The sequence below is a fragment of the Dyella sp. EPa41 genome, from assembly GCF_016586165.1.
In the GTDB taxonomy this organism is placed as follows: Bacteria; Pseudomonadota; Gammaproteobacteria; order Xanthomonadales; family Rhodanobacteraceae; genus Dyella.
In genome coordinates this window covers 57,290-147,815 of the sequence record NZ_BCPR01000003.1, presented here as the reverse complement: position 1 = coordinate 147,815, position 90,526 = coordinate 57,290, and the positions used below count along the sequence as shown (strand labels likewise).

Genomic DNA, 90,526 nt, shown 5'->3' with positions numbered 1-90,526 from the left:
CGGGAGCAGAACGCTGCGGCGGCGCAGGTGCAGAGCAACAACGCCGCCAATGTCGGACAGGCCTATGCCGCGTGCATGAAGGGCAAGGGCTACACGGTCAATTGAGATCGGGCCGCGCGTTGCGCATGGCATCGATGGTTCAACGCCAGGCGCTGCCGACCTGGATGTCATACGCGTGGTCATCCTCGCTGCGCGCCCAGTCGAGGCCCACGTTCAGGCCCGGTGCGCGTGCGATCAGGTAGCGAAACCCGAGGCCTTCGGGCCGGCATCGCCCCAATCCATCCGCTGCCCCATGCCTTGCCCGCGCCGCCAATCCACGGCGGTGCCCACGGCCGGCACAGTGATGATGATCGGGACCAGCAACGCGACCCTTGCTCGATGGCGAGCCAAGTAGAACTACATCGTTGCCTGGCCGCGCCACCATCCATGGCGGCGGTTCATTGCTCGGTCTTGACCTCGTCCCAACTGCTGTCGGGATCGAACGATTTCATCGACTCCGCGATGGCTGCCCCGTTCTTGCCGAGATCCTTTTCGAAGACCTCGCCGTCGTGGCTCACCATGAAACTCATCACGCCGCTCTCGCCGTACTGCGACGGCCACGCGATGAGCGCGAAACCACTGGTCATGCGTCCGCCCACGATGTAGTTGTAGGCGCCGCCGGGTGCCGACGGACCTTGCGACGTAAGGATGCGGTAGCGGTAGCCGTGGAAATCCTGCCCCTTGGGTTCGTCGCCCACAAACCGCTCGCCCAGCGGGCTCTGGGGTTCGTCGCCGGTCACCGGCCAGTACAGGCCATCATGCTTGCCCGGACTGCTCCTGAGTTTCTGCGCGTATTGCAGCACGTGGTCGCCATCGCGATCTTCCGTCGCGTAATCGCGTTGGGCATCGTAGTAGGCAAGCATGGCCTGCTCCGCCGCCAGCTCATTGGCACCAATACGACGGATGCGGATCTCTTCCGCACCCTTTTTCAGATCGAAGTGCCAACCGCCCGCGGCCTGGACCAATGGCAACGGCAGCACCCAGTTCTCCGAGCCCACGTTGAGATGGGAGACGCCGTCGTCCGCATCGATGCGATGGCTTTGGTCGTATCGCTTGAGGAACAGGTCCACGTCCTCGCGATCGATGCCCTCGGTCGGGATGTAGTCCTTCCAGTTCGCACCCAGCACCTTGGCCAGCGCGACCTTGTCGTTGTCACGCAACGCCTGCACGAAGGCAGTGGCCGCGGCATCGGCGGTCGGGTAACTGGCTTCCTGCGCGAGCACGGCGGCGGAGACCATGCAGCCCGACCAAAGCGTGAGGCCCAGCGCCAGGCGAAGTGTCCATGGATTGCGGTTCATGGTCATCCTCCTCAACGACGACGCCCGCCACCACCACCCCGGCTGGGCGATGGGCGAGACATTTGCCGGCCACCACCGCCGCCGGCGCCACGCGACTGGGACATCGAGCGCTGGCTCGCCTGTCCGCGATTCATCTGCGAGCGGGACGATCCGGGCGACTGCGAGCCACTGAAGGCGTTGTTGCGGGCGCCGCCTGACTGCCGGTTGCCACCGCCGAAGTCCTGCCGTGATCCGCCGCGGTCGCCTCCACTGAAATTGCCGCGGTCGGCCACCTGGCCGCCGCGATTTCCGCCGCCGACGTTGCCGCGGTCGCCCGCGCCCTGCCCTCCGCGGTTGCCGCCCGACGGGCGATTGAGCGCGGCACCCGTTTCCCCCGCACCACGCCGTGCCGCCATGGAGGATCCGTTGTTCGTACTGCGATCGAAACTCTTCAGCGCATTCTGGCGGCTCGCGTCCATCTGCTGGTTGCGACCACGGAATGCTTCACGCTGCTGCGAGCCGCCCCTTCCCTGGTCAAAGCGCTGGCGACTGCCGGAGTCGCGATAAGGCGTGCCTCGCCGGTTGTCGGGGTTATGGTTCCAGCGCTGGTTGCCGTTGCCGGAGATGCGATTGTTGACGTTGTTGACGCTGTTGTAGCGATTGACGTTGACGTTCACGTCGCCATGACCCCAATTGAAGCCACCCCACAGCGCGCCGGTGATCGCGATGCCCGCACCGAAGGCCAGTCCCGCCGCCAGCGCCTGGCCCGGGTAGTAGCCATACGGCGGTGGCCAGTACGTCGGGGGATAGGCCGGATAAGGCCACGAGCCGTAGACCACCGTCGGGTTGTACTGCGGCACGTACACCACCTGGGGATTGGCCGGCTCGATCTGGATGATGGTGGTGCCTTCGGTCGACCCGGGTGGCGCCGCCTGCTCGGTCACCTTCTGCTGCTCGGTCGACTTGAGGTTGCCCGAAGCCTTGGCCTGCGCGCGCAAACGCTGCACCGACGCCATCACGTCATCGGGCTGCGCCAGGAAGGCATCGCCCACGTTCTGCACCCAATCGGGATGCGCCTTCATCTGCGCCAGCACCTGCGGAAAGGCCACCAGCGATTGCACGCTGGGGTCCCAGGGCTTGGTGTTCACCTGCTTGACCGCGTCGTCGCCCTGCGCCTTGGGGTTGGCCGCCGACCACGCCGCCGCTTCGGCGATGTCGCTGGGATACGTCGTGGCCATGAATATCTGCGAGAGCAGCGCATCCGGATACAACGCCACCGGCGCCAGCATCTGGTCGAGCTGCTGGTTGTTGTAGATCTTCTGGCCCTGGGCCTGGCCCTGTGGTTGCGCCTGACTCGACTGCGCGTGGGCTGCGCCCGCGAGCACGATCGGAAGCAACGCAAAACACCAGAGGCACGTCCGCAGGAATCCGTAACGCATCGTCGTCTTCATGGTGCCGCTCCCATGCCGCCCTTGGCGCCCGCATCAGCTTGACTCCAGCGGCGCCAGGTTCGCCACTGCATTTATGCGGTAGCGGCGCTAGGTAAAACTACCTAGTCCCGGCCGGGGGCATTTCGAGGCGCCAAGGTCTCCGTAGAAATACGCAAGGGCGGATACGTAATAGTTCGCTGTGTGCCGGCAGCGAAACGTTCCAACATAAGCGCACCACTTTGGAGGGAAGCATCAGCCATGCGCCGCTTAATCCCCCTGCATTCCAAGTACTGCGTGCTATCCCTCGGCATGGCGATCGCCGCATCGCTGGCCGCACCCGCCGCAAAGGCCGACACGTCGGATTTCTGGGACGGCAACTGGCACGGCAACATCCAGCCGTATGTGTGGCTGCCCGGCATCAGCGCGGAGACGCGCTACCAGTTGCCCAACAACGGTGGCGAGGTGCAGCAGAAGACGGACAACAACATCTTCTCCTACCTCAGCGGCGCCTTCATGCTCGACGGCACGCTGCGCAAGGGCGATTGGGGCATGTACGGCGACATCGACTGGGTGAAGTTCAGCGGTGAAAAGGGACGGTTCACCAACATCGGCGGCGACCGCATCGGCGCCGGCGCCAACCTCGATACGCGCTGGGGCATGAAAGGCGGCATGGTGAATTTCGCTGGCCTGTATACGCTCGCCCACACGGGCCAGGGTTTCATCGACCTCTTGTTCGGCGTGCGTTACCTGTGGGTCAAGGGCAACCTCGACTGGAACTTCTCGCTCAACGGCAACGCCGGCAACGTCAACATCAGCCGCAGCGGCCATCTCAACAACCAGATGCATGTCACCGACGGCATCGTCGGCATACGCGGCAACTGGTCGCCCTTCGAGGACAAGCGCTGGTTCTTCCCCTACTACCTGGACTTCGGTGCAGGCAGCTCGGACACCACGTACAAGGCCAGTTTCGGCGTGGCCTACGGCTTCGACTGGGGCGACATCGGGTTCAGTTACCGCGACATCCATTACAGCCACAGTGGAAACGACAAGTTCATCAAGGATCTGACATTGAGCGGACCCAATTTCAGCGTCAACTGGAACTTCTGACAGGCGCGCTCCACTCGGTGAAGCACCACAGGGCCTGTTCTGCAGGCCCTGTTCGCATGGATCACGTGGACTCCATGTACCTCAACAGCAGGCGCGCGCTTTCCCGTCCTTGCCAGTCGTTGATCACCAGCTCGTACACCGCGCGGAACACCGGCGGCGGCGGCGTGCCGTCGTAGGCATTGAACATCACCGCGTCATGCACCGAACCATCGCGCGGGTCGCGCAGGTTCAGGCGCAAGTGCTTTTCGCCCATCACGCGCCAGCTCGCGCACTCGAACACGTTGTCGAACAACGGCTCGGGAAAAGCCTGGCCCCACGGCCCCGCGGTGCGCAGCTGGCGCGCGAGGTCCAGTGTCGCCGCGCCCGGCGGAAGCTCGCCGTCGGTAAGTTGCACCGCCTGCAGGTGATCATCATCGAGCCACTCGCGGGCAATCGCATCGAACGCTTCGGCAAAACGCGCGTAGTCCGCCGTCTTCAGGCTGAGGCCCGCCGCCATGGCGTGCCCTCCGAAGCGCATGATCAAGCCAGGGTGCCGCGCATCGATCATGGCCAGCGCATCGCGGATATGGAAACCGGCGATGGAGCGCGCGGAGCCGCGCAGCTCTTCGGTCATGTCCTCGCTGGCCGGCGCGAACGCAATCACGGGGCGATGCAGGCGCTCCTTCAGCTTGGACGCCACCAGCCCGACCACGCCGGCGTGCCAGCTGGGCTCATACAGCGCTACGCCAATCGCATCGGTCTCGATGGCCTGCGCCAGCATCACTTCGGCCTCGGCCACCATGGCGGCCTGCAGCTCACGGCGTTCCTGGTTGATCGAGCTCAGCAGTTCGGCGTAACGACGTGCCTGCGCGACATCATCGGTCAGCAGGCATTCCACGCCGATGCGCATGTCCTCCAGCCGACCCGCCGCGTTGAGCCGCGGGCCGATGGCATAACCGAGGTCGCTCGCGCACAGCGTGGCAAGACTGCGCGAGCTGGCTTCCACCAACGCGGTGACACCCGCGCAACCGTGTCCACTGCGCAAGCGTCGCAGGCCGGCTTCGACCAGGACGCGATTATTGAAATCGAGCGGCACCAGGTCGGCGACGGTGCCCACCGCGACCAGGTCGAGCAGGGTGGAGAGATCGGGCTCGCGGCCTTCCGCGAACGCAGCTTGCTCGCGCAGCGCTCCACGCAGGGCCAGCAGCAGGTAGAACATCACACCCACGCCCGCCAGCGCCTTGCTGGGAAAGGCATCGCCGGCCAGGTTCGGATTGACCATGGCATCGGCCGCGGGCAACTGCTCGCCGGGCAGATGGTGGTCGGTGACGATCACGCGGATGCCCTTCGCCTTCGCTGCCGCGACACCCGCCATGCTCGCCACGCCGTTGTCCACGGTGACGATCAGTTGCGGCCTGGGCTCCAGCGAATCGACCAGTGCGGGGCTCAGCCCATAGCCATGGATGAAGCGGTTGGGCACCACGTAATCCACGCGCCTGGCACCGAGCATGCGCAGTCCGCGCACCGCGATCGCGGTTCCCGTCGCCCCATCGCAGTCGTAATCACCGGCGATCACGATGCGCCAGTCGCCACGGATCGCCTCGACCAGCAACGCAACGGCTTCCTGCATGCCGCCAAGCTGTTGCGGAGACAGCAATCGGGCCAGCCGATACTCGGCCTGCTCGGGAGACAGCACCCCGCGTGCGGCATAGACCTGCTGCAACACCGGATGCACCGCATCGCTCCAGCCGCCAGGCGTGCCCTGCGGCACGCGGCGACGCAGGCTCAGCACCTTCATCGCCGGCCACCTCGCCAGAAACGCCAGCGATGCCACGGGCGATGCAACCAGCGTTCGCCGCTGGCGAAACTCCATTGCACGGGTTGCTTCAACGCCACCATCTGGAGGACGGGCCACCATCGTGTCGCGATCTCGTCGACCGGCAGGTCTTGCAGATCCACCAGCCGGCCAGCGGACGACGACGCAACGGCTTGCGGCGTCCGCTCGATGACGGCAACACCCGCGCGCCTGGCCAGCGCGCCGAGCAGCACGTCGTCGCTGACCACGCCCTTCAGCGTGGTGCGCACATGGGACGGCAGCGTGCCGCCGCCCCAGAGCCAAAGGCTGTTGATGGGCGGCAGGCCGAGCGCGCGACGCTCCGCATTGCGGGGATGCTGGTGCAGCAGCACCTGCACCTCGTTGAGCAACACGCGCCAGCGACGACCGTCGGCGCCCTCCGGCAGATGTTCGTAGAGATCTTCACCCAGCGCCTGCTCCGGCGCCGCGAGCGCCGGCGTCGGCGTGCCCGCAGGCAGGCGCACGTGCCAATGATCGGGCGAGGACACTTCGAGGATCATGCCTGCATCGCCGAACACCGGCTTCAGTGGCCTGGCGAAGGCCTGCGCTTCGTCCATGTCCAGTTGCATCTGGCCACAGGCCAGCAAGCGCGCGCCGTTCAAGTCCGGCTGCACCCAGGCGGGGTCGGCGCACAACCAGCTGGCGCCCTCCGCATCGCCCACCATCAGCTCGCGCGTGAGGGCGCCGGCCGGCAGGCCACCCGGAACGGTGAAGTGCGCGGCCAGTCCCGCGAGATAACCCCTGGCGCCGGGAGCCATCCGATCCGCCTTGCGCAGCAGCGTTCGCAGCGGATGCGCGGCATCGAAACGCGCGAGGTCCGGCAGCCAGATGTCCAACGGAGCGGCAGGCGATGCATCCATGGTCCGACTCATGCCTCGAGTTGTTCGTACAGTTCCAGCCATTCGCCTTCCAGCGTTTCCTTCTCCTTGCGCAGCTCCGTCTGCCGCTGGCCCAGGCGCATCATTTCCGCCGTGGGACCGTTGTAGGTTTCAGGGTCGGCCAGCTTGGCGTCCAGGGCAGCGAGTTCGCCTTCGAGGGTGGCGACGCGCGTCTCGATCTTCTTCACGCGCTGCCGAGCGGCCTTTTCGTTCTCGCGCTGCGCGGCGGCGCGGCGGCGACGTTCCTCCGGCGACTCCTCGCGCACCACCGGCTTGGCTTCAACCTCGTCCTTCTTGCTCTTCCTGGCCGCCGAACTGCGGTTGCGCAGCCAGCGTGCGTAATCGTCGAGATCGCCGTCGAACGGTTCCGCCACGCCGTCGGCCACTCGCCAGAAGCTGTCGCAGACCAGCCCCAGCAGGTGCCGGTCATGCGAGACCAGCACCAGCGCGCCATCGAACTCCGCCAGCGCATCGGCCAACGCCTCGCGCATATCCAGGTCCAAATGGTTGGTCGGTTCGTCGAGCAGCAGCAGGTTCGGCTTGTCCCAGGCGATCAGCGCGAGCGCGAGACGCGCGCGTTCGCCGCCGGAGAAACCATCCACCGATTCGAAGGCACGATCGCCTGCAAAATTCCAGGTCCCGAGGAAATCGCGGATGGCCTGCGCGCCGACGCCAGGCGCCTTGTCCTGCAGGTGATCGAAGGGCGACGCGCCCTCGCGCAGGCTTTCCACCGTGTGCTGTGCGAAGTAGCCGATCTTCAGGTCCTTGTGCGCCTTGCGCTCGCCAGCCAGCGGTGACAGCTCGCCGACCAGGGTCTTCACCAGGGTGGACTTGCCGGCGCCATTGGGACCGAGCAGGCCGATGCGCTCACCCGCTTCCAGGCGAAAGCGCACGTGGTGAAGAATCGTGGTGACGCCCTCGCCTTCCTGCGCGGATGCCCCGGACGAAGGGGCAACCTCCCGGAACTCGTCGGTAGGCGACATCGCGCTGTAGCCCGCATCGACTTCTTCAAGCTGCAGCATCGAATCGGGCAGGCGGTCGGGCACGGCGAACTGGAAACGGAACGGACGATCCGCACGCACGGCTTCGGTACCCGCCAGCTTCTCCAGGCGCTTCACGCGCGACTGTGCCTGTTTGGCCTTGCTGGCCTTGGCCTTGAAGCGATCCACGAAGGACTGCAGGTGCGCGCGTTCGGCCTGTTCGCGCTCGTGCGCGATCTGCTGCTGGCGCAACTGCTCGGCGCGCTGGCGTTCGAACGCGCTGTAGTTGCCGGTATAGAGCTTGGCCTTGCCGTCGCTGAGGTGCAGCGTATGGCTGATCACGCCATCGAGGAACTCGCGGTCATGCGAGATCACCAGCAGCGTGCCCTGGTAGCGGCGCAGCCACTCTTCCAGCCATAGCACGGCGTCGAGGTCGAGATGGTTGGTGGGCTCGTCGAGCAGCAGCAAGTCGGATGGCGCCATCAGCGCGCGCGCCAGGTTCAGGCGCACGCGCCAGCCGCCGGAGAATTCCTTCACCGGCGTGTCATGCGTGTCCGGCGCAAAGCCGAGGCCATGCAGCAGGCGGCCGGCGCGGGCGCGCGCGTCATAGCCGTGCAGTTCCTCGATGCGATGGTGCGCCCGGGCCATGGCCTCGGTGTCGCCGCGCGCCTGCGCGTCCAGCTCGTCGCGCAGCGCGGCGGCAAGCTCCTCGTCGCCGCCCATCACGTATTCGATGGCCGGGTCCGGCAGGGCCGGCGTTTCCTGGGCCACGGAGGCCATGCGCAGCCTGGCGGGCAGGTCGAGGTCGCCGGCATCGGCCTCGACCTTGCCCTGCAACGCGGCGAACAGGCTGGATTTGCCGCAACCGTTGCGGCCGATCACGCCCAGCCGCCAACCGCTCTGGATCACCAGGTCGATATCGGAGAGCAGGAGGCGGGTACCGCGGCGCAGGGCGAAATGGCGAAAGGCGATCATGGTCAGAGCTTATCCGGACCGGGCGTCCAGCCGCCCGCAGCCGCCCATGATAACGAGCCCCGCCCCGCGAATGCCCACCCCATCGCATTCGCGGCAGATTCACATGGATTGCCCCCGGCAGTTCTGCTACAACAGCGCGGCAACGCCAAGCGTGGAGAGGGGACCCGTGAACATGTACGGCATCAACAAGTTCGGCTTCAGCCTGTCCATGGTCGTGCTGCTGGCTGCGGCCGCCGCGACCACGCCGGCGCAGGCCGACAATCTGCTCGTCAACCGCGTGCAGCAGGAACAGGGCATGGACCTGCCCACACGCGGCATGAGCATGGATCAGGTCGAAAAGAAGTACGGCGCCCCGCAGCGCAAGCTCAGCCCGCGCGGCGGCGACAGCGCCAAGCACCCGACGATCAACCGCTGGGACTACTCCCATTTCATCGTGTACTTCGAAAAGAGCCACGTGATCCACGCCGTGCTCAACACGCCCGCGGGCAACAACACCGATCCCGCCTCGGTCAACTGACGAATCGCACATCTCCTGCAGCGCGGCCCGTGGCGACACGGGCCGCGTTTTCGTTTCCGTGCCCTCCACACGGCATCGTTTACAATGCGCGCCTCTCGCAGCCTGCCGCCCCGCAAGCGCTGCCCTCCCCTTGCAAGAGACCCGCTCACGATGACTGACCATAAGCTGCGCCTACCGGCGGAATGGGAGCCGCAATCGGCCGTGCTGATCGCCTGGCCGCACGCCGGCACCGATTGGGCCGACCGCCTGGCCGACGTGGAAACCACCTACGTGGCCCTGGCTGCGGCCGCCACCCGTTTCCAGCCGCTGATCATCGTGGTGGCGAGCAACGAGTTGCGCCTGCGGGTACAGGCGCTGCTGACCGGCGAGGGCGTGGACCTGTCGAAGATCCGCTTCGTCGAGCTGCCCTACGACGACACCTGGCTGCGCGACTCGGGCCCGATCACGCTCAAGTCCGATGACGGTCGCTTCCAGCTCACCGACTTCCGCTTCACCGGTTGGGGCGGCAAGTTCGGCGCCGAGCAGGACGATGCCCTGGTCGCCGGCCTGGTCGGCGAAGGCGTGTTCGGCAAGGCCGCGCACAAGCGCATCGACTGGGCGCTGGAAGGTGGCGGCATCGAAAGCGACGGCGTCGGCACGGTGCTGACCACGTGGCGTTGCCTCACGCAGCGCCACCCGGAACAGTCACGCGAGGCCATGAGCGCGATCCTCAGCGACAGCCTGCATGCGCAGCGCGTGCTGTGGCTGGATCATGGCTATCTCGAAGGTGACGATACCGACGCGCACATCGACACGCTGGCGCGCTTCGCACCGGGCGACCGCATCGTCTACCAGGCCTGCAACGACCCGCACGACCCGCATGTCGACGAGCTGCGCCGCATGGGCGAGGAACTGGCCGCGCTGCGCACGCCCGATGGCCGTCCCTATCGGCTTTATCCCCTGCCCTGGGCCAAGCCGATCGTCGACGAAGGGCGCCGTCTCGCCGCGTCCTACGCGAACTACCTGATCGTGAATGGCGCGGTGCTGGTGCCGGCCTATGGCGACACGGCCGACGACGAAGCCGCGCGGATCATCGCCGAGGCCCATCCCGGACGCGAAGTCGTGCAGGTGCCCTGCCGGCCGCTGATCTGGCAGAACGGCAGCCTGCATTGCATCACCATGCAATTGCCCGCCGGCATCGTCTGACCCCACGCGTGACGGTCGCCCGCCTGGAAATCTTCGCGAGGCGCCGGCAGCGCATCGCCGCCGCGCCCTTCGCGGAGTTCTCGATCTTCCAGGTGCGCGCCGGCCGCAAGCGGATGGGCGACGGCCGGCGCCAGGACGAGATCGACACCGGCGGCTTCGCCGCCGTGGCGCCCGGGCAATTGCTGCACGTGGAAAACCTGCCGCCCACCAACGGCCCGTATCGCGCCGTCTGCCTGTGCCTGCCGATGGCCATGCTCGAACCCGGCCCCTCGGCCACCGATGCATTGCCGTGGGCCGCGCTACCTGTCACGCGTGAGCTGGAACAGGCCTTCGCCCATGTCGAGCAGGGCGTGTCCGAACGACTCACGGAAAGCCTGTTGCGCCACCGCGTGGCCGAGCTGGTGGCCGCCGTGGCGCTGGCTGGCTACCGGCCGCCGCTGGAGCGCGGCCGGCGCCTGGGCGAGCGCATCCGCCTGCTGCTCAACACGCAGCCCGCCCGCGAGTGGCGCGCGGAGGAAGTGGCCGGACGACTGGCACTCAGCGCCGCCACCTTGCGCCGCCGATTGTCGGAAGAAGCCTCCAGCTTCCGTGGGATTCTCGAAGAAGTGCGACTCACCCACGGGCTCGCCCTGGTGCAGGGTTCAAACAAGCCGCTCAAGCAGATCGCCGCCGAGTGCGGCTACGCGTCGCCCTCGCGCTTCACGGCGCGTTTTCGCGAACGCTTCGGCACGTTGCCCTCGGACTTGCGCGACTGAGCGGTTCGGGCGAGCGCTTGCGCGTTTGAGGCCATTGCACGCGCGGCGGCCGACGCATGATGGGCGCACTCCCATCCCCCGAGGTCATCCATGCGTCGCCTGATTGCCACCTTGTTCGTGTCCGCCGTTGCGCTGGGCGCCCACGCCGCCGATTTCCAGGTGCAGGTCGACGGCGACCATGGCCGCCTGCCCGAAAGCAGCAGTTTCCACGGCTTCGGCTGCACCGGCGACAACCGCGCGCCGGCCGTGCGTTGGCAAGGCGCACCGGCCGGCACGCGCAGCTACGCGCTCGCCGTCTACGACCCGGACGCGCCCACCGGCAGCGGCTGGTGGCATTGGATGGTGGTCAACCTGCCCGCCGGCAGCCGCGCCCTGCCCGTCGGCGGCGCCTTGCCGCCCGGTGCGCTCTCGGTGCGCAACGATTATGGCCAGGCCGCCTGGGGCGGTCCGTGCCCGCCCAAAGGCGATGCGCCGCACCACTACGTCTTCACCGTGTATGCGCTGGACGTGCCCAGCCTGGATCTGCCCGACGGCGCATCGCCGGCGCTGGCGGGCTTCATGATCCACGGCCACACCCTGGGCAAGGCGCAGGCCACGCTCACCTACGGCCGCTGAACGACGCCGGGGAGTCTGAGCGCCGGGTTCGCTACACTATGCGTTTACGCGCTACCGGCAGGCTGCATTCATGACCCGCAAGACCCTCAAAGTCGCCCTGTTGCAGGAAACCGACCGCGGCAGCCGCGACGCCAATCTCGACGCCATCGAGGCGGGCCTGCGCGAAGCCGCCGCCAAAGGCGTGGAACTCGTGCTGCTGCAGGAGCTGCACAACGGCCCGTACTTCTGCCAGCACGAGTCGGTGGACGAGTTCGACCTGGCCGAGACCATTCCGGGGCCCAGCACCGAGCGCATCGGGCGGCTGGCGCATGAGCTGAAGCTGGTGGTGGTCGCCTCGATCTTCGAGAAGCGCGCGACCGGCCTGTACCACAACACCGCGGTGGTGTTCGATCGCTCGGCCGTGATCGCGGGCAAGTACCGCAAGATGCACATCCCCGACGATCCGGCGTTCTACGAAAAGTTCTACTTCACGCCGGGCGACCTGGGCTTCGACCCGATCGACACCTCGGTCGGCCGCCTGGGCGTGCTGGTGTGCTGGGACCAATGGTATCCGGAAGCCGCGCGCCTGATGGCGCTGGCCGGCGCCGAGCTGCTGCTGTATCCCACCGCGATCGGCTGGGACCCGAAGGACGACCAGGCCGAGAAGGATCGCCAGCGCGAGGCATGGGTGACCGTGCAGCGCGGCCACGCGGTCGCCAACGGCCTGCCGCTGCTGTCGTGCAACCGCACGGGCTACGAGGCCGACAAGGCCGGCGTGGGCCATGGCATCCAGTTCTGGGGCACCAGCTTCGTGGCCGGTCCGCAGGGCGAATTCCTGGCGCAGGCGGGCACCGGGCAGCGCGAACTGCTGGTGGCCGAGGTCGACATGGCGCGCAGCGAGCATGTGCGTCGCATCTGGCCGTTCCTGCGCGATCGCCGCATCGACGCCTACGGCGACCTGCTCAAGCGCTTCCGCGATTGACAAACCTGCACCCGGACGCGGCTTGTACCGTGTCCGCGGCATCCCCATGCAGGGTCTGACCCTCCCACAGCGACGCCAAGCATGAGCCACACCGACATCGCCGATTCCCTGCCGCCCGTGCTGCGCGATCAACCCATCGAGCGCGTCATCCGCGACGGCGTGGAATACGTCGTGCTGGGCACCGCGCACGTGTCGCGCACCAGCGTGGAAGCGGTGAACGCCCTGCTGGCGCACGAGCCTTTCGATGCCGTGGCGGTGGAGCTGTGCGACAGCCGCGCCCAGGGCATGCGCGATCCCGAAGCGTTCAAGCAGATGGATCTGTTCCAGGTGATTCGCCAGGGCAAGGTGGGCATGGTGGCCGCCAGCCTCGTGCTGTCCTCGTTCCAGAAGCGCCTTGCCGAGCAGTACGGCATCCAGCCCGGCGCCGAGATGAAGGCCGGCATGGATGGCGCCGACCAGCGCGGCCTGCCGGTATGGCTGGTGGACCGCGAGGTAGGCATCACGCTGCGCCGCGCTTACAGCAGCGTGGGCTTTTGGCAACGCCTGGGCCTGGTGGGTGGCCTCGTTGCCAGCATATTCGAGCGCCAGGACATTGCGGAAACCGAGATCGAGAAGCTCAAGCAAGGTGACATGCTGGAGAGTGCCTTCAGCGAGTTCGCGGCACAGTCGGCGCCGCTGTATCGCAGCCTGATCGCGGAGCGCGATGCCTACATGGCCGCCCGTTTGCGCGAGCAGGCCACGCAATCCGGTTATGGCGAAGGCCGGCGCGTGCTGGTGGTGATTGGCGCAGGCCACCTGAAGGGCCTGTGCGAGCAGTTGCGTACGCAGCAGGGCAACCCGGTCATCGAGGCCGCCACGCTCGCTGCCGCGCCGCCGAAGGCGCGCTGGCCGAAGTGGGTGGCGATCGGCCTGGTGCTCGCGGTGTTCGCCGCGATCGGTTTTGCGTTTCACCGCAATACCTCGCTGGGCGCCGCCGCCCTGCGCGACTGGGTTCTCTATACCGGCGGCTTTTCGCTGCTGGGTGCGATCATCGCGGGCGCACATCCGCTCAGCGCCCTGGCCGCCTTCGTTGCGGGACCGATCAAGCCATTTCGCCCCGGCATCCCGTCCGGCGGCATCAGCGCCATGACCGAAGCCTGGATACGGCGCCCGAGCGTGGCCGATTTCGACACCTTGAGGGACGACGTCGGGCAATGGCGCGGCTGGTGGCGCAACCGCGTGGCGCGCACGCTGCTCAACTTCGCCCTGGTGAGCTTCGGCACCATCATCGGCGAATACACGGCCGGCATCCACATTCTCAAGAGCCTGTTCCAGCCGTAGCTGCCGCGATGACTCGTCATTCCGGCGCAGGCCGGAATCCAGTGGCGTTGCCGTGTGGTTGTCGCGAGGAAGTAAGGCGGCGGGTCATTGGCTAAAACCCGAAGGTGCGGTTGCTGGATTCCGGCCTGCGCCGGAATGACGAGTGGAAGTCAGCGCGAGCGCAACGACTGGTCCAGCACGTCCAGCAGTTCCTCGTGGTCGTCCAGGCTCTGCTCCCAATACATCACACCACCCAGCCCCTTCGACTTGACGAAGGCCGCCTTGGCGCGGAGCGACTCGGGATCTTCGTAGGTCACAAAGGTACGCGTGGCCGCGTTCCACAGGAAAGGCGCCTGCGCCTTGGCGTCCCAGTGCCGCACGTATCCGTTCTTGTCGATGTAACGGGCCACCAGTTCGCGCCATGACGGACTGCCATCGTACTTGGCGTACTTCTGCTGCAGGCCGTCGTGCGCGGGATCGACTCCGGTGAACGCACGCCCGTAAAACGCCACGCCGAGGTTGAGTTTCTTCGCCGGCACGCCCGCCGCGAGGAACTGCGCCACCGCCTTGTCGCCCGCACGATCGTCGGCCGGCGACACGGCGGAAAGATGCAGCCCCGCATGGTGTCCCGTGGTCGGGGTCAGGCTGTTGTGGAAGTCGTAGGTCATCAGGTTGAACCAGTCGAGCGAGCGCGAGGCCCGCTCCAGCTCGATGCCCGCGACAAACTCGGCGTCCGCGGCGGCGATGGTCAGCAGGTAATGACGGCCGCCATGCTTCGCGCCGAGCTGGTCCAGACGCGAGCGCAGCGTTTCCAGCAACAGGCTGAAGTTGCGCTTGTCCTCCGGACGATGGCTGATGCCCGGCCCCGGCAGCGTGGGATATTCCCAGTCGAGGTCCACGCCGTCGACATCGTGCTTTTCCACCAGGGCCACCACGCCGTCGGCCACATGCCGGCGCGAGGCGTCGGTGAGCGCGGCCTCGGAGAAATAGTCCGCCCCCCAACCGCCGATCGAGACGACCACCTTGAGCTGCGGGTTGACCTTTCGCAACGCGACGAAGGTGGCCAGCGTCTGGCCAGCCACCGGGCTGGGCAGCAGTACGTTGCCCTTGGCGTCCAGCTTGGCGAATGCATAGTTGATGACGTCGAGCTTGTTCGCGTTTACCGGCGGCAAGGGGGAAGCGTCCGCCACATAGCCCACGATGCGGTAGCCCGCCGGCGCCGCCTCGGCCATGAGCGGCATCGTGGCCCACGCGAGCGCCACGATCAGCAACCGCGTCACCACCACCTTCCACACGCGCTTGCCTGCGTGCACAGCCGGCTTCTTCGTCATGCTGGAGTTTCCCGGGTTGAAGGGCGCCGAAGGGAGGGCGACGCCGCGATTCATCTATCCTGCCGTTGCGCACTGATAAGAATCAGTGGCTTGCGACATGTTGTCCCATTGTGAAGGCAACGACTATACTTCCGTGACTTTTCACCATGTACCAGCCGGAATCGTGGGGACGTTTCTGATGACTCGACTGCAACTGCTTGGCCTGACCGTGGCCGCAGCTCTCTTCGCCACTGCCAGCGTGCATGCCGAGGGTGACAAGGCTGCCGGACGCAAGTTGATCTACACCTGCAACGGCTGCCATGGCGTGCCTGGCTACGCCAACGCCTATCCGAACTATCCGGTGCCGCGCATCGCGGGCCAGAACGAGCAGTACATCGTGAATGCGCTGCACGAGTACAAGAGCGGCGACCGCAAGCATCCGACGATGATGGCTCAGGCGCAGAGCCTGTCCGACAAGGACATCGAAGACATCGCCGCCTATCTCTCCAGTCTCGCCAAGTAAGCCAAGGACACTGATCCGCATGAAACGTGCACTGACCCTGCTTTCATTCGGCGCCGTCCTGGCGTTCGCTTCCACCCAGATCTTCGCCGCCGGCAGCATCGAGAACGGCAAGCAGAAGGCCGCCACCTGCTTCGCCTGCCACGGCGCCGACGGCAACGCGGTCGATCCGCAGTACCCGCGCCTGGCCGGCCAGTACAACGTGTACATCCAGCAGGCCCTGCACGAGTACAAGAGCGGCCAGCGCGGCAACGCGATCATGAAGGGTTTTGTCGCCACGCTGTCCGACCAGGACATCGAGGACGTCGCCGCCTACTTCTCCAGCCTGCCGACCAAGCTGGATACGGTGAAGGGCCACATCCAGGGCGACAAGTAAGCGCCAGCCGGCATGCAAGAAAAAAGGCCCGCTCGATGCGGGCCTTTTTCATGGCCACCGGCCGGCGGGGTCAGCCCATCGCCGAGCGGCCTTCCTTCTTGCTGTAGTAGGGGTTGCTGCCACCACTATGGTCGGTGGCGTCGCGCACCGCGGTGATTTCAGGCACGCGTTCGCGCAGGGTCTTCTCCACGCCGTGCTTGAGCGTGACGTCCACCGAGGCGCAACCGTGGCAACCGCCGCCGAACTGCAGCACCACCACGCCATCGGCATCCACCTCCAGCAGGCTTACGCGGCCGCCGTGCGAGGCGATCCGGGGATTGATCTCGGCCTCCAGCACGAAGCGCACGCGTTCGATCAGCCCGGCGTTTTCGCCCGGGATCTCGCCCTTGATGCGCGGCGCGCGGATGTTGAGCTGGCCGCCGGTCGCGTTCGGTTCGAAGTCGATGCTGGCGCCTTCCAGCCAGGCAGCGCTGTCCCCTTCCACGTTGAAATCAAAACCATCGCAGACGATGGTCCATTCCTGCCCGTTGAGGTCCTCGGGCTCGGCGAACTCCAGCTCGCAATTGGCCGCCGGCGTGCCCGGCGACGTCACGCGCAGGCGGATGCTCAACCCGTCGATGCCCTGCTGGGAAAGCAACCGCAGGAAGTGCTTCTGCGCGCGTTCGGAAATCTCGATCATGTCCACTCCAGCTGAAACTCCGGCCTCGCCGGAAAATACAGCACCATTTTAGTCCTATTTCGATGTCGCTGCCGACTTTTGACTTTTGCCCGGCGAGCTTCGACGCTTCGCATCCTTCCCACCATATGGATCCATCGCCATGAGCCTCAGCCCGCTTGCCAGCCAGCACTGCACGCCACGCAAGGGCAAGGAGCACGCGCTGGACGCGGCCAAGGTCGCCGAACTGCTCGCCACGCTGCCCGGCTGGCAGGCCACCACGGACGGCAAGGCCATCGTGAAGGACTTCAAGTTCCGCGATTTCCACCACACGCTCGGCTTCATCAACGCGGTCGGCTTCATGGCGAATCAGGAAGACCACCATCCCGACCTCGAAGCCGGCTACGGCCATTGCCAGGTGCTGTGGTCGACCCACGACGTCGGCGGCCTGTCGCTCAACGATTTCATCTGCGCCGCACGCGTCGAAGCCCTGCTCGAGCATTGAGCGACACGGCCGCCATCCGGCGCTTCGCCGGCATCGTCGGCCTCGGGCTGGCGATGATCGCAGCCCTTTGGCTGATGGCGCTGCTGTCCGCGTGGATAACGCGCGCCCGGCTGGTGCAGGACGCCCGGCAAGAACTCGCCGCGCTGCGCGAAGGCCAACCGCTGTGGCAGTGGCGCCTGCGCTCGCCCACCGACCTGGTGGCCAGCCGCGTTTTCGGCAGCGCGACGGTGACACACGGTGCCGAAGCGCTGCGCATTACCAGCCACGACGGCACGCCGTTCGAACTGGGCCTGCCGCTGGAAAGCCCCATCGACGCCGCGCATTGGCCGCGCCTGGAGCTGCGCCTTCACAGCAGTGTGGCGGGGTCGCTCGGCCTGAGCTACCAGGCCGGCGAATCCGGCCCCGCCTGCGTGGCGACCAACGTCGCGGCGATCGGGAGTGGGCAGACCCGGTTGTCGGTCGACTTGAGCACCGTCACCTGGCGCACCGGCACCGGGGCGACCTGCAGCGCGCCCGGGGTGGTGGCTTACATGTTGCGGCTGCGCATCCAGGTCCCGGCGGATACCGTGCTGGATATCGGCGAGGTGGCGCTCGCCTCTTCGAGACCGGCGGGGCTCCCCGCCACCATCGGCGCCGATACGGCGGATGTCCGGCTGCCCTCGCCGCAAGGCGCACTCTCCCTTCCCGAAGGGGCCGCTCCGCTGGTACGGCTCCCCGCGGGGGCTTCGGCGGAGTCCATGGTGGCCCTGCGCGACGCCATCCGGGCGCAGCGCCCCGCCGCCCTCGTGCTGCCCTCCGGCATGGCGCTCACGGGCGGCCGTTACGTCCCGCCTCCCCGCTGGTGGGATGGGGCCGTGTGTGGCCTCTACCTGCTATGGCTGGCCGCGCTGACGTGGCGGCAAAGGCCCGAGGTCGCCCGACCGTGGGTAGAAGCCATCGCGATCGCCGCGGGTCCGCTCTGGCTGATCGCCGGTCTGCGCTGGGGCCCCCACGTTTCCATTCCGGGCGTGATCGCCTTTCTCGCCGCCATCGTCTTCGCCGCCGCAAGCGAGTGGCGCCGGCGCCCTGTCGACTGGTCCTGGCTGGGCAGAAGCCGGGCGGACTGGTGGTGGCCCCTGTTGCCCCTGCCGGTGGCGTTCGTCCTCATGCTGGCGGACGGGCACGGCCTGATCCATCTCGATCCCAAGCACATCGCCGCCTATTTCGGCTGGGCGTTGCTCCAGCAATGGGCGATGCTGGCGATCGTCATGGGCCGGCTGCGACTTACCGCGCTGCCGACGCCGGTGGTCATCATCGTCACCGCGGCCCTGTTCGGCCTGCTCCATACGCCCAATGGCTCGCTGATGCAGCTGTGCATGCTGGCCGAGCTGTGGTGGGCCTGGTGCTTCGTGCGCTCGCCGCGTCTGATACCGATCGCCATCGCCCACGCCACGTCCGCCCTGCTGGTCGAGAGTGGCCTGACCGGCCACCTCCTGCGCTCACTTGAGGTCAGTGCGCGATTTTTCCTGTAGGTGCTCCTGCAGCCGGCGGATTCTTTTTCCTTTCACGGCAAGCACATCCAGGAATTCCTTCAAGTCATCGGGAAGCGGCGCCGAAAAGCTGTAGGCCCGTCCGTCCAGCTCGAAGCTCATGTGGGACGCGTGCAGGAACATCCGCTGTAGCCCCAGGTCCTTGAATTTCTTGTTCATTTCCTTGTCGCCGTACTTCGGATCGCCCGCCAGCGGGTGATCGATATGGGCGGCATGGACGCGGATCTGATGGGTACGACCGGTGCCCAGGGTCGCCTGCATCAGGCGGGCGGCCGGGTACTGCTCCATTTCCTGGAAAAAGGTGAGCGACGGCTTGCCGTTGTCGGACACTCTTACCATGCGTTCACCGCCCTGAAGCACCGATTTGAGCAGCGGCGCATTGACGCTGAACTTCGCCTTGGACGGATGCCCCACCATCAGGCAGAGGTATTGCTTGGTCACCGTGCCTTCGCGGATCGCCGCCTGCAGGCCGGTCAGCCCCGCCCGGGTCTTGGCGAACACCAGCACGCCACTGGTATCCCGATCCAGGCGATGCACCAGTTCGATATGCTCGTTGGGCCTTGCGGCCCGCAACAGCTCGATCGCGCCGTGGCTGACGCCGCTGCCACCGTGGGCGGCGATGCCCGCCGGCTTGTCGATCGCGAGGAAGTGCTTGTCCTCGAAAATGATCGACTCAGTGATGGCTGAGACCATGCCTGCGGCCGGGCCCTTCGCCGGCTCCTTTTCGGCCACCCGGACAGGGGGAATCCGCAGCATATCGCCGGCCGCGAGACGCGTGTCCGGCTTCGCGCGCTTGCCGTTCACGCGCACCTGCCCCGTCCGCAGGATGCGGTAGATCATGCTCTTCGGCACGCCCTTGAGCAGGGTCATGAGCGCATTGTCGATGCGCTGGCCATCCCGCTCGGGACCGATCTCGACTTGACGCACACCGTGAGGTGCGTCTGGGGAAGTTGCCGTCTGCATTGAAAAAAACCTGGCGAAATAGGATACTCGGCCGGCGCTACGTCCCGCCCTGCCGATGTTCGGAATGGAGTCGGGACGCCCGCCCCGTGACGTCGGCGAGGATAGCGCCGGTCGCCTTCTTCGGCAGCCGGTCGCTGCTCCCTTTCATCGTAACGGTTCGGGTGGTCGTTGTCCGGTTCCCCAAGGGTTCCGGGGCGGCAGGCGCATTGCCACGAATCATCCCGGCACCGGAAACGATGCCGTCATGTTGCCGCTTAACCGCAGCGGCGCGATCCCCGGCAGGCCGCCGAAACACGGCGCCACCGCGGCACGCGACGCGCGGCAAGCCGAGGAAAAATTACAATGAAACGTATGTTGATCAACGCAACTCAGCGTGAAGAGTTGCGTGTGGCCATTGTCGATGGCCAGACCCTTTACGATCTCGATATCGAAATCCCCTCCCGCGAGCAGAAAAAGGCCAATATCTACAAAGGCCGCATCACTCGCGTCGAACCCTCCCTTGAAGCGTGTTTCGTCGACTACGGCGCTGAACGCCATGGCTTCCTCCCGCTGAAGGAAGTCGCCCGCGAGTACTTCACGCCGGGCCTGGACCCCAACAAGGCCAACATCCGTGACCTCATCAAGGAAGGTCACGAAGTGGTCGTACAGGTCGAGAAGGAAGAACGCGGCAACAAGGGCGCCGCGCTGACCACCTTCATCAGCCTCGCCGGCCGCTACATGGTGCTGATGCCGAACAACCCGAAGGCGGGTGGCGTCTCGCGTCGCATCGAGGGCGAAGACCGCCAGGCGCTGAAGGAAGCGCTGGATCATCTCACCGTGCCCGACGACGTCGGCCTGATCGTGCGTACCGCCGGCCTCGGCCGCGACGCCGAAGAACTGCAGTGGGACCTCGACTACCTGCTGCAGCTGTGGAAGGCGATCTCCAACGCCGCCCAGGCGCAGAAGGCGCCGTTCCTGATCTACCAGGAATCGAAGCTGTTCATCCGCGCCCTGCGCGACTACCTGCGCAGCGACATCGGCGAAATCCTCATCGACGAGGAATCGCTCTACAACGATGCGCGCGAGTTCATGCAGCAGGTCATGCCCAACGCCCTGCGCAAACTCAAGCTGTACCGCGACGACACCCCGCTGTTCTCGCGCTACCAGATCGAGACCCAGATCGAGAGCGCGTTCGACCGCCAGGTCCGCCTGCCCTCCGGCGGCTCGATCGTGATCGACCAGACCGAAGCCCTCACCGCCATCGACATCAACTCGTCGAAGGCCACCAAGGGCAGCGACATCGAGGAAACGGCGTTCAACACCAACCTCGAAGCCGCCGTCGAGATCGCCCGCCAGCTGCGCATCCGCGACGCCGGCGGCCTGATCGTGATCGACTTCATCGACATGGACAGCCCCAAGCACCAGCGCGAGGTGGAAGAGCGCCTCAAGGACGCGCTGAAGCTGGACCGCGCCCGCGTGCAGATCGGCCGCATCAGCCGCTTCGGCCTGCTGGAGATGTCGCGCCAGCGCCTGCGCCCGAGCCTGGGCGAAGCCACCCAGATCGTCTGCCCGCGCTGCGAAGGCCACGGCCATGTCCGCGGCGTGGAGTCGCTGGCGCTGTCGACACTGCGACTGATCGAAGAACACGCCATGAAGGACAACACCGGCCAGGTGCTGGTGCAGGCTCCGCCGAGCGTGGCCAACTTCATGCTCAACGAAAAGCGCGCCAGCGTGGTCGAGATCGAGCTGCGCAACAAGGTGCACGTGGTGATCGTGGCGGACGACAAACTCGAGACGCCGCACATCGAGATCCAGCGCATCCGCGAAGCCGACATGGGCGAGCACAGCAAACCCAGCTATGAGCGCCTCACCGCGGTCGAAGCCTCGCCGTTGCCGAAGATGGGCCAGGCCCTGGGCAGCAGCGAACAACCGGCCGTCAGCGGCATCGTTCCCGCCACGCCGGCGCCGGTGCGCGAAGAAACGGCCGCGCCTGCCCCGCAGGCCCAGCCGACCCGCCAGCCCGTGGCCGCCACGCCGGCTCCGAGCGGTGGCGTGATTTCCCGCCTGCTCGGCTGGTTCCGCGGCAGCGCCGCCCCCGCCACGCCGGCCCCCGCGGCCAAGGCCGAGGCGGCGCCAGCCAACGCACGCGGCAATCGTCGCGACGACCGTAACAACCGCCAGCCCCAGCAGCAGGCGGGCCGCCAGCAACAGCAGCAGCGCCGCGAACAGTCCCAGCCGCAGGGCCAGAAGGGCCAGCAGCAGCAAGGCAAGGGCAATCGCCAGCGCGGCAACGAGCAGCAGCGGCAGCAGCAGGCCCCGGGTGGTCGCCCGGAACAGAAGCAGCAGCAGGCCAAGGCTGAATCCGGCCAGGCCCCGAACGAACGCAAGCAACAGCAACAGCAACCGCGTCAGGAACAGCAGCGCCAGCCGCGCCCTGCTCCCGCGCCGGTTCAGCAGCCCGCGCAGGCAGCACCCGCCGCCGCACCCGCCGCAGCGACTCCCCCGAGCGAACGCCCGCCACTTGCCGCCCCGACCATGGCCGAAGCCAGCAAGGAAGCATTGGCGGAAGTGGCAGCCATGCCCGTCGTGCAGCCCGATGCGGAAGCCGCGGTAACGGACGAAGGCGCACCGGCCGCCGAGGGCGGTCAGTCGCGCCGTCGCCGTGGTCGTCGTGGCGGCCGTCGCCGTCGCCGCCATGAGGACGGCACGCAGGCCGCTGGCCAGGATCTGGCGGCAGGCGATGAGCATCTCGACCTCGACGACGAGGACCGTAGCGAAGAAGCCGCGCCGCGTGAGCCCGTTGCCCCGCCGGTGGCCGCCGCCGTCGTCGCCGCAACCGCCAGCGTCGCCGTGCAGGCCGTAACGGTTGAGCACGCCGCCGAAACGGTTGCACCGGCGTTCGTCACGCCCGCCCAGCCCACCGCGCAACTTGAGCCCGCGCCGGAGCAGGTTATGAGTGCCGTGGCGCCGGCGTCGTTCAACCTGCCCGCGCTTCCGCCGATTCCCGAGAAGGCGATCGAGCTGGCTGAAGCGGAAGACATCAAGGTGGAAGCGATCGTCGAGCCGGTCACGCAGCTTGAACCGGTCACGACCCATGAGGTCATCGCCGCCGCCGAAGAAGTTGCCGAGTCGCTGACAGCCGACGTCACGGCCACTGCCATGCACGCACCGGAAGCGACCACGGTCGCCGCCGAGGTGGCGCAGGCCGAGCCCGTCGTCGCGAGCTCGACCATCGACTTCCGCTCGCACCACCTGGATGTCGCGCCGCACGCCGAGCACGTGCAGGCGTCCGCTGCCGAGGCGGTCAATACGCCGCCGGAGTCGCCGACGGCCGCCGAGCCGACGGTGACACCGGCAACGCCGGCCCAGGGTGACTTGCTCGCTCATGCAGGCGTGACCACTCCCGCCTCCCACGAGGAGTCCCCGGGCAGCGAGGAATCCCCGGAAGCCGAAGGCCACACGAAGGACGCCTCGCACGGCTGACGCCGCGAGCCTTCACCCATAAAAAAAAGCCGGACCAACGTCCGGCTTTTTTTATTGCTCATGCGGCGCGACCGAGGCGTCAGTTCCCGACCTGGTTGTTGTGCGTATCGAGCAGGCCGTGAATGGTCATCAGGTGCGCCAGGCTGATCACGTGATCGACCTGGAGCTTTTCCATCAAACGCTGCTTGTAGGTGGAAACGGTCTTCGGACTCAGGTTGAGCTGCTCGCCGATGGTGGTGAGCGCCTTGCCCCGCACCAGCATCATTGCGACCTCGAGCTCTCGGCTGGACAATACATCGAACGGCGACCCCTCGCCGTCGAGCGTGGCAAGCGCCAGTTGCTGCGCCACGGCCGGCGCCAAGTAGCGTCGCCCCGAGGCCACCTGTCGCAGGGCGTCCATCAGTTCGTCCGCCGAGCACCCCTTGGTGAGGTAGCCCAATGCACCCGCGTCGAGCAGGCGCTTCGGAAAACGCGCGTCGTCCACCACCGTGACGATGATCACATGCGTCGGCAATTTGGAGCGAGTCACGCGCTCGGTCAGTTCAATGCCGCTCATGCCAGGCATGTGGACATCGACCAACGCGATGTTGGGCGTCTTCGAACGGATGAGCCGCAGCCCCTCCTCCGCGGTTCCCGCTTCACCGCAAATTTGAACGTCCGGCTGTTGCTGCAGGATCATCCTGAATCCCGTGCGCACCAGCTCGTGGTCGTCAATCAAGACTACCTTGATCACCAGACACCCTCCTTGGGTTGATTCGGCGAACATAGGCTGCGATATCGCTTTATGCAAGCACTCGCGGTGCGTGGGAAACACTTCATCCATGCCACCCTACGAGAGCGGATGATGTTTCCTTACAGCGTTTACCGAAGCCCGCCTTTCCCTTATTCCACCCCGGTTGACCAGTTCCTGAGGCCTGCGCCGTCGAGATCAAAATCCTCGACCGTTACGGTCATGACGCTGCGACCATCCGACCACTGCTGCGCACCCAGGCGCCTCACTACGCCCTCAAGCGCGGCGCCCTGGGCGAACACGCAGTCGCCTTCGCAGATGCCCACGACGTAGCCCTCGGGAAGCTCGGCCGCGACGCGTTGGTCGAACGGCCCCAGGAATCGCACGATGCTCATGAGTTCTCCCGGATGCTTCCAGCATCCTGAAACGTGGTGCCCGGAGCGGGGATCGAACCCGCATAACCTTTCGGTTGAGGGATTTTAAGTCCCTTTTGAATGTCTCTCAACGTCCCTTCACTTCTCGTGTCCGCCATACAATTTCCTTGTTTTAAGCCATTTTTCTTGACATATGAGGGATTCGAGAGGAACCTGAGAGACACTGATTACGCGCCAACTCTCGGACACGAAACCCGGACACCACAATGAAGGCTCAAGGGACCAAGTACCTACTCACGGACGATTTTATCGCTGAGAAGGTCGCAGAACAGGCGTCACGGCACCGTGTGTTCTATGACAGCCACAAGGATGCGCCCCGCGGCTTCGGTGTCCGCGTCACCAAGAACGGAGCAGTTTCCTTTGTCCTGAACTACTACTCGTGCGGGGCAGAGCGGCGCAAGACGATCGGGGCCTATGGCAAGCGGGGCCAGGGCGGCATGACGATTGCCCTGGCGCGACGCGCTGGAGCTGACCTGCGGAGTAGCGTGCTCTCCGGCAAGGATCCGTTGGCAGATGAGCGCGCAGCCAAAGCAAGCGCCAAAGCTGCGGAAGCGGCGCGCAAGGCACGCGAAGAGCACACCTTGGCCGCACTGGTCCGCGCTTACGTGTCCGACATGCGGGCTCATGGCAAAGCTTCGGCTGAGCAGGTGGAGGCTCTTTTCGAGCGAGCGGTGGCCGCGCCCTTCCCCAAGATCGCCGCCCTGCCCGTTGCGGACGTGACGGTCGACGCCGTCATGCCTGTCTTCCACAAGATGACCAAGGCGGGCATGAAGCGCGATCCGGAGAAGCTTGCTTCGTATCTGCGCACAGCCTTCAACGCGGCGAAGCGGGCCAGGATCGATGCGCGTGGTCATGCGTACAGCGACTTCAATGTGCGCTTCAACCCATTAGACGACCTACGGGTGTCACGCCCCCCAGTCACGCCCGACGCGGCGCGAAAAGCCAAGCAAGAAGAGCTAACTCTTTCGGAATCCCAGCTGGCCGCCTATTGGAAGCGCATCAGCGCCATGGACGACGCATATGGCGCCCTACTCCGCCTGCATCTTCTGACAGGCGGGCAGCGTCGCGAGCAGCTGTGCCGCCTGACACGCCCCGACTACGACAATGCCTCCAAGACAATTACGCTTTGGGACGCAAAGGGCCGCCGGTCAGTGGCGCGAGAGCACATCCTTCCTTTACTGCCCGAGGCTATTGAAGCCATTGCCGTGATGGCCGGCGCGAATGGCTCTTATCTCTGCAGCGTCACGGACGGAAAGCAGCCCGTCACGCCCGCAGTGCTGGATGACGCCATGAAGCGCGCGTCTGAGCCAATGGTTGAAGCGGGCGAGATTCCACGGATCATCACCCCTGGCGTTATCCGGCGCACTGTCGAGACGAGGCTGGGCGAGCGCAACGTCTCGCTCGAGGTCCGCGCCCAGCTGCAGTCCCATGGCCTTGGCGGCGTCCAAGCAAGGCACTACGACCGCGGTGATTACCTCAAGCAGAAGCGCGAGGCGCTCGAACTGTTGCGGGCGCTCTGCGAACCGAAGAATTCCCGCAAGGGAGGCGCCGCAAAGGCGAAATAACGCGCCGGCGCCTGGGCGGCAACCCAGGCACCGACGACTTCCACAACCGCTCTATGAAGGAGAGCAGCAATGGCAAGCGCAAGCTACACGAACGTAAGTCGAATTCAAGAACTCGCCCATTTCCCGCCGGTTTACGTGCTTCCAGACGACGGCGAGCTCATCTTTCCGGGCGACATTCGCCATGACGTCATCAGCGCCATGGATGGGTTACCCACTTCGGTGCAGCGTAAGCTGCTCACGCTCGCCAAGATCACCGCGAGCGGTGAGTTCGACATTCTGCAGACAACCTTCTGGACCGACGACCGTAAGCGTGCCTTCATCGAATCGCTGCCAGAGATGGAGGGTTGAGCCATGGCTGACGGAGGAAATGTCATTACCCTGGACCCGGCCCGCCAGGCCACCAAAGTCCCGCCCTTGACCAGCGATGAGATCCTGGCCCTGCGCCAGCTTCTGCGCCGGGCAAGCGCCATCATCGACACCTGCCCTATCGCCAAGCGGATCATTGAGGAGGGTGGACTATGAGCCGCGAACTCGATGAGTTCTTCGAGGACTGGATTGCTCGCATGGAGCGCCTGCGTCGCGAGGCCGATCGGGAGAATGAGGTAGTCGAATGAGCGCGGAAACCGATCCCATCACCCTCTTTGCCGCCTTCGCTTCCGGCGACCGCTGGCTGTCAGCCGATGCGTGCGCTGCCTATCTTGGCGGCATCACGCGTCGGACGTTCCTCGAAACCATCGCGTGCAAGCCGGGATTCCCCAAGCCGCTACCGCTGGGCAAGGTGAAGACGTGGAAGAAATCTGAAGTTGAGGACTGGGCAGACAGCTACAGAAAAGCGGCTCATTCATCCCGAAGCAGTAGTTGAGATATTGCCGCCCTTCGGGGCGGCGTTTTCGTTTCAGCTATCTGCCGTTAAACGGCAGTGAGCCCGAAACCAAGACCTACACAACGAGGAAGGCTTCTGATGAAACGGATATGCATCTCCCTTTTGGCGCTGGCTGGATCCGCTCGAGCCCAAACCTTACCTCCCATCCCGTCACCAAGTCTGGGCGCGCCGCGCTTAACCGCTCCTGCCTATGTGGCCCCAAAGCAGACCCCATGGCCAAAGGCTTCGGAAACGCCGCGCTGCCTTTGCCTGATGCAGTGCGAAGCCATGTGGGCAGCAGCCCCTGACGCAATCGAGAAAGCATCTGGCATGCGCTTGCGGCTTGCCACTGACACCCTGCTGGATACCTACGCCCCGTCAGGATACGAGGGGCTCCACGGGCGCGTGGTGAAGCGCCCTGACGGGCATGGCGGGTATGAGATGGCTGCATCGTTCGATGGATCGCGTAACACCGTCCTGGATGAATCCTCACTGCGGCAGGTGACCCACATGTTCAACATGGACTTACATATGATCCAAATGCAGAACAGATGCCCGGGAACTTAATGCTCTGAATGTGTCGCAAAGTTCTCCATTTCGCCGCCTTTCGGGCGGCGTTTTTATTTGAGCGTCAGGGAGGCGGCGTGATGTCAGAGGTCACCGAGTTCGGTTACTTGCACGGCGGGCAAGCGAGCCTTGATCTCTTTCGTCGCCCTCACCAGGTGCCGCCTGAGATAGATCGAGTAGCGTCCATACATGAATGTGGTGTCGTCGCCGTATTTGTGATCGATGACGAGCTCCCCATAGCTCTTGTTTCGGGGCTTCCCAGTGCACACGAGCAAACCGAGTCGAATCGTAGGGAAACCTCGTGCCTCCGAAGGAATATGACAGGCAGCATTGCGCATTTTGTTAATCAGATCCGTTACATCCATCGGTCGATTGTCGATCTCGACAATGTCGTCCGAGAAATCGACGCGCCGATTGGATTGCGCCAGGTGCTGCAGGACGTCATTGAGCAGGATGAGGATGAGAATGAAGGTCGCCTCAATCATCTCGGCTTGAGCATCATCTCCCTTGAAGAGATCGGTATCCTGCAGCTTGTTGAGACAGCGCTCAGCTCGCTGCACTCCGCTTCGCAGTTCACTTGGCCGCCACCATGGCTGTTGCGCGACGAGGTCTCCCATGCGTGAACTCCCCATCCTGATGAATGGCCCGAGGATAGCCCATGTCCTCCACTGAGCAGATCAACCTCGCCGGCAAGGACTGGCTGACCGTCATCGAAGCCGCGCACTACTGCGGCGTGTCCGACAGCCAGTTCCGAAAGAACGCCCTCGCCTACGGCCTGCGTCCGAAGCGGTTCATGGGCAAGCAGCTCTATGAGAAGGCCGCGCTCTACGCGGCGATTCACGGATCAGAGGACTGGTCAACGCCGCAGCGAAATACAGCCAAGGCGATAAGTGGTCATGCCCAAACCATGGAGGGACCTACTGCCGGGCGCTTGGCCCTGTACGAAGCAAAAAAGAAGCGTAGGTAACCGGCCGCACCTTGGCCCCATAGGGAACCCAGTCGTCGCTTGACATCGTTTCAGTCCGCGCCATGCGAACAAGAAGCGGCGTCTGCTTAGGCGAATCTAGATACAGTCATTGACAACATCGGAGAATCTGCAATCATTTCTCACGATGGCGAGGTATTGCCCATCGCCTAAAACAAGCCCGGCCTCGTGCCGGGCTTTTTATTTGCCCAAATCCAAGCCCCGCCATGCGGGGCTTTTTTATTGGAGTGACCTATGAGCATCGTTACTTCCCTACCCTCCGTCCCGGTACTTGCCGACTACGTGTCGCGCGAAGAGCTCGCAAAGGAGCTTAAGGTGACCACCCGCACGCTCGACAAGTGGGCGTGGCTGAGGAACGGTCCGGTGAAAATCAAAATCGGATCGCGTTGCTACTACCACCGCGCAGACGTGAATGCTTGGATCGAAGCGCAGCGTCATCGCGCACAGGAGGCGGCGTGAGCGCATCGGCCCAGTTGAGCGAAGAATCGTTTGTGAGGCTGTTTGTCGACATGAGCGAGGAGGAACGCGCGACGTTCTATTCCCGCATACATGAACTATCTGCCGAAATGATGAAGGCAGCCGCGCACCAAGCGCTCTTGGAGGTCGTCACGGCACGCCAGGGAGCAACCGCATGACTCCCACCAATCGCTCCATACACGACGTTGATGACGATCTCCTGGCCGCCTGCTTGTGCATTGGCGCGCTTGCAGACCATGTCTCCGAGCACGGCACCGGCAATGCCCAGGTGCTGGCGAACATCGAACGCGCCACCGATGGTTTCCGCCGCATCATGATTGAGCGCCGCGCAGTGGTGGTCCCATGAGCACCTGTACCGTCCTTGCGAAAGCGCACCCGCTGAGCGGTGACTGGATAACTTCCGAGATGCCATCAGGTCAGACCATCGCCGAAATGCTGGGCGAGCAGGCCAGCCCTAGCTGCAACGTGTCCATTGGCGGCCACCCAGTGCCCTACGCCATGTGGAACAAGGTCCGGCCCCGTGCTGGGCAGACCGTCCACGTCGTAGGTGTGCCCCAAGGTGGCAATGGCGGGAAGATCCTGCGCACGGTTGCCATGGTGGCGCTTGTCGCGCTGAGCAGCGGTGTTGCTTCCGGTGCCATTGGAGCAAGCCTATTCGGCAGCTACGCAGCTGTAGCCAGTGCCGCCATCATGATCGGCGGCTCTGTCGTTGGCGACCCGTTGATTGTCTCGGAGGGTCAGGCATGAGCGTTCTCAACTGTTTCGTTGCAGAAGATCGCGCGCTGGTCAGCGTCGACACCTGCATGGCGCCGATCTCATCCAGCAACGCCGCGGACCTCGCTCGTCGCGCGCATGGATCCAAGCTCCTCGCGTTGCCTCACGCAAACGTGGTGCTGGCCGCTCGCGGCGAGATGAACTTCTTCAACTGGCTGGCCAGCGATCTAAACCGGGCCGTGCTCGATGGCTACGACGCCATGGCTGAGCGTATGCCTAGCCTCCTGGAGAAGAATCTTGAGGTCTTCATGGCGGCAGTCGCCAAGCCGCAAGGCGTCGATGCCTTCCCTGGTGCCGAAATCGTCATGGTCGGCTGGTCACGCGCAACCAACCGCATGCAGGCCGCCGTCTGGAAATGCGACCACGGCGAAAAGGCTTCCCGCGTCGCCCGTGTGGCTTCGTGGATGGCTAGCCCGAACCCGGGTTACGCGGAATTGCCGGCACCGCCGGACTCAGCCGAACGCATGACAACGATCGCGCGCGATCAGGTCGAGCTCCTGCGCTCACTGCCCGTTGCCGTGGCTGTTGGCGGCCGCCTGCTGCTCGCCGAAGTGACGCGCGACTCGATCAGCATCAAAACCGTTGCCGACTTGGAGGCCGCCGCATGACTACTCCGACAGAAATCACCTTTACGCAGGAGCAAGAAGACGAGGCCTGGCGCCTAATGGATGCTGTGGACGCCGCCCAGGAAAGCGGTGACGTGGACGTCCTGCTGTTGGCCATCGGCGCGTTTTTTGACTGGCAAATCGAAGTCGGGTTGCTGACCACCGACGACTTCCGCCAGTGGACGCTCCCGCATCTGCGCGACGTGATGCGCCGGATGGTTGAACTCGATCCGGCTCTGGCAGACGCACAAGCGGATATCGCCGTCGACAAGATGGACGGCCGCGACGGGATGGCTGACGCTGGCTGGGCTGCGCTTGTGCTCGACGCCTACACCAGCGCGCGGCAAGACCTGGGACTCGATGCGCTCATGACGCCCGAGCTTCGCGCTTCCCTTGTTCGCCTATCGCGCGGCATCGAAACCCGCACCGACCTGGCTTGCCAGCTTTTGCACCGCCACGCGCACAAGCCCTTTAGTCCCGCGCAGGGTGATCACTCCGAAGCTTGGAATACGTGTAAGGGTGCCCGCCGCGAAGCACAGGACATTCTCGAATTGCTCGACGCGCCGATCGACGAACGCGAGGGCTGGTATCTGCAGCGCAGCCTGCCGCATGGAGGCAGCAAATAATGACGAACCCCCAAAACAGCAACGCCTCGCTGGCGGGCGAGGCGAAGCTAGAGAACATGCGTGACGAGTCGCACGTCCACGCTACCGCTGGCGGAAATCGTTTGCAAGTGTTGTACAGCCGCGGCTATGGCGAGCGCGACAACACCCCCGAACAGCGCTTCGCTCCCGACTTCACCGCTTTTCGTGACGCCATCCTGGACGACCGTGGCACGGAGAAGGGCGGCCGATGGATTGCCGGCCCGTGCGCCATCGCGCCCGATGACGCATCACACCGCGATGGCGGATCTAAACAGCGCGCTATCGGCAAGCATCACCGCTGCGCGTCCTGTGCACATCCGCGGCGGTTCATTGGCCTGGACGTTGACCAGTCCCTGACGCCGCAGTCATTCGCCGCACTGGTGCAGCACCTGCAGCGTTTTTCCGGCCTGGTCTTCACCACGTCGAGCCACACGCCCGCTTCGCCGCGTTGCCGGGTCATCCTTGAGCTGGACCTGCCGGCACCGCGCGCCGAGCTTGTGGCGGCAACGGCGGCCGTACAGAAGCGAATCAGTGATGCCTTGGTGGCAGACGGCTATGACCCGCTGATTTTCGACGCGTCGTGCGACCGCCCGGAACAACCGCTTTACCTGCCGCTGACCGGCGCCTCGCATTACCTGCTGGACGGCAAGCCGCTATCCCTGGGCGAGTTGCTGGCCGATATGCCAGCTCTCGCGCAGAAGCCCACGCAAGCGCCGTCACAGCCCGCCGGCGCCGTCGTGGTGGATGAGGGTAGGCATGGCGACCTACTCGCACTGAGTGGACGCCGGGCGCGCGATGTGCACCGTGGCGACATGGACGCAGACACCGCATGGGCGTTGCTTGTTGCGGAGCGTGACCGCGGAAGGTGGACGCGGCGCATGGATGACGCGGAACTACGGCGTGCGTTTGAGGGCTCGCTGGCGAAGCTGGCGAGCGGTGCATGGGAAGCGCCCGCGCCTGTGCCGGGCGTGGCTGTTGCAGGCAAGCAGGCAGCGAATGATGCAACAGGCAACAACGTTCGTCGGCTCTTTACGCTGACCCGCGCAGACAAGATCGAACGCAAGGCGACCGACTGGCTTATTCGGGACTACCTGGTGCGCGACACGCTGGCCGCGCTGATCGCCAAGCCCGGTGCGTGCAAAAGCTTCCTCGCTGTCGATTGGGCCTGCCGGATCGCCACCGGTACAGCTTGGTACGGGCGCGAAGTGAAGCCAGGCGCCGTGTTCTATCTCGCCGGCGAGGGCCAGCGCGGATTGCGTAAGCGCATCGACGGATGGGAGAAACACACCGGCGTCACTGTTGACGGCGCCCCGTTGTTCATTGCGTCGGGCATGCCCTTTCTGTGCGACCAGCTCAACATTGCCAGCACGCTATCCATTCTCAAAGAAACGGCCGAGGAACTGCGCACCTACACCGGCGTCACCCCCGCCATGATCGTGATCGACACGGTAGCGCGCGCCATGAACGGCGCGAATGAGAACGCGACCGACGACATGGGCAAGTTTGTTTCAGCGTGCGACCAGCTGCGCCAAGAATGGAACTGTACCGTCCTGGCCGTGCACCACACCGGCAACGACCCGGGAGCACAGGACCGCGGACGCGGTAACAGTAACTTCGGCGCCAGCATGGATTCGGATTTCTATCTGAAGGCAAAAGATGGCGGCCTTGAACTGAAATCCGGCGACAAGGCCAAAGACTGGCGCAAGCCACCAACCGTGATGTTGTCGAAAGTAGAGATCGAGGTGGAATCCATCGATGACGACGGCGAGCCAGTGAAGGAAACCACGCTCGCACTGCACGATGCGGCAGGCGCGATTGCAGACACGAGCAAGCGTGATCGAGTTGTGGGGCTGCATCGCGACGGCCTGTCCATCCGAGCCATTGCCGACCACACCGGCGTTCCGGCCACCACCATTCATCGATGGCTGAAACATGCCGCTTAGGGTGTTCCGTTCCACGGGGGGGTATATACCCCCCCCGTGGTGGAACACGTCTGTTCCGCGGAACACGAATACGCGGAACACCAGTGGAACAGTGGAACAGCAAGGAGCGGGCGGGTTGGGGGTAGCGCATGCCCATTCGCGCCAGTTTTCCAGGCCTTTTGCGCCATAGAACCACTGTTTCAGGCCACCTCTTTGGCCATCTAGGGATTCGTTATCCCTATGCAAAGTGAAAAATGTCCTTCACTTGTCGCATTTCTTCTCTTTGCTTCTCTGGTGTCCGGGTGGCATGTCCGCGAACATTCCAATCGCGGCGCCCTTTCGCGCTAACCAATTCGACCCCGAGGCCACCATGTCCCAATCAAGTTCACCCTTCATCAGCGCAACCATCCGCGGCAACCAGCGGAGGCTTGCCCTGTGGCCGCACGGCGAGCCCACGGACGGCGCGCTTAATGAAGTGCACCAAATGGTGCAGCGCGCGGCACACGCCGTCAGTCTCTATGACCGGCTGCGCATAGGCATCGATGAGGACCAGCGTCTCTCAGACTCCGCCAAGCGCGAGGACATCAAGAAAGCGGCCTTGGCCCAGCTATCGCGCATAGCCACCGCGCACAACAACCTGCATAGGGAGGCCACGGACATCGATGAGCGCCGCAATGCGCTTCTGGAGATCAAGCCCTATGCCCAGGGCGATTTCTCCACCGTCGCCATCGACCTGGCCCTGGCGGCCACCCTGCGCTCCGCGAGCACGGCAGACGCGCTCAAGGCTATCCAGGCCGATCCGCGAGTGGCCGATGCAGTCGCGCGGTTGCCCACCACCCTCACCGGCATTCCCGAGTCCGTGAAGGCGCGCATGCTCAATGAGGTCGCCGCCCAACGAAACCCCGGCGAAGTGAAGGAGCTGGCCACCCTAGACGAGGCCCTTCGCCACGCCCGCGATGGCCTGGCCAATGCGGCCCGAACCATCGCACAGGACGCCAATCTCAACTCGGCAGAATTCGCGCCCTTCGCCCACATCGGAAGCGGTATCGAGGCCCTACCCGCCCAGGCCACCGAGGCCGCCGACGAGCCGGCGGAGACGGCCTGACATGGACCTGGCAACGCTCGGCGTACGCGTCACGACGGACGGCGTCAGCAAGGCCGCTGATGACCTGGACAAGATGGCGGCAGCCAGCGACAAGGCCGCCACCTCATCGGAGAAGCTGTCTGCGACTGCCGCCAAGGCCGCCAGGTCATTCGATAACTCGGCCCTCAGTGCCCAGCGCATCGAACTCGCCAAGTTGGCCGGTCAGATCGACCCCACCATTGCCAAGCTCGACCAGTTGGACAAGCAGCAGAGCAAGCTGGCTCAGTTCAAGAAGTCGGGCCTACTGACTGCGGACGACTTCACTGCCCTCAATAGCGCAATTGAAGCGAACCGTGCCCGGATCGCCAGCGCAACGGAGTCGGTCCATAGCTTCAGCCTCAACAACGCGAACGCCAGGCGCGAGCTTGGCTACCTCGCGAAAGATCTCGCCACCGGCCAGTGGGGCCGGTTTCAGCAGTCCTTTGCCACTCTGGTCAGCTCGAGCGGTCTGCTGGCGACCGGCTTCGGCGGTGTCGCCGCCGCCATTGCCGCCGCGGGCGCCCCTTTTGCCGCGTTCGCCATCGCCGCAAACGATGGCTCCAAGGTCCAGAACGAGTTCAACGCCGCGCTAGCCAAGACCGGCGACTTCGTCGGCGTAGCCTCCGGCGGCATGTCCAAGTTCGCCAGCCAGGTGGCGGGCAGTAACGCAGATCTGGGCAAGGCCAACGACATCCTCATCGCGCTGGCCGGTAACGGCAAGGTGAGCAGCGATGCGTTCCTGTCGCTGGGAAGGGCTGCCATGGACGTGTCCAAGCTCACCGGCGACAGCGCAGAGAAGGCCGCCGCCGCGGTGACCGAAATGTTCGACGGCACCGCCGCGAGCGCCGTCAAAGCGAACGAGCAATATCACTTCCTGACGCTCAAGGTTTACGAGCAGATCGATGCCCTGGAGAAGCAGGGAGACGCCCAGCGAGCCGCGCAGGTGGCCGCCGATGCCTTCCACGATGCCATCGGTCCTCGCCTCGACGAGATGAACTCGCAGGTGACCGGCCTGGCCAAGGCATGGGATGACGTAAAGGTTGCAGCCTCAGGCTACTGGCAAGAGTTCAAGACGGGCGCGTCGCTCATCGCCGGCACGGCCGACATGCAGACGCAGATCTACGATCTCATGGGGAAGAAGGAGGCCGCCAAGAGCGGCAACCCCTTCACCTTCGCGAGCTGGTCGCCGGCCGATGAAACCAAGCTGCAGGACCTGCAGAAGCAGCTCTCCGACAAGATGACCGCGGCAGAGGCCAAGGCTGAAGCGCAGCGCATCCAGGACGCCGGCGTAGCGGGACAGTCGCTGCTCAACAAATACACCAAGCAGTATGAGTCCGAGGAACAGAAGCGCCAGGACGCGCTGATCGATATCCACAACGCCGCAAATAAGGCCATTGCTGCCGCACTCGCCAAGGGCGACACGGACATGGTCAACACGATCATGGCGAAGGAAGCTGCCGCCGACATGGCCGCCCGCGCATCGTGGGCCAAGAAGTCACCCTCCGACGATTTCGACGCAACCATCCTTGCCAAGAAACAGATGACGGAGGCGATCAACAAGGAAATCGAGGGCTATAAGAAGGAGCTGACGCAGCAGGCGCAAAACGTCGTATCGATCGCCAATTACAAGTCGGCGATGGAAGAAAGCCTGCGCGTCAAGCAAAAGCAGATTGACCTGCAGATCGCATCCATTGGTATGGGGGCTCGCGAGGCGGCCCAGCAACGCGACATCCTGCAGGTCCAGGACGACACAAATAAGAGGATCGAGCAGCTCAATCGTGACTTTGCCGACAAAGGCAAGGCCATGACGCAGGAGACCTACGACGGCGAGCTCAAGATCATCAAGGACGCGCAGGATAAGCGTGTCCAACAGATCATTGATGGGAACCAGCGCGAGCTGGCCGCCATGGCAGATTGGCGAAACGGCGCCCGAGGGGCCATTGCCGATTTCGAAGACTCCGCCGCCAACGTGGCCGGACAGACACACAATCTGTTCACCAACGCCTTCGATGGCATGGCCGATTCGATCGCGCAGTTTGCTGTGACGGGAAAGTCTAGCTTCAAGGACCTGGCCGACTCGATCTTGACTGACATGCTGCGCATCCAGGCGCGAGCCCTGGAATCGCAGGCACTGCAGGCGATATTCGGCTCGATGTACCCCGCGGCGTTGGCACAGATGCAGGCGAACAGCTTCATCGATTCTGTCATCGCCAACGCCAACGGCGGTGTCTATGACACCGCGTCGCTATCCAGCTTCTCGGGTCAGATTGTCGATCGCCCGACCATGTTCGCCTTCGCCAAGGGCGCAGGCGTGATGGGTGAAGCGGGCCCGGAGGCCATCCTACCGCTCACGCGCGGGGCGAACGGAAAGCTGGGGGTGCAGGCCGCGGGAGGTGGCGGCGGAGACGTATACGTGAGCGTCGAGAACAACGGTCAGGCCGTCAATGCGACCGCCTCGCAGACCACGGGCCCCAATGGCGACCGCTTCATCAAAGTCATTCTTGATGCTGCGGAAGACCGCGTCGCAAGCAGTGTTCTTCGTGGCGGCAAGGTCGCCAAGGCACATGAACATCGCTACGGCATCCGCCAGCGCGGCGTCGGCGTGGCGGGAGCGTAAGCGATGGCCCGCCCCTGCACTGTCTGTGAAAGTCCAGACCGCGCGACGGTCGAGATCGGCCTGGCCAACGGCATCGCCGCGCGTGTACTGAGCCTACGCTATGGCCTGGCGCCGGATGCACTGTCACGGCACCGCACAAACCACATGGACGTGGACCTGATCGCCAAGCTGAAGACGCGCGGGTGTCGCTCCGACGAAGAGCTGGCCCAAATCCGCGAGGTCGAGGGTAAGTCGCTGCTCGACAGCTTCTCGTGGCAACGCGCGCGTCTCTACCGGAACGCCGACAATGCGGCCTCAATCAAGGACTGGGCCGGCGAGCGAGCGGCACTCGAGGCGGCTAGCAAGGTATCCGAGCGTATCGCCAAGCTGCTCGGCGAGCTTGGCTCCGCAATCACCATCAACCACAACACGATCAACCTGGTGCAGTCGCCCCAATGGCACCACATCCGCACCTCACTCGTGCGCGAGCTACGCCCCCTGGGCCCTGAAGCCATCGCAGCGGGCGCCCGCGCCATCGCGACTGCAGAGGCAGCCATCATGCAGCCGCCAGAGCGCGAACCTCTCTTGATCGAGGCCACGCTGGTATGAGTAGCCAAACCTTCGCGCTAGATATCCGTGCTTTCGTCGAAAAGGCTAAGGCAGCCCCGACGCAGGTAGTACGAAGGGCCACCCTCGACTTGCTCCGCTCTATCGTGCTCCGCTCCCCGGTAGGCAATCCTGACCTGTGGAAGTCCAAGCCACCGGCGGGCTATGTGGGCGGGCGCTTCCGTGCAAACTGGAATGTGTCGCTCGTGGATCCGGACATCAGCACAACGGAAGTCATCGACAAAGATGGCGGCGAAACCATTGCCCGAGGCCTGACAGTCCTAACTCATGCTGATGGCACGCAAGACATTTACATCACCAACAACCTGCCCTACGCCGCTGCTCTCGAATGGGGCCATTCCGGTGTTCAGGCCCCACAAGGCATGGTCCGCGTGTCCATCGCTGAGTTCGGCCAGTACATCGACAACGCGATCCAGGAACTGCCGAAGTGAGCGCCGCCGCTTCCGACTTTGCCCGCGCGGCTGATCCCGCGAACGTGTTCCGCCAGGGCGTGCGTGACGCCAACGGGGACCCGGTAGAGCCGGCGCCATGGCAGGAGCACGTGATGCGCTCCGAGGCACGCCGCCATCTCATCCTATGTAACCGTCAGGCCGGCAAGTCGACCACTGTAGGCGCGAAGGCGTCGCACGGCATGCTGTACGCGCCGGGCACTTATCTGATCATTGCGCCGACACTGCGCCAGTCAAAGTTGCTGTTTCAGAAGGTGGTGAGTACCTATCGGCGACTAGAGGACGTGCCGCGCATCACGCGCGACAACGAAACCGAACTGGTGCTGGCCAATGGCTCGCACCTCTTCGCGCTCCCCGGCGACAACGACGCGAACATCCGCGGCTTCAGCGCCCCGCGCGCCGTGATCATCGACGAGGCCGCACGTGTGGCCGACACTGTTTATGCCGCGCTGCGGCCCATGCTGGCGGCGTCTACAGATGGCCAGCTCATCGCCCTGACGACCCCGTACGGTCGCCGCGGTTGGTTCTATGACGCCTGGGAGACCAGTGCGGGCTGGGATCGCACGACGATCACGGCATTTGATTGCCCGCACATCACTCCTGAATTTCTCGCCGAAGAACGCGAGGGAATGAGCGAATGGCAGTTCCGCACTGAATACCTGTGCGAATTCACCGACACCGACGAGGCCTTCTTCAGCTCCGAGCTGGTCGACGCCATGGTTGATAACACTCTGGAAGCCTGGTCATGAATCACCCGTTACTTGATTACCGCCGCACCGTCGCCGTAGGCGTCGACCTTGGCCAGTCCAAAGACCCCACGTCCATTGCTGTGATCGAAAAGATAGCGCCCGAAATCGGTGCGCACGTATTCACAGCGCGGGTTCCCGAAGCGCGCGAAGCACTGCGCAACGAGCGGCCGTCTTACATCCTGCGCTTGCTCGAGCAGGCGCCGCTGGGTGAGCCCTACCCGGCGCAGGCGCAGCGTGTGAACCGCATTTTGGCGCGTCAGCAGATTGCCGAGCATGACCCAGATGTCTGGATCGACTATACGGGCGTCGGTCGCGCGGTCTACGACATCTTCCGTGACCATCGCGTACCGCGAATTAAGCCCGTGACGATCATCTTTAACGGCCAGGAAGGTCCTAACGGCAACGGCGGGCACAGTGTGCCGAAGATCAACCTAGTGAGCCGTCTGCAGGCGCTGATGCACACGGGCAAGTTGTCTATGCCCGAGAGCCTTCCTCTCGCAAAGACCTTCCGCAGGGAGCTACTCGATTTCCGCGTTGGTTACAGCGCAGTCGGAAATGCCACTTTTGGCGCCCGCGAAGGGGCTCATGATGACTTGATCTTGGCGGCGGCGCTGGCGGTGTATGGGCTCGACAGCCAGCGCATTGCCGAAGTTATGCCGCTGTCGCAGTTCCTGCGTGGGGTGGCGTAGGCACGCAGCCGTTGCAGATCTAGTGTGCTAGAAATTGCGCACCACTACGGGAAGGGGGAGTGTGCAATGGAGCCGATTTGGGGGCTGATTCTGTTCTTGTTCTGCGACCTGATAGTCGCCGGCATTGCGTCGCGACGCGGGTTTTCGGGCTTTTTGTTCTTTCTTGGGTGCTTGGCGGGTGGCTTCGCGCTCGTGGTCCTGGGATCATTTGCGACCGGCGGCAACGGCATGGCGATGGGGCTCATGGGCTACTCATCGCTTCTGATCGGTCTGTTGATCGCGGTTTTTTCCCGGAACAGGGCCGAGCGCCTGGAGGCTGGGGAAAAAGTCGACGGTTACAAACTCTGCCCGTTCTGCGCCGAGCAAGTCCGCGAGGCCGCACTGAAGTGCAAGCATTGCGGCTCAGAGCTACAGCCCACCTAAACCCGGACACCGTGCGGACACAGACGCTCCTGCAATCCGGGAAAAAGCCAGTAAGTGATTGATTTTCTTAGTGCCCGGAGCGGGGATCGAACCCGCATAGCCTTGCGGCTGAGGGATTTTAAGTCCCTTGCGTCTACCAGTTTCGCCATCCGGGCCCGCTACGGAGGGATGCGCATCCTACCATGCGCGTCCTCGGGGCCGCGGGCGGCTGCGGGCGGCTGCGGGCGGCTGCGGGCGCATAAAAAACCCGCCAGATGGCGGGTTGATCGTGTTGCGCAATGGAGGCCTGGGTCGGAATCGAACCGGCGTACACGGCTTTGCAGGCCGCTGCATGACCACTCTGCCACCAGGCCATTGCGCGCGAATCGTAACCCGAAACCAGGGTCATATCCGCTTAAAAAACAAAACCTCGGAAGGCCGAGGTTTTGCAGGAAACTGGAGCGGGAAACGAGACTCGAACTCGCGACCCCGACCTTGGCAAGGTCGTGCTCTACCAACTGAGCTATTCCCGCATCAGAGTCGGAAATAGTAACAGAACCGCGGCATTTGTGAAGAGTCCGGGACGGTTTTTTTGCATCGAGCGGGCGAAATCGCCTGGCAGGGAACCACACCGAACATTCGTCGCCCCGGCATGCTGCTTTTCACGGCCGCGTCGCATGCGCTGGCTAATCTCGTTCTATGGCTTTTTGGCAACAGTCCGTTCGTCAAGGAACGACTGGTCTCGACGGCACTCTGCCCTATCTTGGTGGGCAGCCAACAGGCGCAGCCATTTCATCGGGAGTGCAGCATGATCGAACGTCGACCCTTCGACACCTTGGGCGGAGCCAACCACGGCTGGCTCGATGCCAAGCATCATTTTTCATTCGCCAACTACTACGACGCTGCACGCATGGGCTGGGGCACGCTGCGTGTGTGGAATGACGACACCATCGCATCGCAGACCGGCTTTCCACCCCATCCGCACGGCGACATGGAGATCATCACCTACGTGCGCGAGGGCGCCATCACGCACCAGGACAACCTGGGCAACAAAGGACGCACCGTCGCGGGCGACGTGCAGGTGATGAGCGCGGGAACCGGCATCACGCACGCCGAATACAACCTGGAGCCGGGCGCGACGCGCATCTTCCAGATCTGGATCATCCCCAACCAGCAGGGCAATCCGCCATCGTGGGGCACCAAGCCGTTTCCGGTGGGCGAACGCTCCGGCCGCTTCGTTGCCTTGGCCAGCGGGTTCAAGGAAGACAATGACGCCCTTCCGCTGCGCACCGATGCGCGCGTGCTCGGTGCATCGCTGGGGGCCGGCGAAAAGGCCGAATACGAGCTCGGCCCCAATCGCTATGCCTACCTTGTGCCAGCCAAGGGCAAGGTCGAGGTCAACGGCGTCACGCTGGACGCCCGCGATGGCGCGGCCATCCACAACGAGGCGAAGCTGGTGGTGACCGCGCTCGAAGACGCCGAGCTCGTCCTCGTCGACGCGGCCCCCTGAGCGCTCTCGACCAAGGTGGGAGTGCTCCACCTTGCCGGGCTTTGCTAACCTCGCCTGACCCACTCAGTGCGAGGTTGGCGATGAACCACGGCATCCACACCATCGACACGGGTTTTGTGCGGCCGCATTTCGATGCGGCCTACCTTGTCGTGGAGAACGGCTGCGGCGCGTTCATCGACTGCGGCACGAACTACGCCGTGCCCCGCATGCTCGACGGCCTGCGCAACGCAGGGCTGGCCCCGGCCGATGTCGACTGGCTCATCCTCACCCATGTGCACCTGGACCACGCCGGCGGTGCGGGCGAGCTGATCGCGCAGCTGCCGAATGTGAAACTGGTGGTGCACCCGCGCGGCGCGCGGCACATGATCGATCCCAGCCAGCTATGGGCGGGTGCGAGCGCCGTGTACGGCGAATCGGTCATGGAGGAGACCTATGGGCGGCTTCGCCCGATTCCCGCCGAACGGGTGATCGAGGCGCCGGATGGATACGCGGTGGATCTCGCCGGCCGCACGCTGCTTTGCCTGGATACTCCCGGGCATGCACGCCATCACCTCGCGGTATACGACGAGCGCGCGAACGCATGCTTTACCGGTGACGTGTTCGGGCTTTCGTATCGCGAGTTCGACACCGCCAACGGGCCTTTCATCCTTCCCACCACCTCGCCGGTGCAATTCGATCCGCCGGCACTGCACGCGTCGATCGATCGGCTCGTCGCCTTGAAGCCCGCGGCGATGTACCTCACCCACTACAACCGTGTCGAAGACGTCGAACGCCTGAGCCATGATCTGCACGCGCAGATCGACGCCATGGTCGCCATCGCGGAAACAGCGCAGCACGACCATCCGGATCGCGCACGGCGGCATGACGTCATGAAGGACGAGCTGACCGGGCTCTATGGCGCGCGTGCCTGGGCACACGGCTGGCAGGGCAATCGCGATGAGCTGCTGAACCTGATCGGCATGGATATCGAACTCAATGCCCAAGGCCTTGGCGTGTGGCTGGACAACGCCCGCAAACGCGCGCCCTGAACGCGCGCCTGATCAACGCAGCGATGCGTCGATAAGCTGTTCCGCCACCGCCACCAGGGAACGTGCCGGACCCTGCCTGCCGAACAACTGGCCGGACGCATAGGTGCCCTCCAGCAGCAGCAGCAAACCGTCCGCCAGCACTTCCGGCGACCTGGCGCCCATCGCTTCGCACATCGACACCAGGCGCGCGCGCAGCTTGCGCTTGTGGGTTTGCGCCACCTTGCGCGCGGGATGTTCGTCGCCGGGATACTCGACCACTGCGTTGGTTAGCCCGCAGCCGCGATAACCTGCCTGCGTGGCGCGATGCGCAAGGCCTTCGAAGTAGGCCATCAACTGCGCGCGCGCGTCGCCCGGATGGTCCGCCTCACCCGCCTCAAATACCTTCCAGAACGCCAGCTCGTAGTCGCGCAGGTATTCGGCCGCGAGTTCGTCCTTGGAGGCGTAGCTGCGATACAGGCTGGGCTTGGTGACACCGGCCCGCGTGACGATCTCCTCCACGCCAATGGCGCGGATGCCTTCGCGATAGAACAGCTCGCGCGCCGTGCGGCGGATGCGCTCGGCGGCCTTGGGCTTGGCATCGTCCGAAGGGACGGGAGTTTCAGGGCGTTTGATCGGCATGGCAGTCACGGTTGACTATGTTACCGATCGGTACGTATGATCCGCAGACCCCACGTACCGGTCGGTAACATGACTATACAGCGCAGCCGCCCCTTCGGCCAGAAGTACGCCTTTGTCGTTGCCGGCGTGATCTTTCTCGCCCTGCTGGCCGCCGCCGGCGTACGCGCCGCGCCTGGCGTGCTGATCCTGCCCCTCGGCCATGCGTTTGGATGGAGCCGCGACACCATCTCGCTGTCGGCCGCGGTGGGCATCTTCCTCTACGGCATGGTGGGCCCGTTCGCGGCCGCGCTGATGCAGGCCGTGGGCGTCCGCCGCACGCTGATCGGCGCGCTCGCGCTGATGGCCGCATCGATCTCGGCCAGCGCCTGGATGACGCAGCCCTGGCACCTGCTGGTGAGCTGGGGCATCTTCTCCGGCATCGGCTCGGGCTGCGTGGCCATCGTGCTGGGCGCCACCGTGGTGAACCGCTGGTTCGTCACCCACCGCGGCCTGATGATGGGGCTGCTGACCGCCAGCACGGCCACGGGTACCCTCGCCTTTCTGCCGGCTCTCGCGGCGATCGCCGATCATGGTGGCTGGCGTCCCGTGGTGTGGACGGTGGCGGCGGGCTGCGCATTGCTGATCCCGCTCGCCTGGTGGCTGCTGCCGGAACGCCCGTCCGATATCGGCTTGCGTCCGTATGGCGCCACCGAAGACGAAGCCGTCGAGCCGCCGCGGCGGAACCTGCTGTCGATCGCACTGGGCACGCTCGCGACGGCCGCGAAGCAGCGGACGTTCTGGCTCTTGTTCGCAACGTTCTTCATCTGTGGATTCACCACCAACGGCCTGATCGGCACGCACTTCATCGCGATGTGCGGCGACCACGGCATCCCCGAAGTTCGCGCCGCCGGCTTGCTCGCGATGATGGGCGCGTTCGACCTGGTCGGCACCACGATGTCGGGCTGGCTTACCGATCGTTACGACCCGCGCAAGCTGCTCTTCATGTACTACGCCCTGCGAGGACTCTCGCTGATCTGGCTGCCGTACTCGGACTTCTCGTTCTACAGCCTCTCGCTGTTCGGCGTGTTCTACGGCCTGGACTGGATCGCCACGGTGCCGCCGACGCTGCGCCTGGCGAGCGAAGCGTTCGGCGATCGCGATGCGCCCGTAGTGTTCGGCTGGGTGGCGGCAGGCCACCAGATTGGCGCGGCGAGCGCGGCATTCTTCGCCGGCTTCATGCGCACGCAGGGTGGCAGCTATCTGCAGCCATTCGTGGTGGCAGGCATGAGCGGCGTGATCGCTGCGGTGATCGCCCTGCTTATCCGCCGCCGGCCGCGTGCGGAGCTGGTGCCCGCGCTGGGCTGATCAGGCCAGCCGGGTACCATTGGGTACGGGGCGCTCGATGGCGGTAATGACCACGCCGTCATCGGTGGGAAAGCCGGTCAACAGGAATTGCGAGCGAAAGGGACCGATCTGCTTCTCGGGAAAGTTGATCACGCCGACGATCTGCCGTCCGAGCAGGTCTTGCGCACGATAAAGCTGCGCGATCTGGGCACTGGTCTTCTTCTCGCCGTAGGGGCCGAAATCGACCCACACTTTCCAGGCCGGCTTGCGCGCCTCGGGAAAAGCCTCGACCCGCGTCACCGTGCCGGCCACGAGGCAGACCTTCTCGAAATCGGCCCAGCTGATGTCCGCCGGCATCGTCGTCTCGCTCATCCTTCCAACCTCGTCTTGAACCAGTCCTTGCCCTGTTGCCACCAGTAGCTGGCCTGCGCCCCCAGATAGCCGAAGGGACGATGGGTGGGATCCAGGCCATAGCCCGCAAACTGCTTCCAGCGATCATCGCCCTCCGCCAAGGCGGATGCCAGCAACTCGCCGGCGGCGCACGTCGGCGCGAGGCCGTGGCCGCCAAAAGCCTGTGCCCACCACAGGCCATCGTGCGTGCTTCCGATCTGTGGCATCTGATGGCGTGCATAACTCATCAGTCCGGACCACGCGTAGTCGACACGCACGCCTTTCAAGGAGGGAAACACGCGCAGCAGGTCGGCCATCAGCAGGCGCTGGACGGACGTCGGCGAACGATCGCGCACGGAAATGCGCCCACCCCACAACAGCCTTCCATCCGGCAAGGGGCGGTAGTAGTCGAACGCAAAGCGCGTGTCGTAGACCGCCGAGCGCGTCTCCAGGATATCGGCCATGCGATCGCCAAGCGGCTCGGTCACCATGACATAGGTGGCGATGGGAAGAATCGCCCGGTCCACCTTCCGGTTCAGCCCCGCCAGATAACCGCCGCAAGCCAGCACCACCTGGTCGGCATGCACGGCGCCCTGCGCGGTCTCCACGCGCCAGCGCAAGCCATCGCGCTTCAGTTGCCAGACGTCGGTGTTCTCGTGGATGCGAACGCCTTGCGAAGCGGCCGCGCCCGCGAGACCAATGGCGAAGTTGAGCGGATGCAGATGCAGTGCATGCCGCTCGTACAAGCCATCGTAATAACGCGTGGTGTGAACGCGCCCCCGCAGTTCATGCTGAGGCAACCATTCCCACGACACGCCGTAGTGCCTGGCCAGAAGCTCCTGCCGCTGGCGCAGCACGTTCGGATCGCGGAACCAGTTGGCCCAGATGACGCCTTCGTCCACCACATCGCAGGGGATGGCGTAGCGCTGCGCCAAGGCGCGAATGCGGTCCACCGCCCGGGTGGTCAGGCCAAACAACGCCTGGGCCGTGGCTTCTCCGCGTTGGTCGAGCAAGGCCTGCTCGCCCAGCGAATAGCCACCGAAGACAAAACCACCGTTGCGACCCGATGCGCCGAAACCCACCTGCTCCCGCTCCAGCAGCACGACGTCGCGCACACCACGCTCGGCGAGTCCCAGCGCGGTGTGCAAACCGGCGAAGCCGCCGCCGATGATGGCAACGCGCGCATCGGTCTTGCCCTGCAAGGCTGCATAGGGCTCGTAAGGCGTGGCCGTGGCGCGGTAATACGAAGGTGCCGGTGACGAGGTCATGCGATGACTGCACGTGTCGCGGGGAAGCGGCCAGTCTAACGCAGCCTGCCGCTGGCGCCGCCACATGACGCCCGGCATGGATGGACGCTAGTCGACCACGCTCACGCCCAGTGGCCGCGCATCGCTGCGACCACGGTCGTCCACCACGCGGACCTCGTAGTTGCCAGCCGCGGCGGGCTGCCAGAACAGGGATTCACCCGGCGCGCTGCGCCCGACGTAGGCGTCGTTGACGAACCAGTACATTTCACGCACGGAGGCATCGGCATTCGCCGAAAAGGCGATGCGATCGTCGGCACGCTTCAGGCGCATCGCGTAAATGCTGCCGCGCAACGGTGACGTGATGGCCGGCGGTTCGCCGTCGATGCCCGCGTCACCGCACGCATCATTGCGTGGCGGCGTGCGGCGTGGAATGCCAGCCTGCGCGAACACCCGCTGCAGTTCGGACGGCCAGAACTCGTAGACCTCCACATGCGTCCGCTTCCCCGCGTAAGGTGGACAGGCCGGCTGCCCGGTTGCATCGTCGACCACCACGGGCCGATGGACCTGGCTGACGCGGATCGGCGACTTGCCGGGGATGAACCAGGTCATCCCGCGTTGCGGACACCATTGGTTCGGCAGGTCGCCGCTGGCCAGGCAGACTTCCACGCGCCGCAGGTTCGCCGGCATATGCCGCAGCGGCTCGGCCATGCGCGGCTCCGCTGCCTGCAATGCATCGACCATCTGGAAGAACAACGGCGCCGCCGCTTCCACGCCCACGAAGGCCTGGTTGCTGCTGCCGTCGAAATTGCCTATCCACACGACCAGCACATAAGGGCCGAAGCTGCCGGCCGTCCAGGCATCGCGGAACCCCCAGGAGGTGCCGGTCTTCCAGTACACCGGCAGCCGCCCCGGTTGGGCGCCGGTGGTTTCGTCGGGCCGTGGGTTCTGGCGCAGCATGTCCATCACCATGAAGCTCGACTCGTCGCTGAGCAGCCGGGTGCCCGGCACCTGCGGGTCGGTCGCCAGCAGGCGCAGCGGACGGAGTTCGCCGCGATTGGCGAGCATGGCGTAGAGGCCTGCAAGCTCCTGCATGGTCACTTCGCCGCCGCCCAGCACGAGCGCAAGGCCGTAGTGCTTTTCGCTGGCCATGCGGCTGATGCCCGCATCACGCAGGAACTGATAAAGGCTTGGCTGTTGCAGCTGCGAAGCCACCCACACGGCGGGAATGTTGCGGCTGCGCACCAGGGCTTCGGTGGCGGTCACCGGGCCCAGGAAATGGCCGTCGAAGTTTTCCGGCGTGTACGGCCCGAACGCCGTGGGGACATCGCGCAACACGGTCTGGGGATGCAGCACGCCCTCATCGAAACCGAGCCCATAGATGAAGGGCTTGAGGGTCGAGCCCGGTGAACGCTTCGCCTGGCTGCCATTCACCTGGCCCTGGATGTCGGCACCGCGATAGTTGGCCGACCCCACCAGGGCCTTGATACCCATGTCGCGGGTATCGACCAGGATGGCGGCCGCGTTGCGGATGCCGCGCGTATCGTTGCGCTCGATGTAGCGGCTGACCTGGCGCTCCAGCACATGCTGCAGATCCATATCTAGGGTGCTGACGACGCGGCTGTCCGCATCGAGCGTATCGATGCGTCGTGCTGCCAGTATCTGGTCGACGGCATGCGGCGCCTCGAACGGAAGCTGCGACAAGGGACGCAGCCGCAACGGCAGGGCAAACAGCGACTGCAGCGCCGCATCCTGCGGATGATCCGCCTTCCACCGTGCATAGAGGCGATTGCGCGACGTGGCGAGCTGCTTTCCAATCACCTCGGTCGCGCCGTCGCTCGCCTGTAGGCGTCGTGAGGGATCCTGCGGAATGACGGCGAGGGTCAACGCTTCGGGCAGGCTCAGCGCACTGGCCGGCTTGTCGAAATACGCCACGCTCGCCGCGCCGACGCCCTCGACGTTGCGCCCGTAAGGTGCGTAGTTGAGATAGGCCTCCAGAATCTGGGCCTTGGAATAAAACAGCTCCAGCTGTACGGCGCGCGCCACCTGCCGCAACTTGCCCCAGGGTGAGCGGGTGTTCAGGCGCCACAACAGGCGCGCGAGTTGCATGGTGACGGTGGAACCGCCCTGGCGATTGCCATGGCTGACATAGGTCACCCACCCGCCGCGTACCAGGCCGTAGGGATTGAAGCCGGGGTGCCAGCGATACCAGCGGTCCTCATGCAGCAACACGCCGTCGACCAAGGCAGGGGAAATATCCTTGAGCGGCACCCACAAACGATAGCGATCATCGCTGGCCAGCGTGAGCCGCAACAGGCGGCCACGCGCGTCATAGACCGCGGTCGATGACGGTAGCCAATCGTGCAATGGCTTGTGCGGCCACCACCGGAAGCCTGCCAGCACCGCGACGATCAACAAGGCGCCCACCAACCAGTTCTGCCACCGGACCAGCCAGTGCAGCAGAGCTCGTCCGGTGCGTCGCAGGATCGTGTGCTGGGGCATGGCAGGTACCGTGGTCGCGCCCTCTTCGCAGAAGGCGCGCCCCGTGGCCTCAGGGTTGACGCACGACGGTCAGGGTGGCGCCACCGGCCGTGCGTGCCTGTATGCGCCGGTCGTAGAGCGATTCACCGTAAGCCGGCGGCACGATGAACTTGCCGGCGCTGGTGGCCTTGATGCGATAGACGAACTCGCCGACATCGGGCAAGGCCTCGCCATACAGCACCACGCGATCCTCGCGAATATCCGCGTATTCCAGACGCCACGTGGAATTGCCGACACCGATCGGCGAGCGCCATTGGGTGGCATTGACCGTGCTGTCGCCGCCTGCATCCTCCGGCGTGTCGCCATTCGACGGCTGGTCGGTCACCGCCGGCGGCGGCTGGATCACCGGTTCGAAGCCGCCCGGCAACAGGTCCACGATGGCTACGTTGCCCACCCCATCTTTGCCCGTCGCACGGATCTTCACGTGCACATCGATCTCCTGGCCCAGGGTCACCTGTCCGATCGCCTTGCCATTCACGTCGGTGTAATCGCGGGTGATCTCCAGGCCTTCCTTGATGGCTTTGGTTGCCACGTCGCGGTCGTAACCGCCCTGGCTCACCACGCGCCAGGCCGGCAGGGTACTGCCGTTGGTAAAGCGCAGGCGATTCACCGCAGCGTCCCAGCTGCCTGCCTGCAGCAGGTTGGCCTGCAGGGATGCGATGGACTTGACGCTCCCATCGGCGTGCACTTCGTCGATACGCAACTTGTCCACCTCGCCGGCGGCCTGCGTGGCATAGGTATCGAGCGCCAACATGGTCATGGCGGATGACAAGGTGTTGTACCAACCGTGCGCGAGCGGCCAGCCCAGGTTTTCCATGACGCGCGGCGACAGCGCTTTCGCGCGTTCCGGGAAGTGCTTGCTCAGCAGGTACAGCGTGCTGGCATCACGGGTCAGTGAGTCGTAGTAATAGCCATAGCTGTAATCCTTGTCTGCCGCGGTGCGCTCCAACAGCTTCTGCGGACCGGCCATGAGCTGGGCCGCCTGCTTGTCCTGCTTGAGCAGCTGATACGACGCGGCAAGCCACGCCGCCGCCAGATCGTTGCGCCACTGGTCCGGATAGGCTTCCTGCAGCCGTTTCTGCACGGCAGCCAGGTCGTTGGTGGTGACATTGCCCTGGCGGGTCAGCAGGTAGACGGCATAGGCACGCTGGCGTACCAGATCGAGACCGTCAAGCGTGTCATCCGCCGCCAGCTGCCGCAGATAGCGATTGCCCGCATCGAACATGTCGCGTGGCACCGTCACGCCGCGCTCGCGTGCTTCCAGCAGGAAATGCATGGCATAGGTGGACACGAACGGATTCGCATCCGGCGTCGCCGACCACAGCCCGAAGCCGCCCTGCCCGTTCTGGCGCGTGTGCAACACATCGAGAAACTGCGCCAGCGCTTCGTCGTTGCTGAGCTTCCTGCCTTCGAGCTTCGGCTGCAGCGCGTCGGCAAAGATCTTCACCTGCGGCCACTTCGACAGCACCAGCCGCGGCATCGCGGAACTCACGATCTGCTCGCTGCAGTAATGCTGGAAATTGACCAGGTAAGTGGTCAGGCCACTCGACAACACCACGGGCACGGTCGAGATGGCCGCGTCGCGCGAAGCGTACTCGGCATACATGCGGCGCAAGCCCGGCTCATCCGCCTTGCTGCCGGGATCGACGCGGCCCACGTCGACCTGCGCGCGATAAGCGGATGCCGGCCGCACCGACACGTCGACGCTTTGCCGCGCGGACTTGTCGCCATAGCCGGCAACGAAACTCAGGTTGCCGGAGCCCAGCTTGTCGGTGGCCCTGACGCGGAAGGTGACCACGCCCTCGCGCATTTCGCCCAGGCTGACGTTCTGGGTTGGCGCACCAAGCACCTGAAGTTGCGGGCCGGTTTTCAGTGTCACCGCCACCGGAATCGGCTTGCCTCCCAATCCGGTGAGGTTGTTGGCCACGCCTACGCTGACCTCGACCTCGTCGCCCGGCGCCACGGTGGTCGGGACGTTCGGCGAAAGCACGAAGTCGCCGCGCACCGTGGTGGCGCCCTCGAAGGTGCCGATGCGCTCCGGCGATACCGCTACGGCCATGACGCGCAGCTTGCCGTTGAAGTAGTCCGGCACCTGGTAATGCAGTTCGGTTTCGCCGTTCACGTCGACGATGCCCGACCAGTAGGCCACCGGCTTGTCGCGCTTGCGCTTGAACGGGTTGAGCTGGCGGCCGATCGCCGCATCCGCGTCACCACCAGGCGCGGCCATGGCCATCAGCTTCTCGAAGTCCGGCAGGATCAGGTCGAGAATCTGCGACGTGCCCACTTCCAGCATGCGCTTGCGGAAGAAGAACTTCAGCGGGTCTCCCAGCTTGTAGCGCGCGACCTGCAGGATGCCCTCGTCCACCGCGAACACCACCGCACGTGTCGGCTGCGGCGCGCTCAGCTTGAGCGTGACTGTTTCGCCTGGTTTTACGATGGCCGGCGCGTCCACCTTGATGGCATGGCGGCGCGCGTCGAGGTTCACCGAAAACGGCACCACGCCGTAGCTGAGCGGACTCATGAAGATCTCGTCCGAGGACGGATCGCGGATGTACTGCACGTTGATGTAACCGTTGCCTTCGAAGCTGGCGGGCACGGTGATGTGCTGCACCGAGCTGCTGGTATCGGCGTGGAACCAGGCGTGCGCGTAGACCTTGTCGCGCTCGATGGTGATCAGGCCACTGCCCGCATAAGGCGCGCGGATGGCGATGTCCACCGTCTCGCCCGGCGCGTAGTCTTCCTTGCTCAGGTTGAGCTGAAGCTCGGCATTGCGATCCAGGGAGCGCGACACGTTGGCCGCGCCCGCCACCGAATAGTCCACGCGGTTCACCTCGACGCCGTCGGCGCTGCGCAGGATCAGCAGCGCGTAATTGCCGGGCTTGTCGGTGGGCAAGGCATAGTCCATGCCTTCGGCGGGAAGCGACAAGGCTTGTTCGCTGAGCGTGATTTCCTTGAGCTTGGACTGGTACTTGTAGACGCCCGAATCCTGCCTGGTCAGCACGGAGATGTAGCGGCGCTCGACCAGCCGGGCCTTCAGCTCCTTCAACGCCATCGCCTTGGCCGTGTGATCGATCGCCACCAGATGCACGCTGCGCGGCGTGTCGCGATTCACGTAGTCGAGGTTGTCGACCGATTTATAGCCGACCAGCCAGTCGTTGTTCGACACCAGCGTCTGTGCCGCCGCGGCGACGCTGCGCCCGCCCTCGGGCTCGTAGGCCTTGGCGAGGAAATACAGCTGGTAGGTGGCGTCCGCGTATTTCTTGAGGTCGAGATCAAACTCAGCATGACCCTTGTCGTCGGTCTTGCCATCCTGAAGCGGCTCTTCGTAGCCCTCCTTGGCGCGACGCGGATCGTAGAAATGGTAGTCCTTCCAGCTGCGGAAGGCCGGCCATGCCGGACGCAGCGTCAGCGACGCTTCCACCCGGCGGTTCGCCGCCGGCGTGCCAAACAGGTTCATGGCGTCCACGATGCCCTTGACCTGGTCGGGTTTCACCCAACCCTCGGACACCTGGCCGGCCAAACGCGCCTCGACCTTCATGCGGTCAGGCAGGAACTCCTTCACCTGCACCGTGGTGCTGCCGATCTGCGCACCGGCCTTGCCGTCTTTCACGATGTAGAGGTTGATCGTCCACGTGCCGGTGGGCGCGGTTTCCGCCGGGGCGTATGCCAGCTCGCCGAAACCCGAAGCATCCATCGACATCGGCAGCTGTTTCACCGTCATGCCGCGCGGGTCGACGATCTCCGCCTGCAAGGGAATGCCGGCCACGCTGCGTGTCCAACTGGCGGCGCGTACGATCAAGCCGACATGGAAGGTGTCACCCGGTCGATAAATGCCGCGATCGGAGAACAGGTAAGCCGACAGCTGCCCCTCGTTCTGCGCATTGCGCTCGCCGCCCACGTCAAAGCGCGAGAAATCGAGCTTGCGGTCGTAACTGCTGTAGCCACCGATGGGCAGGAACGAAAGATCGTCCGCCTTCTTCACGACGTACAAGGTCGGCTGCTTTTCGCGCTCCAGCCCCTTGAAGGTGGGGAAATGCGCGACGCCGTCGGCGGATGTCGTCTCATTGAACAGCGCCTGCCCGTTGACGGCAAGCACGGCGACACTGGCGCCCGCCACCGGCTGGCCGGTGCGGATCGACTGCACGAACACGTCCTGGCTACCGTCGAGCGAACGCTTCACCAGCATGCCAAGGTCGGTGACCACGATCATGCGGGTATCGGTGGGTACCGTGCCGTCATTGCCATCGCTGTCGGACATCTCCCCCTGGTCGCCTTCATCGCCCTCCGATTCGGGGTCGGCGCTGTCGTTGCGCGGCGCGGCTTGCGGTTCGTTCTCGGCGGCCTTGCGCGCCTCTTCGCGTTTCTTCTCGGCAACGGCGTCGTAGCTGGACAAATGCAGCAGGAACACGCCGCGCTTGCCTTCCTTCAGGTATTGGCCCAGGTCGATGCCTTCGTAATGGGCCTTGGCCGGATCGCCCTTGGGAAAGCTGCGCTTCTGTTCGAAGCGCTCGACGATATGGTCTTCGCTGAAGGCATAGCTGAGTTCGGGGCGCGCGTAGCTACCCTGGTTGAGGCTCACCAGGTGCTGCAGCTGGTCCGGCAGCACGCGCCCGATCTCCATGCGCAGCCCAGGCAGATTGCGCGACACCACCGAGATGCGCTTGCTGCCGGAGATCGACAGCAGCGAGCCATCGGCCATGAAACGAAGCAGCTTGGGATAATTGGGGACCGTGACGACGGTGGCGTGCGGCCGGCCCAGGATGTAGCCGCCGAACGACTTCAGCCCTTTGTCGATGCGCACATAGATGCGCTGACCCGGCTCGGCGTGGTACTTGAAGCTCTGCACCGCTTCGAAATCATTCTCGGTAGGTACCAGCTCGAGCTTCAGCGCTTGCGCCTGGCGCAGTTCCGCGTCGCCGACCTCGCCAGGATTCCAGTCATAAGGCGGCGCATCGTCCGCCTGCTCCACGCCAGGCTTGCGAGCGGGAAGAATCCACGCCTTGGTCAGCCCGGCGAGCTCGCTGTCACGCACCGTGCCACCGACGTTGACCACCAGCACCTGTTCGGGCTCGTACTTTTCATTGTCGACCAGGGTGGGGTCGATACCATCGATGGTGAGGCTGTACAGGCCGGGTACGCGTATCTGTGCCTTGATGGCCTCGGCCATGCCGTCGCCACCGCGGACGCTCCGCACGCCCTTGTCGATGCTGTAGTTCACGCTGCTTTCGTCGCGCGGCAAAGACAGCGGCTGCGAATGGATCCACGCGTGCAGCTTGTACTGGTCGTAGGTGACGGTGTACTTGAGCGCCGCATCGCGACTGCCGCGCTGCGCCAGGCCCACCGCGATACGCTTCTCGAAATCGGCCGTGTCGACGGGATAGTTGAAGGTGATCGGCAGGATGGTCTTCTTCGCGGTGGCGTCCTGCGGATCCTGGTAGAACTCGCCATGCTCCGCCTTCGCGGAGAAAGCCGCGGTATCGAAGCTGAAATGATCGTCCGCCATCAGGACGTGGCCTGCGAAAGCCTTGGCCGCGTCAAACCGCACTTCGTAGTGGCGTCCCACCGGCCAGTCCTCAGCCGGCGTGAAGCGCAAGGTATGGTCATCGATCCAGCTCCACTGGCCCTTGGCAGCGGGCTGCATCACCACACCGGCCGCGACCGGCTTGCCCACCTGCTCGATCGGCGCAGCGGAGCCGGAAAAATTGACCGTCAAAGGGTGGATGACGACGGGTTGCTGCGTGTAATCGGTGATGGCCGGCGCATCGACCGACCACGTGATGCGCAAAGGCTCCACCGGCTTTGGCCGGTTCTGGTACCACTGCCAGCCGAACCAGCCGCCGGCTCCCAACACCAGGACGGCCACCAGCGTCGCGGCGGCACGCAGGGGACGGCGGCGAACCCATCCGCCCGTGGCCGGCATCCACGCCGGTGCCGCCCAGCTGACCTGGCCCAGCAAAGGACGCAGTACCAGCGCCATACCGGCCAACAAGCCGCGCAGCAGGCGCAGCGGCAACAGCAGGAGAAATCGCAACAGATCCATGATGCTTCCCTGGTTTTCATCCGATGAACACGAAGACGGCGGCAGCCGGCCATGGGTGCGCCGGATACGCCGAAACGCCCGCCTCTTACGAAGCGGAGCCGACGATCACCGGTGAACCCACGACTAGATTGGCCGCCCAAGATGGCGGAACGCGGGAGGGATTCTGGCATGCGTCCGTCAAAGACGCAGTCGGATAAGTCTGATTCTTACCCATTCGCTATCCGCCGACGGATGTCACGCGGGTAGGTGCCCGACCTGCCGTCGGGCAAAAAACCGGAGCGTCCGGCGAGGGCAAGCCACCGGCCCTCGGGCCGATGGCCGGCAGCGGCTTAGAGCGCGGCCATCAGCTCGCGCACGACCGGCGCCAGCTTGGGGTCCTGCAGCGCCATATGCATGGTGGCACGCACCAGGCCAGCCTTGTTGCCGCAGTCGAAGCGGGTGCCTTCGAAACGGTAGGCAAGTACCTTGCCCTGTTCCTTGAGCAACGCGTCGATGGCATCGGTCAGCTGGATTTCGCCGCCCGCACCCGGCGTGGTCTGTTCCAGCAACTGGAAGATGCGGCCCGGCAACACGTAGCGGCCAACCACGGCCAGGTTCGAAGGGGCCTCGGAGGGCTTGGGCTTCTCCACCATGTGGCGGATCTGCGCGCTGCGCTGGTCGATCGGGGAGGCGTCCACGATGCCGTACTTGTCGGTATCGTTCTGCGGGACTTCTTCCACCGCGATCACGCCGGCGTTCTGCGTTTCGGCCAATTCGGCCATCTGGCGCAAGGCGCCCTTGCCCTGGTTCCAGATCAGGTCGTCCGGAAGGATCACGCCGAACGGCTCATCGCCCACCACCGGCTTGGCGCACAACACCGCGTGGCCAAGGCCGAGGGCCTCCGGCTGGGTCACGAAGATCGCACGCACGTGCCGGGGCAGCGTGCCCTGCACCAGGGCGAGCAGCTCGTCCTTGCCCTTTTCCTGCAGCTTGGCTTCGAGCTCGTAGGCCTTGTCAAAATAATCGGCGATGGCGTGCTTGTAGCGATTGGTCACGAACACCAGCGTGTCCGCACCGGCATCCACGGCCTCGTCCACGGCGTATTGGATCAGCGGGCGATCCAGAACAGGCAGCATTTCCTTGGCGACCACCTTGGTGGCGGGCAGGAAACGCGTGCCCAGACCAGCCACGGGGAACACCACCTTGCGCAACGGCTTGCTCACTTACTTCTCTCCTGATTCGCTGCGGCGCAGCGCCACCACGTTGTCCGGCTGCGGCGTCTCGGTCCAGCGGAACGAGGGCAGCAGGTTGGACACGCACTGGCGCAACGCATCCTCGTCATAAGCGACCACGGCATCGGCTGCCTTGGCCAGCTGTGCATTGAGCACGTCCCACTTCACCTGGCGATACTGCGCGAGGAAGATCTTCGCGTGCGTCGTTTCGACGTAGTTTTCGAGGGGATGGAACAGCTCTTCGAACAGTTTTTCACCCGCGCGCAGACCGGTGTAGACGATCGGGATCTCGGTGCCGGGCTTGCGTCCCGCCAGGCGGATCATCTGCTCGGCGAGATCGCGGATCTTGATCGGCTCACCCATGTCCAACGCGAAGATCTCGCCACCCTTGCCGATACTGGCCGCCTGCAAAATCAGCTGGCAGGCCTCGGGAATGGTCATGAAGTAGCGCGAGATTTCCGGATGCGTGATGGTGACCGGCCCACCGTTGCGAATCTGCTGGCGGAACAGCGGCACGACGGAGCCTGCCGAATCAAGCACGTTGCCGAACCGCACGGTGATGTAGTGCGTCTGCGAATGCTCGTTGAGGTTCTGGCACCAGATTTCCGCCATGCGCTTGCAGGCGCCCATCACGCTGGTCGGGTTGACCGCCTTGTCCGTGGAAATCAGCACGAAGCATTCCACATCATGACGGTCCGCCAAGTCGGCGACATTGCGCGTGGCCAGCACGTTGTTGCGGAACGCCGCGCGCAGCTGGCCCTGCAGCATCGGCACGTGCTTGTACGCAGCGGCATGGAACACCACCTGCGGCTTGTACTCGCCGAACAGCTTGCGCATCGCCGCCGGGTCGCCGCAGTCGGCCAGCACCGCCTCGTACAGCAGCTCGGGATATTCCGCGCGCAGTTCCTGCGAAATGCGATAGAGGTTGTACTCGCTGTTGTCGACCACGCAGAGCGACTGCGCACCGAGGCGCGCGACCTGGCGGCACAATTCCGAGCCGATCGAGCCGCCACCGCCGGTGACCAGCACGCGCCGGCCGGTCAGCGTCACGCGAATGGCCGTCCAGTCGAGTTCCACCGTGTCGCGGCCCAGCAGGTCCTCGATGGCCACTTCCTTGATCTCGTTGAAGTGCGCGCGGCCGGAGACGACGTCTTCCAGCTTGGGTACGGTGCGGTAAGGCAGCCCGCTCTGGTCGCACAGTTCGACGATGCGGCGCATTTCCTGGGTGGAGGCGCCGGGCATGGCAATCAGCAACATCTGCGCGGCCACTTCACCTGCGAGCTGCGGGATCTGGTCGATGCGACCGAGTACCGGGCGGCCGTTGATGCTGGCACCCCGCAGGCTTTCCTTGTCGTCGACGAAGCCCACCACGGTGTAGCCGCTGTCCCGGTGCAGATCGCGCGACAGGGCCTCGCCGGCGCGGTCGGCGCCCACGATCAGCACGCGCTGCATGGGCTTGTCCTGGAATAGGTCGAGGCGGCTGTCCTTCCAGAAGCGGTAGGCCAGTCGCGGCGTACCCAACAGGACCGCGAGCACCAATGGGTACAGCAGCAGCACCGAACGGGGCACGTCTTCCAGGCGGTTGTAGAGCATCAGCGCAGCGGCAATCGCCAGCGCGCCCAGCACCGCCGCGCGGAAGATGTTCCACAGGTCCGGCAGGCTCGCGAATCGCCACACGCCCTTGTACAGGCCCGTCCAGCTCAGCACGGCGCCTTGCACCAGCAGCACCAGCGGGAACTCAAGCACGTGGAAGTTGATCGCGGCATTGTCGATCAGCGCATAGCGCAAGGCCTTGGCCACCCACCAGGCCAGCGCAGCCATCAGCAGGTCGTGGATCACCACGGCCATGCGGGGATGGATGACACCGATCAGCTTACGAAATGACATGACGGCCCTTGTTCGAAACACGCCCAAGACACTGGCGTTTCATGAGTATCCATACGGTGGCCGCTAACAGGTAGGTACCGAGGAACAACGGTACGGACCATGTCGGCCGGAGCCATGCCAGCGCGGCCAACGGCGCCGCCACCAACACATTCCAGGCCAGATAGCATGCGCCCCCCGATGCATGCGTGAATCCGCTGCGAACCAGCCACTGGTACAGGTGCTCGCGATGGGCAGTGTACCAACGGCGACCACTCGCCATACGGCCCAACAGAGTAAGGGTTGCGTCCGCTACAAAAGATGAACTGAGGATCAAAGCCGGCCAGAGCAGGTGCCCATCGACCCGCCAGAGCATCGCCGTCAGGGCGAACAGCAGCAGTCCCATGGTCCCGCTGCCCACGTCCCCCATGAAAATACGGGCCCGCGGCCGGTTGAAGTACCAGAAACCGAGTGCCGCGCCGGCCAGGCAAGCCGCGGCGCCGGCCAAGGCGGGCTGCACGGCGCCCCAGGCCAGCAGGGCCAGCCCCGCGCTCACGAAGATCACCTGCTGCGCCAGCAGGCCGTCGATGCCGTCCATGAAGTTGTGCAGGTTGATGCTCCAGGCGCCGGCCAGCACCATCAGGGGCAGCCACCAAAGCGACATCCCTCCGGCAACGAACGCGGCCGCCACCAGCAAGGCCGACAGCAATTGGATGGCGAAGCGCGGCAGCACGGGCAAGGGGTGGTGATCGTCCCACCAGCCCACCGCGGCAACCGACACGGTAGCCACGGCCAGCGCGGCCACGACCGGCGTGGGCCAGGCCCCGGGCAGCAGTGCCAAGGCTGCCGGCAAGGTCGCCAGCACGGCCACGACGATGCCGATCCCCCCTCCACGCGGCGTCGGGATGGTATGCGAGCGGCGTTGGCCGGGCAGGTCCATCATGCCCCGGTGATGGGCGTAGGCGATCGCGCCGCGCACGACGGCCAGGGAAATCACCAACGAGGCCAGCACCATCCCTATCGCCAGCGAACTCGGACTCATCCGCGCCTCATTCGTTGGCGACACCATGGATCGGGCGGATCGTGCTCCAGCTCTTGCAGCTGGGGCACTGCCAGTGGTGCGCCTTGGCGCCGAAGCCACAGCGGCTGCAGCGATACATCGCCTGCCCTTCCAGCAGCTTCCTGGTGAGGTCGCGCAGGATGAGGAAGTTTTCCCGCGCTTCGCCTTCGATCTTGTCCATGGTGGCGTCGATCAATGCCATCAGGCCGCGCACCGAGGGACGCTGGCGAAGTTGCGACGTAAGGAACTCGATCGCGGTGCGCTCGCCGTCGCGCTGCTGGTACAGGCGCGTCAGCGCCAGCACCGGCGAAATGCCGTGATAGCGGTCGAGAATGTCGCGCAGGAAATGCTCCGCATGCTCCATCTGCTGCGATCGCGCGTAACTGTTGAGCAGCGGCGGCAGGATTTCCGGCACGAAGGCGATGTCCGCCTCCACCGCCTGCTCATAGGCGTTGGCGGCCTCGGCGTGCTGGCCTTCCTCGGCATAGAGGCGTCCGGTCAGCATGAAGGCGCGTACGCAATTCGCCTGGCAGGAGAACGCCTGGCGCAGGTATTCGCGCGCGTCCTGGCGTGCCCCGTGCTGTCGCGATTGCTCGGCCAGTTCGCAATAGAACTGCGCGACCATGTCGGCCTCGTCTTCGCCGGTCATGGCCTCCAGGCGGCGCGCGTGCTCGATCGCCTTGTGCCAGTCGCGCTCGTGCTGGTAGATCGCGATCAGGTGGCGCAGTGCCGAAGGCGCATGGGCGTCCATCGCCACCAGGTCGGAGAACAGCGTTTCCGCGCGGTCCAGCAAGCCGGCGCGCATGTAATCCTCACCCAGCTCCAGCAGCGCGACCGTTTTCATCGCGTCCGACAGGCCCGGGCGCGACACAAGGTGCTGGTGCAGGCGGATGGCTCGGTCCACTTCGCCTCGTCGACGGAACAGGTTGCCTAACGCTAAGTGCGTTTCCACCGTGTCCCGGTTGTATTCGGCCAGCTTGAGGAACACCTCGATGGCTTTGTCCTGCTCCTCGTTGAGCAGGTAGTTGAGGCCGCGGAAGTAATCGGACGACAGCTCGCTGACCTGCGCGCCCGAGCGGCGCGCGCCCGCCTTCCTGGCCGTCAGCCAGCCACTGGCGAACGCTGCGGGCACCAGCAGGATGAGAACGTACTGAAGTGCGCTCATGCGCCGGCCGGCGAAGTCTTGGTCTTGCTGGCGGGCGACTGGCGACGCTGGCGCTGGTGGCGGAAGCTGACGCCCAGCCATGCGGTGAGCCCGCCCAGCAGCCAGCCGATCACCAGGGCCAGCAGCAAGGCCGCACCCTTGGGCAGCTCCATCCGGGCAAAGCCGAGGTCATAGCCGACGAGGTCGGCATTCAAGGCTCCCAGCACAATGCCGGCGGCAATGAAAAGCAGGAGGATCAGCGTCACGATCAGTCGCATGCGGCGACTTTAACCGATTGCCGATGGCCGGCACAGGCAGGGATCCGCTCGTCCGTTCAGAAACCGGGCGGGCCACCGCTTCGAGCATGGCGATTGGCAGGATGCGGGCAAAAAAGAAGGCAGGACGACGCATCGCCGCCTGCCTTCGTCGATCTTTCAGCGAGACCCGCGAGCGGGTATCAGACGAGATCCATGTTGACGCGCTCGCGCAGTTCCTTGCCCGGCTTGAAGTGCGGGACATGCTTGCCCGGCAGAGCAACCGCTTCACCCGTCTTGGGATTGCGGCCCATGCGCGGCGGGCGGTAGTGCAGCGCGAAGCTGCCGAAACCGCGGACCTCGATGCGCTCGCCATGGGACAGAGCATGGCTCATCTGTTCGATCACGCTTTTGACTGCCAGCTCCACATCAGCGAACGCGAGATGGGTCTGACGCCGTGCCAGCGCCTCGATCAATTCGGATTTGGTCATGGGTCCCCAATGTCCGTGACGTGAACCAAACAGGGCGGCCACGTGGCCGCCCTGCCTTTCCTTCTGCTACTGCTTAGTCAGCCTTGTTGAGCTGCTCCTTGAGCAGCGCACCGAGCTTCGTCGTACCGCCGGAGGCGTTCGAGTACTCGGCCATGGCGTCGTGCAGTTCTTCTTCGTCCTTCGCGCGGATCGACAGCTGCAGCTGGCGGCCCTTGCGGTCCATGCCGGTGAACTTGGCTTCGACCTTGTCGCCGACCTTCAGATGCTGGGTGGCGTCGTCAATGCGCTCCTTGGCGATGTCGTTGGCGCGCAGGTAACCCTCCACGCCCTCGCCCAGATCGATCACGGCGCCCTTGGCGTCCACTTCCTTCACGGTGCCATTGACGATGGTGCCGCGCGGGTTGGTGGCCATGAACTGACCGAACGGATCCTGCTCCATCTGCTTGATGCCGAGGGAGATGCGCTCGCGCTCCGGATCCACGGCCAGCACCACGGCCTCGATCTCGTCGCCCTTCTTGAAGTTGCGCACGAGGTCTTCGCCGGAAGCCTGCCAGGAGATGTCGGACAGGTGGACCAGGCCGTCGATGCCGCCGTCCAGGCCGATGAAGATGCCGAAGTCGGTGATCGACTTGATCTGGCCGGACACCTTGTCGCCCTTCTTGTGCATGGCGGCGAAGGCTTCCCACGGGTTCGAGCGGGTTTGCTTGATACCCAGCGAGATGCGGCGACGCTCTTCATCCACGTCCAGCACCATCACTTCGGTCTCGTCGCCGACCTGCACCACCTTGGCCGGGTTGACGTTCTTGTTGGTCCAGTCCATTTCGGAGACGTGGACCAGGCCTTCCACGCCCGGCTCGATCTCGACGAAGCAACCGTAGTCGGTCACGTTGGAGACCTTGCCGAACAGGCGGCTGCCGACCGGGTAGCGGCGGGCGATGGCGACCCACGGGTCGTCGCCCAGCTGCTTGAGGCCCAGCGACACGCGGTTGCGCTCGCGGTCGTACTTGAGCACGCGGACGTCCAGCTCGTCGCCGACGTTAACGACTTCGGACGGATGACGCACGCGCTTCCACGCCATGTCGGTGATGTGCAGCAGGCCGTCGATGCCGCCCAGGTCCACGAACGCGCCGTAGTCGGTGAGGTTCTTGACCGTGCCCTTGACCACCGCGCCTTCGGTCAGGCGCTCCAGCAGCTTCTCGCGCTCCTCGGAGAACTCGGTCTCGACGACGGCGCGGCGGCTGACCACCACGTTGTTGCGCTTGCGGTCGAGCTTGATGATCTTGAACTCGAGGTCCTTGCCTTCCAGGTAGACCGGATCGCGGACCGGACGCACGTCGACCAGGGAGCCCGGCAGGAACGCGCGGACGTCCTTGATGTCGACGGTGAAGCCGCCCTTGACCTTGCCGGAGATCTTGCCGGTGATGGTCTCTTCCTTGTCGAAGGCCGCCTCGAGGTCGTCCCACACCATGGAACGCTTGGCCTTCTCGCGGGAGAGCTTGGTCTCGCCGAAGCCGTCTTCGAGGGCGTCGAGGGCAACCTTCACCTCGTCGCCAACCTGCACTTCCAGCTCACCACCCTCGTCCTTGAACTGCTCGATCGGGACGATGCCTTCGCTCTTGAGGCCAGCGTTGATCACGACGACGTCGTTGCGGATTTCCACAACGATACCGGTGACGATGGCGCCCGGCTTCAGCTTGGAGATGGCCTGTTGGCTCTGTTCAAACAGCTCGGCAAAACTTTCAGTCATGTTGATTCCAGAAATGAGAAAAGGCCTTAGGTCCTGTGCCCGCCATGAATGAACTGGCGTACGGACGGTCGGCCCACCGGTTATGGGTGTCGCGGGATAAATCCCTTGTCACCGTTGACCCAATCACCCCTGATCTCGTCAGGGGCACCAAAAGCCGTCGGCAACCCGTTCAGGGCTGCACGACAGCCAATACTTTCGCCACGACGTCCTCGATGCCCATGCCGGTGGTGTCGATGAAAACCGCATCCGCGGCCGGCTTGAGCGGCGCGACTGTCCGCGAGGCATCGCGGGCGTCACGCGCTTCGATCTCGCGCTGAAGGGTAGCAAGTGTAACGCTCAGCCCCTTTTCCTTCAACTGCTTATAGCGTCTTTTGGCCCGTTCGGCGGCACTGGCGGTGAGGAACACCTTGTACGGGGCGTCCGGGAAGATCACGGTGCCCATGTCGCGACCGTCCGCCACCAGCCCCGGGGCCTTGCGGAAGGCCAGCTGCATGTCCACAAGTGCTTGACGGACCGAGGGAATCGAGGCGATGGCCGAGGCTGCGGCTCCCGCCGTTTCGGTACGCAACTCGTCGGTGGCGTCGTGGCCATTGACGAGTACCCGGGTATCGCTGCCGTCGGCGGCGGCGTGGAACCGGATCCTGGTGGTCTGGGCGCAGCGGGTCATGGCGTCCACGTCCGACAGATCCAGCCCCTCGGCACCCGCCGCATAGCCCACCGCGCGATACAGCGCCCCCGAGTCCAGCAGCCGCCAGCCCAGCTTTTCGGCCACCAGGCGGCTGATGGTGCCTTTGCCCGATCCCGACGGTCCGTCGATGGTCAGCACGGGAACGGACGCGGATGGGCTCATGGGGTCTCCTGACGGCGGCGAAAGAAAACGCATATGCTATCGCGTTGGTCCTCGCACGGAACGCGGGTTGTCCAGTTACCTCCCTCCTAAAGTCCGTCCGAACCATGCAAGTCCACACCATGACCGATCTGCGCCGTGAATTTGAACAGGCCGCCGAAGACATCCAGCGGCTTGGCCAGCGGCCGGACAATGACACCCTGCTCAAGCTTTACGCGCTCTACAAGCAGGGCTCCGAGGGAGACATCCACGGTGACCAGCCAGGCTTCTTCGATTTCGTAGGCACCGCCAAGTACGAGGCCTGGGCGCAGCTGCGCGGCGTTTCCGCAGATGAGGCGATGCAACGCTATATCGAGCTGGTGCGCGAGTTGCTGGGCTGACCCGCCCTGTCCGCCTCCCCCTTGCAGGAGCGCACCCAGTGCGCGACCACCTTTCGCCCAGGTCTTTCCTGCCCTCCCTCTCCGCGTGGGCGGAACGGATGACGAAACGCGCAGAACGCGGCCGCTAGCACTGGAAGGACGGGCGTGGCCAGTCCTCCAGGTCCTTCGTTGCAAGTCTCGGTCCGCACTTCGCCCCTCCTTCCCTTGGGGAGCCGGCTGGCGATGAGGGTGGGTGCGCGCGGCCACGTTGCCTATCTCTGCAGGAGCGCCCTTCTCCATGGCGCGCACTTTCCCCTTGCTTTCAAACGCCTCCAGCAGGCACATTCATACGATCGTTTGAACTTCGCGACGGTCTGCCATGGATTTCCCCCGCCTGTTCTCCCCCTTGGACCTCGGGCACACCACCCTGCCCAACCGCATCCTGATGGGTTCGATGCATACGGGCCTGGAGGACAAGGCGGCCGACTTCGACAAGCTCGCGAGGTATTTCGCCGAGCGCGCCCGCGGCGGGGTGGGCCTGATGGTGACCGGCGGCATCGCGCCGAGCATCGAAGGATGGCTGAAGCCCTTCGGCGGGCGCCTGACCATGCCATGGCATGTGGGCCGGCACCGCAAGCTGACCCGGGCCGTGCATGCGGAAGGCGGCAAGCTGTGCATGCAGATCCTGCATGCGGGGCGCTATGGCTATCACCCGCTTTCGGTGGCGCCATCGAAGATCAGGTCGCCAATCACGCCGTTTACGCCGCGCGCTCTTTCTTCGCGGGCCGTCGAGCGCACCATCGGCGATTTCGTCCGCTGCGCGAAACTCGCGCAGGACGCCGGTTACGACGGCGTCGAAGTGATGGGTTCGGAAGGCTATTTGATCAACCAGTTCCTCGCAGCGCGCACCAACCAGCGCAATGACGCATGGGGCGGCAGCGCGGAAAAACGCATGCGCTTGCCTATCGACATCGTGCGTCGCACGCGCCAAGCCGTGGGCCGCGACTTCATCATCATCTACCGCCTGTCGATGCTCGACCTGGTGGACAACGCGCAGGACTGGAGCGAGATCGTCACGCTGGCCAAGGCCATCGAAGCGGCAGGCGCCAGCATCATCAACACTGGCATCGGCTGGCACGAAGCGCGCGTGCCCACCATCGTCACCAGCGTGCCGCGCGGCGGTTTTGCCTGGGTGACGAAGAAGCTCAAGGGCGAGGTCTCGATCCCGCTGATCACCACCAACCGCATCAACATGCCCGAGGTCGCCGAGCAAATTCTGGCCAGTGGCGAAGCGGACATGGTGTCGATGGCGCGGCCGCTGCTGGCTGACCCGGAATGGCCCAACAAGGCGAAGGCCGGCCACAGCGAGCGCATCAATACGTGCATTGCGTGCAACCAGGCGTGTCTCGATCATGTCTTCCAGAACCGTCGGGCGAGCTGCCTGCTCAACCCGCGCGCCTGCCACGAGACCGAGCTGCGCATCGAGCCGGTGTCCACGCGCAAGAACATCGCGGTAGTCGGCGCGGGCCCTGCCGGTCTCGCCTGCGCAACGACGCTGGCCGAACGCGGCCATGCGGTGACGCTGATCGACCAGTCCAGCGACATCGGCGGCCAGTTCAACTACGCCAAGCGCATTCCCGGCAAGGAAGAATTCCACGAGACGCTGCGCTATTTCCGCCATCGCCTCGAGGACACCGGCGTCACCGTCAAGCTCGGGCATGCGGCGGATGCAAAGACCTTGACGCAGCATGATGAAGTCGTGGTCGCCACCGGCATCACGCCGCGTCGCATCCACTTCCCCGGCAGCGATGATCCACGCATTCTCAGCTATCTGGACGTGCTGGCTCGCGACAGACCGGTCGGCCCTCGCGTTGCCATCATCGGCGCGGGCGGCATCGGGTTCGACGTCGCGGAATTCCTCGTCGAGCAGCAACCTTCGCCGACGCTGGACGTCACGCGATGGACGCGCGAATGGGGCGTGGATATGCAACTGGATACGCGAGGCGGGTTGGCTCCCGCAAAGCCCGAAGCACCGGCGCGACAGGTATGGCTGCTCCAGCGCAGCGAAGGACGTCCCGGCGCGCGCCTCAACAAGACGACCGGCTGGGTGCATCGCGCCACGCTGAAGGCCAAGGGCGTCGCCATGCTTGGCGGTGTCGCCTACGAACGTTTCGACGATGAGGGGCTGCACATCACCGTCGACGGGCAGCTAAAGGTGCTGCCGGTGGATAACGTGGTCATCTGCGCCGGACAGGAACCCAACCGCAGCTTGGCGGACGAATTGATCCAGGCAGGCGTCAGAACGCACGTCATCGGTGGCGCCGATGTGGCCGCCGAACTCGATGCCAAGCGCGCGATCGACCAGGGGACGCGGTTGGCCGCCACGCTGTAGGGCCATTGCACGCCGCGCCGTCGTGGGAGCGCACCGTGTGCGCGACCGCAGCCATATGGATCTCGGCCCGTTCGGCCGTCGCGCACAGGGTGCGCTCCCACACATTGCAAACCGCGGAAACAACAACGCCCGGCTCGAAGGCCGGGCGTTGTGCCTGGAAAAGAAAGCGCCCCGCTGGGCGACGCGTCGATATGGGTCAGGGGGGAGGAAGACCAGATATCGCGGGGATAGCGTCGCAGCGGGGCGAGGGTCGCCGCCACCTGGGGGGAGGGGACGGTGGCGGGACGGAAGTCATCTTATGATCGACCCGTTATAGAAACAAATATATATTTAGGGCCCAACTTATTCGATATCCATATTAAAGCCTTCCCATGTTCGACTTCCGTCAGCTTCGTTATTTTGTAACGGTCGCAGAGGAGCTGAGCTTCACTCGCGCAGCCCAGCGCCTGTACATTTCGCAGCCCCCTCTTTCCCAGCAGATACAGTCACTTGAGAACGATCTCGGGGTCCGCCTGCTGGAGCGCAACAAACGTAATGTCTCCCTGACCGAACCCGGCAAACTGTTCCTCGAACAGGCCCGCCAGATCCTGGACAAGGCCGAGGAGGCCCGCGCCCAGATGGCCGATGCCGCCACCGGGTTCAGCGGGAAGCTGCGGCTGGCCTATACGGTCTCGGTGACCTTCCACCCCGCCCTGCCCCAGACCCTGTTGCGCTATCGCAGCTTCGCGCCGCAGGTGCGCCTGATCCTCAGCGAGATGTACACCGAGCAGCAGTACGCGGCGCTGCTGGCAGGCGAATTGGACGTGGGCTTCGTGCGCGACGAGCCTGAACACCCCGGCATGGCGCGACATCTGCGGCTGGACGTGATCGATCGCGAGCCCTTGCTGCTGGCTCTTCCCTCGAATCATCCCCTGGCCGGGCGGGAGAGCATCTGGCTGCGTGAAGCGGCCATGGAGGCCTTCGTGGTCCAGCCCCGTGAACTGGCGGCCACCCTGTACGACCGCCTGGCCCAGATCGCGGCCAAGGCCAACTTCCACCCGCAGATCCGCCAGCACGCCCAGCAGATCAATGGCCTGCTGGTGCTGGTGGCCGCCGGCATGGGCCTCGCCCTGGTGCCCGCGTCCATGCGGTCCGTGAGCCTGCCGGGCGTGAGTTACCTGCGGCTGGAGGACCCGGACGCCTATATGCTCCTCGCCCTTGCCAGCCGGGTCGACGACCCTTCGCCGGTGGTCCGTCGTTTCCTTAGCGCCATGACGGAGCCGGAGTAGGCGTTTGCCTTGAGGGGCGGCGGCGAGCGGTCCTGTATCGCCCAGCTGCGCGCCGTTTTTGTCCTGCGGCCCAAGGACTTGTGTCAAGCCAGCAAATTGTTTACTATTTCTGTCTTGTCTTTTTCTTATCGTTAGTTTCAGGAGCTGGCCGTGAAGGTGCTTTCCTCTTTGAAGTCCGCCAAGGCGCGGCACCGTGACTGCAAGGTTGTGCGTCGTCGCGGCAAGGTGTTCGTGATCTGCAAGAGCAACCCGCGTTTCAAGGCCCGTCAGCGCTAATTCCTAGCTGCGATGAGTCGACGAAAAGGGCCGCGCGAGCGGCCCTTTTTTGTTGCCACCGCCCCGCACCGATAGTGGTAGGAGCGCACCCAGTGCGCGACCGCAGCGCCTCGTCGTTCCCATTCCTCCGCTTGGCGTGGCGGTTCACCTGCAGTCGATACCCTGGAATCTCGCCCGTACGGCACCTGCAAAAAAAGGCCGCTTGCGCGGCCTTTTTTGCTTCATCCATGAGAAGCATGCTGCCTACGACAACCTGCCGAAGCGGTACCACCAGGCTCCGTGGTCGCGCACTGGGTGCGCTCCTACTGGATGCGGCGACGAACTCCCGGCGTGGCGCCAAGCAGCGACGCACTTACCCGGCGTAGCGGACGCCGGTGATTTCGTAGCGCTTGATGCCGTTGGGCGCCTTGAACTCGAAGCTGTCGCCTTCGCTCTTGCCGATCAGTGCACGCGCGATGGGCGACGACACCGCGATCAGACGCTGCTTGATGTCGGCTTCCAGGTCACCCACGATCTGGTACGTCACCGCGTCGCCGCTTTCCTCGTCTTCCAGATCGACCGTAGCGCCAAACACCACGCGAGTGCCAGCCGCCAGGCGGCTGACGTCGATGACTTCCGCGGTGGACAGTGCTGCTTCCAGCTCGGCGATGCGGCCCTCGATGAAGCTCTGCTGCTCGCGCGCGGCGTGGTACTCGGCGTTCTCCTTGAGATCGCCGTGCGCACGGGCCTCGGCGATGGCCGCGATGATGCGCGGCCGATCGCTCGACTTCAGTTTCTCCAGCTCGCCGCGAAGACGCTCTGAACCCGTCTTGGTGATGGGAGCGCGACTCATGCCTTCAGTTCCTTGTGCAGTTCCTGCAGGCTGTGCACCGAGCCGTCGCCGTGGTAATCCAGCGAATGCACCAGTGCGCGGGCGCCTGCCACCGTGGTGGAGTACGTGACGCGCTGCTGCAGGGCCTCGCGCCGGATCGAGAACGAGTCGGCGATCGCCTGCTTGCCCTCGGTGGTGTTGACGATATAGACGATCTCGCCGTTCTTGATCAGGTCGACGATGTGCGGGCGACCCTCGATCACCTTGTTGATGCGCTCGCAGGTCACGCCATGCTCGGCCAGGTACTTGGCCGTGCCTTCGGTGGCGACCAGGCTGAAGCCCTTCTCGAGCACCTCGCGCGCGACCGGCAGCAGTCGATCCTTGTCGGCATCGCGCACCGACACGAACACCTTGCCCTTCGGCGGCGTCTTGATGCCGGCAGCGTCGTGACCGCGCGCGAACGCGGCGCCGAAGCTGCGGCCCACGCCCATCACCTCGCCGGTGGAGCGCATTTCGGGGCCGAGGATGGGGTCGACGTTCTGGAACTTCAGGAACGGGAAGATCGCTTCCTTCACCGAGTAGTACCCGGGGATCACTTCGCGGGTGGTGCCCTGGGCGACCAGCGAACGGCCGGCCATCGCGCGCGCCGCGATCTTGGCCAGCGGCACGCCGGTGGCCTTGGACACGAACGGCACGGTGCGCGAGGCACGTGGGTTCACTTCAAGGATGTACACGGTGTCGCCCTGGATGGCGAACTGGGTGTTCATCAAGCCGACGACCTTCAGTTCCTTCGCCATCGCCGTGACCTGGCGGCGCATTTCGTCCTGCACCTCGGTCGTGAGCGAGTACGGCGGCAGCGAGCAGGAGGAGTCGCCGGAGTGGACGCCGGCCTCTTCGATATGCTCCATGATGCCGCCAACCAGCACGTTGCCGTCGGCGTCGGCGATGATGTCCACGTCCACTTCGACCGCGTGGTCGAGGAAGCGATCCAGCAGCACCGGCGAATCGTTCGACACCTGCACCGCTTCGCGGATGTAGCGCGAGAGATCGGCATCGCCATAGACGATTTCCATCGCACGACCGCCCAGCACGTAGCTCGGACGAACCACCAGCGGATAGCCAATCTCGCGGGCCGAGGCCAGCGCTTCATCCGGCGTACGCGCGGTGCGGTTCGGCGGCTGCTTCAGGCCGATCTTCTCGATCATCTGCTGGAAGCGCTCGCGGTCTTCGGCGAGGTCGATGCTGTCGGGCGAGGTGCCGATCACCGGCGCGCCAGCCGCTTCAAGCGCGCGTGCAAGCTTGAGTGGCGTCTGGCCGCCGTACTGCACGATCACGCCCTTGGGCTTTTCAAGGTCGACGATTTCCAGCACGTCTTCCAGCGTCAGCGGCTCGAAGTACAGGCGGTCGGAGGTGTCGTAGTCGGTCGACACGGTTTCCGGGTTGCAGTTGACCATGATGGTTTCGAAACCATCCTCGCGCAGCGCGAGTGCCGCATGCACGCAGCAGTAGTCGAACTCGATGCCCTGGCCGATGCGGTTCGGACCACCGCCGAGCACGATGATCTTGTCGCGGTCGGTCGGGTTGGCTTCGCACTCTTCCTCGTAGGTCGAGTACATGTAGGCCGTGGTGGTAGCGAACTCGGCGGCGCAGGAATCCACGCGCTTGTACACCGGACGCACGCCCAGCGTGCGGCGCAGGTGACGCATCGCGGCTTCGTTGGTGTCCAGCAGTTCGGCCAGGCGCGCATCGGAGAAGCCCATGCGCTTGAGCTCGCGCATGCGCAGCGCATCGAGCGCGGTGACGCCCTGCGCCTGCACTTCCTTCTCGGTCAGCACGATGTCTTCGAATGCCGCCAGGAACCAGGGATCGACGCGGCTGAGGCTGTACACCTCGTCCAGCGTAAGCCCGGCGCGGAACGCATCGGCAAGATGGAACACGCGGTCCGGACGCGGCTCGCGCAGCTCGCGCTTGAGCGCGTTGACGCCTTCGTCCGTGGTGAGGTCCAAGCCGGTCGGGTTGAGGCCGGTCTTGCCGATCTCCAGGCCACGCAGCGCCTTCTGCAGCGATTCGTGGAAGGTGCGGCCCATCGCCATCACCTCGCCCACCGACTTCATCTGCGTGGTGAGGCGGGCGTCGGCGGACGGGAACTTCTCGAACGCGAAGCGCGGAATCTTGGTGACGACGTAGTCGATGGTCGGCTCGAACGACGCCGGGGTCAGGCCGCCGGTGATGTCGTTCTTGAGTTCGTCCAGCGTGTAGCCCACGGCGAGCTTCGCGGCGATCTTGGCGATCGGGAAGCCGGTGGCCTTGGAGGCCAGCGCCGAGGAGCGCGACACGCGCGGATTCATCTCGATGACCACCACGCGACCGTTCTCGGCATTGATGCCGAACTGCACGTTGGAGCCGCCGGTATCCACGCCGATCTTGCGCAGCACCGCGATGGAGGCATCGCGCAGGCGCTGGTATTCCTTGTCGGTGAGCGTCTGCGCCGGCGCGACGGTGATCGAGTCGCCGGTATGCACGCCCATCGGATCGAGGTTTTCGATCGAGCACACGATGATGCAGTTGTCCGCCTTGTCACGGACCACTTCCATCTCGAATTCCTTCCAGCCGAGCACGGATTCCTCGACCAGCACCTCGCCCACCGGCGAGAGCTCCAGGCCGCGCTTGACGATCTCCTCGAACTCTTCGCGGTTGTAGGCAATGCCACCGCCCGAGCCGCCGAGCGTGAAGCTGGGGCGGATGATGGTCGGGTAGCCCACCTTGGCCTGCGTCACCAGCGCCTGCTCGAAGGTGCGGACCACTTCGGCCTTCGGGCACTCCAGGCCGATCTCGGCCATGGCCACGCGGAACAGCTCGCGGTCTTCGGCCATGCGGATGGCTTCGCGCGAAGCGCCGATCAGCTCGACGTGGTACTTCTCCAGCACGCCGTGGTCGGCGAGGTCGAGCGCGCAATTGAGGCCGGTCTGGCCGCCCATGGTGGGCAGCACCGCGTCCGGGCGCTCCTTGGCGATGATGCGCTCCACCGTCTGCCAGTTGATCGGCTCGATGTAGACGGCGTCGGCCGTCTCCGGATCGGTCATGATCGTGGCGGGGTTGGAGTTCACCAGGATGACGCGGTAACCCTCTTCCTTCAGCGCCTTGCAGGCCTGTGCGCCCGAGTAGTCGAACTCGCAGGCCTGGCCGATCACGATCGGGCCGGCGCCGATGATGAGGATGCTCTTGATATCGGTGCGCTTAGCCATTCGTGCGGGCCTCCTGCATCAGTGCGGCAAAACGATCAAACAGGTAGCCGATGTCGTGCGGACCCGGGCTCGCTTCCGGGTGGCCCTGGAAGCAGAACGCAGGACGGTCGGTGAGCGCGAAGCCCTGCAGCGAACCATCGAACAGCGAGGTGTGGGTGACGCGCACGTTCGCCGGCAGCGTGGCCGGATCGACGGCGAAGCCGTGGTTCTGCGAGGTAATCAGCACGCGGCCGTCGTCGAGATCCTTCACCGGATGGTTCGCGCCGTGGTGGCCGAACTTCATCTTCAGCGTCTTGGCGCCAACGGCCAGGCCCATGATCTGGTGGCCCAGGCAGATGCCGAACAGCGGGATCTTCGCGTCCAGGAACTGGCGCGTGGCTTCCACGGCGTAGTCGCAGGCCGCCGGGTCGCCGGGGCCGTTGGAGAGGAACACGCCATCGGGCTTCATCGCCAGCACGTCGGCGGCCGGCGTCTGCGCGGGCACCACGGTGATGTCGCAGCCCTGCTCGGCCAGCAGGCGCAGGATGTTGTACTTCACGCCATAGTCGTAAGCCACGACCTTGAAGCGTTTGGACGGCTGATTGAAGCGCGTGCGGTCGAGGTCGTAGATGCCCTCGTTCCACGGGTAGGACTCACCGACGCTGACCACCTTGGCCAGGTCCATGCCGTTCAGGCCCGGGAAGGCGCGCGCCTTGGCCAGCGCGGCCTCGGCGTCGACCGTCTCGCCGGCCACGATGCAGCCGTTGAGCGCGCCCTTGTCGCGCAGGATGCGGGTCAGGCGACGCGTGTCGATGCCGGCGATGGCGACGATGTTATGGCGCTTGAGGTAATCGGGCAGGCTTTCGGCGCTGCGCCAGTTGCTCGCGCGACGCGGCACGTCGCGAACGATCAGGCCGGCGGCGTGCACGGTATCGGACTCTTCGTCCTCGACGTTCACGCCGGTGTTGCCGATGTGCGGATACGTGAGGGTAACGATCTGTTTGGCGTACGAGGGATCGGTGAGGATCTCCTGGTAGCCGGTCATGGCGGTGTTGAAAACCACCTCGCCGACGGTTTCACCAGTCGCACCCACGGCGTGGCCGTGGAATACGCTGCCGTCTTCGAGGGCAAGCAGAGCAGGAATAGGCATGGGAGGGCCGCCTTTAGGTGCAGCAAAGTCCGCAAGCCGCTGCATGGCAGCTTGTGGACCTTGGTCGAGGAACGTTTCAGGGCGGGTGGCAATGATAGGTGGAAGACCCCTTTCTGTCCACCCGGAACAGCGGAATATCTGCCCTCCCGGAAGGTCCAACGACGCCCTTCGCGGGCGTTACACTAGCCGCGCCCAGCTCTCAGATGGACCCTATGAACACAGCCGCACTGCTCGATCCTTCCCGACTCGACCGACCGGATACGGACGTACGGCTGGAGCCCTTCCCCTTCCTGATCGCCCACGGCCAGCTGCCGGACGAGGCCCGCGGCGATCTTGAGCGGGATTTCCCGCGCTACGCGAGCGCCGGCTTCTTCCCCTATGACCCCAGCGATTGCGGGCCGTCCGTCAACGCGCTGGTGCAGCGCCTGAGCTCCGCCGACTTCGCCAGCGCCATCGGGCAGCGCCTGGGCATTTCGGATCTTGGCCAGTACCCCACGCTGATTACCCTGTGTCGCTCGCTCAACAAGCGCCACGGCACGATCCACACCGACAGCAAGTCCAAGGTCGCCACGGCCCTGCTCTATCTCAACACGCTGTGGCCGGATACCAGCGACGGCTGCCTGCGTTTCCTCGGCAGCATCGACAACATCGACAACATGGTCGCACCGGAGCTCAAGCCGCTGTACGGCGAATTTGCCGTGTTCAAGCGCTGCGACAACTCCTTCCACGGCCACCTGCCCTACGAGGGTGAGCGCCGCGTGATCCAGGTGGCCTGGCTCACCAGCGAGGAGGAAAAGCTGCGCAAGACCAAGCGCGGCAAGTTCTCCCGCGCCTTCAAGAAGCTCTTCGGCTCGCTCGACCGCAAGCTGGGTGCCGGCCGCGATCGCAACGCCGCCCACAAGGACTGAGGCGCCATCGCGGCCAAGACCGGCTCGCATCCCGGATGAACGACGAGGCGCCGGCGCTTTCGGCGCACTCCATGCCGCTCAGGCGTGGCTGCCGAAATGCCAGGCGATGTAGCCGGCAAACACGCCATAGAGCAGTCCCACCGGCACCAGCCAGCGCGCATCGACGCGGCCGCGGCGGAACAACCACCACAGGTACACGATGGCCACGCCGGTGAGCACGCCGGCCACCATCAGCGGCGCATCGAACAGCCAGGGCGTGGCAAACAATGCGAGTGAGCTGGGGATGGTGGCCTGGATCATCATCGCGCCGGAAATGTTGGCCAGCGCGAGCCGTTCCTTGCCCTGACGCACCCAGATCAGCGCATTCATGGTTTCCGGCAACTCGGTAGCGACCGGGCTCAGCACCAGCGCGACCAGATGCGGCGACAATTGCAGCGCCACGCCGATCGCCTCGATCTGCTTCACGAACGTATGCGAGGCGATGGCGATCACCACCAGCGCCAGCACCGTCTGCGCGGACACCCACCACAGCGACGGATTCGCCGCCTTGGGCTGCAGCTTCAACGGCTCGAGCACTTCCTCTTCGGGTGCGGTGTCGTCGCTCTTCAATTCGCGCCACACGTACAGCGCGTAGGCAGCAAGAAACAGCACGCCGAGCCAGGGCTTGAAGGCGAAGGCGATCAGGCCGAGGGAGCACTTCACCACGAAGATGGCGAGGAACCACGCCTGGTCCCGCGACAAGCGCGCGTGTTCCACGCGCACCAGGTTGTCGGCCCGCTGCAGGCGACGGCGATTCATCCACAGCGCCACGCCCACGATGGCATAGGCGATCGTGGCCAACACCAGCGGACCACCCAGCGCGGCGCCGACGCCGATGTCTTTCTGTTCTGGCGTCTTTCCCAGGATCACGGCCACGAAAGTGACCGCGCTTTCCGGCAGCGCGGTGCCGAATGCGGCGAGGATCGTGCCCGTGGCGGTAGCGCCCAGGTTGAGCTTCTGGCCGAACCACTCCACGCCGTTCACGAAGTACTCGCAAGCAAGATAGATCGCGCCAGCCGAGAGCAGGAACAACAACGCAGTAAGCATGTTTTTTTCCAAGGGCCGGGCGAGCGGAAAACCATTGGCTCGACGACGCGAGCTCGCCCGGCAAAGGTGAGCGCGTCGCGGCCAAAGGTCTCGCCGGGCTGCCGACACCGAAGGTGTCGTTGGCCATTCGCGCCATGAAGCCGAAGCTTCAAGTCTGTTGACGCGAATTCCTCTGGGATACGCAACCTGGCAGGGTTTGCGCGGGGTGAGGATGGCTACTCCCCAATGACAACCCCATGATTTTAGCGGCGCCAACCGGCCCGAACAAGCGAAATCCTGCGATTCGTGGCGATGGCCAGATCCGCTGCCAGCCGTTGGCGCCTCGAAGGGGCTCCACCACGTTCACATCGCCCGGTCACGCCATCCGGCATGCCATGTTCAACGCGACGCGCGCTCGCTCAGCATGGCGTCGAGGTCATAGGCGCCGGGCTCGCGACCGCCGAGCCAGTGAGCTGCCTCCAGCGCACCCCTCGCGAAGATCGAGCGGTCGGTGGCGCGATGGGTGAGCTCGATGCGCTCGCCCTTCCCCATCAGCCATGCTTCGTGCTCGCCCACGATGTCCCCGCCGCGTACCACCGCAAAACCGATGGTCCCGGGTTGGCGCGCGCCAGTGCGGCCTTCACGCGAATACACGCCGCTTTCGGCAAGCGAGGTTCCGCGCGCGTCCGCGGCGGCTTCACCGAGAGCGAGCGCCGTGCCTGAGGGCGCATCTTCCTTGCGGTTGTGATGCGCCTCGAAGATATCCAGGTCCCAGCTCGGCAGGGTCGCGGCGGCCTCCCGCAACAGGCGCGTCAGCACGGCCACGCCCAGGCTGAAGTTGGCGGAACGCAGCAACGCGATGCGCTGCGAAGAGACGGCCAAACGCTGGCCAAAGGTCGGATCGAGCCCCGTGGTACCGGTGACCAGGGCCACCCCATGCGACTCGCAATAGGTGAGTGCCGCAGCGAGCCCGGCGGGACCACTGAAGTCGATCACCACATCGAGCGCATCCGCGCCCGGCCAGTCGTTGGTGTAGACCGGCGCGTCCGCGCCCATGAACACGGGTTGTCCGAGCAGCGTGGAATTCGCCGAAGCCACCGCGGCGACCAGCACGAAGCGCGGGTCGCCCTTGACCAGTTGCACGAGCGCCTGCCCCATGCGGCCGGTGGCGCCATTGATGGCGAGACGAACGGGATGGCGCATTCAGGACTCCGCGATCGGCGCAGCAGGACAGGAAGGGCGAAATGCTACTGCCTGTTGCCGCCGCCGTACACGCATGGACGCGGGGCCACCAGCGGCCTGGTTCATGCTCCCGGCCGCTGCTGCCGTTTACCCGCGCAAGGAGTTACGAGGTGACGCGCGACCAGAACTGCTTCACGCCATCAACCCAGGTCTTGGCGCGCGGCGTGTGCTTGTCGGCTTCGCCACCGGCAAAGGTGGCTTCGAGCTGTTCGAACAACTCGCGCTGCTGCTTGGTCAGCCGCACCGGCGTTTCCACCACGACGCGGCAGATCAGGTCGCCGGTGCGATTGCTGCGCACCGACTTCACTCCGCGGCCGCGCAGGCGGAACATCTGCCCGGTCTGCGTTTCCGGCGGAATGCTGATCGGCACCTCGCCCTCCAGCGTCGGCACCTGCAGCTCGGCGCCCAGCGCCGCCTGCGAGAAGCGGATCGGCAATTCGCAATGCAGGTCGTTGCCTTCGCGCTGGAAGATGGCGTGCTCACGCACCCGCACCTCCACATAGAGATCGCCCGCCTCGGCACCGCCGGGACCGGCTTCGCCCTGGCCGGTAAGCCGGATGCGGTCACCGTTGTCCACGCCGGCGGGAATGTTCACCGACAGCGTGCGGGTTTCCTGCAACAGGCCTTCGCCATCGCACTCCTTGCAGGGCTTCTCGATGGTCTGTCCGCTGCCGCCGCAATGCGGGCAGGCCTGCTGGATCGAGAAAATGCCGTTCTGCATGCGCACGCGGCCGTGGCCTGCGCAGGTCTTGCAGGTGACGGTCTTGCCGTCGTCGGAACCCGTGCCGTTGCAGTGCTGGCAGTTCACCTGCGTGGGAATCTCGATCTTCCTCTCGACGCCGAACACGGCTTCTTCGAGATCGAGCTCCATGATGTAGCGCAGGTCGGAACCACGGCGCGCACGACCGCGGCCACCGCCGCCCATGCCGAAAATGTCGCCGAAGATGTCACCGAAAATGTCGCCCATGTCGCCGAAACCGGCGCCGCCGCGACCGCCCATGCCGTTCTCGAACGCGGCATGGCCATGCTGGTCGTACATCGCGCGCTTCTGCGCGTCCGACAGCACTTCGTAGGCCTCCTTGGCCTCCTTGAATTTCTCTTGCGCGTGCGGATCGTCCGGGCAGCGGTCCGGGTGGTACTTCATCGCCAGGCGGCGGAAAGACTTCTTCAGCTCGACCTCGGTGACCGACCGTTCAACACCCAGGATTTCGTAGTAATCACGCTTGCTCATGGTTGGTGAAGCCGGCCTTCGGCTTGGAAAGCCGGCGGCTGGGCCGCCTGTGAACAGTCAATGGAGAAATTACGGCGGGTCATGACTCAATACGCATCCGTTGAACTTTGATGAGAGAACCAAGGGTGATCTGGAGATCTTCCATGTCGTCCAGAAGCAGCCTGGCATCCTGAAGGAACCCCAGGTTCTGAGCAATGCGCAGCTGAGTGTCAAGTTCAGCCAGCGATCCTCGGGCAACCAGCAGGAACCGGACGAATTCCCTGGCGCTGCCACGTCCAGCTCCCTCCGCGATATTCGAGGGAACGCTGACAGCGGCCCTACGAATCTGCGAGGTCAAGCCGAACCGTTCATCCTCCGGAAAGCCGGAAGTCGCCTGGTAAAGGCGCGCCACCAACTGCATGGCGTCCTGCCAGACACGCAAACCATGATGCGGCCGCGGCATGCTCTTCCCTGTTCACCATTCACCATTTACAGCGCAAGGGGCCTTCATGGCCCCTTGCACGACTTCACCTGCTCACTTCTTGTCGTCCTTGACTTCAGTGAACTCGGCATCGACCACGTCGTCGTGAGCCGCCGAACCACCGCCCTGCTGCGCACCGGCGTGTGCACCGGCTTCGGCCTGGGCGCCGCCCTGGGCCGCGGCGTACAGCGCCTGGGCCACCTGCTCGAGCTTCTCGACCTTCGACTCGATGGCCGCCTTGTCGTCGCCGTCCTTCACCTTCTCCAGGTCGGAGAGCGCGCCTTCGATCGTGCTCAGCTGGTCGGCCGGCACCTTGCCGCCGTGCTCCTTGAGCGCGCTGCGGGTGGCGTGCACCAGCTGGTCGGCCTTGTTGCGGGCGCCGACGAGCTCATGGAACTTCTTGTCTTCTTCCTTGTTGGCCTCGGCGTCGGCCACCATGCGGTTGATCTCTTCCTCGGACAGGCCCGAGCCGGCCTTGATCTCGATCTTCTGTTCCTTGCCGCTCTTCTTGTCCTTGGCCGACACGTGCAGGATGCCGTTGGCATCGATGTCGAAGGTCACCTCGATCTGCGGCATGCCGCGCGGCGCCGGGTCGATGCCCTGCAGGTCGAACTTGCCCAGCGACTTGTTGGCGCTGGCGCGCTCGCGCTCACCCTGCAGCACGTGCACGGTCACCGCACTCTGGTTGTCGTCGGCGGTGGAGAACACCTGCGAAGCCTTGGTCGGCACGGTGGTGTTCTTCTCGATCAGCTTGGTCATCACGCCACCCATCGTCTCGATGCCGAGCGACAGCGGGGTGACGTCGAGCAGCAGCACGTCCTTCACCGAACCGCCCAGCACGCCGCCCTGGATCGCGGCGCCGACAGCGACGGCCTCGTCCGGGTTGACGTCCTTGCGCGGCTCCTTGCCGAAGAAATCTTTCACCGATTCCTGCACCTTGGGCATGCGGGTCTGGCCACCGACGAGGATCACCTCGTTGATGTCGGACACGCGCAGGCCGGCGTCATTCAGCGCGGTGCGGCACGGCTCGATGGTGCGCTTGATCAGGTCTTCCACCAGCGCTTCGAGCTTGGCGCGGGTCAGCTTGATGTTGAGGTGCTTGGGACCGGAAGCGTCGGCCGTGATGTACGGCAGGTTCACTTCGGTCTGGTGGCTGGACGAGAGCTCGATCTTCGCGCGCTCGGCGGCGTCCTTCAGGCGCTGCAGCGCGAGCGGATCCTTGCGCAGGTCCATGCCCTGGTCTTTCTTGAACTCCTCGACCAGGTAGTCGATGACGCGCATGTCGAAGTCTTCGCCACCGAGGAAGGTGTCGCCATTGGTGGCCAGCACTTCGAACTGCTTCTCGCCGTCGACTTCGGCGATCTCGATGATCGACACGTCGAAGGTGCCGCCGCCCAGGTCGTACACGGCGATCTTGCGGTCACCGCCCTTCTTGTCCAGGCCATAGGCCAGCGCGGCCGCGGTCGGCTCGTTGATGATGCGCTTGACGTCCAGGCCCGCGATGCGGCCGGCGTCCTTGGTGGCCTGGCGCTGGCTGTCGTTGAAGTAGGCCGGCACGGTGATGACGGCTTCGGTCACCGGCTCACCGAGGTAATCCTCGGCGGTCTTCTTCATCTTCATGAGGACCTTGGCCGAGATCTCCTGCGGAGCCATCTTCCTGCCGTCGGCCGTCTGTACCCAGGCGTCGCCGTTTTCATGGGCCACGATGCCGTAGGGGACGATGTGCAGGTCTTTCTGCACTTCCGCGTCGGTGAACTTGCGGCCGATGAGGCGCTTCACCGCGTAGAAGGTGTTCTTGGGGTTGGTCACGCTCTGGCGCTTGGCCGGCGCGCCCACGAGGACTTCGTTGTCCTTGGTGAAGGCGACGATCGACGGCGTGGTGCGATCGCCTTCGGAGTTCTCGATGACCTTGGCGGTGGTGCCGTCCATCACGGCAACGCACGAATTGGTCGTGCCCAGGTCGATACCAATGATTTTACCCATGTTGTCTACTCCCTAAATTCTTAAGCGACCCCTCGGCCGCGACTGGTTTCCAGATGGGGCTGGCCACGGCTCAACTCAATGCCGGCAAGCGCTCCGATGCCTTTGCCACCGATGCCGGCGCGGGCGCCGTTCAGGCGTCCAAACCGCCGGCGGGCGGCATCATTCCTTCGCGACCGCGACCAGCGCCGGGCGCAACAGCCGATCGTTCAGCACATAACCCTTCTGCAGCACGCTGACCACCGTGTTGGGCGCCGCACCCGGGGCGTCCACCATGCTCACCGCGTGATGCCTTTCCGGATCCAGCGGCTGGCCGACCGGGTCTACCTGGACCAGGCCGTTGTTCTCGGCGATCTTCAGCAGCGACTTGAGCGTGAGGGCGATGCCTTCGCGCACACTGGCCACGTCACCGCTTTCCACCTGCAAGCCACGCTCGAGGCCGTCGTAGACCGGAAGCAGCTCGTTGAGCAGCTTCTCGTTGGCGAAGCGGCGTGCCTGCTCGACGTCGCGATGCAGTCGACGGCGCTGGTTCTCGATCTCGGCCTTTTCGCGCAGCACCGTGTCGCGCAGCTCCACGTTGCTGGCCTCCAGCTCGGCGATGCGCGCCTTCAGCGCCTCCAGTTCGGCGTTGAGGGGCTCGCCCTGCCCGCCGGCGCCCTGGGTCGTGTTCGACGTCGTTGGATCGTTGTTCTGCATGAATGACTCCAAGCCTCATCCGTGGCCGGCGCCCCTGGCGCCCGCCGTCAAAAAACCGCGGGTAAAACCCCGCCTCCCGGGCGCGTTATAAGGTCGTCGCGACGCGATTCAAGGCGTCGCTGAGCAATCCGGCCGTGGCCTGAACCACCGGGATCACCCGTTCATAGGCCATGCGGGTGGGCCCGATGACCCCGACCGCCCCCAGCACGCGCCCCTGCGCGCCATAGCTGGCGGTTACCACGCTGCAGCCGTCCAGGGCGGCGAAACCCGATTCCTCGCCGATGAACAGCCGCACGCCGGGCGCCTTGGCGCAGACCTCCATCAGCTGCAGCAGCTCGTTTTTCTTCTGGAACGCCTCGAACAGCTCGCGCAGGCGCTCCAGGTCGGCCAGCTCCGAATACCCCATGAGGTTGGTCTGGCCGCTGACCAGCACGTCGTCGCTCTCGCCCTCGGGCGCAAACGAAGCCGCTGCCAGTTCCACCGCGCTGGACATCAGGCGGTTGAGCTCGCCGCTGGTCTCGCGCAGTTCGCGCAGCAGATGGGCCCGGATATCGTCCAGGCGCAGGCCGGCAAACTGGCTGTTGAGGTAGTTGGCGGCCTGCTCCAGCTCACGGCTGTCCAGCGGCTTGGCCAGCTGCACGATGCGGTTCTGCACCTGGTTGTCGGAGAACACCAGGATCACCAGCACGCGGGCGTCGGGCAGCGCGACGAAATCGATATGGCGCAGCGGGAAATCAGCCTGCCGCGGCACCGTGACCACGCCGGCGAAGCGGGTCATCGCCGACAGCAGGGTCGAGACATTGCCCAGCAGGTCGCGCGTCGTGGTCGGCCCAGGAGGGAGCTCGCGCCGGAGGCGGGCCATCTCGTCCATCGGCAGCGGCTGCAGCTCGATCAGGCTGTCCACGAACAGGCGCAGCCCGCGCGGCGTCGGCACGCGGCCGGCCGACGTGTGCGGCGAGGCGACCAGGCCGGCTTCTTCCAGGTCGGCCATGATGTTGCGGATGGTGGCCGGGCTGACGTCCAGGCCGGAGGAGCGCGACAGCGTGCGCGACCCCACGGGCTCGCCATCGGCGAGGTATTGGGCAATCAATGTGCGCAACAGGCGGCGTGCGCGGGCATCGAGATCGGCGGCGGGCATGCTGTAGCAATCCGTGAGACACAAAAGAAATAAGGTCTGGCGGAAAAGTTTGCAAGAAAGGGGTGGCTACGGGGGAGACGGCCATGCCGGTCCGGGTCGCATCGCACCGGGCTGGCACGGGCGAAGCGGCCCCTCTATCCGTTCCCCGCCCCCTGCCCTTTACAATCCTCCGACTTCACCACGCCCTTGCCCATGCTCACCTCGCTCTACGTTCGTCATTTTGCCGTCGTCGAAGAAGCCGAGATCGCCTTCGGCCCGGGACTTACCGTGGTCAGCGGCGAAACCGGCGCGGGCAAGTCCCTGCTGGTGGACGCCCTGATGCTGCTGGCCGGCGCCCGCGCCGACAGCGGTATGGTGCGCGCCGGCAGCGACCGCGCCGAGCTCACCGCCGAGTTCGACCTGTCGGACCTGCCCGAGGCGCGCGAGTGGCTGCGCCGCGAGGAACTGGACGAAGACGAGACCTGCCAGCTGCGCCGCGTGATCCGCGCCGAGGGCAGCTCGCGCGCCTGGATCAACGGGCGACCGGCCAATGCCAGCCAGCTGGGCGAACTCGCCACGCTGCTGGTCGAGATCCACGGCCAGCACGAACACCAGGCGCTGCTCTCGCGTGCCCACCAGCTCGAACTGCTCGACGCCTACGCCGGCAACGAGAGCCTGGTCGCCCAGGTGCGCGAACTGGCCACGCAATGGCGCGAGCTGGGCCAGCGCATCCGCAAGTTGAGCGGCGGCGACGATCGCGAGCAACGCATCGAATTGCTGCGCCATGAGCTGGACGAGCTGGAGAAATGGGCCCTGCCCGCCGACGGCCTGGTCGAGCTGGAAGCCAGCCACAAGCGGCTCGCCAATGCCGGCCGGCTGGCCGAAGGCGCCGGCGGCGTGGTCGAACTGATCGATGGCGACAGCGAATTCGCCTTGCGCCGGGCGCTGGGTCGCGCGCAACTGGAGATGAGCAAGCTGGCCGCCCTGGACGACCGGCTCGCCCCGCTGCTGGAGCTGCTGGACAACGCCTCCATCCATCTCACCGAAGCTTCCGACGGCCTGGGCCGCTATGCGCTGGACGTGGACCTCGATCCGGAACGCTTTTCCGAGGTCGACACCCACCTCACGCGGCTGCATGAACTGTCGCGCCGCCACCGCGTGTCCACGGCGGAGCTGTACGACAAGGCGGCGACGCTACGCGACGAACTCGCCGAACTGGAAGGCGCCGGCGATGCGGTGGACAAGCTCTCCCGCCAGCGCCAGCAACTGCAGCAGCGCTACGACGAACAGGCCGCCACGCTGAGCCAGGCCCGCGCCGAGGCTGCCATTCGCCTCGGCGACGAAGTGAGCGCACTGATGGCCGAACTCGGCATGAGCGGCGGCCGCCTGGTGATCGAACTGGAAGCGAGCGGGGAAGGCGACCCCGATGCGCAGGGCCGCGAGCGCTGCGAGTTGCTGGTCAGCGCCAACCCGGGCCAGCCGCCCCGCCCGCTGCGCAAGGTGGCCTCGGGTGGCGAACTCGCGCGTATCAGCCTGGCGATCGAAGTGGCGACGCTGGGCAAGGACACCATCGGCACCATGGTGTTCGACGAAGTGGATACCGGCATCGGCGGCGCCGTGGCCGAAGTGGTCGGCCAGAAGCTGCGCGCCCTCGGCGGCCAGCGCCAGGTGCTGTGCGTCACCCATCTTCCGCAGGTTGCCGCGCAGGGCCATGCGCACCTGCGCGTGAGCAAGGCCAGTGATGGCGAATCCACCCGCACGCGCATCGAGAAGCTGGATGCGAACGGGCGTCGCGACGAGCTGGCGCGCATGCTCGGCGGCGTGGAGATCACGCGTGAAACCAAGGCGCACGCGAAGCAGATGCTGGATCGCGCGCAGGCCTGAGGCATCCCCTGGAGAGACGGGGCCCCATGGGAGCGCACCCGGTGCGCGACTCCAGCCGGGCCTGGAAACGGCTTCGCCCATTGGCAGTACGGCGGTCCTTGCCCTGTTGCGCACAGGGTGTGCTTTCGCAGGGAAGGCGTGGCCTGTTGTGTTGGCGGAGATCAGTGACTCGGCGCAACGAGATGCCACGGTCGCGCACTGGGTGCGGTCCTACAGGCAGGTTTGCCTTGCGGTCGTGCACTGGGTGCGCGCCTGCAGGGAGCGCGGCGGAATGATGGCGGTCAGTTCTTGCGCGGCAGCAGGCCGCGCTCCGCCGCCATGCGATAGAGGTCCAGTTCCGAACCGGCGCCCAGCTTGCCCATCAGGCTGGCGCGGTGGATGTAGACGGTCTTCTGGCCGATGCCCAGTTCGCCGGCGACCTGCTTGGGTGCGCGACCCGCCGCCAGCAGCAGGAACACCTCGCGTTCGCGGGCGGTCAGGCGCTGTATGGGGTCGCGTGATTCACTCGGCCGTTCGGCGCGGCGCTTGCGCAGGTCCGAGCTGAGGAAGCATTCGCCCTGCATCACCGCGCGCAGGCCGGCCACCAGTTCCTCCGGCGCCACGCCCTTGGTGACGTAGCCGCTGGCGCCACGGCGCAGCGCTTCGGAAACATAGGGTTCGCCGTCGTGCATGCTCAGCACCACGATGCGGGTGTCCGCCGCCACGCTGCGCAGATGCTCGATCAGCGGCAACCCGCTGCCGTCGGGCAGCGAGAGATCGAGCGCCACGAGGTCGGGTCGACGCTGGCCAACTGCCTCCACCGCATCGTCGGCGCTGCGGCATTCCGCAACCACCTCCAGATCCGGCTCCAGCTCGATCAGCCTTTTGAACCCCTCGCGTACGATGGCATGGTCATCGACCAGGACAATGCTGTACATGCCTGCATGTATAGCAGCCGAAAGGATGGCCGCCTATACCCCTCGACGCCGACAGGTAACATCGACTGCATGCCATCGAAATCTTCTGTTCTTCCTGCTACCGGTTTCCTGCTTGCCGTCGGCTACTTCCTGCTCTGGCTGCTGCTGTGGCCCACCGAGCAGCCCTATTGGATGCTTCCCTACGGCCTGCGCTTCGGCGCCCTGCTGCTGGCCCCGATGCGCATGTGGCCGTGGCTGCTGGGCGCGGAGTTCGCGGCGACCGGCCTGCTGGCCGCAACCCATGGCCTGCCGCTGGGCTGGACCGGCTTTCTGCTGGGCGAAGTGCCTGAACCCACGGTGGTGGCGATCTGCCTCTGGCTGATGCGCCGCGCCAAGCTTCACGCCAGCCTGCGCGACCCCGAAGACGTCGCCCGCCTGCTGCTGTCCGCGGCCTTCACCGTGGCCGCCACGACCGCCACCGACGCCGTGCTGCTGGCCCTGGTGCACGCCAGCCCGACCTCCGACCTGATGATCCAGGCGCTGGGACAGGACCTGCTCGGCAACTACGTCGGCGTGCTGCTGGTGGTGCCCCTGCTGGTGATGCTGATGCGCGCCCGCCTGGCCAAACGCGCCATGGCGCGCCTGCTGATGGATGGCCTGCTGGTGCTGGTGCCTTCGCTGGCGATCCTGATGGTGCTGTCCTCGCATGCCGCGCCGCAGCCCCAGTTCGCCCGCGTGCTGTCGCTGGCGCCGGTGCTGTTCTTCGCGTTCCGCCATGGCTGGCGCGGCGCCAGCCTGTCCATGCTGATTTCCAGCCTGGGCATGACCGTCATGGACCACATTTCCGGCCATGGCATCCCCAGTGCCCCTGGCGAGCTGTTCCTCGCGGTGGCCGGCACGGGCGCCCTGATGCTCGGTTCAGCCACCGATGCCCTGCGCCGCAGCAGCGAGCGCGTGGCCGAGCAGAACGTCTACCTCGCCGCCGTGAACCGCCGCCTGGACCATCTCGCCCGCCAGCTCCGGGACGCCGCCCGCGGCAATCTCCAGGCCGAGGAAAACCAGCGCCGCCACATGGCCGCCGAGCTCCACGACGAGCTGGGGCAGAACCTCACCGCCATCCAGACGCATCTCAAGCTGGCCCAGTCGCGCCTCGCGCAGGCGGGCATGGATGACATCGGCGTGTCCATCAATGGGATCCTGGGCCATATGCGACGCGCCCTGCACCGCCTGCTGGACGACTTGCGCCCGGCGGTGCTGGACGAATTCGGCCTGCTGCGGGCACTGGACGAAGGCCCGATCCGTGACCTGCTCAACGCCGCCGGCGTGGCCTACCGCACCGAGCTGCGCGGCGACCCTCGCCTGCTGGACGACGACACCCGCACGGTGATCTATCGCCTCGTGCAGGAAAGCGCCACCAACGCGGTGAAGCACGCCCATGCCGATGTATTCCAGCTGCGCCTGCGCATCGGTGAGCGCCAGGGCACGGCGCTGGCCCTGCTGGACATCCGTGACAACGGCGTCGGCCTGCCGGCGCGCCTGCCTCGCGGCGGTCGCGGCCTGCAGGGCATGCGCGACCGTGTCACGGCGCTGGGCGGCCTGTTCCGGGTCCGGCCCGAATCGCAGGGCGTGCACCTGCGCGTATTGTTGCGCAGCAGCACGCAAACCAGTGACGTGGCGCGCACTTAAGAACGTTACATAGGAAATTTTCCAATACCGGACGTGTGAAGGCTTCGTTAGGCTCTCTCCATCGATGTGGGGGAGCCACCATCGCAAGATGGTGAGCCTTGCCAACCGTGGGGACGGTGGGCAAGAAGAACGGCAGGATGCCGTTCCGCCGGAATCGGTGGCACAACCGGGTTGAGCGAGCAATTCGCCCTCTCCAGGAGCCATCCGGTAACGGATCAAGCCGCAGGGCGGACAGGAGTCCTCCCGCGGCTTTTTTTATGGGCGAACGCCGGCCCCTTTTCACCTCGCCAGCACGGCACCGCAGTCCCAGCCTCATTGGGACACCAGACCGGCCGGAATAAAAAAGCCGGCGGCGTCTCCGCCACCGGCTTCGAAACCTGCCTTGCGGGGCGCTTACTTGGCCTTCTTGGGCCGCACGTAGAGCACCAGGCTGTGGTCCTCGATGACGTAGCCATGGCGGGCCGCGATTTCGTGCTGGAGGCGCTCGATCTCCTCGCTGACGAACTCGATGACCTTTCCGCTGTCCACATCGATCATGTGGTCATGATGCTTGCCGCGGTCCAACTCGTAGACGGCCTGGCCGCCCTCGAAGTTGTGCTTGACGACGATGCCGGCAGCCTCGAACTGGGTAAGCACCCGGTACACCGTGGCCAGGCCGATGTCTTCCTGATGGGCCAGCAGCTTTTTATAGACGTCTTCGGCGGTGAGGTGGTGAGCCTCCTCGTCCTCGAAGATCTGCAGGATGCGCATGCGGGGGTGGGTAACCTTCAGCCCGGCTTTGCGCAGTTCTTTGGTTTCCTGTTCCATAGCAAGCTCCACGCACCACGGCGCCATGAGGCCGTTAGTGTATCATCCGACACCTTTACGATCCGGACGCAACACGCATGCATAAGCTGATTCGCACGCTGGGTTTCGCCATGCTGGCCGTCTCGCTGGCCAGCTGCCGTCTCATCTATACCCCTGACGTGCAGCAGGGCAACCTGCTCGACAAGAAGAACGTGGATCAGCTGCAGCCGGGCATGACCAAGCGCCAGGTGCTGGTACTGATGGGTTCGCCGTCGGTGAACTCGCCGTTCAACCAGAACCAGTGGAATTACGTCTCCACCCAGCAGCACCGCGGCGGCGACATCAAGATCCGCACGCTCACGCTCACCTTCAACAACGACTCGCTGGTGCGCACCGACGGTGACTTCTTCGCCGAAGACGCGCAGAAGCTGGTGGACGACACCAAGAAGTACCACGCCAGCTATCCGGTCGACGAAACCAAGGGTGACAAGAACACCGGCAGCACCCCGCCTGAGGGCAAGGACGGCGGCGATCAGGGGCATTGATGCCCGTGCCGGCGTCAGCCCTCGTGGGCGCGGCGCCGGCGTGCCTCCTTCGGATCGAGGGTGAGCGGCCGGTAGATTTCCACGCGGTCGCCCTCGCCCAGCACCTGGTCCGGCGCTGCCTTCCGGGAAAAGATGCCCAGCCGCGACGGATCGACGACCAGCCCCGGAATGTCCCGGGCCAGCCCGGAAGCCTCGATCGCCTGCATCACCGTGCTGCCCGCGGGCAAGCTCACGCGACGCACGACCTGCTGCGATGACCCGGCATAGACGACTTCGACGTTGACCGCCTCATCCATAGGCACGCTCCGCCTCGCGGCAGAAGTCATCGACCATGCGACCGGCCAGCCCCTGGAAACCCAGCTTGAGCGCCGTGCCGCCGAGCTTGCCGGCATAGTCGAAGTCCAGCGCGAAAGAGATCTTGCAGCCGGCGTCGCCCAGCGCGATGAACTCCCACACACCGTCGAGGCTGCGGAACGGTCCATCCACCAGGCTCATGTGCAGGCGCTGCGGACGCACGGTGGTATTGCGGGTAGTGAAACTCTGGCGGAAACCGGCGTACTTGAGATCCAGCCGTGCGACCAGCACATCATCGCCACGCTCGAGGATCTCAGCGCCGACACACCAGGGGAAGCGCTTTGGGTATGCTTCGACTTCATTGACCAGGTCGAACATCTGGGCCGGCGAATATCGCACCAGGGCGCTGCGGCGGATCTCGATCACATCAGCCTCTTATCCAATTCATCAGATCCACGCCTGTATGGCCGGATCGCAAGTCAGGGCAAACAGCCCGAAGTTTAACGGACATGGCCAAGGCTAAGGACAAAGACAAGCAAGGCGGCACCATCGCGCTCAACAAGCGCGCCCGCCACGAGTACCACATCGACCAGCGCTTCGAGGCCGGCATCGAGCTGCAGGGCTGGGAGGTGAAGTCGCTGCGCGCCGGCCGCATCAACTTCGGCGACAGCTATGCCATGGTCATCGCCAACGAGATCCAGCTGGTGGGTACCTCCATCCCGCCGCTGATCAGCGCTTCCACGCACGTGATCGCCAACGACCGCCGTACGCGCAAGCTGCTGCTGCATCGCGCGGAGATCGACACGCTGATCGGCGCGGTCGAGCGCAAGGGCTACACCCTCATCCCCACCGCCATGTACTGGAAGGGCAACAAGGTGAAGGTCGAGCTGGGCCTGGCCAAGGGCAAGCAGGCCCACGACAAGCGCGAGACCGAAAAGGAACGCGACTGGCAGCGTGAAAAGCAGCGCACCATGCGCGCGCACAACCGCTCAGCCTGATTTGCCCCAACGCATGCCGGGCTCTCCCTCGGAGAGCCCCACCACGTCCCCGTGCAACGTCATGTTCATGGCATCCACCGAGGTGCCGAAGCCAAAGCGCTCATACATCCCGTGGGCCGCGGCGGTGGAATGCAGGTTCATCGAATCCACTTCATGATCCCGCGCCGCCGCGCCGACCGCGGCCAGCAGCGCGCTGGCCACGCCCTGGCGCCGATGCGATGGCTTCACGTACATGTTGAGTACGTACCAGCCCAGGCCACGTCGGAAATAAGCCGACGGCAGGTGCGTATACGGATGTACCGCGACGCACCCCGCCGCACGCCCGTCCAACTCCGCCAGCCAGAACAGCAAGCGTCCCTCGGGAATCGCCTCCTCGATCCAGCCATGCAGGTCATCGGCAAAACCAGCCGGCAGTTCCTGGTGGAGCTCCTGCTCGAGAAAGGCGCAACGCAACTGAGTCAGCACACCTGCATCGGACAGCCCAGCCTGACGAATCCGCAGCATGGCCCTTCCCTTCCGGTGGTGGTCGGCGGCACACGATAGCCTTGATCTACCGCCTTGATGAAAGCCCGCCCGCCTCCATATACTGGCTGGCCAGCAATCGTTTCCCCGGGGGTGTCATGGCTTCGACGGGGGTAGTGAGATGGCTTGGTGCATGCCGAGGGGGCAGCTTTCCTCGTTAATCCAGCGGCAAAACTCATAGTTGCCAACGACGACAACTACGCTCTGGCCGCTTAAGGCCTAGCCCCGAACCCACTTGTGCTCGTGCTCGTGGATGTAGGGTCATTATCACGAGATCGCCCGAAGCCGCCGCCTGTCGGCAAGGGTTAAATCAAGCAGGCTGGTCCTTCGATGCGCTTTGCACGCTGTGCTGTCGCGGGACGAGATCCAACGGCGAGCTAAGCATGTAGTACCGGGCGTCAAACGCCTTCGGACGCGGGTTCGACTCCCGCCACCTCCACCATCAAAGGAAAAGCCCGGCGAGCGATCGCCGGGCTTTTTTCTTGCCGGTGTTCCCATAGGTCCCGCCATCCCGGGCGATGACTCGGCATGTCTTTCCAGATGGGCTGCGCCAGGCCTTGTACGGCACTCACTTTCGAGCCAGCAAATTCTTACGCTAGTATCGTTGCCCAGCTGGATGCCCTTACGCGTCCTCGCTCAGCAGGGGGAATACCGTGCATATGATCTGCCGTATCGCCGGCATGGCCTTTTCGTGCCTGTTGCTCGCGTTTGCGCCACATGGCGCATGCGCCAAAGATATCGAACCCGCATCGGTGAACTTGATGTATTCGCCAGTGGTGTCGTTCGAGACACTACCCGCACTACAGCCATCGACACCGGTGCCTGGCAGCAGTTACGTTCCCGGTGATTTCAACGGTGACGGCACCTCCGACCTCTTGTGGTTCAACCCGGCGCTCAGCCAGGTTGGCTACTGGACCATGTCGGCAACATACGTCGCTCACCTCGATGGCCCGGTAACCCGCACCGGCCTGCGCACCTTCAACGTCACGCCCGGTTACTTCGTCGGAGCCGTCAGTGACTTTGACCATGACGGCTATTCCGACCTCGTCTTCACCAGCGCCAGGCGGGACCTGTGGCTGTGGACCAACAACCGCAATGGTGGTTGGACGTCCACTCAGATCGGCAGTTACCCCGATGCGTGGCAGCTCGTCGGCGCGGGCGATGTCGATGGCGATGGCTACGACGACCTGTTATGGCTGGATCCCTCCGACTGCCAGTTCGCCTACTGGACCATGCGCGGCGCCACACGCACCGGCTATCGCATCATCCCCGTTGCCTGCGGCTACTACCCGCTCGCCATTGGCTACTTCACCCCCACCAATCGCCTCAGCATCCTGTGGACCAGTCCTGCCCACGATCTTTATATCTGGGACAGCACGCCAAGTGGGTTCATCTCCTATGACTTGAGCGCTTATGTGCAACCGCCCTTTACGCGCATGGATCAGCTCTGGTCCGTTGGCGGTGGATATGCGGGACAAGACATGCGCTTCATATGGAGCATTGATGCCACAGGGTATTCGAACAGCATGTTCTCTCGCACTTTCGACGCCAGGAACAATCAGACGGGATTTGTGCGCGGGTCCTTCGGCGGCGGCGGCATCACCATAACCCCGGGATCAGCCGGCTATCTCATCCAGGGCGGCAGCATCAATGCCACATCCTTGTATGTATTGGACCTCAGCGCCTACACCATTCAGACCAATGGGCTCTCAGGCGAGGTGCTCCCCAGCCTGGAATCGGGGCGCAAATGGCCGTATCCCGCTGGTTGGTTTGTTGTTGGCGCAATGGCAAACCACACCATCGCTCCGCCCTGGCTGTAAGAACCCTGCCCGGTATCGCTCCAACATCACGACTCGGCAGCCGCCGCCAGGAATGACAAAGCCATCTGTGCATCGAGGGAGTCACCATGCCAAGCAGGTTTTGCCGATATACGACGCTGATCATCGCCGGCCTCTTTGGTTTTGGCGTGGCCGCCGAGACCATTTCGTCCCGTGGCTCATCCTTGGCAACGGTTACGTTGAGCAATCCATACTCACCGGCAGTGAACTTCGGA

The 90,526-nt window shown here is 64.9% G+C and carries 84 protein-coding genes, 3 tRNA genes, 1 other RNA gene and 1 riboswitch (1 of these 89 only partly in view); of the genes, 46 read left to right on the top strand and 42 right to left on the bottom strand.

The genetic code is table 11. The features are described from left to right. Positions 1-437: 437 nt before the first annotated feature. Together JMF82_RS02355 and JMF82_RS02350 are read right to left on the bottom strand one after the other, a co-directional pair. Positions 438-1,337: a DUF2950 domain-containing protein gene (locus JMF82_RS02355; RefSeq protein ID WP_201312925.1), complete on the bottom strand. Its 900-nt coding sequence runs from the start codon at positions 1,335-1,337 to the stop codon at positions 438-440. A gap of 11 nt (positions 1,338-1,348) precedes the next feature. Continuing rightward, a complete protein-coding gene (locus tag JMF82_RS02350) occupies positions 1,349-2,767 on the bottom strand; it encodes a DUF3300 domain-containing protein (protein WP_236585256.1) in 1,419 nt (472 codons plus the stop codon). Between the two features lie 237 nt (positions 2,768-3,004). Between JMF82_RS02350 and JMF82_RS02345 the strand changes: the two genes are divergently transcribed. Beyond that, positions 3,005-3,853: a hypothetical protein gene (locus tag JMF82_RS02345; protein ID WP_201312924.1), complete on the top strand. Its 849-nt coding sequence runs from the start codon at positions 3,005-3,007 to the stop codon at positions 3,851-3,853. Positions 3,854-3,914: 61 nt separating this feature from the next. On the opposite strand, the gene recJ is transcribed toward JMF82_RS02345, so the two are convergent. From recJ to abc-f, 3 genes are read right to left on the bottom strand one after another with little or no spacing between them, the layout of a single operon-like run. Then, complete coding sequence (gene recJ, locus JMF82_RS02340) at positions 3,915-5,630, bottom strand: single-stranded-DNA-specific exonuclease RecJ (protein WP_201312923.1); 1,716 nt, start codon at positions 5,628-5,630, stop codon at positions 3,915-3,917. Then, positions 5,627-6,547, bottom strand: coding sequence for a phosphoglycerate mutase (locus JMF82_RS02335; protein WP_201312922.1), 921 nt, complete (start codon positions 6,545-6,547; stop codon positions 5,627-5,629). The genes recJ and JMF82_RS02335 overlap by 4 nt, the downstream gene beginning before the upstream one ends. A gap of 8 nt (positions 6,548-6,555) precedes the next feature. Continuing rightward, positions 6,556-8,520, bottom strand: a complete 1,965-nt coding sequence (gene abc-f, locus JMF82_RS02330) for a ribosomal protection-like ABC-F family protein (RefSeq protein WP_201312921.1) — start codon at positions 8,518-8,520, stop codon at positions 6,556-6,558. Positions 8,521-8,692: 172 nt separating this feature from the next. Here abc-f and JMF82_RS02325 point away from each other — a divergent pair, with 172 nt between their 5' ends. The 6 genes from JMF82_RS02325 to JMF82_RS02300 all read left to right on the top strand — a co-directional run bounded on the left by JMF82_RS02325 (position 8,693) and on the right by JMF82_RS02300 (position 13,873). Further along, positions 8,693-9,037 (top strand): hypothetical protein, encoded by a 345-nt coding sequence (locus JMF82_RS02325; protein WP_201312929.1) that lies wholly within the window; start codon positions 8,693-8,695, stop codon positions 9,035-9,037. A 150-nt stretch (positions 9,038-9,187) separates the two neighbouring features. Continuing rightward, the gene (locus tag JMF82_RS02320) at positions 9,188-10,222 is read left to right on the top strand and encodes an agmatine deiminase family protein (RefSeq protein WP_201312920.1); all 1,035 of its coding nucleotides are present in this window, start codon (positions 9,188-9,190) and stop codon (positions 10,220-10,222) included. Between the two features lie 8 nt (positions 10,223-10,230). Then, positions 10,231-10,977 carry a helix-turn-helix transcriptional regulator gene (locus JMF82_RS02315; protein WP_201312919.1) on the top strand — a complete coding sequence of 249 codons (747 nt, stop codon included), beginning with the start codon at positions 10,231-10,233 and terminating at the stop codon, positions 10,975-10,977. 90 nt (positions 10,978-11,067) lie between these two features. After that, positions 11,068-11,592 (top strand): YbhB/YbcL family Raf kinase inhibitor-like protein, encoded by a 525-nt coding sequence (locus tag JMF82_RS02310; RefSeq protein WP_201312918.1) that lies wholly within the window; start codon positions 11,068-11,070, stop codon positions 11,590-11,592. A 70-nt stretch (positions 11,593-11,662) separates the two neighbouring features. Continuing rightward, the gene (locus JMF82_RS02305; RefSeq protein WP_201312917.1) at positions 11,663-12,553 is read left to right on the top strand and encodes a carbon-nitrogen hydrolase; all 891 of its coding nucleotides are present in this window, start codon (positions 11,663-11,665) and stop codon (positions 12,551-12,553) included. 81 nt (positions 12,554-12,634) lie between these two features. Then, positions 12,635-13,873 (top strand): TraB/GumN family protein, encoded by a 1,239-nt coding sequence (locus JMF82_RS02300; RefSeq protein WP_201312916.1) that lies wholly within the window; start codon positions 12,635-12,637, stop codon positions 13,871-13,873. Between the two features lie 149 nt (positions 13,874-14,022). Here JMF82_RS02300 and JMF82_RS02295 read toward each other — a convergent pair whose 3' ends face one another. Further along, positions 14,023-15,183 carry a glycoside hydrolase family 18 protein gene (locus JMF82_RS02295; RefSeq protein ID WP_201312915.1) on the bottom strand — a complete coding sequence of 387 codons (1,161 nt, stop codon included), beginning with the start codon at positions 15,181-15,183 and terminating at the stop codon, positions 14,023-14,025. 178 nt (positions 15,184-15,361) lie between these two features. Here JMF82_RS02295 and JMF82_RS02290 point away from each other — a divergent pair, with 178 nt between their 5' ends. Together JMF82_RS02290 and JMF82_RS02285 are read left to right on the top strand one after the other, a co-directional pair. Beyond that, positions 15,362-15,685, top strand: coding sequence for a cytochrome c (locus tag JMF82_RS02290; RefSeq protein ID WP_201312914.1), 324 nt, complete (start codon positions 15,362-15,364; stop codon positions 15,683-15,685). Positions 15,686-15,704: 19 nt separating this feature from the next. After that, a complete protein-coding gene (locus JMF82_RS02285) occupies positions 15,705-16,058 on the top strand; it encodes a cytochrome c (RefSeq protein ID WP_201312913.1) in 354 nt (117 codons plus the stop codon). A 70-nt stretch (positions 16,059-16,128) separates the two neighbouring features. Here JMF82_RS02285 and JMF82_RS02280 read toward each other — a convergent pair whose 3' ends face one another. Beyond that, positions 16,129-16,737, bottom strand: a complete 609-nt coding sequence (locus JMF82_RS02280; protein ID WP_201312912.1) for an NfuA family Fe-S biogenesis protein — start codon at positions 16,735-16,737, stop codon at positions 16,129-16,131. A 139-nt stretch (positions 16,738-16,876) separates the two neighbouring features. On the opposite strand from JMF82_RS02280, the gene JMF82_RS02275 reads away from it, so the two are divergent. Both JMF82_RS02275 and JMF82_RS02270 read left to right on the top strand, forming a co-directional pair. Then, entirely contained in the window at positions 16,877-17,218 is a 342-nt protein-coding gene (locus tag JMF82_RS02275) for a 4a-hydroxytetrahydrobiopterin dehydratase (protein WP_201312911.1), read from the top strand. After that, positions 17,215-18,729, top strand: coding sequence for a CPBP family intramembrane glutamic endopeptidase (locus JMF82_RS02270; protein WP_201312910.1), 1,515 nt, complete (start codon positions 17,215-17,217; stop codon positions 18,727-18,729). Before JMF82_RS02275 ends, JMF82_RS02270 begins: the two co-directional genes overlap by 4 nt. On the opposite strand, the gene JMF82_RS02265 is transcribed toward JMF82_RS02270, so the two are convergent. Next, a complete protein-coding gene (locus JMF82_RS02265; protein ID WP_201312909.1) occupies positions 18,697-19,710 on the bottom strand; it encodes an RluA family pseudouridine synthase in 1,014 nt (337 codons plus the stop codon). The genes JMF82_RS02270 and JMF82_RS02265 overlap by 33 nt on opposite strands. A gap of 342 nt (positions 19,711-20,052) precedes the next feature. Between JMF82_RS02265 and JMF82_RS02260 the strand changes: the two genes are divergently transcribed. Then, positions 20,053-23,172 carry an Rne/Rng family ribonuclease gene (locus JMF82_RS02260; protein ID WP_201312908.1) on the top strand — a complete coding sequence of 1,040 codons (3,120 nt, stop codon included), beginning with the start codon at positions 20,053-20,055 and terminating at the stop codon, positions 23,170-23,172. A 79-nt stretch (positions 23,173-23,251) separates the two neighbouring features. On the opposite strand, the gene JMF82_RS02255 is transcribed toward JMF82_RS02260, so the two are convergent. Continuing rightward, positions 23,252-23,905: a response regulator gene (locus JMF82_RS02255; protein WP_201312907.1), complete on the bottom strand. Its 654-nt coding sequence runs from the start codon at positions 23,903-23,905 to the stop codon at positions 23,252-23,254. A 149-nt stretch (positions 23,906-24,054) separates the two neighbouring features. After that, entirely contained in the window at positions 24,055-24,297 is a 243-nt protein-coding gene (locus JMF82_RS02250; protein ID WP_201312906.1) for a hypothetical protein, read from the bottom strand. A gap of 245 nt (positions 24,298-24,542) precedes the next feature. Between JMF82_RS02250 and JMF82_RS02245 the strand changes: the two genes are divergently transcribed. The 4 genes from JMF82_RS02245 to JMF82_RS02230 all read left to right on the top strand — a co-directional run bounded on the left by JMF82_RS02245 (position 24,543) and on the right by JMF82_RS02230 (position 26,763). Continuing rightward, on the top strand, positions 24,543-25,901 hold the full coding sequence (locus tag JMF82_RS02245) for an integrase family protein (protein ID WP_201312905.1): 1,359 nt from the start codon (positions 24,543-24,545) through the stop codon (positions 25,899-25,901). Between the two features lie 69 nt (positions 25,902-25,970). Next, a complete protein-coding gene (locus tag JMF82_RS02240) occupies positions 25,971-26,249 on the top strand; it encodes a hypothetical protein (RefSeq protein ID WP_201312904.1) in 279 nt (92 codons plus the stop codon). 3 nt (positions 26,250-26,252) lie between these two features. Then, on the top strand, positions 26,253-26,423 hold the full coding sequence (locus JMF82_RS02235; RefSeq protein WP_201312903.1) for a hypothetical protein: 171 nt from the start codon (positions 26,253-26,255) through the stop codon (positions 26,421-26,423). An 88-nt stretch (positions 26,424-26,511) separates the two neighbouring features. After that, positions 26,512-26,763: a hypothetical protein gene (locus JMF82_RS02230; RefSeq protein WP_201312902.1), complete on the top strand. Its 252-nt coding sequence runs from the start codon at positions 26,512-26,514 to the stop codon at positions 26,761-26,763. A gap of 650 nt (positions 26,764-27,413) precedes the next feature. Here the strand turns inward: JMF82_RS02230 and JMF82_RS02225 are convergent. Continuing rightward, positions 27,414-27,947 (bottom strand): hypothetical protein, encoded by a 534-nt coding sequence (locus JMF82_RS02225; protein WP_201312901.1) that lies wholly within the window; start codon positions 27,945-27,947, stop codon positions 27,414-27,416. Positions 27,948-27,988: 41 nt separating this feature from the next. Between JMF82_RS02225 and JMF82_RS21890 the strand changes: the two genes are divergently transcribed. The 15 genes from JMF82_RS21890 (at position 27,989) to JMF82_RS02150 (ending at position 39,393) form a co-directional block, all read left to right on the top strand. Continuing rightward, on the top strand, positions 27,989-28,297 hold the full coding sequence (locus JMF82_RS21890) for a hypothetical protein (protein ID WP_236585254.1): 309 nt from the start codon (positions 27,989-27,991) through the stop codon (positions 28,295-28,297). A 252-nt stretch (positions 28,298-28,549) separates the two neighbouring features. Next, on the top strand, positions 28,550-28,774 hold the full coding sequence (locus JMF82_RS02215) for a helix-turn-helix domain-containing protein (RefSeq protein ID WP_201312900.1): 225 nt from the start codon (positions 28,550-28,552) through the stop codon (positions 28,772-28,774). After that, entirely contained in the window at positions 28,771-28,950 is a 180-nt protein-coding gene (locus JMF82_RS02210) for a hypothetical protein (RefSeq protein WP_201312899.1), read from the top strand. Before JMF82_RS02215 ends, JMF82_RS02210 begins: the two co-directional genes overlap by 4 nt. Further along, entirely contained in the window at positions 28,947-29,138 is a 192-nt protein-coding gene (locus JMF82_RS02205) for a hypothetical protein (protein ID WP_201312898.1), read from the top strand. The genes JMF82_RS02210 and JMF82_RS02205 overlap by 4 nt, the downstream gene beginning before the upstream one ends. Further along, a complete protein-coding gene (locus JMF82_RS02200) occupies positions 29,135-29,539 on the top strand; it encodes a hypothetical protein (RefSeq protein WP_201312897.1) in 405 nt (134 codons plus the stop codon). Before JMF82_RS02205 ends, JMF82_RS02200 begins: the two co-directional genes overlap by 4 nt. Then, positions 29,536-30,174, top strand: coding sequence for a hypothetical protein (locus JMF82_RS02195; RefSeq protein WP_201312896.1), 639 nt, complete (start codon positions 29,536-29,538; stop codon positions 30,172-30,174). The genes JMF82_RS02200 and JMF82_RS02195 overlap by 4 nt, the downstream gene beginning before the upstream one ends. Next, complete coding sequence (locus JMF82_RS02190) at positions 30,171-30,797, top strand: hypothetical protein (RefSeq protein WP_201312895.1); 627 nt, start codon at positions 30,171-30,173, stop codon at positions 30,795-30,797. Before JMF82_RS02195 ends, JMF82_RS02190 begins: the two co-directional genes overlap by 4 nt. Continuing rightward, positions 30,797-32,758: an AAA family ATPase gene (locus JMF82_RS02185; protein WP_201312894.1), complete on the top strand. Its 1,962-nt coding sequence runs from the start codon at positions 30,797-30,799 to the stop codon at positions 32,756-32,758. Before JMF82_RS02190 ends, JMF82_RS02185 begins: the two co-directional genes overlap by 1 nt. Before the next feature lie 286 nt (positions 32,759-33,044). After that, entirely contained in the window at positions 33,045-33,842 is a 798-nt protein-coding gene (locus tag JMF82_RS02180) for a hypothetical protein (protein WP_201312893.1), read from the top strand. 1 nt (position 33,843) lies between these two features. Beyond that, positions 33,844-36,477 carry a phage tail tape measure protein gene (locus JMF82_RS02175; RefSeq protein WP_201312892.1) on the top strand — a complete coding sequence of 878 codons (2,634 nt, stop codon included), beginning with the start codon at positions 33,844-33,846 and terminating at the stop codon, positions 36,475-36,477. Positions 36,478-36,480: 3 nt separating this feature from the next. Then, a complete protein-coding gene (locus JMF82_RS02170) occupies positions 36,481-37,065 on the top strand; it encodes a hypothetical protein (protein ID WP_201312891.1) in 585 nt (194 codons plus the stop codon). Next, positions 37,062-37,514, top strand: a complete 453-nt coding sequence (locus JMF82_RS02165; RefSeq protein ID WP_201312890.1) for a hypothetical protein — start codon at positions 37,062-37,064, stop codon at positions 37,512-37,514. Before JMF82_RS02170 ends, JMF82_RS02165 begins: the two co-directional genes overlap by 4 nt. Further along, positions 37,511-38,281: a terminase family protein gene (locus JMF82_RS02160; RefSeq protein WP_201312889.1), complete on the top strand. Its 771-nt coding sequence runs from the start codon at positions 37,511-37,513 to the stop codon at positions 38,279-38,281. Before JMF82_RS02165 ends, JMF82_RS02160 begins: the two co-directional genes overlap by 4 nt. Then, on the top strand, positions 38,278-38,970 hold the full coding sequence (locus tag JMF82_RS02155; RefSeq protein ID WP_201312888.1) for a hypothetical protein: 693 nt from the start codon (positions 38,278-38,280) through the stop codon (positions 38,968-38,970). The genes JMF82_RS02160 and JMF82_RS02155 overlap by 4 nt, the downstream gene beginning before the upstream one ends. A 66-nt stretch (positions 38,971-39,036) precedes the next feature. Then, on the top strand, positions 39,037-39,393 hold the full coding sequence (locus tag JMF82_RS02150; RefSeq protein WP_201312887.1) for a hypothetical protein: 357 nt from the start codon (positions 39,037-39,039) through the stop codon (positions 39,391-39,393). Positions 39,394-39,464: 71 nt separating this feature from the next. On the opposite strand, the gene JMF82_RS02145 is transcribed toward JMF82_RS02150, so the two are convergent. The 3 genes from JMF82_RS02145 to JMF82_RS02135 form a co-directional block, all read right to left on the bottom strand. Beyond that, a tRNA-Leu gene (locus JMF82_RS02145) sits at positions 39,465-39,548 on the bottom strand. Between the two features lie 124 nt (positions 39,549-39,672). Beyond that, positions 39,673-39,746 (bottom strand) — tRNA-Cys (locus tag JMF82_RS02140). Positions 39,747-39,829: 83 nt separating this feature from the next. Then, a tRNA-Gly gene (locus JMF82_RS02135) sits at positions 39,830-39,905 on the bottom strand. Positions 39,906-40,180: 275 nt separating this feature from the next. Between JMF82_RS02135 and JMF82_RS02130 the strand changes: the two genes are divergently transcribed. Both JMF82_RS02130 and JMF82_RS02125 read left to right on the top strand, forming a co-directional pair. Beyond that, positions 40,181-40,882 (top strand): pirin family protein, encoded by a 702-nt coding sequence (locus JMF82_RS02130; RefSeq protein ID WP_201312886.1) that lies wholly within the window; start codon positions 40,181-40,183, stop codon positions 40,880-40,882. Positions 40,883-40,962: 80 nt separating this feature from the next. Continuing rightward, positions 40,963-41,910, top strand: a complete 948-nt coding sequence (locus JMF82_RS02125; RefSeq protein WP_201312885.1) for an MBL fold metallo-hydrolase — start codon at positions 40,963-40,965, stop codon at positions 41,908-41,910. A gap of 12 nt (positions 41,911-41,922) precedes the next feature. Here the strand turns inward: JMF82_RS02125 and JMF82_RS02120 are convergent, their stop codons facing one another. After that, positions 41,923-42,528 (bottom strand): TetR/AcrR family transcriptional regulator, encoded by a 606-nt coding sequence (locus JMF82_RS02120; protein ID WP_201312884.1) that lies wholly within the window; start codon positions 42,526-42,528, stop codon positions 41,923-41,925. Positions 42,529-42,597: 69 nt separating this feature from the next. Here JMF82_RS02120 and JMF82_RS02115 point away from each other — a divergent pair, with 69 nt between their 5' ends. Beyond that, complete coding sequence (locus JMF82_RS02115) at positions 42,598-43,872, top strand: MFS transporter (RefSeq protein WP_201312883.1); 1,275 nt, start codon at positions 42,598-42,600, stop codon at positions 43,870-43,872. On the opposite strand, the gene JMF82_RS02110 is transcribed toward JMF82_RS02115, so the two are convergent. From JMF82_RS02110 to cmk, 12 genes are all read right to left on the bottom strand, one after another. Next, positions 43,873-44,223, bottom strand: coding sequence for a tRNA-binding protein (locus tag JMF82_RS02110; RefSeq protein ID WP_201312882.1), 351 nt, complete (start codon positions 44,221-44,223; stop codon positions 43,873-43,875). After that, the gene (locus tag JMF82_RS02105) at positions 44,220-45,509 is read right to left on the bottom strand and encodes an FAD-binding oxidoreductase (protein WP_201312881.1); all 1,290 of its coding nucleotides are present in this window, start codon (positions 45,507-45,509) and stop codon (positions 44,220-44,222) included. Before JMF82_RS02105 ends, JMF82_RS02110 begins: the two co-directional genes overlap by 4 nt. Positions 45,510-45,596: 87 nt before the next feature. Further along, positions 45,597-47,987: a penicillin-binding protein 1C gene (gene pbpC / locus JMF82_RS02100; RefSeq protein WP_201312880.1), complete on the bottom strand. Its 2,391-nt coding sequence runs from the start codon at positions 47,985-47,987 to the stop codon at positions 45,597-45,599. Between the two features lie 49 nt (positions 47,988-48,036). Next, on the bottom strand, positions 48,037-54,066 hold the full coding sequence (locus tag JMF82_RS02095; protein WP_201312879.1) for an MG2 domain-containing protein: 6,030 nt from the start codon (positions 54,064-54,066) through the stop codon (positions 48,037-48,039). 329 nt (positions 54,067-54,395) lie between these two features. Beyond that, complete coding sequence (galU, locus tag JMF82_RS02090; RefSeq protein WP_201312878.1) at positions 54,396-55,268, bottom strand: UTP--glucose-1-phosphate uridylyltransferase GalU; 873 nt, start codon at positions 55,266-55,268, stop codon at positions 54,396-54,398. Beyond that, entirely contained in the window at positions 55,269-57,164 is a 1,896-nt protein-coding gene (locus JMF82_RS02085) for a nucleoside-diphosphate sugar epimerase/dehydratase (protein WP_201312877.1), read from the bottom strand. Next, positions 57,151-58,155, bottom strand: a complete 1,005-nt coding sequence (locus JMF82_RS02080; protein WP_236585253.1) for a glycosyl transferase family 4 — start codon at positions 58,153-58,155, stop codon at positions 57,151-57,153. Before JMF82_RS02080 ends, JMF82_RS02085 begins: the two co-directional genes overlap by 14 nt. 34 nt (positions 58,156-58,189) lie before the next feature. Beyond that, positions 58,190-59,365 (bottom strand): lipopolysaccharide assembly protein LapB, encoded by a 1,176-nt coding sequence (lapB, locus tag JMF82_RS02075; protein ID WP_201312876.1) that lies wholly within the window; start codon positions 59,363-59,365, stop codon positions 58,190-58,192. Beyond that, positions 59,362-59,622 carry a LapA family protein gene (locus JMF82_RS02070; RefSeq protein WP_201312875.1) on the bottom strand — a complete coding sequence of 87 codons (261 nt, stop codon included), beginning with the start codon at positions 59,620-59,622 and terminating at the stop codon, positions 59,362-59,364. The genes lapB and JMF82_RS02070 overlap by 4 nt, the downstream gene beginning before the upstream one ends. Before the next feature lie 179 nt (positions 59,623-59,801). Beyond that, positions 59,802-60,089, bottom strand: coding sequence for an integration host factor subunit beta (locus tag JMF82_RS02065; RefSeq protein WP_038617081.1), 288 nt, complete (start codon positions 60,087-60,089; stop codon positions 59,802-59,804). A 73-nt stretch (positions 60,090-60,162) separates the two neighbouring features. Continuing rightward, positions 60,163-61,836, bottom strand: coding sequence for a 30S ribosomal protein S1 (gene rpsA, locus JMF82_RS02060; protein WP_111983471.1), 1,674 nt, complete (start codon positions 61,834-61,836; stop codon positions 60,163-60,165). Positions 61,837-62,005: 169 nt separating this feature from the next. Beyond that, the gene (gene cmk / locus JMF82_RS02055; RefSeq protein WP_201312874.1) at positions 62,006-62,686 is read right to left on the bottom strand and encodes a (d)CMP kinase; all 681 of its coding nucleotides are present in this window, start codon (positions 62,684-62,686) and stop codon (positions 62,006-62,008) included. 119 nt (positions 62,687-62,805) lie between these two features. Between cmk and JMF82_RS02050 the strand changes: the two genes are divergently transcribed. From JMF82_RS02050 to ykgO, 4 genes are all read left to right on the top strand, one after another. Further along, positions 62,806-63,063, top strand: a complete 258-nt coding sequence (locus tag JMF82_RS02050; RefSeq protein WP_201312873.1) for an acyl-CoA-binding protein — start codon at positions 62,806-62,808, stop codon at positions 63,061-63,063. A 358-nt stretch (positions 63,064-63,421) separates the two neighbouring features. Beyond that, on the top strand, positions 63,422-65,434 hold the full coding sequence (locus JMF82_RS02045) for an NADPH-dependent 2,4-dienoyl-CoA reductase (RefSeq protein WP_201312872.1): 2,013 nt from the start codon (positions 63,422-63,424) through the stop codon (positions 65,432-65,434). A gap of 371 nt (positions 65,435-65,805) precedes the next feature. Further along, a complete protein-coding gene (locus JMF82_RS02040; RefSeq protein ID WP_201312871.1) occupies positions 65,806-66,702 on the top strand; it encodes a LysR family transcriptional regulator in 897 nt (298 codons plus the stop codon). Between the two features lie 150 nt (positions 66,703-66,852). Then, positions 66,853-66,978: a type B 50S ribosomal protein L36 gene (ykgO, locus tag JMF82_RS02035; RefSeq protein ID WP_010342887.1), complete on the top strand. Its 126-nt coding sequence runs from the start codon at positions 66,853-66,855 to the stop codon at positions 66,976-66,978. A gap of 352 nt (positions 66,979-67,330) precedes the next feature. Here ykgO and greA read toward each other — a convergent pair whose 3' ends face one another. Genes greA through carA form a run of 3 tightly spaced genes read right to left on the bottom strand, consistent with a single transcriptional unit; the run spans position 67,331 to position 72,163 of the window. Then, positions 67,331-67,810, bottom strand: a complete 480-nt coding sequence (greA, locus tag JMF82_RS02030; protein WP_201312870.1) for a transcription elongation factor GreA — start codon at positions 67,808-67,810, stop codon at positions 67,331-67,333. Beyond that, positions 67,807-71,034: a carbamoyl-phosphate synthase large subunit gene (carB, locus tag JMF82_RS02025; RefSeq protein WP_201312869.1), complete on the bottom strand. Its 3,228-nt coding sequence runs from the start codon at positions 71,032-71,034 to the stop codon at positions 67,807-67,809. Before carB ends, greA begins: the two co-directional genes overlap by 4 nt. Then, positions 71,027-72,163 (bottom strand): glutamine-hydrolyzing carbamoyl-phosphate synthase small subunit, encoded by a 1,137-nt coding sequence (gene carA / locus JMF82_RS02020; RefSeq protein WP_201312868.1) that lies wholly within the window; start codon positions 72,161-72,163, stop codon positions 71,027-71,029. Before carA ends, carB begins: the two co-directional genes overlap by 8 nt. A 212-nt stretch (positions 72,164-72,375) precedes the next feature. On the opposite strand from carA, the gene JMF82_RS02015 reads away from it, so the two are divergent. Then, positions 72,376-73,071 carry a 2OG-Fe(II) oxygenase gene (locus JMF82_RS02015; protein ID WP_201312867.1) on the top strand — a complete coding sequence of 232 codons (696 nt, stop codon included), beginning with the start codon at positions 72,376-72,378 and terminating at the stop codon, positions 73,069-73,071. Positions 73,072-73,149: 78 nt separating this feature from the next. Here JMF82_RS02015 and JMF82_RS02010 read toward each other — a convergent pair whose 3' ends face one another. From JMF82_RS02010 to hrcA, 7 genes are all read right to left on the bottom strand, one after another. Further along, a complete protein-coding gene (locus JMF82_RS02010; protein WP_201312866.1) occupies positions 73,150-74,157 on the bottom strand; it encodes a sodium:calcium antiporter in 1,008 nt (335 codons plus the stop codon). A 79-nt stretch (positions 74,158-74,236) separates the two neighbouring features. Further along, a riboswitch (yybP-ykoY riboswitch) is annotated at positions 74,237-74,396 on the bottom strand. Positions 74,397-74,535: 139 nt separating this feature from the next. Next, complete coding sequence (dapB, locus tag JMF82_RS02005; RefSeq protein WP_201312865.1) at positions 74,536-75,339, bottom strand: 4-hydroxy-tetrahydrodipicolinate reductase; 804 nt, start codon at positions 75,337-75,339, stop codon at positions 74,536-74,538. A 142-nt stretch (positions 75,340-75,481) separates the two neighbouring features. Next, the gene (gene dnaJ, locus JMF82_RS02000) at positions 75,482-76,609 is read right to left on the bottom strand and encodes a molecular chaperone DnaJ (protein ID WP_201312864.1); all 1,128 of its coding nucleotides are present in this window, start codon (positions 76,607-76,609) and stop codon (positions 75,482-75,484) included. A gap of 79 nt (positions 76,610-76,688) precedes the next feature. Beyond that, positions 76,689-77,051, bottom strand: coding sequence for a four helix bundle protein (locus tag JMF82_RS01995; protein ID WP_201312863.1), 363 nt, complete (start codon positions 77,049-77,051; stop codon positions 76,689-76,691). Positions 77,052-77,123: 72 nt separating this feature from the next. Beyond that, the gene (gene dnaK / locus JMF82_RS01990; RefSeq protein ID WP_201312862.1) at positions 77,124-79,052 is read right to left on the bottom strand and encodes a molecular chaperone DnaK; all 1,929 of its coding nucleotides are present in this window, start codon (positions 79,050-79,052) and stop codon (positions 77,124-77,126) included. Between the two features lie 159 nt (positions 79,053-79,211). Further along, on the bottom strand, positions 79,212-79,745 hold the full coding sequence (gene grpE, locus JMF82_RS01985; RefSeq protein WP_201312861.1) for a nucleotide exchange factor GrpE: 534 nt from the start codon (positions 79,743-79,745) through the stop codon (positions 79,212-79,214). 85 nt (positions 79,746-79,830) lie between these two features. Next, positions 79,831-80,883, bottom strand: a complete 1,053-nt coding sequence (gene hrcA / locus JMF82_RS01980; RefSeq protein ID WP_201312860.1) for a heat-inducible transcriptional repressor HrcA — start codon at positions 80,881-80,883, stop codon at positions 79,831-79,833. A 192-nt stretch (positions 80,884-81,075) separates the two neighbouring features. On the opposite strand from hrcA, the gene recN reads away from it, so the two are divergent. After that, entirely contained in the window at positions 81,076-82,746 is a 1,671-nt protein-coding gene (gene recN / locus JMF82_RS01975) for a DNA repair protein RecN (RefSeq protein WP_201312859.1), read from the top strand. Positions 82,747-83,027: 281 nt separating this feature from the next. Here the strand turns inward: recN and JMF82_RS01970 are convergent, their stop codons facing one another. After that, a complete protein-coding gene (locus tag JMF82_RS01970; protein WP_201312858.1) occupies positions 83,028-83,663 on the bottom strand; it encodes a response regulator transcription factor in 636 nt (211 codons plus the stop codon). A gap of 69 nt (positions 83,664-83,732) precedes the next feature. Here JMF82_RS01970 and JMF82_RS01965 point away from each other — a divergent pair, with 69 nt between their 5' ends. Then, positions 83,733-85,328, top strand: coding sequence for an MASE1 domain-containing protein (locus tag JMF82_RS01965; protein ID WP_201312857.1), 1,596 nt, complete (start codon positions 83,733-83,735; stop codon positions 85,326-85,328). A 393-nt stretch (positions 85,329-85,721) separates the two neighbouring features. On the opposite strand, the gene fur is transcribed toward JMF82_RS01965, so the two are convergent. Further along, positions 85,722-86,135 carry a ferric iron uptake transcriptional regulator gene (gene fur / locus JMF82_RS01960; RefSeq protein WP_038617064.1) on the bottom strand — a complete coding sequence of 138 codons (414 nt, stop codon included), beginning with the start codon at positions 86,133-86,135 and terminating at the stop codon, positions 85,722-85,724. Between the two features lie 77 nt (positions 86,136-86,212). Between fur and bamE the strand changes: the two genes are divergently transcribed. After that, the gene (bamE, locus tag JMF82_RS01955) at positions 86,213-86,659 is read left to right on the top strand and encodes an outer membrane protein assembly factor BamE (RefSeq protein ID WP_201312856.1); all 447 of its coding nucleotides are present in this window, start codon (positions 86,213-86,215) and stop codon (positions 86,657-86,659) included. 14 nt (positions 86,660-86,673) lie between these two features. Here bamE and JMF82_RS01950 read toward each other — a convergent pair whose 3' ends face one another. Together JMF82_RS01950 and JMF82_RS01945 are read right to left on the bottom strand one after the other, a co-directional pair. Next, entirely contained in the window at positions 86,674-86,955 is a 282-nt protein-coding gene (locus JMF82_RS01950) for an RnfH family protein (RefSeq protein ID WP_201312855.1), read from the bottom strand. Then, on the bottom strand, positions 86,948-87,379 hold the full coding sequence (locus tag JMF82_RS01945) for a type II toxin-antitoxin system RatA family toxin (RefSeq protein WP_201312854.1): 432 nt from the start codon (positions 87,377-87,379) through the stop codon (positions 86,948-86,950). Before JMF82_RS01945 ends, JMF82_RS01950 begins: the two co-directional genes overlap by 8 nt. A gap of 83 nt (positions 87,380-87,462) precedes the next feature. Here JMF82_RS01945 and smpB point away from each other — a divergent pair, with 83 nt between their 5' ends. After that, positions 87,463-87,951, top strand: coding sequence for an SsrA-binding protein SmpB (gene smpB, locus JMF82_RS01940; protein WP_130618697.1), 489 nt, complete (start codon positions 87,463-87,465; stop codon positions 87,949-87,951). On the opposite strand, the gene JMF82_RS01935 is transcribed toward smpB, so the two are convergent. After that, entirely contained in the window at positions 87,943-88,455 is a 513-nt protein-coding gene (locus JMF82_RS01935; protein WP_201312853.1) for a GNAT family N-acetyltransferase, read from the bottom strand. The two genes, smpB and JMF82_RS01935, sit on opposite strands and share 9 nt — an antisense overlap. 107 nt (positions 88,456-88,562) lie before the next feature. Here JMF82_RS01935 and ssrA point away from each other — a divergent pair. The 3 genes from ssrA to JMF82_RS01920 form a co-directional block, all read left to right on the top strand. Continuing rightward, positions 88,563-88,915, top strand: a transfer-messenger RNA (tmRNA) gene (gene ssrA, locus JMF82_RS01930). A gap of 217 nt (positions 88,916-89,132) precedes the next feature. Beyond that, positions 89,133-90,293, top strand: a complete 1,161-nt coding sequence (locus JMF82_RS01925) for a VCBS repeat-containing protein (RefSeq protein ID WP_201312852.1) — start codon at positions 89,133-89,135, stop codon at positions 90,291-90,293. An 86-nt stretch (positions 90,294-90,379) separates the two neighbouring features. Then, on the top strand, positions 90,380-90,526 hold the 5' end (the start) of the coding sequence (locus JMF82_RS01920) for a VCBS repeat-containing protein (protein ID WP_201312851.1). The gene runs 1,065 nt beyond the window's last position; 147 of the gene's 1,212 nt are visible here — the first part of the coding sequence; it begins with the start codon at positions 90,380-90,382; the stop codon falls past the right edge of the window.

What these genes read in the sequence shown, in the direction of transcription:
- JMF82_RS02355 (WP_201312925.1), bottom strand. Translation starts at nt 1,337, where the DNA reads ATGAACCGCAATCCATGGACACTTCGCCTGGCGCTGGGCCTCACGCTT.
- JMF82_RS02350 (WP_236585256.1), bottom strand. Translation starts at nt 2,767, where the DNA reads ATGAAGACGACGATGCGTTACGGATTCCTGCGGACGTGCCTCTGGTGT.
- JMF82_RS02345 (WP_201312924.1), top strand. Translation starts at nt 3,005, where the DNA reads ATGCGCCGCTTAATCCCCCTGCATTCCAAGTACTGCGTGCTATCCCTC.
- recJ (WP_201312923.1), bottom strand. Translation starts at nt 5,630, where the DNA reads ATGAAGGTGCTGAGCCTGCGTCGCCGCGTGCCGCAGGGCACGCCTGGC.
- JMF82_RS02335 (WP_201312922.1), bottom strand. Translation starts at nt 6,547, where the DNA reads ATGGATGCATCGCCTGCCGCTCCGTTGGACATCTGGCTGCCGGACCTC.
- abc-f (WP_201312921.1), bottom strand. Translation starts at nt 8,520, where the DNA reads ATGATCGCCTTTCGCCATTTCGCCCTGCGCCGCGGTACCCGCCTCCTG.
- JMF82_RS02325 (WP_201312929.1), top strand. Translation starts at nt 8,693, where the DNA reads ATGTACGGCATCAACAAGTTCGGCTTCAGCCTGTCCATGGTCGTGCTG.
- JMF82_RS02320 (WP_201312920.1), top strand. Translation starts at nt 9,188, where the DNA reads ATGACTGACCATAAGCTGCGCCTACCGGCGGAATGGGAGCCGCAATCG.
- JMF82_RS02310 (WP_201312918.1), top strand. Translation starts at nt 11,068, where the DNA reads ATGCGTCGCCTGATTGCCACCTTGTTCGTGTCCGCCGTTGCGCTGGGC.
- JMF82_RS02305 (WP_201312917.1), top strand. Translation starts at nt 11,663, where the DNA reads ATGACCCGCAAGACCCTCAAAGTCGCCCTGTTGCAGGAAACCGACCGC.
- JMF82_RS02300 (WP_201312916.1), top strand. Translation starts at nt 12,635, where the DNA reads ATGAGCCACACCGACATCGCCGATTCCCTGCCGCCCGTGCTGCGCGAT.
- JMF82_RS02295 (WP_201312915.1), bottom strand. Translation starts at nt 15,183, where the DNA reads ATGACGAAGAAGCCGGCTGTGCACGCAGGCAAGCGCGTGTGGAAGGTG.
- JMF82_RS02290 (WP_201312914.1), top strand. Translation starts at nt 15,362, where the DNA reads ATGACTCGACTGCAACTGCTTGGCCTGACCGTGGCCGCAGCTCTCTTC.
- JMF82_RS02285 (WP_201312913.1), top strand. Translation starts at nt 15,705, where the DNA reads ATGAAACGTGCACTGACCCTGCTTTCATTCGGCGCCGTCCTGGCGTTC.
- JMF82_RS02280 (WP_201312912.1), bottom strand. Translation starts at nt 16,737, where the DNA reads ATGATCGAGATTTCCGAACGCGCGCAGAAGCACTTCCTGCGGTTGCTT.
- JMF82_RS02275 (WP_201312911.1), top strand. Translation starts at nt 16,877, where the DNA reads ATGAGCCTCAGCCCGCTTGCCAGCCAGCACTGCACGCCACGCAAGGGC.
- JMF82_RS02265 (WP_201312909.1), bottom strand. Translation starts at nt 19,710, where the DNA reads ATGCAGACGGCAACTTCCCCAGACGCACCTCACGGTGTGCGTCAAGTC.
- JMF82_RS02260 (WP_201312908.1), top strand. Translation starts at nt 20,053, where the DNA reads ATGAAACGTATGTTGATCAACGCAACTCAGCGTGAAGAGTTGCGTGTG.
- JMF82_RS02250 (WP_201312906.1), bottom strand. Translation starts at nt 24,297, where the DNA reads ATGAGCATCGTGCGATTCCTGGGGCCGTTCGACCAACGCGTCGCGGCC.
- JMF82_RS02245 (WP_201312905.1), top strand. Translation starts at nt 24,543, where the DNA reads ATGAAGGCTCAAGGGACCAAGTACCTACTCACGGACGATTTTATCGCT.
- JMF82_RS02240 (WP_201312904.1), top strand. Translation starts at nt 25,971, where the DNA reads ATGGCAAGCGCAAGCTACACGAACGTAAGTCGAATTCAAGAACTCGCC.
- JMF82_RS02235 (WP_201312903.1), top strand. Translation starts at nt 26,253, where the DNA reads ATGGCTGACGGAGGAAATGTCATTACCCTGGACCCGGCCCGCCAGGCC.
- JMF82_RS02230 (WP_201312902.1), top strand. Translation starts at nt 26,512, where the DNA reads ATGAGCGCGGAAACCGATCCCATCACCCTCTTTGCCGCCTTCGCTTCC.
- JMF82_RS02225 (WP_201312901.1), bottom strand. Translation starts at nt 27,947, where the DNA reads ATGGGAGACCTCGTCGCGCAACAGCCATGGTGGCGGCCAAGTGAACTG.
- JMF82_RS21890 (WP_236585254.1), top strand. Translation starts at nt 27,989, where the DNA reads ATGTCCTCCACTGAGCAGATCAACCTCGCCGGCAAGGACTGGCTGACC.
- JMF82_RS02215 (WP_201312900.1), top strand. Translation starts at nt 28,550, where the DNA reads ATGAGCATCGTTACTTCCCTACCCTCCGTCCCGGTACTTGCCGACTAC.
- JMF82_RS02205 (WP_201312898.1), top strand. Translation starts at nt 28,947, where the DNA reads ATGACTCCCACCAATCGCTCCATACACGACGTTGATGACGATCTCCTG.
- JMF82_RS02200 (WP_201312897.1), top strand. Translation starts at nt 29,135, where the DNA reads ATGAGCACCTGTACCGTCCTTGCGAAAGCGCACCCGCTGAGCGGTGAC.
- JMF82_RS02195 (WP_201312896.1), top strand. Translation starts at nt 29,536, where the DNA reads ATGAGCGTTCTCAACTGTTTCGTTGCAGAAGATCGCGCGCTGGTCAGC.
- JMF82_RS02190 (WP_201312895.1), top strand. Translation starts at nt 30,171, where the DNA reads ATGACTACTCCGACAGAAATCACCTTTACGCAGGAGCAAGAAGACGAG.
- JMF82_RS02185 (WP_201312894.1), top strand. Translation starts at nt 30,797, where the DNA reads ATGACGAACCCCCAAAACAGCAACGCCTCGCTGGCGGGCGAGGCGAAG.
- JMF82_RS02180 (WP_201312893.1), top strand. Translation starts at nt 33,045, where the DNA reads ATGTCCGCGAACATTCCAATCGCGGCGCCCTTTCGCGCTAACCAATTC.
- JMF82_RS02175 (WP_201312892.1), top strand. Translation starts at nt 33,844, where the DNA reads ATGGACCTGGCAACGCTCGGCGTACGCGTCACGACGGACGGCGTCAGC.
- JMF82_RS02170 (WP_201312891.1), top strand. Translation starts at nt 36,481, where the DNA reads ATGGCCCGCCCCTGCACTGTCTGTGAAAGTCCAGACCGCGCGACGGTC.
- JMF82_RS02165 (WP_201312890.1), top strand. Translation starts at nt 37,062, where the DNA reads ATGAGTAGCCAAACCTTCGCGCTAGATATCCGTGCTTTCGTCGAAAAG.
- JMF82_RS02155 (WP_201312888.1), top strand. Translation starts at nt 38,278, where the DNA reads ATGAATCACCCGTTACTTGATTACCGCCGCACCGTCGCCGTAGGCGTC.
- JMF82_RS02150 (WP_201312887.1), top strand. Translation starts at nt 39,037, where the DNA reads ATGGAGCCGATTTGGGGGCTGATTCTGTTCTTGTTCTGCGACCTGATA.
- JMF82_RS02130 (WP_201312886.1), top strand. Translation starts at nt 40,181, where the DNA reads ATGATCGAACGTCGACCCTTCGACACCTTGGGCGGAGCCAACCACGGC.
- JMF82_RS02125 (WP_201312885.1), top strand. Translation starts at nt 40,963, where the DNA reads ATGAACCACGGCATCCACACCATCGACACGGGTTTTGTGCGGCCGCAT.
- JMF82_RS02120 (WP_201312884.1), bottom strand. Translation starts at nt 42,528, where the DNA reads ATGCCGATCAAACGCCCTGAAACTCCCGTCCCTTCGGACGATGCCAAG.
- JMF82_RS02115 (WP_201312883.1), top strand. Translation starts at nt 42,598, where the DNA reads ATGACTATACAGCGCAGCCGCCCCTTCGGCCAGAAGTACGCCTTTGTC.
- JMF82_RS02110 (WP_201312882.1), bottom strand. Translation starts at nt 44,223, where the DNA reads ATGAGCGAGACGACGATGCCGGCGGACATCAGCTGGGCCGATTTCGAG.
- JMF82_RS02105 (WP_201312881.1), bottom strand. Translation starts at nt 45,509, where the DNA reads ATGACCTCGTCACCGGCACCTTCGTATTACCGCGCCACGGCCACGCCT.
- pbpC (WP_201312880.1), bottom strand. Translation starts at nt 47,987, where the DNA reads ATGCCCCAGCACACGATCCTGCGACGCACCGGACGAGCTCTGCTGCAC.
- JMF82_RS02095 (WP_201312879.1), bottom strand. Translation starts at nt 54,066, where the DNA reads ATGGATCTGTTGCGATTTCTCCTGCTGTTGCCGCTGCGCCTGCTGCGC.
- JMF82_RS02085 (WP_201312877.1), bottom strand. Translation starts at nt 57,164, where the DNA reads ATGTCATTTCGTAAGCTGATCGGTGTCATCCATCCCCGCATGGCCGTG.
- JMF82_RS02080 (WP_236585253.1), bottom strand. Translation starts at nt 58,155, where the DNA reads ATGGTGCTGGCCTCGTTGGTGATTTCCCTGGCCGTCGTGCGCGGCGCG.
- lapB (WP_201312876.1), bottom strand. Translation starts at nt 59,365, where the DNA reads ATGAGCGCACTTCAGTACGTTCTCATCCTGCTGGTGCCCGCAGCGTTC.
- JMF82_RS02070 (WP_201312875.1), bottom strand. Translation starts at nt 59,622, where the DNA reads ATGCGACTGATCGTGACGCTGATCCTCCTGCTTTTCATTGCCGCCGGC.
- JMF82_RS02065 (WP_038617081.1), bottom strand. Translation starts at nt 60,089, where the DNA reads ATGACCAAATCCGAATTGATCGAGGCGCTGGCACGGCGTCAGACCCAT.
- rpsA (WP_111983471.1), bottom strand. Translation starts at nt 61,836, where the DNA reads ATGACTGAAAGTTTTGCCGAGCTGTTTGAACAGAGCCAACAGGCCATC.
- cmk (WP_201312874.1), bottom strand. Translation starts at nt 62,686, where the DNA reads ATGAGCCCATCCGCGTCCGTTCCCGTGCTGACCATCGACGGACCGTCG.
- JMF82_RS02050 (WP_201312873.1), top strand. Translation starts at nt 62,806, where the DNA reads ATGACCGATCTGCGCCGTGAATTTGAACAGGCCGCCGAAGACATCCAG.
- JMF82_RS02045 (WP_201312872.1), top strand. Translation starts at nt 63,422, where the DNA reads ATGGATTTCCCCCGCCTGTTCTCCCCCTTGGACCTCGGGCACACCACC.
- JMF82_RS02040 (WP_201312871.1), top strand. Translation starts at nt 65,806, where the DNA reads ATGTTCGACTTCCGTCAGCTTCGTTATTTTGTAACGGTCGCAGAGGAG.
- greA (WP_201312870.1), bottom strand. Translation starts at nt 67,810, where the DNA reads ATGAGTCGCGCTCCCATCACCAAGACGGGTTCAGAGCGTCTTCGCGGC.
- carB (WP_201312869.1), bottom strand. Translation starts at nt 71,034, where the DNA reads ATGGCTAAGCGCACCGATATCAAGAGCATCCTCATCATCGGCGCCGGC.
- carA (WP_201312868.1), bottom strand. Translation starts at nt 72,163, where the DNA reads ATGCCTATTCCTGCTCTGCTTGCCCTCGAAGACGGCAGCGTATTCCAC.
- JMF82_RS02015 (WP_201312867.1), top strand. Translation starts at nt 72,376, where the DNA reads ATGAACACAGCCGCACTGCTCGATCCTTCCCGACTCGACCGACCGGAT.
- JMF82_RS02010 (WP_201312866.1), bottom strand. Translation starts at nt 74,157, where the DNA reads ATGCTTACTGCGTTGTTGTTCCTGCTCTCGGCTGGCGCGATCTATCTT.
- dapB (WP_201312865.1), bottom strand. Translation starts at nt 75,339, where the DNA reads ATGCGCCATCCCGTTCGTCTCGCCATCAATGGCGCCACCGGCCGCATG.
- dnaJ (WP_201312864.1), bottom strand. Translation starts at nt 76,609, where the DNA reads ATGAGCAAGCGTGATTACTACGAAATCCTGGGTGTTGAACGGTCGGTC.
- JMF82_RS01995 (WP_201312863.1), bottom strand. Translation starts at nt 77,051, where the DNA reads ATGCCGCGGCCGCATCATGGTTTGCGTGTCTGGCAGGACGCCATGCAG.
- dnaK (WP_201312862.1), bottom strand. Translation starts at nt 79,052, where the DNA reads ATGGGTAAAATCATTGGTATCGACCTGGGCACGACCAATTCGTGCGTT.
- grpE (WP_201312861.1), bottom strand. Translation starts at nt 79,745, where the DNA reads ATGCAGAACAACGATCCAACGACGTCGAACACGACCCAGGGCGCCGGC.
- hrcA (WP_201312860.1), bottom strand. Translation starts at nt 80,883, where the DNA reads ATGCCCGCCGCCGATCTCGATGCCCGCGCACGCCGCCTGTTGCGCACA.
- recN (WP_201312859.1), top strand. Translation starts at nt 81,076, where the DNA reads ATGCTCACCTCGCTCTACGTTCGTCATTTTGCCGTCGTCGAAGAAGCC.
- JMF82_RS01970 (WP_201312858.1), bottom strand. Translation starts at nt 83,663, where the DNA reads ATGTACAGCATTGTCCTGGTCGATGACCATGCCATCGTACGCGAGGGG.
- JMF82_RS01965 (WP_201312857.1), top strand. Translation starts at nt 83,733, where the DNA reads ATGCCATCGAAATCTTCTGTTCTTCCTGCTACCGGTTTCCTGCTTGCC.
- fur (WP_038617064.1), bottom strand. Translation starts at nt 86,135, where the DNA reads ATGGAACAGGAAACCAAAGAACTGCGCAAAGCCGGGCTGAAGGTTACC.
- bamE (WP_201312856.1), top strand. Translation starts at nt 86,213, where the DNA reads ATGCATAAGCTGATTCGCACGCTGGGTTTCGCCATGCTGGCCGTCTCG.
- JMF82_RS01950 (WP_201312855.1), bottom strand. Translation starts at nt 86,955, where the DNA reads ATGGATGAGGCGGTCAACGTCGAAGTCGTCTATGCCGGGTCATCGCAG.
- smpB (WP_130618697.1), top strand. Translation starts at nt 87,463, where the DNA reads ATGGCCAAGGCTAAGGACAAAGACAAGCAAGGCGGCACCATCGCGCTC.
- JMF82_RS01935 (WP_201312853.1), bottom strand. Translation starts at nt 88,455, where the DNA reads ATGCTGCGGATTCGTCAGGCTGGGCTGTCCGATGCAGGTGTGCTGACT.
- JMF82_RS01925 (WP_201312852.1), top strand. Translation starts at nt 89,133, where the DNA reads ATGATCTGCCGTATCGCCGGCATGGCCTTTTCGTGCCTGTTGCTCGCG.